Here is a 94,986-nt window from a genome sequence, read left to right as displayed (position 1 = left end):
TACCTGACATTCTCCACTCTCCTTCTCAATCTGTCAATGTTGAAAATGGGAGAATACGCGAGAAAACGCGAGAAAACATTACTTTATAGTGGGAGTGGTTAAGGTGAAAAGAGTTCTTTATGTACCATTAGATGATCGACCTGTAAACATTGACGATGTGATTGTTCAAGGGAAATCAGCTGGGATTGACGTCATCACCCCGAACGCTCACGATATTAAGAATCGTTTGGACTCTGAAAAAACAGTTTCAGGTTCAACCGTTACGAGTACTTCTTCTCCAACCTTCGGTAAGGTAGAAAATATTTATCAGTTTATTTTAGATAAAGCAGAATGTGTAGATGGATTTATCATCTCTATTGATATGCTTGTTTACGGTGGATTAATTGGAAGTAGAAGGCTACGTCCGGGAGGGTGTGGGGACTATCCACTTTACGATTCTGACACAACCTATTTACTTGATGTCATTCGTCACCTGAAGCAGGACTATCCAAGTAAGCCTATTTTTGTTCTAGATACAATCATGCGTTTGGCTACAACATCTTATGCTGATGGACTTTGGTTTGAGGCTTATCAAGAATCTAGAAGCTTGATGCAGCAGCCTAGAAAACAAGCAACGAGCTTTATTGATATTGTGAATGGCTATGATATAAAGCCTGACGGTACAACATTTGAGGATACGATTCATTTTAATAAAGAGCATTACTATAACACACGCCGTCATAAGCTACAGACAACATATTATCTTTTAGATCAATTTGTGAAAGAGGGGCTTATTGATTTTCTTTCAATAGGAGTAGATGATGCTTACACGGAAGGAGTTCAGGCTAACGAAATCGCATGGGTAGAAAACTATGTGAATACGTGGTTAGGCGGTAAAGGGGGACAAAACCCTGATCGTGTTATTATTCTACCTGATGCCGATGGGCTAGGACATTCTCTTTTAGCTCGAATGGCTGATTACTTTTATCATTGTGGTAAAAAGCGTCGGTATAAAGTGGACTATTATGGACCGCACGGGTCAACGATTACAAACCCGTATGAGTATATGAATGTTCACGAAAATATGATCCATCATATTGATATTATTGGTGGGGAGTATGTAGAGAATGGTGAGTTTGATCTTGATGTTATTGCTATCACAGATCCGGAGGAAATTGATGCAGTCATACTTCGCTTAGAAGCTAACGGAGTTAACCAAAAGCCTACGATGATCATTGATTTCACTAGTGGTGGTGCTGGTAATGAAACGGTTACTCTGGGGTTACTAAGCAGTGCATATACAGGACGTCTTCTTGGATATAGTGCGTGGAATACGGCAGGAAATAAAATGGGTCTTTCTCTAGGGATGGGTCAGGCCCGCTATGCGTTTCTTACTTCAGGTACTAAAGATGAGGCATTACTTGACTGGTCTTTAAAGGCGCACGGATCATTATTGTTCAAACGATTTTTGAAGGATTATGATTACAAAGCTGTGACTATAGCTGAGATTAGGGACGTATCAAGGAATCTTACCCCTTATACAAACGTTACATCGGATCAGAATATGCAGCTGTTTAATACGGCAAATGATTTTGAAGAAATAACTGTTCTCTTGCAGGAGCGATTGATTGAGCAAACAGAATCGCTTGCAGGTCAGAATGCATTTTCAATCGGAGTATCTAGTGAATCCTTTAACGTTCGAAAAATTTGTGGAGACGCCTGGCAGCTTATCCCTTATACTTGGGCTTCACTTGAACGGGAGGATGCGTACTTTACCTGGAGGCGTGCTTTTGAAATCACAGTAAAGCCTAGCGTTTCTTTTGGGTGTTAGCGTAAATATTGACATAGTGGGTCATATTGATAAACTTAAATAGATATAAGTTTTTTTAAACTATTCTAAAAAACAAGTTTGCGGTATCTATGAAATAGAAACACTATGTAAACAAAGTAAGCACGAAAAGGAAGTGACCAACTGTGGCAACGATTGAAGATTTTATGAAGCTAGATATACGAATTGGTACAGTGATCAAGGCAGAGCCTTTCCCTGAAGCTCGAAAGCCTGCAATTAAATTAGAAATTGATTTTGGTGAGCTAGGTATAAAAAATTCCTCTGCTCAGATCACTAAGCGTTATGAGCCGAGTGAGCTTGTTGGCCGTCAGGTGGTAGGAGTTGTTAACTTTCCTGTGAGGAGAATTGCTGGATTTGAGTCTGAGGTTCTAGTGATTGGTGGTATGCCTAGTGAAGATGATGTGGTTTTACTCAAGCCTGATTATCCTGTTGAAAATGGTACTCCCATTGCCTAAATAGTTTTGGGAGAACCGAATAAAATAATGGAAACACTATATAGTTGTTTAATATGACTTGAAGGCTACACCTTAGTGCTACGATGTTAGCACAGGGTGTAGCTTTGTTTTTGAGAATGCAAATAAAGCTACTTGTAGGATAATTTTCTAAAGGCAGGGTATAACATAAAAATAGGCTATACAAAAAGAAAAAGGATTGTACAGGAGGATAGGAATGACAAATACATCTAATCGATTTAACAATAAGGTTGCTATCGTGACTGGAGGAGCTTCTGGAATTGGTCTCGCCATCGTCAGCCGTTTGCTTGAAGAAGGGGCTAAGGTTGTGGCTGCTGATTTGAACCAAGAACGCTTAGATGAGATGAGTAAAGAGCTGGGAGATTCATTTTTAGGCCAAAAAGTGAATGTAACAAGTGAAGGGGATATTGAGAAATTGGTGAGTACTACCGTTGATCATTTTGGAGGGCTACACGTAGCCTTTAACGTTGCTGGGGCTTCAAAGCCAGGTGCCATTATGGACTTAGCTGAAGAGGATTGGGATTTTACGGTGGATCTCTGCTTAAAGGGAGTTTTTCTTTCTATGAAGCATGAGGCACGACATATGCTTAAGCAGGGTGGAGGAGCTATTGTGAACATAGCTTCCCTGAATTCGCATGTACCGATGTATGCTGGCTCTGCGTATACGTCTGCCAAAGCAGGCGTAGAAATGCTAACAAGAAACGGAGCTTTAGAAATGGCTCGAGCTAATATTAGGGTAAACGCAATTCTTCCAGGGTTAGTTGAATCTCCTCTAACCGCTTCATTAGTGGAGAACAAAGAAATTAATGAGGCTTACATGGAACGTATTCCGTTTAGGAGAGCGGCTCAACCAGAAGAAATGGCAGGACCAGCTTTGTTTTTAGCCAGTGAGGATGCAGGTTACGTTTCTGGAGCAAGCCTTCTAGTTGACGGTGCCTGGAATACGAGTGGGTATCCTGATATGAGTCGGTTCTTTTAATTCTAGTTACCACTTGTCGCTCTCCAAGTTGGAGAGCGATTTTTCTATTGACAGGTTTAAAAAAAACAAGTAGAGTATTATATAAGATATATGTAACCGGTTACACATTGTTTCATTTTTTATTCGGCTTGCAAATAGCTTCATTTTTATAGTTAAAATGATACCGCTTACAAAAGATAGAAAAGAGGTTTGGAGCATGAGTAAAGAAATTAACATTCTTGCACCCTGTGGCATGTTAGGCTATGGATTTCCCTTAAGCTCCTTCATGAATGGTCTAGAGCATGAGCTTCATGGGATAGTAGTAGATGCAGGGTCAACGGATGCTGGACCACATAAGCTAGGTGCTGGTGTCCCTATTGTGAGCAAAAGGGCAGCAAAGAAGGATCTAGAGCATATCGTTAAGCACGGCGTAGCTCGAAACATTCCTGTAGTGATAGGTTCAGCTGGTGGGGCTGGAGCAAAGCCTCATGTAGAGTGGACATTAGATATTATTAAAGAGATCTTACAGGAGGCTAACCTGAAAGCCAAAATTGCAGTCATCTGGACTGACTTTAGTAGTGAGACGATTATAAAAGCGAACCAAGAGGGGAGAATTACACCACTTACTTCGAACATTCACGAGTTAACGGATGAGCTGATTCAAGAGTCCAATAGTATTGTGGCTCAAATGGGGCATGAGCCTATAGTTGAAGCCCTTAAGAATGAGGCAGATATTATAGTTTGTGGAAGAGCGTATGATCCTTCTCCGTTTGCAGCGATTGGAATTTATCATGGAATGGATCCGGGTTTAGCGTATCATCTTGGAAAAATTCTCGAATGTGGGGCGTTGTGTGCAGAGCCTGGTACAACAAAGGATAGCATTTTGGGGACGATTAAGGACGATAGCTTTACGGTACAATCTTTAAATCCTGCTAGATCATGTAATGCTATTAGTGTGGCTGCACATACTTTTTACGAAAAAGAACACCCCTATCTTTTACATGGACCAGGGCTAGTTCTAGATTTAAGTGAAAGTGAGTTTAAGGAGCTAGGTGAAGGTGTTGTTCAGGTCAGCAAAAGTAAGCTGCATCAAGCAGAGAAGTATTTCGTCAAGCTTGAAGGAGCCAGAAAGGTTGCTTACCGAACGTTCGTTATTGCTGGTGTAAGAGACCCAATATTAATTGAAAATATAGAGGAAATTGAAAGAAGAGTAGAGGAGCAAGTACTAGACTATTACGAGGAAATTTCAAAGGATCAGTATAACATTAATTTCTATAATTATGGCATTAATGCTGTGTTAGGGGAGAAGGAGAAGGAGGCTTTTACAGGACATGAAATTGGTGTTTTGTTTGAAGTCATAGCGGATACTCAGGAGCTAGCGAATAGTATATGTTCAAGTGTTCGTTCTACGTTCTTACATTTTGGTTACGAGGAACGTAAATCGACGGCAGGAAACCTAGCTTTTCCTTTTGCGCCAAGTGATGTTGAGTTTGGACCAGTCTACGAGTTTTCTATATATCATTTAATGGAGATTGATGAGAACCCATTCTCTATTGAATATTTAGAGAATTGACATTCTTATAAAAGAGATAACTAGAAGCAAATGATGCTGAATAAAATAATCTTCATTATATAGGAAGGGGAGGGCAAAATGTCAAACTCAGAAATATCATTGTTTGAGCTAGCAAAGGTGCTTCGAAGTAAAAATTCTGGTCCGTTTGAGCTAACCCTAGATGTTTTGTTTGACTCGGAGGAAAAATATGAACGAGTGAAGCGTTCAGGTGTCATAACCGTAGAACGGATCTGTGAGCTCTATAACATACAGAAAGAGGATGTACACCATCTGATATTCTTCGATCAAGCGCTGGGATTCAAGGTCACAATGGCAAGAGATATTTCCTCTGGAACTGTTGGAGATCGTGATGTGTATGGAGCACAGCAGCATGCTCCATTAATGAAGCTGATGATTCCATAAATTAATAGTCATGTATAGAGTTGAATTTAAAATATAGAAAAATAGCTGGATAGAATAGAGAGAAACGAAGCTGAAATAGGATAGGTGATTGTATGCCAAAAATTGCAGTAGTAGGAAGCATAAATTTAGATTATGTGGTGGAGACAAATGTGTTGCCAGACGCCGGAGAAACAGTTTTGGGTCAAGGCTACTTCTTCTCCCATGGAGGGAAAGGAGCCAATCAAGCGGTTGCTGCTTCAAGGCTAGGTGCAGATGTGTTTATGTTTGGTTCGCTTGGCCAAGATGAAACCGGTTACAGTTCCAAGGAAAATCTCATCCACCACGATATCAACATAGATCACGTACAAGAAATAACAAAAGCTCCGTCAGGCGTAGCATTTATTGAGGTCTGTCATAGTGAAAACCGAATTATTGTCGTTCCAGGAGCGAATGAGTACACAGATACAGCTTATATTAAAAAGGTAGCTAATGAGCTGTTGGCCTATGATGTGATTGTTTTTCAGCTTGAGACTCCATTAGAGATGTTGGAATATATCATTCCTATCCTTCATGAGAAAGGGAAAACAACCATTGTGAATCCAGCACCGGCTCAGAGGCTTAGTGAAAACTTAATTGAAAAAACAACCTATCTAACTCCAAATGAATATGAATACGCCATTATATTTGGGATAGATTCTGATCAGGGTTCGGACAAGAGTAGCTTGAATGAAGAAGCGCTCCAGTCGTTTCTGATAAAGCACCCAAATAAATTAGTGGTCACTTGTGGGTCTAAAGGTGTTTGTTACTCTGATGGGCAGGATGTGATATGGGTGCCTCCCATACAGGTTGATCCTGTAGATTCTACTGGAGCAGGGGATACATTTTCGGGGGCTTTTGCCGTAGGGATTGCTGAAGGTAAAAGCTTGTACGACAGCATTCAGTTTGCCAACATTGCTGCAGGATTATCTGTTATGAGAAGGGGTGCTCAAAGTGGAATGCCTACAAGGGCAGAGGTTGAGCAAAGAGCTAAGGAAGAGGTGATGAAACATGAAGCTAAAGGCCACCTTAACGCGAATTAGAAAAGACTGGGTTATCTATGCGATGCTTTTGCCAGCTATCACGTATTTTGCGATTTTTCATGTCGTGCCTCTAATAGGGATGAAGCTGGCTTTTCAGGATTATCGAATTCTAGGCAGTAATGAATGGGTTGGCTGGAAGCACTTCGTGACTCTTTTTAGCTCGCCAGCGTTTACGAATGTGTTAACGAACACGATTGTTATCAGTATGATGAAAATTATCTTTTTCTTCCCTGTTCCGATCATTATGTCTTTGCTTATTAATGAAATCAGGTTCAGTGCTTATCGGAAATATGTGCAATCTGTTGTGTATTTGCCTCACTTTTTATCATGGGTTGTCATTGCAGGGATATGGATTTCTATTTTACATCCCGATGGAGCGGTTAACGTGATACGTAACTTCTTTCAGCTTCCATCTATGGATTTTATGACAAGCAAAGAGCATATTCGATGGGTGCTTGTTTTCTCAGAAATGTGGCGTAGTGCTGGGTGGGATTCTATTATCTATTTAGCAGCTATTATGAAAATTAGTCCTTCGCTTTATGAGGCAGCAAGAATAGATGGAGCATCTGCTTGGCAGCAAATGAGATATATTACACTTCCTGCTTTAGCTAGTACTGTAATCACTGTTTTTATCCTAAATTTAGGGTTCTTTATGAACGCAGGCTTTGATCAGGTATTTAATCTGATGAACAACTCGGTTATAAGTGTGATTGATATTTTAGATACGTATGTCTATCGGATTGGATTAATCGGTGGGCAGTATTCCATTGCTACAGCAGCTAGCTTGTTTAAGGGAGTCATTGGTCTGATTTTGATTTTAGGTACACATTTTATTTCGAAGCGCCTTACAGGCAAGGGTGTATGGTAATGGAGGAGGTGATTCTACGTGAAAAAGTTTGATTGGAAGCAAGGTGTCCTTTATTTTGTGCTATTTCTGATTACGCTTACAGTATTAATTCCATTGTTAAATTTACTGGCTCAATCCTTTACAGATCCATTAAGAGTGAGTGAATTAAGTGGATTATCTATATTACCTAAAGGCTTCTCTACGATTAACTATCAGCTTTTGCTTTCTAATCCATTGATTATAAAAAGTATCTTTAACACGCTGTATATTACTCTTGTAGGTACCTTCTTGAACTTATTGTTAACGTCATTAGCTGCTTATGTGTTAGCACGTACTCAATTTGTTGGGAAAAAGCTGATTATGTTTTTCTTCATCGCTCTTATGGTGTTTGAGCCTGGCTTGATTCCTGAGTACATGCTCGTTAGAGATTTAGGCCTTCTAGACACGTATTCTTCCTTAATTTTATACAAGGCGATTAATATCTTTTATCTTTTTATCCTCATGCGTTTCTTTGAGGACGTACCTGAAAGTATTTTGGAGGCGGCTCGTCTTGACGGGGCCGGACATTTTAGAATTTACACGAGAATCATGATTCCACTGTCTAAGCCTGGTTTGGCTACGATGGGCTTGTTTTACGGGGTGTATCACTGGAATGAATATTTCAGAGCAACGATTTATCTAAATGATCAAAACAAATGGCCTTTACAGGTTGTATTGAGGCAGTTTGTTGTTGAACAGGATAACACGACATTATTAGGAGCGCAGAATTTGCTGTCCTATGATCAAATTGCAGCACTTGATTTTGGATCATTACAGGCAGGAACCATTATGATTGCTATTGTTCCGCTGCTTGTGCTCTATCCTATTATTCTGAAGTATTATGCCAAAGGTGCTTTGGAAGGAGGGGTTAAGGATTAACACAAGGGTTGAAATAGAGTAGGAGTTGTATTGAAAGTTTACGTAGAAAAATTTTGTAATCATCATTGGTGAATGGGGGAGGATGTATGTTAAGTCGTGAGGATTGGTATGAAAAGGCGTATGGGTGCTTAATCGGTCTTTCTGTGGCTGATGCACTTGGAGCTCCAACAGAGGGTATGAGTGTGTACGAAATTAAGGAGCAGTTTGGTTGGATTGATAATTTTGTTTCGGATGATCCAGTAGGGACGGATGACACAGAATATGCCATGCTTACAGCTAAGATCATTTTGAAGTATGGAAAGAATTTAAGCTATGAACATATGACCAAGGAGTGGTTTGAAACACTTGCTGATCAAAAAGGCTTCAAAAAAGGAGGCTTTAGTGAGGTTTGCGCCATTAATAATCTACGAAAAGGACTGAAGGCTCCGCATACAGGGACTGACAATCATCAGCTGTGGAGCGACGGTGTAGCTATGCGGATCGCACCTATTGGAATCTATAGTGCTGGCGATCCAGAGGAGGCTGTCCGCTTAGCTGAGATTGAGGCAAGAGTTAGCCATGATCGTGATGGCGTCTATTGTGGACAAGCTCTTGCAGCGAGTGTGGCCTATGCCATGACAGGAAGCGCTTGGGAAGAGGTTATTCAAACAGGTCTGAACTTTATCCCTAGGGATTCTTGGACATATAGGAAAATTGATTCGGCTGTAGAGATAGGCTTGAAATATAGCAATGTTCAGGATGCCGTTGAAGAGCTTTACAACAAAGTTTCGATCTTTTATTATCCATGGGCAGACATGGCTCCAGAAGCAACAGCGCTAGCGTATGGCGTATTTGCTGCTGCAAAGGGTGATTACATTCCAGCTGTGTTAGGTGGGACAAATGTCGGCCGTGACTCAGATACGATTGCAGCCATGAATGGAGCTATGGCAGGAGCATTACATGGAGCAAGAGCAGTACCAGTAGAGTGGCAAAATCGAATTAACATTATTCGTGGAGTATGTATTCAAGCAACGGCAGGGATGGATGTGCGGGAGATTTCAGCTCAATTTGCTGATGCTCTAGTAAGGAGGGGTTCTGATGAGTAAGTCAACGATTGATCGCATATACGGATCACTATTAGGTTTAGCTATGGGGGATTCTATTGGCTTTTCAGCTATGTATCATCGCACGGTCGTACTTCCAAAAAAGCGTAGAGGGAGACTGTGGAATTTTACCAAGCTAACAGATGAGCATCGGATCAACAAGATGTCTCTTCCTTTTACACATGCTATGGAAGAAAGCATTCTTGAGCTATCAGGTACAGACGATACTGAGTTTACTGTTGTTGCAGCGAAGATGCTAATGGACTGTAAAGGGGAATTTTCTAACGCTGCCCTTCTTGATGGCTGGAAGAGGTATGTGGTTGAGCATGGGGATCGTATTTGGAGTGGTGTAAGTGAACGCGCTTCCATTGAAAATATTACTAATGGCATTCTTCCACCCGCTTCAGGAAATGACAATCCGCATCACTATGATGATGGAGCAGTAGCAAGAGCTGTACCTATCGGATTAATCTGTCAGGGCCAGCCAGAAAAGGCAGCTGAAATCGCTAAAAGCATGGCTTCCATCACGAATGCTGAGGATGGAGTTTTTGCCGCCCAAGCAATGGCAGCAAGTATAGCTGTTGCTATGACAGGAGCAGAGCCTCAAGAAGTTGTACAGGCTGGTTTGCGTTATGTGCCAGAGGATTCATGGCTTGGCAGAAAGGTGAAGCAGGCTCAAGATATAATGGCAAGCTCGATGGATTCACCATTTTCAGCGATTCCTGCGTTGCATAACCAAGTGGTGAATGCCATCTATAACTATGCGAATATTGCTCCAGAAACGCTGGCCGTAGCTTATGCCATTTTTAGCGGAACTAAGGGAAGACTAGAGGAAGGAATTCAGCTAGCATCCCTTTTGCCAAAGCAGGCGGATAGTATGCCAGCAATGGTAGGAGCTCTTGCAGGTGCTTTACAAGGAGCTGATGTGGTCACGGAAGCCTGGAGAGAATCTTTAGATCCTGTTAAAGGCATTTGTATCCCTTCCATAGAAGGCTCCTCGCTTTGGCAGATCGCCAACGACTTAAACACTTACTATAGGTAAGATCTAGGTAAGGCAATTATATGAGGCATCAATGAAAGACCATATAAATCTGATGCAAAGTAAAGCTTATGGATTGTATTCATTTTTTATCCATTCATTAAAAGATGTAGGGGGAATTAATGTGAAAAAGCTACTTTTGATTTTAGCAGGTTTAATGCTGATTTTTAGCTTAGCTGCTTGCTCTCAAGACAATGAAGGAGCAATGCCAGAAGAAGAAACTCAAACAGAAGGAACAATAACAATTAAAGTCGTTAACAAGGATGACACAACAACTAATCCTGTTTCTGTCACATATTTTGAGTCCTTAGAACAGGCTCTAAAAGAGGATGAAGGTCTTGATGTTAAGTTTGAGCTTATCGATTTAACTCAAGGAAACTATGCAGAGCGATTAAATCTTTTACTTGGGGGAGGAAATATACCTGATCTCATTTACTTCCAAGGTGGAGACCTACAGGTATCTCAGCAAGGTGTTTTAGAGGATTTAACACCTTATATTGAGAATTCAACGTATCTAAAGGATATTATGGAACCACATAATATTGAAAGAGTGAAGAACTATCCGTATCTTCTTTGGGTAAAGCCACTGGCTCAAAGAACGCCAGTGATTCGAGCTGATTGGTTCAATGAATTGGAAACATCTTCAGCTTTAATGGATAATCCTACAGTAGAAACGTATTTTGAATTTTTCAAAGAGGTTGTTGAGAAAAAGCCAGGTGGAAGTAAGCCAGGCTATGCCATTACGACGGCTGGAGATATTGGAGAGCTAGACATGATCTTTAACATGGCGTTTGGTATTAACCAAACGTGGATGGAGAAAGCCGATGGCACGTATGAGTACTCTAAAATTTCACAAAATGAAAAAGATAAGCTTGAGTTCTACAGTAAGCTTTATCAGGAAGGGCTATTAGACCCGCAGTTTGTTACCAAGCAATGGGATACAAAAGAAAAAGCTTTCTATGACGGTGACGCCGCTGTAGTTGTTGGAACAGCTGGGAAGGTTATCGATATTTATAACGGGAAAATGACACAGGTTAACGGAGCAGAAGCTGAGCTTGTGGCCCTTCCTCCAGCAAAAGGAGAGTATCAAGGCTTTGGGGCAACGGATGTTATTAAGGAATCAAGAGGATTCGCTATCTTTTCACAGTCACCATACAAAGATACAGTTTTTCAAATTCTAGATTACATGGCAAGTCCAAATGGTCAAATGCTAGATCGCTTAGGCTTTGAGGGAGAGCATTATAATATCGTTGATGGTGAGATTGAGCTGACAGAAAAATACTATAATGAATGGTTCGCAAGATTCTGGGAGCCAAGTGCGTTTGAGCCAGAAATGGAGCTAAAAACGCCATTATTAGGGGAAACAGCAGAAAGGTCGCTGGAGCTTCTTCAGGAATTTTATACGGAGGATAATATATTCCTTATTCCTGATCAGTACGTTACGAATTGGGATGCAATGAACAATCTTTATGTTGAGTTTGCTACAGATATTGTGTCAGGTAAGATTGGAATTGACGCCTTCGATACGTTTGTTGAAGAGTGGAAGCGTGCTGGTGGAGACCAAATCACAGAATATGCTAATGAGTATTTAAATTAAGTTTTAGCCAAAAATTCACGGAAGCTCAGGGCAGAAAGCCATAGCTTGATATGTGAAAAAATGGGGGACGAGAAAATAAGCGTCCCCCGTTTCTATACGGTAAGTCATATTAAATCAGAAGCAAGGAGTTTTTGTATATGCTAACGTTTCAGGATCGAGTGAGAGGGGTTATTTTGGGTACAGCCTTGGGAGATGCTATGGGTGCTCCCGTTGAGAAGCTGAGCTATGATCAAATTCGGGAAAAATACGGGCGAGTGGAAACACTCAGAACAAGCTGGTGGAAGGAAAATGAACCTGTAGAAGTAACGTTGGGTAGGCAAAGAGGTCATGGAATAGTAACGGACGATACGCTTATGACTATTGCTCTAATGAACGTTTATAACATAGAACAGCGTCATGTGGACGCGTATGATTGTGGCAATGAGTTTGTTAAAGAAATTGCCTATAGAAAAATCTATGTTCCTGAGTTCGGTAAGGAAGCTTTGATCATAGATAGGCTTTTTTATCCTGAAAAATATATTTTTATGCGTCATGTTCTAGCAAACTGTGACCCACGTGAAGCAGGTGTAGGTAATATGATCAATTGTGGCGCAGCCATGTATATAGCCCCGATTGGTATTGTCAATGCCGGAAATCCTAGGGCTGCCTACGATGAAGCAATTCTTTTTGCTATGGGGCATCAGAGTAGCTACGGACTGGAAGCAGCCGGTGTTCTTGCCGCTTGTGTAGCTAAAGCATTTGATGGAGAAGGAACAGTAGATGAAATCGTAGAGACAGCACTAAAGTATGCCAAGGATGGAACAAAAGCAGCAATTAAGGAACTGACCGATGCTGCAAGAGAGTTACGATCAGAGAAGGAAGATAGAGATAAGGTTGTTCACGTGTTCCATTCAATTATAGCTAAGTACTCACCTATGGGTGATGATGTGCATCGGAAGCTAGAGAAAATAGGTGTTCCATCTAATCACTATACACCAAGTCGTCTATTTTCAATTGAAGAGCTTCCATTAGCGTTGGCGTATATCGTTTTGCATGATGGGGATTTATACGAAGCATTATATGATGGCATTAATTCTGGGAGAGATACAGATTCTATTGGTGTCATGATTGGTGTTATTTTAGGTGCTAGGTATGGATATAAGGCTTTGAAGGATGAGGATATTGCTCTGCTTGAAGAGACCAATAGATTAAATTTAATGGAACGAGCTGATCAGTTCACTGAGGTCGCTAGAAAGATTATTATGGATGACATTGAATTAAATCAAAAACGTACGAGTTTACTATAGGTGATGAACGATTTATGGAGGTGTATGGAATGATACCAGAAGGATATGTAGAGAAAATTTATGCAGGATTTTTAGGGATGAATGTTGGGATAAGGCTAGGTGCTCCAGTTGAGCCTCCTGTATGGACAGACCAAAGAATTGAACAGATATATGGAGATATTACAGGCTATGTAAAGGATTACAAAAATTTTGCTGCTGACGATGATGCAAACGGTCCTGTTTTCTTCATTCGTGCGCTTTATGATGATGCCAAGGATAGGGAGCTTCAGGCCGAGGATGTAGGGAAAGCATGGCTTAACTACGCTAGAGAAGGTATAGGAATGTTCTGGTGGGGTGGAGAAGGAGTCAGCACTGAGCATACTTCCTATATGAATCTAAAGAGAGGGATTCAAGCTCCTAGGTCGGGATCAGTAGAAGTAAATGGATTGGTTGCGGCTGAGCAAATTGGTGGGCAAATTTTTATTGATACATGGGGGTTATTGTTCCCGAGTCAGATAGATAAAGCAGCAGATTATGCGGAAAAAGCTGCGAGTGTATCCCATGATAGAAATGGGCTATACGGAGCGAGATTTATGGCCGCCTGTATTGCTAAAGCGTTCGAAGAGAATGTAACTGTAGATCAGCTTATTGAAGCTGGATTAAATACCATCCCTAACGATAGCACGTATGCTCAGGTTGTTCGTGCTGTACAGGACTTTCATAAGCAGCAGCCTAATGATTTTAGAGCCTGTCGAAGCTATTTAGAGGAAGAGTGGGGCTACGATAAATATACTGGAGTGTGTCATATTATCCCGAACGCAGGAGTATGTATTCTTGCCTTACTTTATGGGGCAGGGGATTTTTCAAGGACTGTGGAAATAGCCACGATGTGTGGCTGGGATACTGACTGTAACGCAGGAAATGTGGGCACGATTGTAGGCGTATTAGCTGGAATTAACAATATACCACAGCATTATCGCAAGCCAATTAACGATTTTATTGTAACCTCAAGTGTGTCAGGGTATTTAAATATTTTGGATATCCCTACATTTTCTAAGGAGGTCGCTTTATTAGGCTATCGTTTAGCTAAGGAGGAGCCACAACAAGAGCTACAGCAGGCTGTAAAGAATGGAGAGGTTTACTTTGATTTTAACCTACCAGGAGCTACTCATGGCTTCCGTACAGACACAACAAAGCTTATTTTACAGGCTAGCGATAAGGTTGGCTACGAAAGTAGTGGCTCTTTAGAGGTTGTTTTTGATAGAATGGTAGAAGGCGAGAAAGGAAAAATATTCTATAAATCCTTTTATCGGAGAGAGGATTTTAATGATGAACGATATAAGCCTACATTTGCCCCACAGGCAAATAGTGGTCAGCAGGTATCAGCTAAGATATTCCTCGACAAATGGGAGGGAGAGGATATCATCCTAACTCCTTATGTTAGAGAAACGTATAGCAAAAAAGAAATAGCCTTGGTACCCGTAACGCTAAAGAATCAGGAATGGAACACGATTGAGTTTACTATTCCAGAGACGGACGGTGCTATCATTGATGAGGTAGGCTTTTTAATTGAAAGCCCTTCTCCATTAGTAAATCGAGCGTTAGGCTGTCTCTATCTTGATGAATTTAGAATTTATGGACAGGCTCATTATAAAATCGACTTTTCCAAGCAATATGAGGAATTTAAATGTATTACACCATTCTCTCATAATCGGGGAGAGTGGACGCTACAAGGTGGATGGCTGAAGGGGAGATCAGAGGATGAATCCTCCTCCTACTCAGGTAACTACTATTCGGAGGATTTGACGTTAGAAGTCACGCTTAAACCCCTTCGTGGACAGAGTCATATGCTTCTTGCAAGAGCACAAGGAATTCAGCGTCATTATCTAGTAGGCTTTGATGGACAGGATCAGGTTTCTGTTATTAAAAATGATTTTGGGCATACTCGCCTGAAAACGGTGAGCTTCGAGTGGAAGCCCCACATGGTTTATTTGTTTAAGCTCATTGTTAAGGGCAGTCAGATCACTTTATGGATTAATGATAAAGAAGTGTTAACTGTAGAAGACAGTAGCTTTAAATATGGAATGTTTGGTTTTGGACATCTTGAGCAGGCGGAGACAGAATTTGCTTCAGTGACTATCCAAGAGCATGCATCAGAGTAATCGTTGAAAATAAAACGTTGAAAATAAAATTAATTGATATTATGAGTAGGGAAGAGGGTTATGGATAAAGTGAAGAAGAGTAAGGTGACCATTCGTGATGTGGCTAGAGAGGCTGGTGTATCTGTGGCTACTGTTTCTAGATATCTCAACAATACGAGCTATATCAGTACGGAAACGGAAAAAAAGCTCAAAGAGGTTATGCACAGACTCGATTACAAACCGAATGAAATTGCTAGAGGGTTGGCCAAACAAAAAACGAATACGATAGCCTTAATTATTCCAGATATCACTAATCCGTTCTTCCCTGACTTAGTTATTGCCATTGAACAGGTAGCTAAAGAAAAAGGATACAACATTATTTTAGTGAATACACAGGAAGAAGAGCTTCAAAGCAATAGCTTTTGGAGAGGATTTCAAAATCGATATGTTGATGGGTTTATTTTAGCCTCATTTCAATTTGATCAACAAGCTCTTAAGGATTTAGAAGCCTTGCAAATTCCCTTCGTACGAATTGACCGAGCTGCCTTTACAGAATCATCAAATTCTATTGGAATTGATAATTATAAAGGGGCGATTATGGCTGTTGAACATTTGAAGGAGATTGGATGTCGTAAAATTGCTCATATTAGCGGACCACAGTCCTTACTTCCCTCTATAGAGAGAATGAGAGGTTTTGAGGATCATCTTAGAGCAGTATATTCTGGTCTTGAACCTATTATTTATGAAGGGGATTTCACCTTAGAGAGTGGCAGGACGCTAACGGATCAGTTAATTGGTGAGCATAAGGATGTGGATGGCATTTTCTTTGCGAATGACCTGATGGCAGTTGGTGCCATAAAAGCATTAAAGGCTCTGAGAATTAAAGTGCCAGATGATGTAGCCATTATCGGCTTTGACGGCATTAAGCTAACAGAAATGATTGAGCCTGAAATCAGTACGATCGTCCAGCCAATCTATGACATTGGTGTGACGGCTACAACTAAACTTATTCATCTGATAGAGAATAAAGTGGATGAGACACTTAATCATGAGCTTGAGGTTCAGCTTGTGAAAAGAGAGTCAACACTTGGGTTTAGAAGGAATTCTAATGAGTAGGTTCACAAAGGCTTCTTTATAAGTTAATTTAATAAGAAATAGAGCATGGAGGCACCCATGCTCTTTATTTTATTCCATTAGCTGATTTAGATAGGAAAGAGCTTCTTCTCTTGCTTCTGAATCAATATCTTCAAATAAGATTTGCTCTATAAACTCCCATATATCCTCCAAATTCCTTTTAATTTTATAAAATTGAAGAGCATCCTGATTTATAGTGTAATCTTCATGGATACTTTTATAGATGCTCATAAACTCATTGAAATAAGGCTTATCAGTAAGGAACATAATGTCTGCTTCTACTGGGGCAATTTTCAGCCCTTCCCAATCAATTAACATTAACCTTTTTGCCTGCATCAAATTCCAATTGTGCAAATCAAAGTGACAAAGGGACATATTGAGTTGTTTACTCTTTAATTTGATAGATAACTCTTTAACATCTTGAATACGTTGAATTACATCTTGTTTATAAATTACTATTAAATCTCTTAAATCCCTCGGTAGCTGTATTTCATTTCTATGAAGAACCTTCTCTAAATCCTCTAGAAATGGAATATCAAAATCCTCAATAATACCCTTAGTTGAAACAGGTATTTCTTCTCCATAAGAATGCAGTGTTGCAATGATATTTGAGAACTCTAAAATTTGTTGTTCTGATAACTCATCTTCTCCAATAGTCTGACCGTTAATAAATTTATAAAGAAGGTAAATATTGTCCTTATCTTCACACTTATAATTCCCGTCTTTTGTAAGAAGAGGAACTGGGATTTTACCTGCTAAATCTGTTTCTTGTTCTAACCAAACAAGGATAGGAGAATATTGATCTATTAGAGCTGTTAATTTCGGTGTGGACGCTCGACTTTTTTCGTAAACCTTTAAGAAATATACACTTTTGCCATCTGATACTTCATAGGCAAGGGCAGCCCACCCTCCTTGTCTTGATTCTATATGGTTGGATTTAATACCATAACTCTGCTTCAAAGTTTGTTCTAGACTATTCATATCTTTACCTCATTTATCCGGAAAGAAGGTGAGATACTAAAGGTTGACCACCTTCATTTCTCTGTCATTGTTTTTCATTCATACTTTGGTTAACTTTTAAAGGATCTATAAAAGCTCCATTCAAATTATGAAAGATTGAATTCTTCACCTATTTTTATCTGAATTGAGTAGGCTCAGTCATTTAAGTGCAAAAATACACTACATAAGTTGATTGATTAACTCAGGGATATCTCTAAAATCCTTACAAATAGCATCAGCATAATAATTACTTGTGTGAAAGCTGAAAAATGGCATGTAAGGTTTGATCTAAATCGAATATAACGGTATCAATTTTATTCATAGCTCACCCACTTGGATGATTCTCAAGCTAGTTGGATAAAAAGAAAGTGCTATCCAAACGGAGCAACGTTTGGATGGCACAATTATACTTGATACTTTGTTTATCAATGAAAATTTTATGAATAGGTGCAGGTGCTTAATTACTCATCTCCATTTTCAGCTTCTTGCTCTTGATCCTGATTCAAAGGGAGGAAGAGCATACTTAAAGGTAAATTACTACCTGAAGCGATAGAGAAGGAAATATCCACCGTTTCAGCACGATTTCCCGTTCTATGCAGAACAGCAGCTTCGTTAGCATTCTGAAGAATACTTTTATCTGTTGTATTCACTACTTTCCCATTAACTAGAAACGCTCCAGCGTAATGGCCACCACGAGGGTTTAAGGCAATAAGTGTATTAGGAGCTACATATACTTTCATACTGTACATTAAGCCAAAGTTTCCACGGTTTGTTTCGGGACGTCCAGTTAAAGGATCAATACCTGCGATAAACTGATCCTGTCTATTATCACCGATAACAACTCGCTTAGGAGTCTCACCTAAATATTCATCAATTTCAATAACACGTACACCTTCCTCAAACGTTCCTCTCATATGTGTATCTCTTTGTAGAGGGTATAAATAAGGAATAGCGTTAAGTGGATCCTTTCCTGGATCTAAGACAACCACAGTAAACGTAAGCTCTTTACTAGCGTACATTTCAGCATGGGACGTAATAGTAAGACCTGGCTTGAGTGGAACAGCACTTAGCTCTGGAAGAACGATTTTTGACTCTCCAGCAGGAACTGTTACTGACTTTTTATCCGTTTGTTTAGACCATGATGCTAAAAATCTAGATAGTCCAAGCTTTCCACTTGTGGAAACATATAATGTAGGTCCACCTATTCCCAAAGAACGAGTTTCAACTGTAGCGCTTGTATTTCCGTTGTTAGTAGCTACTAGGTAAACCATTAGATCTTCATTCGAACCGTTTTTGTTATGGGCATTAAAGTAGAATTTTCCAGAAAGCTTATCCTGATAAGCGATACCATTATTTCCATGTAATGTTTCTGGACTGTTACTTAGAACAAGAGGTGTTTTTTCATTATATGTTTGGTATTCAACCGTTTCATACGTTAATACCTCAGCTCCACCAATTGGAAACTTTTCTCCTACTGGTGTAAATAGACGATAGAACGCATCTCTTGTGTATAGAACCTCATCTGTAACTGTAATCGTTTTAGTAATCGTATCTGTTAATCCATGTTTATCTTCAACCTCTAAGGTGACCTCATGCTCACCAGGATGAAAGAAAGCAAGTTCATTTCCAGTCCACGTTGTACGAACAATACTATTCTCATCATCTGTGGATAGATCCGTATAAATGATACGTTCACCCATTCGGTACTCTTCTAAATCCGTGCTAAAGTCTGCCACAGGAGGCTGGTTAGGCTCACGAACTTGGATGGTTACCTCGTAAGGATCGCTCCATTTTCCGCTGCTATCTTTAACAGAACGAGAAATCACATATGTACCTGAACTTTGGAAAATATTTAAGTTTCCTTCCCAACGCTCATCAACGATTTTTCTTCCAGCAAATGTAGTGGCTTTATCCTTGTATGTGACTCTTGTTTGAGTGGCATAAATAGCGTCCTGCTCCACTTCAAACGCTGCTTGAGGAGCTGAGCTCCAGCTGAATGTATACTCAGAGCCAGAGGCTGAGAATTTGCTCTTTGTTAAGTCAGCCCATGTACGAATAGGAATCATTAAGCTACCATCTTGGACATACATAGGTGCTGGTGATTGAATCGTTGTACCGTTCACTTTGATATCTCTAGAATTAATTTTGAAACGAAATTCAAGGTCACCACTTTTAGCGATTGATTCCTTGGTGCTTGCTTGATAAGTCATTTCAAAGCCATATAGCTTAGCAACGCTTGCAAGTGGAATATAGTTCATATTGTTTTTAAGGGTAATTGGCTGTGCTGCTTGAACGGTTTGACCGTTAAAGTTCATTGATTTGCTATCCTGTCTCATGATCAATTTGTCTTGAGTTGCTGTAAGGTTTGTGGATAGATTAGTTTGATTTGCAACGGCTACTCCCGTTGGCCCTTGAAGTAAGAGTGTTCCAAGAAGCGTACAGGTGACCCCCACTTTCGTACACTTCGACATTACCTTTTTCATTATCTCTGTCTCCTTTTTTCATCTTGTAGGTCATGTACCTTTTGGTAGTTTGTATGAAGATGACTCAAATATATAGACTTACAAATGCGAAAAAAGTTGCAGGATATATGGTTGATGTTGGCAAAAACTTTACAAAGAATTATTGGTTTATCTACAGTGTTGCCATTAAGATTTAGAGTGTATACGGTAAAAAAGATAAACCTTTGACAATTTAATATCTTTACTTTAAGATAGTAACTATAAATTATTTAGTTAATTTAACAGAATTGAATCATGAGTTATTTGCTGCCGTATTCTAAAAACATAGTTTTAATGCAAGGGAATTGGAAAAACTATCCTACATTGTGTACAATTTTAGTTAGATGATCTAGAAGACTTCTTCCAATTGTTGAAAAAAATAAGCTAAAGGACGTGACTATGATGACTGTAAAACCATTAAAAGGACAACATCACGTATCAGCCATTACAGCTGACGCTAAGAAAAATTATGAGTTCTATACACAAGTGTTGGGCTTACGTTTAGTTAAAAAAACGGTTAATCAGGATGATACAAGTGTATATCATTTATTTTATGCAGATGAAAGAGGGAATCCTGGTACTGATCTAACGTTTTTTGAAATTCCTAACGCTGGGCAGACCTACCCGGGATCAAGAAGTATAAGTGCTACATCCCTAAGAGTTCCAAGTAATGCTTCTCTTCAATACTGGAAAGAGCGTTTTGATCAATATGGTGTTGAACACGACGAAATTTCTCATCAAACAGGCAGAGCTACTTTAGCCTTTCAGGACTTTGAAGGACAACGACTTGTTCTTGTCTCCGATGAGCATAATCGAGGAGTAGAAGGAGGGGTACCATGGGAAAAAAGTCCAATTCCTAATGAGCATGGCATCCGTGGCCTAGGACCCGTTACATTAACCGTACCTGAAGCTTTACAAACAGCTAAGGTCCTAACCAGTGTGCTTGGTTTCTCTGAAAAAGGTTCCTATCCTTCAGAGGTAGAGGGGCAGCCAGATATTATTGTCTATGAGACGGGTGAAGGGGGAACGGGTGCCGAGGTTCATTTAGAGGAGCGGACTGACCTTTCTCCAGAACGTTCAGGTCGTGGAAGTGTTCATCACGTTGCCTTTAGAGTGGAGAGTGAGGAGGAGCTTTATAAATGGATTCAGGTAGTGAATGATTTACGTATTCCTAACTCTGGATTTGTAGAGCGATATTACTTCAAATCTCTTTACTTTAGAGAGCCTAATGGAATTCTGTTCGAGCTTGCTACTGATGGACCAGGCTTTGAAGGAGATGAGCCATTCGAAAGCTTAGGAGAGAACCTTGCTTTACCTCCATATTTCGAGGATCAGCGTGAAGAGATTGAAGCTAAGCTAAAGCCTTTGGATACGAAAGAAGCATAAAATCTTTATTTGGGATGTGCCAGTAATAAAAGCATCTTGGTTTAGTTATAAAGAAGGGAAAGTAAGGGTGAAAGGTGGAGAGTACAATGAATCATGAGCATGTTTTTATACAGGGAGAAGATGAAAAGGCTCCAGTTCTACTTCTGCTCCATGGGACAGGAGGAAACGAAAGAGACTTACTTCCTATTGCCCAAATGATTGATCCGACTGCTTCTGTATTAGGGGTAAGAGGGAATGTTTTGGAGAACGGAATGCCTCGTTTTTTTCGTAGAATAGCAGAGGGTGTTTTTGACGAAGAGGACTTGATAAAGCGGACTAAGGAGCTTCATACGTTTCTTGACGAAATGGCGCTTAAATACACGTTTACGCGTGATCAGGTCTATGCTGTTGGCTACTCCAATGGAGCAAATATCGCCGCAAGTTTGTTATATCTCCACGAGAATTCCCTTCGAGGGGCTATATTGTTTCATGCTATGGTTCCATTGCGTGGAGTTAATCTTCCTGATCTTTCAGGTGCACCCGTTTTTATAGGTGCAGGGAAACATGATCCTTTAATTCCAATGGAAGAGACGAAGGAGCTAGTTAAAGGGCTTCAGGATGCTAAATCTCCTGTTACAGAGTATTGGACTGAGGGAGGACATCAGCTAACTAGAGAAGAAATAGAGCAGGCAAGAAATTGGTTCGAGGAAGTTAAGCAAAGCTAGAAGTAGATAAGCTCCATCTTTCAGTCGTTGTTCCATTACACAGAACTGAAAAGATGGAGCTTCTTTTTATTTCAAACGAAGAGGATGAAAGGCTTGCTTCACCTCATGATCTAAAATACTATAGGTTGATCTGCCCAAATAGAGTGGGATATGGAGCTTAGTAAAATCGGGTATACCTGACTCCGTAAACATATCTATATCCATATAGGTCTGTAGAACTTCACCAGTAATCCATTCATGGTCTCCGTGAGTTAGAATGTCAGTTACTTTACACTCATAAGCAAAATAGGCATCCTTGAGTATAGGGACATCAACTTTTAGCCCTGCTTCATACTCAATACCAAGCTGTTCAAACTTATTCATTTCTCTCCCGCTAAAGGTTCCAACTGATTGAATCCACTCCGATCGATTCGCCGGTAAAAAGTTTACTCCGAACATGCCGCTTTTTTGAATTAATTCGTAAGAGAACGTTTCCTTACGTAATGAAATTCCATAAATAGCTGGGCTAGAGCCCACATAAGTATGCCAACCGGATGCCATTATGTTATGTATGCCATCAGAATTTGAAGTAACAATCGCTACCATGCCAGGATAGGAATAAGAACGAGGAAGGTCAATTGGTTGTCTCAAGATTTATCTATTCCTTTCTTAGTGAGTTATCATTAGTTAATAAATTCATGTAAAAATCGATTAACTCCTGTAGCTACGCTCAAGAACTAATCGATTATGACCATTACCCTTTGGTACGTGCTGATTCAGTTTCATCCTCATTATCATCCTCAGATAGATGATCATTGGCTGTAGATGAGTCCTGATCGTTAGATAAATCACTGTTTTCTTGAGTTGTTGCTTCAGCTTCCAGAGAAGATTTGTCTGTTGAAACAGCTTGCTGTTGGCTCGCTAGAGATGAATCATTATGAATATCATTTTGTCCATTAGTCGATGCTTGCTCTGCTAATTTTTTGTTTTTTCTTTTCGTTAGGCGATTCTTAACGAACATGATTAAAAGGATGATAGGTACCGCAGTTAGAAAGATATACAAAGAAACATCCTTTACCATTCCTTCCGCAGCGCGCCCATAAAAGTAGAACAGGGCTCCAACAACGTAGAACTTTGTTGCTCTTCCTACCGCAGCGTAAGCCATAAGACGCCAAAGAGGGAAATTAAGGCAACCAGACATAATAGTAAACACTTTAAAGGGGATAGGAGTAAAGGAACCGATCAAGATGGCAGCCTCGCCCTTCTCCTTAAAGAGTTTAGTTGCAGAATCAATCCATTCTTTTTTAAGAATTTTATATAGGACTTTATTCCCTAATAGTTTACCTATCAGATAACCTACAGGTGTACCAAGTAGACAAGCAATAAAACCGACTGTTGCAAACCATAGAGCTTGAGAGGGATTGATCAAGCTTAGAGAAACTTGAAGGAAAAATGCGGGAATCGGAAAAATAACCGCATCAATGAAGGAGTGGATGGCAAGTCCCCAAACTCCGAACTCCATTAAAAAATCTAAAAAGCTTTGAAACATAAGTACAGGCTCCTCTCGCATGTCTAATACCGTCAATAAAGCCCGACTGTACAACTTTATCTCCGACTCTTATATATATCATATAGATAACTATACCTTTTCATACTTAATTTTCATAGGAACTCTTGGTGTACATTGACTAAGACTCTGGTCTTATAAAATGTTTACATCCAAATTATATCATGTCTTTAGGATTATATTAAGTAATATGCTTGATTATGGATAGTTTTTATGTAAATTTCATGCCGAACAAAGCAGTTCAGAAAAAAGATTGAAATGCTAGCGCTTTCTTGATAGAATTGTGACAAATAGTAGAACTTTTGGTATGGAACAGAGACCCTGTCACCAGCTAAACTTATCTACTTTGTCTTTTTTATTTGGAATTCCAAAAAAATGAAGCCATGTTGGTATTGGATAGCGCTCCTGTCACAAGCTAACCTTCGTTAAAAGAAAGAGTCATTACGTCTCTTTTTTATGCGGGGGTTATTTTATTTTTGAAACAATAATAAAGGTGGGACATTATGGGGAAATTGAAAAATCGTTGGTTAATCGCTATTGCTGCAGTAGGAATTCATATTTCAATAGGTTCAGTTTACGCTTGGAGTAACTTTACAGATCCATTGAAAAGTATGTTTGGCTGGTCGGATCAAGAGGTTGCGTTTACGTTTAGTCTTGCTATTTTATTTTTAGGCCTATCTGCCGCTTTTCTAGGGCATTTTGTAGAAAAATACGGACCTAGAAAGGCTGGGTTACTAGCGGCCACATTCTTCGGGATTGGTATTGTTGGGTCAGGAGTAGCTGTACTCTTTGAATCGAGGATGCTATTGTATTTATTCTACGGAGTATTTGGAGGTATAGGCTTAGGAGTGGGGTATATTGCTCCAGTTTCCACCCTTGTTAAGTGGTTCCCTGATCGCAGAGGACTTGCTACAGGCTTAGCAATTATGGGCTTTGGCTTTGCGGCAGCAATTAGTAGCCCTGCCATGGATGCTTTAATTAAATCTGTCGGGGTGCAATGGACCTTCTACATTCTCGGGATCAGTTATTTTGTTATTATGCTATTTTCTTCTTTATACTTAGAAAAGCCACCAGAGGGATGGATGCCAGAAGGATTTAAAGAAAAGGTTCAAGCTGGTAAGGCAAAGGCTAAGCTAGATCTTTCACAGCTGACGGCAAATGAGGCGGTAAAAACTCGCCGTTTTTGGTACTTATGGATTATGCTATTTATTAATGTAACATGTGGGATCGCTATTTTAGCTGTAGCCAAGCCATTAGCGATGGAGAGTATTGGCATTGATATGGTTGCTGCTGCTGCCTTGGTTGGTGCGATTGGAGTATTTAACGGTCTTGGTCGTATCGGCTGGGCTTCCTTATCTGACTATATCGGCCGACCTAATACGTATACAGCGTTTTTCGTCCTGCAAATTGTTATGTTTGCTCTCTTACCTTATACGAGTAATCAGCTGTTATTTATTGTTATGCTTACCATCGTCTATACGTGCTATGGTGGAGGATTTGCTTCCATACCGGCTTATATAGGAGATTTGTTTGGAACGAAGCAATTAGGAGCGATCCATGGATATATTCTAACGGCATGGGCAGCAGCAGGACTAGTCGGACCTATGTTTGCTGCTTGGATCAAGGATACAACAGGTAGCTACGCCGGAAGTTTAACATTTTTTGCTGGCATGTTTGTCGTTGCTTTAGCTGTTTCTCTGTTAATCCGAGTAGATATACGAAGGCTACAAGAGAAGAATGAAAAGAAAGCGAAGGGTCACACACCAGTTGAGGTAAGCTAGTTCAAGCATGAAACGTATATTTCTGTTATACTATGTGTTATGAAGATAAATAGAATTTTGTTACGGAGTGCAATAGACTATTATAGATAAACAAAGAGGACCATAGAGAAATGATGAATAGATATGAGGCTGAATTTAGCAATTTAGTAAAAGCTTTTCGTAAACGACATATGGGAAAAGGGCCAAGTCGCGTATTGACCACCTTCTGTAAAAATTGGGCGATATGTGAAATGGAAGGGAACCTTTCACCAGTAGAAAAATTTATTGCCACAGCCGAACAAGGAAAAGAGATGTTGCGTGCTGCTCGAACTGGAATGGTCAAGGAGATGTACAGGAATAATCGGCCGGTTGAAATGGAAGAACTGCTAGGAGCTAATTTTGTAGATTTGTTTGTAGATATTGATATCGATAAAGACCTAGGGATGTCCATCTTTATTTTTGACCAAGACATCGAGAAGAAATTTAAAGCATAGTGATTGCCGTTGGCACTTGGTAGCGAACCTGCTTAAGACTAACCGCTGTAGACTGTTATCGTTTTTGGAGACGGTAGTATCTTAGCGGTTTTTTATCTCTTTATTTCCATTCAAAATTGGGTGTGGAAACGCTTTAATAGTGGGATTATACGTTATTCTTTATACGTCGTAATAGCACTTATTCTATATTTTTAAAATTAATTTGAGGTGAATATCATGGGTAAAACAAAGCACACAGGACCAACAAAGCTTCCTAGTACACCAGATTCAAAGCTATGGGTTAGTAAAGTTCCGTTTGGATTAGGAAAAATTAAACCCCATCACATTAGAGAAACTATAAAGGTTGCATGGGAAAACAAAGATAATTTACCGTACGCAACACGAATCCTAACACAGGGTGTATGTGATGGCTGTGCGCTTGGTGTTTCTGGCTTATATGATCAAACTCTTAGTGGACCACATATTTGTACGACGAGATTAAACGTACTCCGGCTAAATACTATGCCTGCCATGAAATCTGATGTTCTCCATGCTGATATTGATAAGCTGCGTGCCATGGATAGCACACAGCTTAGAAAGCTTGGGCGTATACCGTACCCGCTAATCCGTGAAAAAGGAGAAAGATCCTTTAGGCGAATCTCTTGGGACGATGCCTTAAATACAATTGCTAATAAAATTAAAAAAATAGATCCTAAACAGCTCGCTTTCTATCTAACGGCCCGTGGTATTACAAACGAATCCTATTATGTGGCAGCCAAAACAGCACGTTTCCTTGGAACGAACCATATTGATAACGCTTCGAGGATTTGTCACTCTCCGTCCAAAACAGCATTAAAGCGTAGTGTTGGAATAGGAGCTTCAAGCTGTAATTACAAGGACTGGATTGGTACAGACGTTTTGGTATTCTGGGGCAGTGTAGCCGCTAATAATCAGCCAGTTTCAACAAAATACATGTATGCAGCTAAAAGAAAAGGCACAAAAATCATTTGTATTAATCCTTATCATGAGCCAGCGATGGATAATTATTGGATACCTTCTGTGGCTGAATCAGCATTGTTTGGGACGAAATTAGCGGATGACTTTTATCAGGTTAATATCGGTGGAGATATAGCCTTTATGAATGGAGTTATGAAGCATTGGTTTGAGATGGAGGAACAGGAGCCTGGATCAGCTTTAGACCATGGATTTATCAAAGAGCATACTAATGGGATAGAGGAGCTAAGAGAGCATATCATGCAGCAGGAGTGGGAGCTCCTTGAAAAGTCCTCTGGTTTAACAAAAGAAAGGATGGGAGAATTCGCCAAGCTTCTGGCGAAGTCTAAGTCTGCTGTTTTTGTTTGGAGCATGGGGCTAACTCAGCATAGATTTGCTACCGACAATATTTCTCAGGTTGCTAATCTTGCTTTATTAAGAGGTTTTCTAGGACGTGAGCATTGTGGGCTAATGCCAATTCGGGGTCATAGTGGTGTGCAGGGCTCGGGTGAAATGGGAGCTGATCCTTTCAGTTTACCGGGTGGTGAATTTAAAGGGGATGACATTCAAAGGATTGAAAAGATCTGGGGCTTTAAGCTTCCTGATTGGCAGGGAGATATTGTTGGTGTCACGCTAGAAAATGCTCTTCTAGAGGATGATCAGCCGAATAAACTAAAGCTGTTCTATACGTCAGGTGGAAACTTCCTAGAAACGATGCCTGATCCAGAATTTATTCATCAATGCTTGGAGAGTGTGGAGCTTCGTGTCCATCAGGATATTATTTTTAATACGTCTACCTTAGTTGATGCTAAGGAAACGGTACTTGTTTTACCAGCCATGACACGCTATGAGCAGCCTGGTGGAGGAACATCAACATCAACTGAACGTATGGTTTATTTTTCACCTGAAATCAAAGGTCCGCGTATGGAGGAGGCTCGTGCTGAATGGGAGATTTATATGGATCTAGCGGCACGTGTAAAGCCAGAGCAAAAGGATTTGATATGGTTTAATAATGCTCATGAGATTCGCCAGGAAATTGCTAAGGCTTCTCCGAATTATGAGGGTATCCAGAATTTGAAGAATCGTGGAGACGTGTTCCAATGGGGAGGAGCATGGTTGTGTGAAGACGGTGAGTGCCCGACACCAGACGGAAGGGGAAATCTACTTCCTATACAACTTCCAGAGCTAAGAAAATCGGAGGGACATTTCTATGTCACAACAAGACGAGGTAAGCAGTTTAACTCGATGGTTTATAGTGACAAGGATCCGTTTAATGCCGCAGATCGCTATGACGTTTTGCTTAGTAAGAAGGACGCTGAATCCTTAAGTATTCAAGAAGGGGATGCGATCGTTGTCTACAATAAATATGGAACCTTCCAGGGGAAAGCAAAGCTTGAAAATGTAAAGGATGGTAATGTTCAAGTTCACTGGCCGGAAGGGAATAATTTAATTCCTAAGGGTGTTTATGAAAAGTATGCCGGGATTCCTGAATACAATACGGCTGTCATTGTGGAAAAGGCGGAGATGTTTCATGCCCAAAAGGATTTGCGTTATGTAGAAAAAAGAATTGAAGAGCTTGAAACCGAGGTGGGATGATTCGATGTCTGAGGATGTCATTACTCGTTGGTCTGCTTATAAGTATGATGGAAGGGAGCGCTCCTCCTTTGAGGATGAAATTGTGCTGGAATACCCTTTTACCGTCCATTTAGATGGTGAAGAATTTGCCACTATGGTTTGTACACCAACGCATGTTCAGGACCTGATTGTCGGCTTTTTAGCGTCAGAGGGCATTATCCAGTCCTACGGGGATATCGAATCCCTATCTATTGACAAAACAGCTGGATTTGCCTATATTGAGTTACAAAACAAGAGAAACGTAAACAAAACAATGGTTTCAAAAAGAGTGATTGGCTCCTGCTGCGGAAAGAGCAGACAGTTCTATTTCTTAAATGATGCCAAAACAGCAAAAACGATTATGACCAGAAATCAGATATCGGCAGATCAATGTATAGCATTAATGAAGCAATTGCAGCAGAGCTCTGAGGATTTTCAAAAAACGGGTGGATTGCATAATGCTGCGCTAAGTGACGCTTCCAGCCTACTAGTAACAAGGTCGGATATTGGGCGACATAACGCTTTGGATAAAATTTATGGTCATACCCTGCAGCATTCAATAAGTATGAAGGATAAGATTATCGTTTTTAGTGGACGAATTTCCTCAGAGGTAGTGCTAAAGGTTTCTAAAATAGGGGTAGGAATTCTTCTCTCAAAATCGGCTCCGTCTAACCTTGCTCTCGAGCTAGCAGAGGATTTAGGGATTACAACGGTTGGTTTCATCAGAGATCAGAGAATGAATATTTATACTCATCCTGAACGAATCGTGTGCTAAGGAAGTGACGAAATGACGATGAACAGCGAAGACAAACACAGTACAATGCAACGTGCACATATGGATACTAATCCAAACACAGAAGCAGGCGCTTCAGTTGTAGATCAACTGGGTCGCCCTCTTCGTGATTTGCGAATATCGGTAACAGATCAGTGTAATTTTAGGTGTAGATACTGCATGCCTGAAGAGATTTTCGGAGCAGATTATCCTTTCTTACAGGAAGACAAGTTGTTGAGCTTTGATGAGATTGAGCGTCTAGCTCGACTATTTGTATCTATCGGGGTAAAGAAGCTTAGAATTACCGGAGGAGAGCCACTGCTGAGAAGAAATCTCCCTCAGCTCATTCAACAATTAGCGTCTATTCAAGGAGTAGAGGATATTGCTTTAACGACAAACGGCTCTTTACTGAAAAGACATGCTCATGATCTGAAAAAGGCAGGCTTGCAGCGTGTTGCTGTAAGCTTAGATAGCTTGAATGACAAAACCTTTGGTGCGATCAACGGTAGAGGTTTTAAAACAAAGCCTGTTCTAGAAGGAATTGAGGCGGCTAAGGAAGCAGGCTTACAGGTTAAAGTGAATATGGTTGTACAAAGAGGTGTGAATGACCAGGATATTCTACCTATGGCTCATTACTTTTTCGAAAAAGGACATATTCTAAGATTTATTGAATTTATGGACGTAGGGAATGCGAACAAATGGCGTTTAGATCAGGTTGTGCCAAGCAAAGAGATTCAGGAGATGATTCATAAGGAGCTTCCACTTGAGCCACTTGAGTCCAATTATACTGGTGAGGTGGCCAAACGCTATCGCTACAAAGGGACAGATAAAGAGGTAGGCTTTATTTCCTCTGTCACACAGACCTTTTGCTCTACATGCACAAGAGCAAGAATATCTGCTGACGGCACGTTATATACCTGTCTATTTGCAAGTCAAGGAACAGATTTGCGTGAACAGCTTCGAAGCGACACGTCTGATCAAAAGCTGATCAGCTTCATTCAAACAACTTGGAATAAACGAGAAGACCGCTACTCAGAGCTTCGTTCAAATGATACAATAAAGAAAGATAGAAAAGTAGAGATGTCACACATCGGTGGCTAAACAATCAAAAGTTTGAAGGTGGAGCGGTTGAAGGAACTTTTAGAACAAAAGGAACAGTTACGTACAAGGACATTGCTCTTGTTCTTTATTCCATTGGGCTTTTCGGCAAGCTTAGTCACATTGTCTCATGTGATTATCAATAGTACTTTAGCTAGATCAGAGCAGGCAGAGTTTGTGATTGCCTGCTATGCGATCGCAATGAGTATCTTTGTATTCACGGAAAAATCGGCTGTTTTGCTCAGACAGACTTGCTCTGCCTTAATTAAAGATCAGAAATCCTTTCATAATATGTTTAGAGTGACGGTATATGTCATTCTTCTTTTATTTTTGGTCGCCATGACAATTGCTTATACACCACTAGGTAATTGGATTTATTTGACGTTGTTTGGGGCGGGAAGAGAGATGGTAGAGGAGATTCAGAACACCTACCGTATCCTTCTTTTTGTGACCATATTTTCAGCGTTACGCTGCTTGTATCATGGGATTATCATTTCAAATCGAAAAACCAAATGGCTAACGATTGGGATGGTCATTCGTCTGCTCATCATGTATGCTCTATCCCTTTATTTTCTCAGCACAGGTCAAATTGATGGTCGTACAGGGGCTATTATTTTCCTAGTAGGAATGATTGTGGAATGTGCTATAAGTGCCTGGGAAGGACGGAGGTTAATAAAAGAGCTTCCTAGCGAAAGACCCAATCAGCCTGTTGCTACGCAAAGAAATATTATGATCTTCTATTATCCCCTTGTATTGTCTACTCTTTTTACGGTATTGATTGGACCAAGTATTAATGCTTTTTTAGGGAATCTCTCTGACATGGAGCTGGCTATTGCCTCTTATGCCCTAGCGCTTAGCTTTACACAGCTGGTTCTTAGCTTTTTTTCTTATACTCATCAGATTGTACTTAACTTCTACCGTCAGAATGCAAGAAAGGTTATGCAGTTTAGCTTTGCTCTTGGATTAGTTCCATTTCTTTTGCTTGCCTTACTTTGCTATACCCCTATAGGAGCGTGGGGGCTTGAGCATATACTAGGTTTAAACGAAAGGCTTTTAGAGGCTACCTTGCAATGTATGAAGGTCTTTATGATTATGGCTTTGGTCTTTCCATATCTAGACTTCTGTAACGGATTATTAATGCTAAAAGGGCAGACTAGATTTATGATCGCTTCTCAAGCAACCAATCTTACAGGAACTATTCTCGTATTAATCATTGGTGTGAGCTATTTGTCTGGCTGGTCTGGAAGCATTGGGGCTTTGGCTCAATCCATTGGCTTTTTGGTTGAATTGCTAGTGATTCTTGTATTCTTCTATAAAAATAGAGCAGCGTTAAAACGAAAAAGTGCGCAGCAAAAAGCAATGAATAAAGTTAGACACCCTTAACTCGAATAAAAGTTTTAATTCAGCCTTGATTGGAGCAGCTAGCGTAGTATTTATTGGTTCAGCATTACTTGTAAGCGGTATTCGATTTGACCGAATGCCAAACTTAGAAATTCACCTATTAAATCAAATTGAAGGAGGGATTATGAATGCCGTACGTAAATATTAAAATTACAAATGAGAATGTTACACCAGAAAAAAAAGCTGAGCTTATTAAGGGAGCAACACAATTACTAGTTGATGTATTAGGTAAAAAGCCAAATACAACTGTTGTAGTTATTGATGAAGTAGATACTGATAATTGGGGCGTTGCTGGAGAAACAATAACTGTTAGAAGAAAAAATGGTCAGTAATTTAAATTCTTATTTAATAAAGCAGAAAAGCCGATTTTCCTAATGGAATCGGCTTTTCATTATGATTGTAAAGAAATGCACTTAAACTAACCTGCTTCGTTAGCTTAAGTGCATTTCTTCACAATTTCCTCTATGTTAACATATATATCCAATTTAGTGCTGTAAAAATAGTTCTTAAAACGAAGGGTTAGGCTTTGATATGGATGAACGAAATTGATTGGTTATGATTTATTTTAATTGTTTTTGAAGGATGTTGATTGAAGAATGAAAGGGTTTACTTTATGATAGGGGTATAGAACTATAATCTATTTACATTAAACTGAAGATATCTAAGGAAGTGATACGGTGCTTACACCTGAGAGATATAGAGCGATCATGGAGCTTCTTGAAGCTAAAAAGGTCGTTAAACTGCAAGAAATCATTGATGTTACAGCGGCTTCAGAGTCAACTATCCGAAGAGATTTAAGCTCCTTAGAGAAGGGGAGGAAGCTGAAGCGTGTCCACGGAGGAGCAGCGCTGCTTCAGCAAAAAGGAGAGGAGCCAAGCATTTCAGAAAAAGCTACGAAAAGCCTGCAAGAGAAAGAAGAGATTGCGGCCTATGCCGCAACCCTCATTCACGATGGAGATTGTATCTACTTAGATGCGGGAACAACAGTTTATCAGTTGATCAAATTCATTCAGGCCAAGGGAATTAAAGTGGTAACGAATGGATTAACTCATTTGGAGGTGCTATTAGAGCAAGGAATTGATACGTATGTCGTAGGAGGGTTTGTTAAGCCAAAGACGAGAGCCCTTATTGGCAGTGGAGCGATTGAGACAATCGAAGGCTTTCGCTTTGATAAAAGCTTCATTGGCGTCAATGGCATTCATGAGATGTATGGCTTTACTACTCCTGATCCAGAGGAAGCAAAGGTCAAGAAAACGGTTATGAACATGTCGCAGGCTACTTACGTTCTAGCCGATCACACGAAGTTCCAAGAGGTTACTTTTGCTAGGATTGCAGATATAAATCAAGCTACAATTATAACCAATCAGCTTGAGGAATATCTACAAACTGCTTTATCTTCAAAAACTACAATAAAGGTTGTGACATCATGATTTACACGTGTACGTTAAACCCTTCTATTGATTATGTCATGGAGCTTGATGAAGTAAAGCTAGGTCAATTAAATCGATCTGAAAAAGTAGCGTTTTATCCAGGCGGGAAGGGAATTAATGTCTCAAGGGTTTTAAAAAGGCTAGGATCGGAGAGTGTGGCACTCGGTTATCTTGGAGGATTTACAGGCGAATATATTCGACAGTTTTTAGATCAAGAAGGAATTATGAATCGCTGTATAGAGCTTGAAGGAACAACGAGGATTAATATTAAGCTGAAGGCTAATCAGGAGACTGAAATGAATGGTACAGGACCTCAAATTCCTGAATCTGAGCAATTCAAGCTATTAAGCCAGGTTGGAGAGCTGACTGAAAAAGACATATTAGTTTTAGCTGGTAGTCTGCCTACTTCTGTTCCTAAAGACTTTTATTCAAAGCTAGCGGAGCATTGTTTGAAGCACAATATTCCCTTTGTTTTGGACACATCTGGAATAGCTTTAGCGGATACACTCCGCTATCGTCCGTTTTTGATTAAGCCTAATCAGCATGAGCTTGGAGAACTTGTTGGAGTTCCCATTAAAACATTAGAGGATGCAGCTAAGTATGGGAAGGAAGTCCTCCAAAGAGGTCCAGAATATGTGCTGGTCTCCATTGGTGGATTAGGAGCTGTGTTAGTAGGAAAGGAAATCACGGCCTTCGCTTCTGTGCCACAAGGAGAGGTAATAAACTCAGTAGGTGCAGGTGATTCGATGGTGGCTGGATTTTTATCCGTGTTTGCTAAGGATGGGAATATCCTTGAAGCTTTTAGACAGGGAGTAGCTGCTGGTAGTGCAACAGCTTTTTCACAGGACTTATGTACAGTAGAGAAGGTGCAAGAACTTCTACCTTATGTGGAGGTTCAAGTGAAGGAGTAAAGGTAGAAGCAATGGCTTAGGAAGCCTAATAGGTTTAAAGGCATAAGCATAATAAGCTCAGGAAGTTAATCATCTTGGGAGGTTAGATAATAGAAGAAGCTAAGAGAGGAGAAGGGCAATGAAGATTACTGATTTATTACAAGAATCTACGATTATCCTTGATCTACAATCAAATAGCAAGGAGGAGGTCATCCAAGAGCTTATTGACAAGCTTGATTTTGCAGGTAAGCTTTCAAATCCAGCCAAGTTTAAAGAAGCTATTCTAGCTAGAGAAAAGCAAAGTACAACAGGGATTGGTGAAGGGATAGCGATTCCACACGCTAAAACAGACGCTGTTAAGCATCCGGCTATTGTGTTTGGACGCTCTAGGTCTGGTCTAGATTATGAAGCTTTGGATGGTCAGCCAAGTCACTTGTTTTTTATGATTGCAGCACCAGATGGGGCGAATGAAGCACATTTAGAAACGTTATCTAGATTATCCAGTCTACTTATGAATACCAGCTTTAGAGCTGAGCTAGAAGCAGCAAATAGTGAAAGAGAGATTATTCAAGCGATTAATAAGCAAGAAGAAGTAAGGCTTGAAAAAGAGGAGAAGAACAAAGAGACAAGTTCTCATAATGAGCCTATAGAAAGCGCTTCAAAAGGAACGAATAAAGGGGGATCTGGAGCAAGTAAAAAGAAAATTGTAGCTGTAACGGCGTGTCCAACTGGTATTGCGCATACGTATATGGCAGCCGACGCTTTAAAAGCAAAAGCAGAAGAGCTTGGTATTGAGATCAAAGTACAAACGAACGGATCGGGTGGAGTTAAAAATAGACTGAGTCGTGCAGATATTGAAGAGGCGACTACAATTATTGTAGCTGCCGACACAAAAGTAGATATGGAGGACTTTAAAGGCAAACATGTGCTTGAGGTTCCTGTTTCTAGAGCGATTCGAAATCCCGCCGAGCTTATTGAGAAAGCCCTAAAGCAGGATGCACCTGTATATCAAGGAGGAAGTGAACGGAAGGAAGGGCAGGAAAAGGAGCAGGCTGGTCAACGGAAAGGCTTTTATAAGCATTTGATGAATGGTGTTTCTAATATGCTTCCTTTCGTAGTAGGTGGGGGAATCTTAATTGCCATTTCCTTTATCTTTGGTATTGAGGCGTCTGATCCTTCACATCCTTCTTATCATCCTCTCGCCGAGGCATTAATGACAATTGGTGGTGGAAATGCGTTTGGCTTAATGATCCCTGTACTAGCAGGCTTCATAGCCATGAGTATTGCTGATCGTCCGGGCTTTGCACCAGGAATGGTTGGAGGATTAATGGCTTCGACGGGTGAGGCAGGGTTTTTAGGTGGATTAATTGCAGGATTCCTAGCAGGGTATTTGGTTCTTGGAATAAAGCGTGCCTTCCAAGGGTTACCACAGGCCTTAGAAGGAATTAAACCTGTATTGTTATTCCCTTTATTTGGTATACTGATTACTGGAGCTATAATGCTGTATGTAGTCATTGAACCAGTAAAAGCACTTAATGATATGCTAGAAGGCTGGCTAGGTGGTATGCGTTCAGGTAACCTACTTTTACTTGGGTTAATTTTAGGGGGAATGATGGCTGTAGATATGGGTGGTCCAATTAACAAAGCAGCCTTTACATTCGGTATCGCTATGATTGATGCCGGTCAATTTGCCCCACATGCAGCTATTATGGCCGGAGGGATGGTTCCGCCACTTGGACTAGCGTTAGCAACGACTATGTTTAAAAAGAAATTTACCAAAGCAGAAAGAGAAGCTGGGAAAACAAACTATGTCATGGGAGCCACGTTCATTACAGAAGGAGCTATTCCTTTTGCTGCGGCAGATCCTGGTCGTGTTATTCCTTCTATTATTGTTGGGTCAGCCCTTGCTGGAGGATTAAGCATGCTCTTTAGTATAGGCCTTCCAGCACCGCATGGTGGAGCATTTGTTATTCCGATTGTCGAAGGAAATCCTCTTCTTTACGTTCTAGCTATTTTAATTGGTTCATTGATTACTGCACTAATGGTAGGAATGTTAAAAAAAGAAGTGAAAGCATAGCTTTAAGAGAATGATCATGATATGATTTAAATAGATTAAAATCAATAACGTTGTGTTATCAGGATAGAAATTATGAATATAAAAGGAGATCGAATAGATAATGAAGGAAAAAGTATTTACGATAACGGCTGAAGCTGGTCTTCACGCTAGACCAGCTACTCTACTCGTTCAAGCGGTAGGAAGATATTCAAGTGAAATTCATTTGGAGTATAAGGAACGCTCTGTGAATTTAAAATCGATTATGGGTGTTATGTCTCTTGGTGTCCCTCATAAAGCTGAGATCAAAATTACAGTAGATGGTCATGATGAGGAAGAGGCTATGCAGGGAATTATTGATACGATGAAAAAAGAAGGCCTAGGAGAGTAACCTCCTAATTCTAGAGGATGATAAAACCTTCAAGCCACTACTCTGTGGAGTTGGAGGTTTTTTCTTCATTATCTAAAAATGTTTACGGGCTAGCTAAGTAGGCAAGAAGGTGTAGTCATAGACATATTTTAAAAAATTAGACAACCGTACTTCCTGTCAATCCAAGGCTTACATATAATAGGTCGAGGTGAGAAGGATGAAAAGCAAGGTTAGAAGTCGGAGCATTACAGGTAAGCTTCGTGTTCATCAATATCTAAAATCAGACACTGCCATAAAGCCATATCTTCCTAAGGCTGTTTCTTATAGTCTACCGAATCTACGGAGTATGACACAGCAGTTTGAGAGTGTTTATGTAAAACCTAATGTGGGTTCTCTTGGAAAAGGTATATTTAGGGTACAAAGGAAATCGGATAACTATGAGCTTAAATCTAGTAAGAATGTCCATAAATACTTCTCTACCATTAATCAAGTTCATCGATATATCAATAGTCAGAGTAAGAAAAAGCTATTTATCCAGCAGGGTATCGATTTGGGGAAGGCTAACGGTCAGCCCTTTGATATTCGCTCTATGGTGCAAAGAAAACCTGGTGGTCCATGGACTTTCACGGGTATGGTGGCCAAGATAGGGAAAGTGAATAAAATTGTTACCAATCATTATCAAGGTGGAAAACCGGTACTTATGGATCAATTGTATGATCGGCTTAACCTAATGGAAGAAGGAAGGGAAAAAGCATCGAAGGACATTAAGGATTTATCCTTGAAAATCGCGCATACCTTAAATGCAAAGCATCCAGGAATGTATCAGATGGGCATTGATTTGGCTAGAGAAGCTAACGGAAAACTATGGATATTAGAGGTTAATTCTCGTCATCCGCAATTTTACGCTTTCAAACGTATGGATAGAAAAATGTATAATCGAATGTTTTCATTTGCTAAAAGCATTGGAAGATACAAACCGTAAGCCCTATTCTCACTCTATTCGTTAAGGCTAAAGCAGCAACAGATGAAATAATGGAAGGAACAACATAAAAATGTCTATAGAATCTAGTGATAATCAAGTAGATCGCGATCAAAAGCGTTCTGCTGCAGAACGTTTTTTTACTCACCCTCTAGGAATTGTATGTGCAGCTTCAGGAGCAACCTTACTTTGGGGTAGTGCTTTTCCGATGATAAAACTGAGCTATGACCAGTTAAATATCGGCTCTACGGATATCTTTCATCAGCTTTTATTTGCCGGATATCGCTTTTTCTTAGCTTCTCTGTTGATTATTGGATTTATGCTTTTGCTGCGGAAAAAATTGTCATGGCAGAAAAACAATGGTCGTACCTTACTTATTATTGCTCTGTTCCAAACCTTTTTGCAATACGTGTTTTTCTATATTGGACTAGGGTTCAGCACAGGGGTACAAGGCTCTATTATAGCGGGAACGACCTCTTTTTTTCAAATCATTATTGCTCATTTTATGTATAAAAACGATTACCTTTCTGTTCGTAAGGTGATGGGTATGCTTATTGGCTTTATGGGAGTCATTCTAGTCTCCTCAACTGGTGGTACAATTAAGTTAGCGATAGGTCTAGGTGAAATTCTTCTATTGTTTGCTATGTTTGCTGGAGCCATGGGAAATATACTAGCTAAAAATGCTGCGCAAAAACTAGATATCTTTTATATGACCTGTGTGCAAATGCTCATAGGTTCAACAGGTCTTATTGCCATAGGAGCTTCTCAGGTAGGACTTTTTCCTTTTTCGTTTGATTGGACATCTGGCTTAATCTTATTCTATCTAGCCTTTCTTTCAGCAGCAGGCTTTGTTTTATGGAACACTGTGATGAAATACAATAAGGTCGGCTCCATATCGACATATCTATTTTTAATTCCTGTTTTTGGTGTGTTTCTCTCGTCTCTGCTATTGAATGAGAGAATGCATGGTTATGTCCTAATTTCCTTGTTCTTAGTTATTTTGGGAATTATTATTGTGAATAGAAAAGAAAAAGAAATATCCATAAAATCATAATTCGTATATCATAGTAATGAAGACGATATTTCAACAGGATAATGGATATGGAATAAATGACAATAACAATCTCAGAAGGAGAGGGAAAAATGAGTCAAAAGGTAAGATGGGGAATTTTAAGTACCGCAAATATTGGCAGAAAGCTAGTTATTCCAGCGATTCAGCGTGCCAACAATACCGAGGTTGTAGCCATGGCAAGTCGAGGAGAGCAGGTCTATGAAGCAGCAAAGGAGCTTCAAATTCCTAAGACCTACACGAGCTATGAAGAATTGCTGCTAGACCCTGAAATTGATGCTGTGTACATTCCACTTCCGAATCACTTACATAAAGAATGGGTGTTAAAGGCAGCCGCTTCCAAAAAGCATATCTTAGTTGAAAAGCCTGCCGGATTAACAGCAGCTGAGGTAAAGGAGATGCAGAAAGCCTGTGCTGACAATGGCGTCATCATTATGGAAGCTTTTATGTATCGATTTCATCAGCAGCATGAGGCCGTGCAGAAATGGATTGATGAAGGGAAAATTGGTGATGTGCAAATGATGAGAGCCTCTTTCTCCTTTCAAATGAGAGATCCTGAAAACAACATTCGTATGAAGCCTGAGTTTGGTGGTGGAGCAATGTATGATGTGGGCTGTTATACGATCAACTCCTTCCGTTATTTCCTTGGGGAACCAACAAGTGTAGTGGCAGAAGCTGTTTTTAATGAAAATGGTGTAGACCTTACGGCCCATGGAATTCTTCAATTTTCTTCTAATGTCAAAGGAGTATTTGATACTAGCTTTACAATGAGTGGTAGAAACGAGTATGAAATTATAGGGACTGAAGGGCGTATTCATGTTCCTTATGCCTACCGTCCAGATGCTTATCCAGAGGGTGGAAGCATTCATTTGTACACGGATGAAGGGCAGGAAACTCAGCAGATTGACCATGACCAGTATAGAGCACAGGCAGAGCATATCTCTAAGTGTATATTAGATGGTACTACCCCGATTTACTCCTTAGAAAATACATATTTAAATATGAAAGTGATCGACGCTGTCTATGAATCCATGAGGAAAGGTGTCAGAGTCACTATCTAGAACTGAACAATGCGTAACGTTAGTGAATAGGCTGAATTTGGTGGAATTTGGTTTGCAAAACAGCTATCCTGTAGAGCAAACCTTCCTCCTTGTAGGAACAGATTAGGAACCAAACAGTGTATCATTATAGATAGAAGAGAATAGACTCATGATAAGAAAAAGAGTTCTCAACGGAGAAAGCCTAATCTAGGTGTCTTTGCTTATAGCTTGATCCAGCAAATCATTCGCTTGATCTAAAGGAATCTCTAAAACAAGTATCATTTCACTAACTAAAAAATCTCTTGCATTAGATAACATATTTTGATCCCCTAAAGGAAGGGATTTTTTTGAGCTGATTCGCATCAAATCACGAATGACCTCTGCTCCTTGATGAATATCACCTGTCCTCATTTTATTCATGTTGCTACGAAATCGAAGATTCGAGTTTATAGTAAAATCGGTTTCTCCGTGATTGAATTCTGATAAAACCTGATCAATGGTGCTCCCATTTACTACCTTACGAACGCCTAGCTGATCGATTTTATCCTTAGCCAGCATAATCTTTAACTTCTGAGAGGGAATATCCAGAATAAAATATAGTTGTTTTTCTGATAATAGCTCCTTCTCTTCAATAGCTTTAATCAAACAAGCACCGTGCATAGGATAAAAAATCTTATCTCCAACTTCGAACATACTGGTCACCCCCGTTAGTAGTTTCTTTATCATACCATACTTGTCAGCAAGTACAAAATTTTAATTTTATCAAATAAATTAAGAGATGTAAATATATACTTTCACTTATTTATGTCATAAGAAAAGCTTCTATCGAAGCCCCCTCGAAGAAGTCGTCTAGTCCATCATTAGTGGAAGCTTTTCTTGCCGTCAGAAAGTATAAAATTTGAAGAAAATAGGTTATCAAATTTTATACTTTCTTAAACGTTAAAAAAACACTCATGTAACCTAACACTTGCCTTAATTTCTTCTTTTGAAAGAATACTTTAAAATAAAGAAGGATTGGCACATGGAAGTGTTGAAGGTATTACTGGTGAAGGCTTTGTAAGGATTCTTATCTAGCCTTTTCAAAATAGACTACAGAAATGAGGGATGTACTATGAAATTTGAAGATTATAAATATGAGCGTCCAGATATGGATCAAATTGAAAAGGATTTTATGGCTACTCTAGAACAATTTAAAGCAGCAGATCATGCTGAACAGCAAATGAAGGCCGTTGATGAAATAAATAAGATTCGAAAAACATTTTACACAATGCTACAGCTTTGCTATGCACGACATTCAATCAATGTGAATGACGAGTTTTACAAGAAGGAACAAGAGGTCATGGATGAGATTTCACCTGTGATGTTGAATCTCACATCTAAATTCTATGAAGCACTCGTTGAAGCGAAGTTTCGCAAAGAGCTAGAGGAAAGATGGGGAGCACAGCTTTTCCGTTTAGTTGAAGTACAATTGAAGGCGTTTTCTCCAGAAATTGTTCCCTTGCTACAGGAGGAAAACAAGCTTGTTACGAACTATAACAAGCTTGTTGCATCAGCAAAGGTCAGCTTTAATGGTGGAGAATATACGATTGCTCAGCTCACGCCATTTTTCGAGGATTCGGATCGTGAGGTCAGGAAAAACGCTAACGAGGCCCGTTTCCAGTTCAATGTAGATCATGCTGAAGAATTTGATGGGATCTTTGATCAATTGGTTAAGCTTAGAGCTCAAATGGCAGATAAATTAGGGTTAGATAGCTTTGTAGAGCTAGGCTATTATCGGATGAAGCGGGTTGATTATGATGCAGAAATGGTTAAAAAATTCCGCAAGCAAGTTGAGGAGTACATCGTCCCGATCACAACAAAGCTAAGAAAAAGACAGGCTGAACGTATTGGTGTAGATACGCTAAAGTATTACGATGAGGACTACCATTTCACTAACGGAAACCCTTCACCTAAGGGCTCACCAGAATGGATTATTGAGCAAGGAAAGCAAATGTATAAGGAGCTCTCTCCAGAAACAAATGAGTTCTTTCAATTTATGCTTGATCGAAATTTAATGGATCTAGTAGCTAAAGAAGGTAAGGAATTTGGCGGGTATTGTACATACTTTGCTGATTATGAGTCTCCATTTATCTTCTCTAACTTTAACGGCACAAGCGGAGATATTGATGTGCTAACACATGAGGCTGGACATGCGTTTCAGGTTTATTTAAGCCGTAAGCATGATACAGTTGAATATTTCTTCCCAACGTCTGAGTCTGCTGAAATTCATTCCATGTCCATGGAGTATTTCACATGGCCATGGATGGAAAACTTCTTTAAAGAAGATGCGGAAAAGTACAAATTTGCTCACCTGAGCAATGCGTTATACTTTTTACCATATGGTGTTTCAGTTGATGAGTTTCAGCATTGGGTTTATGAGCATCCTGAGGCAACTCCAGCAGAGCGAAAAGCGGCATGGAGGAATATAGAGAAGAAGTACTCTCCTGACAAGGACTATGATGGCTTTGATTATCTTGAAGCTGGAGGGTTCTGGCAGAAACAAAGACATATTTACGGCTCCCCGTTCTATTATATTGATTATACTTTAGCCCAAATCTGTGCTTTTCAATATTGGGCGTGGATGCATGAGAATAGGGAAGAGGCGTGGGATAGTTATGTAAAGCTTTGTGGTCTTGGTGGCTCGATGTCCTTCACAGAGCTAGTCAAAGAGGCTGGTCTTACATCACCTTTTGAAGATGGCTGTCTTGAAGGATTTGTAAAGCAAATTGATACATGGCTTGATAGCGTAGATGATAAAGCATTACTGAAATAAAGATATAGTTGCATAGCCTACTTAGGGTGGTTTTCTAAGTAGGCTTTTTTTTGGAATTGAAGTAGATTGTCATAGAGCAAATTCATCCATGGATAGTGTATAATGAAGGGAGAATAAACATTCAATCGTAAGTAAATAAACAGAAGGTTAGGATGTAAACCATGAGTATATTTTCAGCTGAAAAATTGTATAAAACGTATGGAGATAAAATCCTATTGAATCACATTTCCTTCTCATTTGCTGAAAAGCAAAGAGTAGGGTTAATAGGTGTAAACGGTACAGGAAAAACCACATTACTTAATGTAATAGCTAAGCTAGATTCAGTGGAAGAAGGAGCCTTTCAGCATGCTAAGGATTTTACTCTTGAATATTTAGCCCAAAAACCTTTGCTAGATGAAGCGCTTACGGTTTTGGAGCACATCTATTTTGGGGACTCAGACACGATGGTGGCTTTAAGAGAGTATGAACAAGCGTTACTAGAGCTTGAGCGAGATCCTGAAAATGAGGACAAAGTTAAACGCTTGCTTAAAAAGCAGCAGAAGATGGATCAGTTTGATGCTTGGGAAGCGAATACACAGGCTAAAACTATTTTGACCAAGCTAGGAATTACAGATTTTGAAAAGAAGATACAGGAGCTTTCAGGTGGACAAAAGAAAAGGGTAGCTTTGGCGAAAGCGCTCATTTCACCAGCTGACCTATTACTGCTTGATGAGCCTACGAACCATTTAGATCATGAAACGATTGAATGGCTTGAGGGATATTTAAGTCAATATCCTGGTGCTCTGTTACTTGTTACCCATGATCGGTACTTTCTTAATCGTGTGACGAATCATATCTTCGAGTTAGATCATGGTGATCTGTATGTCTACGAAGGGAATTATGAGGTGTTTTTGGAGAAAAAGGCTGAGCGTGAGGATAGGGAGGCTGCTTCCGAAAGTAAGCGTCAAAATCTGTTAAGACGAGAGCTTGCTTGGCTAAAACGAGGGGCAAAGGCCAGAACGACTAAGCAAAAAGCGCGTATACAGCGAGCGGAGCAGCTCCAAGAGCAGAAGGGTAAGGAGATCAACGATCCTGTAGAGATGAATATTGGCTCAGCTCGTTTAGGTAAAAAAGTACTTGAGCTTAAAGAAATAGGTGTTTCATTTGCAGGTAAACCACTATTTACTCCATTCAGCTATCTTGTGACTCCTAAGCAACGACTAGGGATTGTGGGGCCAAATGGGAGTGGTAAAACAACGCTCTTAAACATAATGGCAGGTCGGATAGAAACGGATGAAGGACAACTCGATGTTGGTGAAACGGTTAAAATCGGCTATTATACACAGGAAAATGTGGAGATGGATGAAAGTCTAAGGGTTATTGAGTACGTCCGTGAGGTAGCTGAGGTGATTCATACAGCTGACGGTGTAGCTGTTTCTGCTGAACAAATGCTTGAGCGATTTTTGTTCCCTCGTCCATCACAATGGAACTATATACAAAGGCTTTCTGGTGGTGAGAAAAGACGATTATATTTGTTGCAGGTCTTGATGCAGCAGCCTAATGTACTCTTTTTAGATGAGCCGACCAATGATTTAGATATACAAACTCTGTCTGTCCTAGAGGATTATTTAGAGCAATTTTCTGGAGTTGTGATTACTGTTTCACATGATCGGTATTTCCTAGATCGCGTTGTAGATGAGCTGATTACATTTGAAAAGGATACTCATGGGCAAAATTCCTTACACTCTTTTATGGGGAGTTATTCTGAGTATCTGGAAGCTAGTAAAGAGAGGAAAGAGCTACTTGAGGCTGATCGACGGGAATTAAAGAAGCAGACTCAGAAGGTAGAGTATGAGCAGGCTCCACCTGTAAAGCTTAAGCTAAGCTTTAAGGAACAGAAAGAATGGGATCAAATTGAAAGTGTTATTACTGAGTTAGAGCAAAGGCTGGAGCAGCTTGAACAGGAAATTATCCAAGCTGGAAGTGATAGCATGAAGGTGAACGAGCTTTATGAGGAGCAGACTAAAGTAACAGAGGAGCTAGAGCAAGCTATGGAGAGATGGACAGAGCTTTCCATGCTAATCGAGGAAATAGAAAAGAGAAAGACGCGTTAAGGATGTACATGCCACGATGAATTTTTACATCGTTCAGCAAAGGGAGAGGTCGTTTTTTCTATAAGCTTCTGTCATGCTGTCAGTTTATGCGCTTGCCCCGGAAATACTTTAAAGTATCATACCCTAGATAAAGAGAAGGTGAGCATGGAGTGCAAGAGAGAAAAGAGATATTAATTGGCACATGGTTTGGGATTGGGGCTTTTGTTGCTTGGGGATTACTCCCTATCTTCTGGAAGACGGTTGATCACGTCCCTGATCTAGAGGTACTAGCTCATCGCGTAGTATGGTCATTTGTATTTGTACTCATGATTCTGCTTGTACTAGGAAAAGGAAAGTCCTTTCTTTCGGAAGGTAAAGCTATCCTAGCAAAAAAGAAGGTTTTACTAGGGGTTTTGTTAGCCTCAATACTCATTAGCTTAAATTGGTTTATCTACATTTATGCCGTCAATTCAGGACAGATAGTAGAAACGAGCTTAGGCTACTATATTAACCCACTACTAAGTGTTTTATTAGGGATTTTAGTGTTGAAGGAAAAATTATCCTTCTGGCAGATGATCTCCTTTACTCTAGCCCTTATAGGTGTTCTTATTTTAACGTTTGGTTATGGTTCCTTTCCTTGGATAGCTTTTCTACTAGCTATTACATTTGCTTTATACGGACTAGCAAAAAAGCTAACAAATTTAGGTGCCATGACGGGCTTAACGATCGAAACTCTGATGATGACACCAGTTGCTCTTGTATTTGTTGTCTGGCTTCAGGTAGGCGGATCTGGTAGCTTTACTACCTTAGGTGGTTGGACTACATTCTTTCTTATGGCTTCTGGTGCGGTGACTGCTATTCCTTTATTGTTATTTGCTAGTGGTGCAAGGAGAATTCCATTATCCTTAATAGGGTTTTTACAATATATTGCACCAACTCTTCAGCTTTTGATAGGGGTTTTTATCTATCAAGAGTCTTTTACTAAAACACACCTAATCGCATTTTCATTTATTTGGACAGCTCTCATTATTTTTAGTGTGGCTAATACGAGCTGGATGAAGAAGCTTGAGCCGGCTAAGGCTTATCAAAGGAGGAAAAATCGTACTCTCAATTGATTAGGTTGATGTTTAATTGATTAAGGCAAGAAAAATGAGAAACTAACAGAACGAAAAAGGTGTTTATACCTTGTAGGAATAATCATAAAAGAGGAGGGATTACATGTCTGGTCATGTTCAGTATACGCTAGACTATGCCTTAGAGTTGGATAAACAGGATGAACTAGCTCCCTATCGTAATGAGTTTTACATACAAAGTGGGCAAATCTATTTAGATGGAAATTCCCTTGGTTTACTATCAAAAAGAGCTGAGAAATCGCTATTAGAAGTATTAGATACATGGAAGCAGAACGGGATTGATGGATGGACGGAAGGCGATGATCCATGGTTTTATTTACCGGAGGCTCTTGGAGGTAAAATGGCTCCTTTAGTAGGGGCGAAAGCTGAAGAGGTCATCGTTACGGGATCAACAACATCAAATTTGCATCAGCTTGTCGCTACCTTCTATCAGCCAACGAAGGAACGTAATAAAATTTTAGCGGATGATCTAGCTTTTCCTACAGATATTTACGCCCTACAAAGTCAATTAAAGCTGAAAGGGTATGATCCTGATGCGTATCTTGTGAAGGCTCCAAGCGTAGATGGGCACCTACTTAATGAAGAGGATATTATTGCCGTTATGAACGAAGACGTAGCTGTGATTGTATTACCAAGTATTCTATATCGTAGTGGACAAATTTTGGATATGGAACGATTAACTAAGGAGGCCCACAAACGGGGTATTTTAATAGGATTCGACCTTTGTCATTCTATTGGTTCTATTCCGCATCAGCTCAGCGACTGGGGGGTAGACTTTGCTTTTTGGTGCACATACAAGCATTTAAATGGGGGACCTGGAGCTGTAGGAGGCTTGTATGTTAACGCTAAACATTTTGGAAGGATTCCAGGGTTAACGGGCTGGTTTGGTTCACGCAAGGATAAGCAATTTGACATGGAGCATCAGCTTACACCTGCTGAGCATGCTGGTGCTTTTCAGATGGGTACTCCACACTTACTTAGTATGGCTCCCCTAATTGGATCGTTAGAGCTTTTTAATGAAGCGGGAATTAAGAAGGTTCGAAAGAAGTCTATAGCATTAAATGAGTATATGCAGCAGCTTATTGAGCATGAGTTGGGGTCGTATGGCTTTGAATTGAAAAGTCCTCTGAACTCTGAAAATAGAGGAGGGCACCTTTTCCTAGTACATCCTGAAGCAGCAAGGATTTGTAAGGCTCTAAAGGAGGAGCAGATCATTCCAGATTTTCGTTCTCCTAATGGCATTAGGCTTGCTCCTGTTGCCTTATATAATTCCTATCAAGATGTATGGCTTACGATTCAGAAGCTGAAAGAAATCATGAAGGAAGAAAAATATAAAAAATTTGAAAATAAGCGAGGAGTTGTCGCATAAAATGAGCAATGGATCTCATTCAACAAGTCAAAGCAATTTTGAACAAGGGTGGATAGACATTTCTCAGCCACTAAGTAATAAGCTTGCCCATTGGCCAGGAGATACTTCATTTTCCTATACATTTGCTACTAAGGAGCAAACGGGCTCTGTCAATGTAGGAAGGATGACAACAAGCTTACATTCTGGTACACATGTAGATGCGCCTTTTCACTTTTTAAATGAGGGAGCAAAGATTCATGAACTGGACCTTAATCTATATATTGGTCCTTGTCGGCTTATTGATATAGGTGATTCTGAGTTCATTAATGCTGATGCTCTATCTTCACATGACCTTAATGGGGTTACTAGACTATTAATTAGAACAAAGCTACCTAATAACCCGAATAGCTTTCCAGATTCCATCCCGCATTTTACAAAGGATGGGGCTGCTTATCTTGGGGAGAAAGGGATACGTCTCGTAGGGCTAGATTGTCCTTCTGTAGATGCATTAGACAGCAAAGAGCTTGAGGGGCATCATGCCTTACACCAAAATGGAGTCCATATCCTAGAAAATGTGATGCTGGATCAGCTTTCCCTTGGTGACTACCTTTTAATTGCTCTACCTCTAGCTATTCAGGATGGAGATGGTAGTCCTGTTCGAGCTGTAGTAAAGCCCCTTTAAAATGAAAAGGATTCTACTAATAGGGTAGTTTGAACAAATCACTATGTGAATGAATCAATTTAAGCGTAAAAGGAGCAATCATATGACGGAGCGTAATCGCCAAAAGCATGTATCACCAACAGAAAATGAGTCCAATATTCACACAGACTTTCTTCAAAACATGACGTATGGAGACTATTTGCAACTAGATCAAATCCTTTCAGGTCAAAAGCGACTTTCGGATCATCACGATGAAATGCTGTTCATTATTATCCACCAGGTCAGTGAGCTGTGGATGAAGCTTATTCTTCACGAAACGAAAGCGGCCATTGAATCTATTAAAAGAGATGACTTATCAACCTCCTTTAAACAATTAGCAAGAGTATCAAAAATTCAAAATCAAATCATCCAAGCTTGGGATGTTTTATCTACCCTTACGCCATCAGAATACATGGAGTTTAGAGATCATTTGGGTCAGGCTTCGGGCTTTCAATCCTATCAATACCGCTTAATCGAATTTGCTCTTGGCTATAAGACACCACATGTGTTAAAAATCTATGAAAAAGATCCTAAGCTCCTAGAGGTTTTAACTGAGGCCTATCACGCACCGGGCTTATATGATGTTGCTATTCAAGCTTTAGCTAAAGCTGGATTTTCTATTGACAGTGAGGTACTCAATCGAGATTACTCTAAAGCATATGAAGGGAATGCTAGCGTCAAAGAGGCATGGCTAGCCGTGTATAAACAAGTAGATCAAAATTGGGATTTATATGAGCTTGCTGAAAAGCTAGTGGATATTGAGGATTGGCTACAGCAATGGCGTTTTCGTCATATGAAAACCGTGGAACGTATTATTGGCTTTAAAACAGGAACAGGCGGTTCATCTGGTGTGCAATATTTAAAGAAGGTTTTGGATCAGCGTTTCTTTCCAGAGCTTTGGGATATTCGTACGGAGCTTTAAAATAAACGTATTCTCATATAAGTGATACATGTGATATACTTGAATTAAGTTCATAATATCGGTTGGAGATGATAAGGAGAGACCACATTTCACAAAAGCGAACAAGCTTGGTGTTTTGGGGTCTCTTCTTTTATTTATTTTGTGTTTTCATAGACTTTATTTAGTCATTCTTTGCAAGGTAGCATTGTATGATTATGAAGGTACATATACTTCTATTATCTCAGTCATAAGGTGAGGAGGAATGAGGAATGAAAGCTTTGGTAAAAGAATTTTCAAGCACAAAGCGGACGGAATTATTAGAGAGTATGGCAAGGAGTGTCCATGATCTCTTTATCATTGGTGGGGGAATTACTGGAGCGGGGATTGCCTTAGATGCAGCAACTAGGGGCTTAAGCGTAGCGCAGGTGGATATGCAGGATTTTGCTGCAGGAACATCCAGCCGTTCCACAAAACTAGTTCATGGTGGGCTCCGATATCTAAAACAATTTGAAATTCGTTTGGTAGCTGAGGTAGGAAAGGAAAGAGCTATTGTTTATGAAAATGCCCCTCATGTAACGACACCAGAATGGATGCTGCTCCCTATTTATGAGAACGGTACCTTTGGCAAATTCAGCTCCTCCATCGGTCTTCGAATGTATGATTTTCTTGCAGGGGTGAAGAAATCCGAACGTAGAAAAATGCTTTCTATAGAAGAAACCCTGAATAAAGTACCTCTGATTAAAAAGCAGGGGTTAAAAGGAAGCGGCTATTATGTGGAATATAAAACAGATGATGCGCGTCTAACAATGGAAGTCATCAAGGAAGCAGTGGATCACGGAGCTAAAGCTATAAATTATGCTGAAGTTACGGGTTTTGTATATGAGCATGACAAGGCAGTAGGAGTTAAAATCAAGGATGTAATATCTGACAAGGAATACACAGTGAAGGCAAAAAAAATCATCAATGCGGCTGGCCCATGGGTTGACGATGTACGTGATATTGATCGTTCTAAAACGGGTAAAACACTTAAGCTGACAAAAGGAGTTCATCTCGTCGTTGATCAAAGTAAGCTTCCTTTGAAGCAGGCTGTGTATTTTGACACACCAGATGGAAGAATGGTTTTTGCTATACCACGTGCCGGGAAAACGTATGTAGGAACAACGGATACGTTTTATAACGGTGATCCTGTACAGCCAAAAATGACTATAGAAGATAGGGACTACATCTTAGAAGCTATTCATTATATGTTCCCCGAGGTGCAGGTAAAGCTAGAGGATGTAGAATCTAGTTGGGCTGGAGTCCGCCCGCTTATTTTTGAGGAGGGGAAATCCGCTTCAGAGATATCAAGAAAGGATGAAATATGGACCTCACCCTCTGGATTGCTATCGATAGCCGGTGGGAAGCTAACGGGATATCGAAAAATGGCTGAAATGATTGTTGACCTAGTTATGAAGCAGCTAAAAGAGGAAGGAGCTTCTGAATACATAAGCTGTAGAACGAAGACATTGCCGCTTTCAGGAGGAGACGTAGGAGGATCAGCTCTATTTACTCGTTTTGTTGAGCAGAAATCGGAAGAGGCTGAAAGCTATGGATTTTCTAAGGAAGAAGGAGAGTGGTTAGCCAAGCTTTATGGATCAAATATCGATCTCATTTTTCAATTGAAAAATGAAGCGCACGACGCTACCCGTTTCAATCTTCCACGTGATCTTTTCTTTTCTCTTTTATATGGAATGAAATATGAAATGGTTATGAAACCAGAGGACTATTTTATTCGCAGAACAGGAGCTTTATTCTTTGATATCCAATCGGTAAGAAAATGGAAGGAGCAGGTTATTGCTTGTATGGCCTACTACTTAAATTGGAAAGAAACAGAGCTGCAGAATTACACTGAAAAGCTTGATCTGTATATTCTTCATGCGCAACAGCCTATAGCAAGTGATGAGGAGTAAATGGTGATATGAAGGGTGGCTTAATGGTGCTTATTGAGTATTATAATAATGGTAGATTCAATGGATGAATTTTTGAAGGAAAGGGAGACTTTAAATGAGCTACAGCACTTGGGACATAGAAGATAAGGTCAGCCAGGATATTAAAGGAGGACTAGATGCTTTTAGCTCGGAGCTTCGGCAATTGAAGCAGCAGGTACAAGAGCTTTTGACAAAGCTATATTCATTTGAAGGAGAAGATGGTTGTCATAAAGAGAGAAACATTGAGGAAGAGGGGATCGATATTGATCACAAATGTAGTGACATTGATGATATAAAGCAGCTCATTTTAAAAAGCCAAAGCTTATACACGAATTTTTATCAACTTTCAGAGACGGTAATCTGTTTGCGTTCGATAGATCAGAGCAATGAACGGTATGGTGCATGGATGGATGAGATCAATGTGATTTCAGGGATTTATCAAACGTGTAAGTCTGAAATAGATAAGCTATTGGCTGAGCAAAAGGAGGAGCAATTGGATAAGCTTTTATCATCAATAGATATGACTGAGCTTAAATTTATATTGAACGAAAGAATACAACAGCAGAGAAAAAAGCTTGCTCCAGAGATGGAAAAAGCGTTTCAATTAACAGAGGCCCCTGGCCTACACGCTTGGGGAGATTTATATGCCTTGATTAACAAAAAAGTGAGTAGTAAGTTGCTGGATCGTGTGATAGAGAAGGAGCCAGCAAACAGGCCAACTCTCAATACGATACGAAACTCTATCTACTATGGCGAGGATCGTCTGCAAAGAATTGAAACGTTTGAGCTATGGAAGGAAGTTTGGCAAGGTGAAGCAGATCTATCTGCAGCAGCTTTGAACCATATAGCTGGTTATCGTTTAAGCTTATATGAAAGTCGGGGCTATGAATCGATTCTTGAAGAGAGTCTACTTCAAAATAGAATAAGTGAATCATCAGTTACAGCTATGTGGCAGGCCGTAAATACATACAATCAGCCTTTAATTGATTATTTAAAAAGAAAAGGAGAGCTTTTTCAGACGGATAAGTTATCATGGTCTGATCAATTAGCTCCTTTGTCGTTGGGTGATGGGAAGCGAACTGAAATTGGATTTGAAGAGGCTATTTCCTTTATTACTAATCAGATTCAGTCCTTCGACCAGGAGTTTGCTGATTTCATTGTTATGGCAGCAGAAAAGAAATGGATCGATGCTAGAGTAATAAATACAAAATCCATTGGAGCATTCTGTGCCTCCTTCCCTAAGTGGGGAGAACCAAGGGTTATGATGAGCTTCTTTAATGACCTGCCTAGTGTTGGGGTTCTAGCGCATGAGCTTGGACACGCCTATCAGTATTCTTTAATGTACAATCAGCCTATGTTTTTACAGGATATTCCTCCAACTGTTGCAGAGCTTTCCTCTACATTAACAGAGACTCTTGTCATGAGACAAGCTGTCCATCAAGCTAGCTCAGTTCAAGAAAAAATCCAGCTACTTGATTATCAAATCATTCGGGATATTGGTACGATCTTGAATACGTATGTGCGATATTTGTTTGAAGTGGATTTTTATCATCGTAGAAAGCAGGGGTTTGTTCCAGTAGAAGAATTGAATGAGCTTATGCTAAATGCTCAGAAAAAAGGTTTTGCTGAAGTGTTTGATTCTTATGAACCTACGTTTTGGGCTTCTCTGCGTCATTTCTACATGACAAGCAAGCCCTTCGTTCATTATCCGTATACTGTAGCCCATTTATTAAGTACAGGCATGTATTCTTTATTAATGAAGGAGAAGAATGGAGGAGAACTGCTAAGAAGGATGCTAACCGATTCAAGTCGACTATCCGTTGAGGAAATAGGTCTAAAGCATTTAGGTGTCGATATTCAACAGGAAAGTTTTTGGAAAACGTCTTTAGATGCTGTGTATGAAAATGTGGCTCTTTTCCTAGAGTTAACTCACGATATGAAATAAAATGATCTCAACCTTTGATTGAATTCATTTGGACATGAAATAGATAGACTATTTCTTGTACTTGTCTCATATAAATTTCTCATATGCCATCTCATGAATTGCAAGTTCGAGATGTAGAGAGGGAGAGACAGCGTGAGTACATTGATAAAAGGTTCAATTCTACTTGTTTTAGCTGCGTTTATCGGAGAATGTTTGGAATTTGTTATCAATATGGTGTTGTCTAGGGAGCTCGGGGAGGAAGGATTAGGCTTATATATGGCCATCTTTCCAACGATTATGTTTCTAGCTGTTATTGCCAGTATGCAGTTACCCATTTCGATTTCCAAAGCAGTGGCTGAAAAGGATCAAGTGTACCATCGAGGAATGCTGCAGCATACGATACAGTTTATTTTTTACTTTACGATTGCTATGTTACTTGTCGCTTTAATTGTTTTACCACTTCTGCCGATTTTCCATAACTATCACCCGTTACTAAGATGGCTCCTTATACTTTTAGTACCATTGATTTCTTTTTCTGCTATCGCCAGCGGATATTTTATGGGTGCTCAGCACATGGGAAAAATTGCATTTGCTAATGTCCTAAGAAGAGTTGTTCAGTTGGTTCTGCTAATTTTCATTTTCCGCTTGTTTCATGTGGATACGGAGTTCTCCATTTTATTGGCTCTATGTGTTCTAATAGCTACAGAGTTTGTTGAATTCCTTTATCTGTTCACTCGCTTCATGCTAGAAATGAGAAAATTAAAGCAACAGCCCTCTTTACCGATTAGCAGAAAAACGGTACTTCGAGCATTGTTTGCCGTTTCTATACCAGCTACAGGATTACGTATCTTTCATGCCGCCTCTTTTGCCATCAAACCGTTTCTCATTCAAGCGGCTCTTATACGCTCAGGAATGTTTGAGGAAATGGCACTCATTCAGTATGGAAAGCTTGCTGGTGTTGCTTTTACCATTGGCTTTTTCCCTGCATTTATCGCTCATTCCTTACTCATCGTCTTGATTCCTATCGTCTCCGAAAAATATGCAAATAGAGAGCTTCCTGAGTTACAAAGTCTACTAAAGAAAATTCTTTTTGTCACCCTGCTCTACGCCATACCGGTTTGCTTTGTCTTCTATTTGTTTGCTGAACAGCTGACAGGATTATTTTTCGATGCTTTCTCTGCTGTTGGTTATTTAAAGCTATTGATTCCTTATTTCTTCTTTCATTATTTTATCATTCCTATGCAGGCTTTCTTAATAGGCTTAGGGCTTGTTAAAGATGCCTTTATTCACTCTGTCTATACAACAACCATATCGTTTATTGCGATGTTTGTACTAGGTTCTATGCCACAGCTTCAAATGAGTGGTATAATTATGGGAATGAATGCGTCAGCTGTTTTGCTATCTATCCTACACTTTATCTCTATCCGAGGTCGCCTGGCTCAGCCACAGAGCTGGAAGCTGTCTGAGCTGAGGCTTAAGCAAGCAAAGTTGAGTAAGCAAAACTAGGAAAGCAGCTGATAGAAGTTGATTTACTAGCCGTATGGCACGGTTGGATAGCTAAGAAAAGAGATAAGAAAACGAGCTAAAGATACATGAAGGGCGAAAGAATAGGGGACATAGATTATATGAAGCTAGTATCATGGAATGTAAATGGTTTAAGAGCATGTGTGAACAAAGGGTTTATGGAATATTTTAATGAGGTGGATGCTGATATTTTCTGTGTCCAGGAAACAAAGCTTCAAGAAGGGCAAATCGAGCTCATGTTTGAACAAGAATATGAGCATTACTGGAACTATGCACAGAAGAAGGGCTATTCAGGGACGGCGATCTTTACGAAAGTAAAACCCCTTTCTGTCAGCTATGGTGTAGGGGATAATGAGAGTGAGGATGAGGGAAGAATCATTACCCTAGAGTTTGACAAATTCTATGTAGTCAATGTATATACCCCCAATGCGAAGAGAGATTTATCACGACTTGAGTATCGCTTGCAATGGGAGGACGACTTTCGCCAATATTTGCAGGAGCTGGATACGAAGAAGCCTGTTATTTTATGTGGTGACTTGAATGTAGCCCACCAGGAAATAGATATTAAAAATGCTAAATCAAACATGAAAAACTCAGGCTTTACTCCAGAGGAAAGAGGAAAGATGACTGAGCTCTTAGGCGCTGGTTTTATTGATTCTTTTAGAGCTGTTTACCCTGATCGAGAAGAAGCCTATTCATGGTGGTCGTATATGCCAAAGGTCAGAGAACGAAACGTTGGCTGGAGAATTGATTATTTTATTATTTCAGAGAGATTGAAGCCTTATCTTAAGGGAGCCGAAATTGATAGTCATGTGTTGGGTAGCGATCATTGTCCTGTGCTATTGGAAATGGATCTATAGTCACGATCTATTAATCATGATCTATAGTTACTCCGTCAGTAAATGAATGGTTAATATGTAGATGTTTAAATGTATATATTTAGTCTATCATTAGACGTTTAATGGATGAGAATATCTATTGGACGTCTTTTTTTGTATGGACATATCAAAAGAGAGGGAGACTAATAAGAGCGTTGCTTGAGTTAGGCAGAGATTAGATGTGTTAAAGAAGAGTGCATTTCTAAAAGCGAAAGAGGAGAGTGTTATGCCAGAACTACCTGAGATGGAGAATTATAGGATACTTCTTTCTCAAATAATAGTGAATCAACGGATAGTTAGAGTTCAGATTAATCGGGAAAAATCGATCAACGTAGAGGTGGAACGATTCCACAACGCTATCAGTCATCAAAAGGTAATTAGAATCGAACGCAGGGCAAAGCATCTTCTATTTAACTTAGAGAATGGAAACATTCTTTTACTACATCTTATGCTTGGTGGCTGGATGTACTTTGGTTCTTATGAAGATAAGCCTGACCGAACGGTTCAGATTCAATTGACCTTCCCAGAAGGGGAGTTATACTTTATAGGATTACGTCTAGGCTATTTACACCTATATCCCAGCCAAATGGCGGTAAATCAGAAGCTTATAGAATTAGGGCCAGAGCCTTTGGAGAGTGGCTTCACTCTATCCTTTTTTGAAAGCTACATTCAAGGCAAACGTGGGCGATTAAAAACCGTTTTGGTTGATCAATCATTCCTTTCAGGTATAGGAAACTGTTACTCAGATGAAATCTGTTTTGCCGCTCAGCTGCTTCCTAAGAGAGATATCGCTAAACTATCAGACCAAGAGATAAAACGCCTTTACCATTCCATTCAAAAGGTGCTAACAGATGCTACAGCTGGTGGTGGATATATGGAGCACCCGCTATATAAATCAGATAAACAAACTGGTGCTTTTGATGAAAGGTGTATGATTTACGATAGAGAGGGGGAGCCTTGCCAAAGGTGTGGGAGTCCTATCGTTAAAGAAATGCTTTCTAGTCGAAAGATGTTTTTTTGTGTAGGTTGTCAGATTTAACCTTTTAGACAAAATACATAAGGGATTATATTTTATATGAAGATGAAAAATTAACATAAGAATACTATTTTTTCACATTAATTTCTATTTAATGGACATATATAGGCGTAATTAGCGCGAATTAGTTATTAATTAATGAAAATTAAAGAATAATCTAAAAAATAGGTTGAAAGATTTTAAGAAATATGTTTATAATTATATTGCACAAAAAATGGAAGGGGATTGATAATATGAGAAAATTTACAAGTAATCTTTTTATTGCAGGTGTTTGTATCATTTTATCACTTTCAATCATTCCAATGAACTCTGTTAAGGCAACAGGTAATAGTCAAGTTTGGTGGACTGATTTGCCAAGTTCAGGTACTGGAGGGAGTACAGTAAGAAATAACTCTATAACAGGATGGGTTGCAGAAAACTGTGGTGGTGTTTATGATATAAGATATAATTTTTCTTTTGGTTCTTATAATCAAAATAGTTTTAGATTAAATAGCCATAGTGTTTTAATTACTTCCATAAGTCAAGGTGGGGTATTGGGTGGTGCGTCGCTCTCCTATAATCTCGAAGATTCAAATACTGTTGTTTATAATACTGATATAGTCGGTGTTCGTTTACAGCAAGGTAGAACTTACACATCTAATTGGAATAGAACAATTCCACTAGGATCAACTAATAGGGGAGTACAAATACAAGTTAGTACAATATCCGGTCATGATTCAAGTGTTTATGTATGTGGTACTGAAGACAGTATGTCATATCTAGTGGGTAGAAGTAATTTAGCTAATAAAACTGCTGAAACAACTATTTCAAATGAAGCTTTGTCATATGAAGTCGTAGCGCAAAAAGAGAGTTTTTCAAATGCTATAAGTAACGACTATTATTTAGCTGATGAACCTAAAATTGCTGGTGGTGCAATTTTAAACCATTACAGAGATAGAGAATCTGGTGATTTATTGGTAGTTGCAATCCAAGAAACTCCAATAGAAATAAGTAATCTTGAAGAAAATGATTTTTCTGCTAAAATAGACGGAGAATTAAACTATGAGTTTGCTATTAATAGAAATCAAGATGGGGAAGAATTATCTGTTATTAAATATGAGAACGAAGGAATATACACTTTGGTTGTCTCTAAATTAGGTCAGGAAAAGTTACTAGAAGTTATTAAAAGTGCTTATTAAGTTCCAGTTAGAGATAAATTTAAATAAATTTTTGAAGGGTAGCTCATAAAAGTTATTAAACTTATCTGAGCTACCCTTTTTGTTTAAAATATATTTTTTTATACAATCAATATAGTATAAGTTTTTGAGCTAACTTGAATCTTTTTCTAGATACCAATTGGCTTGTGCTTGATACATTCTGTGATACTCACCCTGTAGATTCATAAGTTCGGTGTGAGAGCCAGATTCTACAATTTCACCATTCTTCAGTACTAGTATTTTTTCTGCTACTTTGGCTGAGGCCATACGATGAGAAATATAGAATGTAGTTACATCTTTAGTTGTGCTAAGAAACTGTCTAAATAATTCGATTTCTACCAGTGGATCAAGTGAAGCGGTGGGTTCATCAAGAAAAATAATCTGAGCATTTTTATATAATGCACGAGCTAATGCGATTTTTTGCCACTGACCGCCTGAGAGCTCATATCCACCTTGAAAAAGTCTACCTAACCGAGAGCTATATTGCTTAGGCAAGTTTCTAACAAAGGAATCAGCTCCGCTCTTTTCACTGGTGTTTATTATTTGTTGTAGTTGATCAAGCTTAGAAATATTTCCAAATCCAATATTTTCCTGTACAGTAAATTGGTATTTCATATAATCTTGAAAGATACCTGTCATCTGATCATAGAGTTCGTTTGTTTTAATCTTCTGTATATCGATGTCATCGATTGTAATGGTCCCTTCATAATTGTTGTAAAGCCCCATTAAACATTTTACAAGTGTTGATTTACCTGAACCATTTTCACCAACTATAGCTATTTTTTCACCTGGTTTTACAGAGAATGAAATGTTATGTAATGCTTTTTTTGATGAATGAGGGTAATAAAAGCTTAGGTTACCCACATTTATCCCTTTTTGAACCTTTGAGGGGAAGCTCATTGTTTTTTCTTGTTCATTGTTTTTATGTAAAGTAGGTTCGTAATAATTCAAGTATTTAAATAAATCCTCTACGTATAGCTGATTTTCATAAATTCTCGCCAAAGTACTTGCAATCATATTGATGGTGCTTTGAGCACCTTGAATAGCTTGTCCCGTTGAAACAAATTGTCCAACGGCAAGAAACCCTCTACTAATCTGTGAGATCAATAACAGCGAGGCAGCAACATATAATAAGGCGCTAAATAAGTCAATTAAGATAAAGGCATAATATTCTCTTCTTGCAAGTCTGAGTGTCTGGGAGTTATTCTTTTTAAATAAAAAACTCCATTTTTGTAATAAAAATTCGCCAAGCCTGAACAACCTAATCTCCTTTGAAGCCTGACGAGTATTTAATAGTGAAGTTATATAATTAGCCTCTCTGGCAGCGGGAGTTTGATTCCGCATTAAATAAAACTTGGCAGAACCAAATTTTGCTTTAATAATTAGAATGGGAATGAAGGCGATCAAGCTTATTACAACTAGCCCCCAATGAATAGTGGCTAGAAAAATTACGTAGCTGCTGATTGAAATGATATATTTTAAAACATCAAGTGTAGCTTTAATGGGAATCATTAAGCGTGTTCCAATGTTGCCGTTTTTAATTCGATTTTGATGATCATAAAATTGAGATAACTCGAAGTAGGAGAAGGGTACAGTAATTGATTTGGTAGAGACCTTTTTACTTATCTTGTAATCTAATCTTACTTCTAAATGAATGGCAAGTATGGAGTCTACATGATTTAAAATCGAGATCAGTACAGATACAGCAAATTGTAAAAGGAGAAGGAAAAGCACAGACATATATTCTACAGATTCACCTTGAATAAGTTCAGTTACTTGATTAATAACCTCTTGGACAATAAATAAGGTGGCTAATGGTGAGATTCCAAGAATTATCTTTATGATTGTACTTAGAAGAAACAATGCTTTACCATATTGCCATACTAGGGTAAATAGGTTTTTTAAATATACTAGTTTCATATGTATCTCCTAATAACAGAAAAATGTCAGAGTATAGCCCTGACAGCTTCTTCTTAATTATATTCTTCACATGAAGAAAGGAGTCAGGGCTTGTACCCTGACTCAGGAATCACTAATAGCATTCACAAAAATTGTATGTGTTCCCACTATCGAATCTACATGTCATAGTTGTAATTGGAATCCCACCGTGATGGTAGCCGCAGACAAATATTGTACATTCACAATATGATGCCTCGACAGACTCTTCATTATAGTTTTCAAACTCCATTCATTACACCTCCTTTAAGAATAATTTTTGAAATTAATGAGGTAATTAGACTAAGATGTGAAATATTGTTTCACTTCACAATGGAAGGAGAAACCGCATTTAATACTTCAGAAATTTAAAATGCTTTTAAAAAGTAAATATCTAATAACGATTCTAAGCAGACATTAAAATATCAAAATCATTTTTGAAGTTTACCAGCCCTTTATTAATAACGTTCCCATTTGAAGATAAGTAATAGGCAAAAGGAAATCCAGTGATTCCAAGTGAAGGCAAATCATTTTGGGATATTATAGTAATATGATCTGTAGGAATGTCGTATTGTGCGCTAATTTCTTTTGCCTGATCTTCTGTAGCTAACATAAAAATTTGAATGATGACTCCTGTTTTTTCCTGTTTGAGTGTATTAAATAATGGATATATTTGATGACAAACCTTACAGCCATAGCTTCCAAATAGTACAATATAATTTTTTTTCGATGTATAATCAAATGCTTTCATGTCTAGGTTTTTATAGTTTTTGATGGGGAGAAGTGATCCTTTAGCAATACCTGCAAAACTTTTGGGTAGCTCTTTTTTGTTTAACTTAGCAACTGCTTTGAAGAGCTTTATTAACATATATGAATTGCATAAGACCAAAATCCACAATATAAAGAGGGTCAAATAAATAGTTGTATTCATTACTTAATCTCCTTGTTTATTTTAACTCGCAGGCTTGTGTATGTATGTAAAAGAGAGTAGAGCATTATAAGTCCAAGTGAAGTTGTTGTATAACTAAATATCTCAGATAGACTGAAAGTTGAATTCATTGAATTAATATTAATGATCAAATACGTATTAACGGATAGAATGATAAAGATTCGGATAAGTGTTGAATACCCCAGCTTTTCGTCTGTTAAGGAACCAAAGCAATTGCATTGGACTTCCTCCTCGGAGCGGATAATCTTTACAGTCTGGAAAAGAAAAATAATAGATAAGAGATAGACTAAAGATAAACCAAAAACAACTAATGAGTTAATCCAAAGTAGGATGGAGGCAATAATTTCAAAAATGATAAGGGTTCCGAAAGCTAATGAAAGGAGTTCTTTTCTTATGCCAATATCTTTAATGGTATTGATGAAATTTTGTTTATCAACGATTTTTAATAAGGCAGAGAAAAAGAATAGTATACTAAGGAATATTCTTGAGAATAATATCCAATCCATATGAAACCTCCTATAAGACATATCGAGTGAGAAGCAAACATTTAAAAGTAACGGTTATGTGGTGTGCACTTTCTAAATAAAATATCTGATATAGCATTCTTTTAAATGGAATAAACTATATTAAATTCCTTTAAAATAACAAGTTAAATAATCACAAAATTATAATATGATAGCGTAAAATATTTTGTGTAAATGAATAGATAGAAAAAGGAAGACCTTTTCTTGTAGAATTAAGTCACCACAACAAATTCACAGAAAAGAGGTCTTCCCTATGAATCAGTTTACAACAGATATCATTGAAGCTCTAGTCAAAAAAGAAGATATTAAAGAAGTTTTTCGCATTCACTTAGAAGCGGCTGTTAACACATTGCTCCAAACGGAGTTAACAGCTTTCCTAGACTATGAAAGGTACGACCGAATTGGATTTCATTCAGGTAATTCTAGAAACGGATCCTACTCCCGCAAACTCCACACGGAGTTTGGTGACTTAGAGATTAGCATCCCTCGTGATCGTAATGGTGAGTTTAAGCAACAAACGGTTCAACCTTATAAGCGCTCAAACGACACCCTAGAGGCGTTTGTCATTCATATGTTTCAAAAGGGAGTCACAATGTCCGAAATCTCTGATTTGGTTGAAAGAATGTACGGGCATCACTACACACCACAGACCATTTCTAATATGACTAAAGCGGTAGGGGAACAAGTAGCTGCTTTCAAATCACGTTCTTTAGCTTCTCGCTACGTATGTGTCTATCTTGATGCAACTTTTATCGCTCTGAAGCGTGACACAGTCTCTAAGGAAGCGGTGTATATCTCTGTGGGCATCCGAGAGGATGGATCCAAAGAAGTCCTTTCTTTTACGATTGCTCCGACGGAGTCAGCTTTTGTCTGGGAAGAAGTATTACAAGAGCTTAAAGAACGTGGAGTTGAAGATATCCTCCTTTTTATTTCAGACGGATTAAAAGGTCTTCGGGAACGCATCTCTACGGTCTTTCCTCGTTCTAAGTATCAGTCTTGTTGTGTCCATGCCGCACGGCATATTGCTCACAAAGTTCGAGTAGCTGACCGTAAGGATATCTGTGCCGATTTTAAGCGAGTATACCGAGCTGATTCACGTCATGAAGCGCAAAAAGAACTAGAGGTATTCATCAGCAAGTGGCAGTCAGCCTACCCTAGAGTGACAAAAGCTCTGAGCGATAATCCTTACTTGCTTACGTTTTATGACTTTCCTCGTGCCATTTGGCGTAGTATTTATTCGACTAATCTTATTGAGGGGTTAAATAAAAATATTAAGAGATACAGCAAAAGGAAAGAGCAGTTTCCTAACGAAGAATCTTTAGAGCGCTTTCTTGTTTCCCTATTTGAGCCATACAACCAAAAATTCTCCGCTCGATGCCATATTGGGTTTGATCAAGCTCGGGCAGAGCTAAGTAATATGTTCTCTGAAGAATAAATACATATCCATTTTACAAGAAACGGAAATCTTCTATTTACACAAAATTCTTGACGGTACCTATAATATCATAGATTTCGACAAAATAAAATCATAATTTTAAAAAAATAATCATAATTTAAATTCTTTTATTGTAGAAATAAAAAAGCTGAACTAAGATCATCTTAGTTCAGCTTTTTTAATTGTTATTACTCAGAAATGTACACGTTTTGAAGTCTGAAGATACCGTTAGGAGTAACCCAGAAATCATGAACACTATCACTGATACCAGTTAAAAGAATTGTATAGTGAGTATACACCATTGGTGCAATCTCAACAAGTCTTTCTTGAGCTTCTTTGTAAATTGCTAAACGTGCATCTGGATCAACTTCTTGGCGACCTCTGTCTAATAGATCATCAAGTTCTGCATCCGTTAAGAATGTACGGTTACCAGTAGAACCATGGTTTTTAGAATGGAATAAAGCGTACATTGCATAGTCAGCATCGCTAGTTGGAGTAGACCAACCAAGGATAAACATATCATGCTTACCAGCTGAAGTGTCTTCAAGGTATGTTGCCCACTCAACAATCTCAACAGATACATCAATGTTAAGTTCTCTTAGTGCAGATTGTAGGTATTCAGCCGTTTGGACACGTGTAGCAGAATCATTTGTCCAAATCGTAGTACTGAACCCATCAGCATATCCAGCTTCAGCTAATAGTGCTTTCGCTCCTTCAATATCGTACTCAAGTGGAGTAACAGAAGCATCATATCCTAATACACTTTGAGCAAGTGGTCCTACTGCTGGAATCCCTGCTCCATAAAGAATACCATCAATGATTTGGGCTGGATCGATCGCCATAGAAATAGCTTGACGAACACGAACGTCTGTAAATGGTTCTTTTTGAGTGTTAAATGCAATGTAAGATAAACTTGTTTGTGGAGTCTCATTTAAGCCAGCGTTTGGTAAACCTTGAATACGTGTAATATCACTTGGTTGCATTTGTTCAGCAATATGAACATATCCAGTTTCAAGTTCAGTTAAACGAGTTAATTCCTCACCAACAACTTTAAAAGTTACAGAATCAACCTTTGCATGTTCTCCCCAGTAATTGTCGTTACGAACAAGCTTAACTTCTTCACCAGTAGTCCAGTAATCAAACTTGAAGTAACCTGTACCTACTGGATTAGAACTAATGTGTGAACCAGGGTTTTGCCCACTAGCTACAGCTTCTCTATCTTTTTCGATAGCATCTAAGCTGATCATTCCACCAGCACTATGTGCTAAGTGAGGTAAAAGTGGAGCAAACGGATACTCAGTAACAATTTGAACCGTATACTCATCAATAACATTTACTTCAGTAACCATTTCATATAAGAAAAGACGTTGTGAAGCTGTTGCAGGATCAAGAATACGCTCAATATTAGCTTTTACAACCTCAGCATTAAAATCAGTATCGTCATGGAACTTAACACCTTGTTTGAGAGTGAACTCAAGTGTAAGCTCATCAATTTGATCCCAGCTTTCAGCTAATAAAGGCTGAAGCTCATCATTTTCATCGAAATAAACAAGTGATTCATAAATGTTATAAGCTATGTTACTAGAAGGAACATCATTAGAAGTATGTGGATCAAGTCCAACAATTTCAGATTTAGTGGCAATAATTAGATCCCCACCAGTTGTTTCTTCTACTACATCGTCTTCTCCAGTAGCACTATCATCTGGAGCATTTGTTTCTGGTGCTTCAGATGAACCACCGTCGTTGTTTGAGCATGCTGCTATTAATACTAAAGATAGAAGTAATAATAGGCTCAGCATCCAAACGGATTTCTTTGAACTTCTCATTCAAAATCTCCCCCTTCAATTATTGTTCTAGTTTTCTGACTTATCTTAATTCAGTTATTTTTTCTAAAACGTATTATTTAGAAAATTAATGTTTGTAAAAATAAGTCGTCTTTTATTATACTATTAATATAATTTAATTTAAAAGTTTTTTTTTATTATTATTTTCTGAAAGGATGATTTTCTGAATGAGCAATCAAATAGCTCCTACATCAGACAAGCAGGTTCCACTAACACAGCCCCCGAAAAAGGGGTCCAGCATGGGGTTCTTTTCCCGGCTGCGAAGCAACAAAGTAGCACTTATTGGGGGCTATCTTATTATATTATTTATTCTAATAGCTCTTATTGGGCCGTACTTTACCGTTTATGAGTATGATAAGGTAGATTATTCATTAAGGTTGCTACCTCCATCAACTGATCATTGGTTTGGTACGGATCATAATGGGAGAGACATTTTCACACGAGTTATTCATGGTATGCCAATTTCACTTTATGTAGGTTTCTTATCTGTGCTATTAGGTGGGATCATTGGTATACCTTTGGGAATTGTGTCAGGATATTACGGTGGAAAAATAGACGCTTTAATCATGCGTATTATGGATATCTTATTAGCATTTCCAGGTATTCTGTTAGCTTTAGCATTAGTAAGTGTTTTAGGAAGCAGTTTGAATAACGTGATTATTGCGGTAGGAATTTTTTCTGTGCCTGCTTTTGCAAGGATTGTTCGAGGATCTACGTTAGCAACTAAGAAGCTAGAGTATATTGACGCAGTGCGAGCTCTTGGTGCAACCGATCTAAGAATAATTTTCAGGCATATACTACCCAATATTATGTCTCCAATTATTGTCCAAGCTACATTAAGAATCGCAACGGCGATCTTAGCTGCTAGTGGACTCTCATTCTTAGGGATGGGTGCTCAGCCACCAACACCTGAGTGGGGAGCTATGCTTTCTGATGGAAGAAGAGTATTGTTTGACTTCCCACATGTAGCATTTTTCCCAGGATTAGCCATTGTACTCGTTGTACTTGTATTTAATATATTCGGTGATGGACTCAGAGATGCTTTGGATCCAAAAATGAAGAAATAGAAGAGGGGGGCTAGAAGTTGATTAAATTTATTGTAAGAAGACTTATTCAATTAATACCAGTGCTCGTAGGGATTTCAATCCTAGTTTTCTCTCTGATGCATTTAATACCTGGGGATCCAGCTATCGTTATTGCCGGTGAGAGTGCACCACCACAGCAGGTTGAGAATTTACGAGAAAGACTTGGATTAAATGATCCTGTACCAGTTCAGTATTTTAAATATATGGGGAACTTATTAACTGGTGACCTTGGAACGTCAATTAGAAGTAATCAACCTGTTTGGAATGAGATCCAGGCAAGAATTGGGATAACAGTAGCTATCGCTTTTTATAGTACTATACTCAGCGTATTTTTAGGACTTATATTTGGTATTATTTCAGCAGTTCGTCATTATTCCGTAACTGATGTTCTGATTATGATTGTGGCTTTATTCGGGTTATCCATGCCGAACTTTTGGCTTGGACTCATGCTTATGCAAGTATTTACCATTGAACTTGGCTGGTTACCTCCTTCAGGATGGGGGACATTAGAACAGGCTATCATGCCTATTTTAGCATTAGGAACATCAGGAGCAGCCATTATAGCTAGAATGACTCGTTCAAGCATGTTAGAGGTAATTAGTCAGGATTACATCCAAACGGCTAGAGCAAAGGGTGTTAGTGAAAGAATTGTTATTTATAGACATGCACTTAAGAACGCATTAATTCCAGTTGTAACAGTTGCTGGACTTGAGTTCGGTTCTTTATTAGGTGGAGCCGTTATTACTGAAGCTGTATTCGCCATTAACGGACTAGGACAACTTATCCTAAACTCTATTAGGGTTCGTGACTTCCCAGTTGCTCAAGGAACAATCTTGATTTTAGCTTTAATGTTTGTACTTGTTAACTTAATCGTTGATATTGCGTATCGTTTTCTAAATAAACGAATTGAATTGAACTAAGTAGGATGACAGAGTAGAAGGGGTGAAAAGAATATGCAAAAACATGAATCTATATTAGAAATAAATAATCTCCAAACATCATTTTTTACAAGTGGTGGAGAAGTTAAAGCAGTAGATGGAGTTACCTTACGTGTTCCTAAGGGTCAAACTCTTGGAGTTGTGGGAGAGTCCGGATCTGGAAAAAGTATTATGTCTAAATCTATTCTAAGACTTATTCAAAAGCCAGGTAAAATTATTGGCGGAGAAATCCTATATAACGGCGAAGATTTAGTTAAAAAATCTGAAAAAGAGATGCAAAAAATCCGTGGAAACCAAATTTCAATGATCTTCCAGGAACCTATGACATCCTTAAATCCAGTATATACAGTTGGGGAACAAATTGGTGAAGCGTTAAAGATTCACCAAAAGCTAAATAAAAAGAAGTCGATTGAAAAATCGATCGAGATGCTAAAGCTTGTAGGAATACCATCTCCAGAAAAAAGAGTTCATCAATATCCATTTGAGCTTTCTGGTGGGATGAGGCAGAGGGTTATGATCGCCATGGCTCTTGCCTGTGATCCTGATTTGTTGATTGCTGATGAGCCAACAACCGCGTTAGACGTAACGATTCAAGCACAAATCTTAGAGTTAATTAAGGACCTTCAGGATCGCTTGAAAATGTCTGTAATCATGATCACACATGATCTTGGGGTTGTTGCAGAAACATGTGATTATGTAGTTGTAATGTATGGTGGAAGTGTTGTTGAATATACGGATGTACGCTCATTGTTCAACAAGCCGAAGCATCCTTATACAGTAGGATTGCTTAATTCATTACCTCGACATGATATTGATCAAGATGAACTTGAGGCAATCAAAGGTTCTGTACCAAGCCCTGCTGAAATGCCTAAGGGCTGCCGATTCGCACCACGTTGCCCTCACGCTCAGGAGCTATGCTTTAACAAATATCCTGAGCTAACAAAAAATGATGACGGAAGCGAAATTCGTTGTTGGATTTACACAGATGAGTGGGATAGTAATGTGGAGGTGGACTTACACAATGGCAAAAGTACTATTGAAAGTTGAGAACTTAAAACAATATTTCCCTATTAAAGGTGGATTTTTAGGTCGAACAGTTAATAATGTAAAAGCGGTTGATGATATTTCCTTCGAGGTAATGGAAGGAGAAACAGTAAGTATTGTAGGAGAGTCAGGATGTGGAAAATCCACTACAGGTAGAGCGATTTTACGCTTGGATGAGCCTACAGATGGAAAGATTATGTTTGACGATAAAGATTTACTTTCTCTAAACAAAAAGGAAATGCGTAAAAAACGTCGGGATCTACAGATTATTTTCCAGGATCCATATGCTTCAATCAACCCGCGTCAAACGGTGGTAGAAATCTTACAAGAAGCAATGGAGATTCAAGATATTGTACCAAGAAAAGATCGTCGTAAGCGTGCCATTGAGCTGCTTCAGACGGTTGGTTTACTTGAATATCAAGCGGATCGTTACCCACATGAGTTTTCTGGTGGGCAAAGACAACGTGTAGGGATTGCGCGTGCCTTGTCTTTAAATCCTAAGCTAGTGATTTGTGATGAAGCTGTTTCTGCACTTGATGTATCGATTCGTGCTCAAGTACTGAACCTATTGAAAAAGCTTCAAAGAGAGTTCCAACTAACGTATTTATTCATTTCTCATGATTTGGGAGTTGTACGTCATATCTCTGATCGTATTATCGTTATGTATTTAGGAAAAATTGTTGAGATAGCGGATAAGAAGTCCTTGTTTGAAAATCCTCAACACCCTTATACAAAAGCACTTCTTTCGGCCATTCCAGTACCTAATCCGGATTTGAAGAAGGAGAGAATTATTTTAAAAGGGGATGTACCATCTCCAATTGATCCTCCAAACGGATGTCGTTTCCACACACGTTGTCCTTATGTACAGGATAAGTGTAGAAGTGAGGTACCAGAGCTAAGGAAGACAAATGCTATGCTTGATACTCATCAAGGAGCTTGTCATTTTATGGAGGAAATTGAATCTGGTCAATTACAGCCTAACTAATTAAGGGATTTAAATATAAGTCAAATTGTTAAAGAGCTTTTATAAGAGCTGTTCCGATTCTCTGGAGTTGGAACGGCTCTTTGTATTCATTCAAATGTAAAATTTTCTAATAGATTTAAGAGACAACAATACTTTAGCTGCTATAGTATCATTTTTTCGAGGTATCTTTTCCTATTTTTCCGTTTCGATATTTATGCAAGTTTTCGACAAGATTCGTCAAAAGTATTTAATAGAATTTCCATAATTTATATAAATAAGAGTGCATTTCTTAATTTTTTTGCCTATTTCTTTAAGAAAAAAAGATATTCTAAAAAAAATAAAAATTATAATTTTTTTAAAGTCGAAAAAAATAAAAATTTGGAATTGCGTAAAAAACATGAATACAATATAATACAGGTACAATCTTAGTAAATATCCATATATTCTTATTTTATGAAGTTTTATATGATTTTTGAGCAAACTATAAAGAGGTTATATTTCACAAAGTAAGGAGGTAGTTAATGAATACAGAATTGCAGACGAACCTTATGAATCTAACTCATGCCCAAAAAAGAATATGGTACATAGAGAAAATTAGTCCTCTTACTCCCATTCATAACATTTCAGCTATTGTCACGATCGGTGGAATGGTTAATTACACCTCCTTAAGCAAAGCTATCAACCATTTCGTCAAGCATAACGCTGGTATAAGATATAGGTTCATTGAAAGGGATAGTCATGTATATCAGTACGAGGAAGAATTCAAGGAGTTCACTTTAGATTTTTTTGATTTTACAAATACTGAAAAACCTGATGAAGCCCTTCTTAAGTGGAGTGAGCAAGAGAATGCAAAGGCATTTTCGTTAAAGCATGAGTCATTATACTACTTTGCTATTTTTAAATTGAGTGATGAGCAAAGCGGTTTTTTTTACAAAATTCATCATATTATTTCTGATGGTGGTTCATTTCCCCTGTTGGTAGATCAGATATACAATGCTTATGAAGCTATTCAAAATGATAGTGAGTTAGATAAAAGGCTTTCTTACAGCTATTCGGAGTATATTGAGCAAGAAACAGAGTATATGAAGTCAAAAAGATTCATACGCGATAAGGAATATTGGCATGAACAGTTCAATAGAGACCCAGAATTTATTGTTAAAACGTCTCCTTCCTTAGAGGGAAGAAAAAAAGTCTTCTTTCTTGATAAAGTAGTATCAAAAAGAATCAAACAGTGGGTTGCGGAAAACGATTGTTCCTTAAATAGTTTTTTTACGGGCATCTTCCTTATTTTTTTATCTAAATTTTATCAACAATCTGACTTAATTATTGGAACACCTGTTTCGAACCACACGATGAAGAATAAGCATATTTTTGGTATGATGACGAGCACAATGCCTTTAAGAGTAAACTGTGAAGATCAAGAGATCCTCCAATTTATGAAGCTTGTAGAACGACAGCTTAAACGCTCTTACAAGCACCAAAGGTACCCTTATGATTTACTTGTTAATGAGCTTGAGCTCAAACGAAAGGGAATTGATCAGCTTATAGCGTTTAGTGTAAATTATTATAATTTCCATCTCAATCACCCACTTGACGGTATGAAAACAAGAACTGAAGAGCAATACTCAGGGTATCAAATCTACTCCTTACAATGGGTTGTTAACGATTGGACGGAGGAATTGCAGCTTGATTATCAATACAAAGTTGAGGATTATACGGAACAAGATATCGACCACATTCATCACTATTTAAAAACTCTTATTCTCTACAGCCTAGACTCTCCTAAGTTACAACTAAATGAAATTTCCCTCCTAGACCCATCATTATGGCATGAAATGATTTATAGCTTTAATCAGACAACTGAATTATATCCCGATCATTTAACTATGACTCAGCTCTTTGAGAGACAGGCTGAGCTTACTCCTAATCACAATGCCTGTGTTTTCGAAGGCTTGAATCTTACGTATGAACAGCTAAATGGAAGAGCCAATCAATTAGCTCGACTTTTAAGAAAACAAGGAGTTGTAAGAAACCAATTTGTCGGAGTTATGCTGGATCATTCCTTTGATTTAATCATTGGAATACTGGCCATCATGAAAGCAGGTGGAGCTTACATTCCAATTGATTCAAGCTATCCTAAGGAAAGAATTAAATATATTCTTGAGCATTCAAAGTGTACCTTAGTTCTCGTAGATCAAGACATAGGTGAAGAGCAATTTGCTTGTAGTGTAATCAACATTTCGAACGAAAAAACCTATAACAACGAGCAAAATAATAATCTAGATTTGATAAATCGACCATCTGATCTTGTTTATATGATCTATACATCAGGATCTACTGGTAAGCCAAAGGGAGTCATGATTAAGCATCAATCTCTAGTTAATTATTGCTGGTGGGCCAAAAAATCATACATTCATCATGCAGACGACACCTTTGCTTTATACTCATCTATTGCATTTGACTTAACAGTAACCTCAATATTTACTCCCTTAATTTGTGGGAACAGGATTGCTATCTATAGGACAATGGACGAGCCGTTTGTTCTACAGCGAGTTTTGGAAGAAAAAGTGGCCAATATCATTAAGCTAACTCCAGCTCATTTAAGTCTTCTAAAAGATAGGGATTATCAAGACTCAGGAGTTACAGTATTTATTGTTGGAGGAGATAATCTTAAGGTTCAGCTATGTAAAGAAATTGTCCAGGCCTTTGGAGAGGATATAACAATATTTAATGAATATGGTCCAACAGAAGCGACAGTCGGATGCATGATCTATAAATATGATGCTGACAAGGATATTGGAATTTCTGTACCTATTGGTAGACCAGCAGACAATGTGGCTTGTTACGTACTAGACCAACATATGCTACCAGCTCCTTATGGTTCAATTGGTGAATTATACCTTTCCGGTGATGGGTTAGCGGAGGGCTACTTACATCATGAGGAATTAACTAATCAGAAATTTATTCCTAACCCCTTTATACAAGGGTCAAAGATGTATAGAACCGGTGATTTAGTTACACTTCAAAAAGATGGCTGTTACTCGTATGAGGGAAGAATGGATCATCAAGTTAAGATCAGAGGATATCGCATTGAATTGGCTGAAATCGAAAGCTGCTTACAGGAGCTACCAGCTATTAAAGAGGCAATTGTGCTCCTTCATGAGAATGGAGTGGATTCCCCATTTTTATGTGCCTATATTCTGTGTGATGCGAATCAATCTATCTCAGAGTCATATATGAAGGATCAACTATATTTACGGTTACCTGAGTATATGGTACCAAATCATTATGTACAAATAGAAAAAATTCCGCTCACCTCTAACGGAAAGATTGATCAGTCCATGCTTCCCAAACCAAGTAGGAGCTTGGATAGTCAGCTTGTTGCAGCCAAGGACACTGTTGAGCAAATTTTGTTAACTGCCTCTAAGAAGGTATTAATGACAGAAGCCTTAGGAATGAATCATAATTTTTATCATGCAGGTGGCGATTCCATTAAAGCGATACAATTGTCCTCACAGCTTCATGATATAGGTTATGAGCTTAAAGTGAAGGATATATTATCTACTCCTATTTTGAAGGATTTGGCTCGAAGAGTTAATCAGCGTGTAAAAGAAACAAGTAATACTCAGAGCTATAGAGGTGATATAAACCCATTACCTATTACAGAGTGGTTTTTCGAGCAAGGATTTTCAAATCAGAATTATTATCATCAATCCTTTTTATTAAAACTCAAAAAAGCATTTAGTCTACAGCAGGTGCAGAGCTGGCTGTCTGATTTGCTTCAGCAGCACGATGCATTGAGAATGAATTATAGTTCTGAACGTAAGAAGCTATTCTACAATTCCGATTACATGAACCATGAGCTAGAGCTTCAAGAGGTTGTCCTGCATGGACTGACAAAGGAGGATCAGATTAAGGTAATCAAGCAAACGGGAACTACCCTTAAAGCCTCCATGGATATTGAAAAAGGGCTATTGTTTAGCGGTTGTTTATTTAGGATCAGTGAGAAGGAGGATCTATTGCTACTAACAGCACATCATCTTATTATTGATGGGGTTTCGTGGAGAATTCTTCTTAATGACTTAGACAGGCTTATGGGGCAGTCTCGGCAGGAGACTCGTAGCTATTTGTTAGAGAAAACAAGCTCCTACCAGTTATGGGCTCAAAGGCTCCATGAGTACAGTGCTAATGATTTACTCCCTAGCCTGGCCTATTGGGAAAAGTCAGCTAATCATAGCTTTAGATTTCCGAAAGATAATAGAAATGGATCTAGAAAGCTTGCGTATGCTAAGAAATTATCTGTTCAGCTTGGAGAGGAGCAGACTACTTTACTTCTCTCTAAAGCAAATCTATCCTATCAAACCAGTACCCATGAGCTTATCGTCACTTCGTTAGCATTGGCATTGAGTAACTTTACAAAGCAAAAGAGCCTATGTTTTTTGCTAGAGGGTCACGGCCGAGAAGAGCTATTTGATGATGTAGATGTATCTAGGACTGTTGGCTGGTTCACAACCATTTATCCTATAGCTTTATACGTTGAGGACCTAAATGTAGCTACTCAAATTAAGAAGCAGAAAGAGGAGTTGCGCAGGGTCCCAAATAAGGGACTGGACTACGGGGTCATACGATACTTGAAAAAGCAGCTACAGGGCTGTTTTGAGAAAGAGCTTGTACGGTTAAATTATTTGGGGGACCTCGATCATTCCTTTAAATCGGAATATATCGATTATTGTGATATAGAGACGGGTGAAGAGTATTCCTTAGATAATGAATTAACCTGCTTACTTGATATTAACGCTTGGGTTATAAGGAAAAAGCTAACCATAGAAATTAGTTACAGCCAACAGGAATTTATGGAAGCTACGATTCAATCCTTTATTACGGAATTTAAGCAGCAATTAGGACGAGTCATTCATCACTGTAGCTCTAGAGAACAGACAGAGTATACTCCCAGTGACTTTGATACTATAAGCATTTCTCAGGAGGATTTGGATCAGTTATTTGAAGTTTAGTACGGTCTAACTTCGTTTTAATCGTCGCAGATCAAAGGAAGGGAATGTGATGTATGAAATGAAAGGTAAACGATTAAGTAAGCTTTTAACTCTGCTTCTCATTATCGTACTTTTTGTACCTCTAGGAGCAGTTGCGGCAGACACGGGGAATAGCTTGACATTGTCATCAGAAATGATTTCCTCCATTGAGGATCATATTCAAGATCTTATGGATAGAGGAAAAATCCCCGGTTTGTCAGTAGTTATTGTACAGGGTGATACAGAAGTATATCAACAGAATTTTGGCTTGGCTGATAAGTCTACTCAGCAGCCTATTACTTCAGAAACACTGTTTGAGCTAGGATCAAATAGTAAGGTGTTTACAGCCTTAGGGGTACTAAAGCTTGAGAAAGAAGGCAGACTTCAATTAACGGATTCCGTTACAGAGTATCTCCCTTGGTTAGAGCTTAATTATTTGAATGAAGAGGTAGATGTAACGATAGAGCAATTTCTACACCATACGTCTGGTGTTCCTTTTCAAACGATTGCTGACATTCCTGAATCTACGGAAGATGATGCCTTAGAACAAACGGTTAAGACATTAGTTGGAGCAGAGCTAGATCATGCTCCCGGGAGCCGTTACTTATACGCTACGATCAATTACGATGTATTAGGCTTAGTTATTGAAGTGATAACAGGACAGTCATTTGAAGCCTATATGCAGGAAGAGGTTCTGCTTCCTTTAGGTTTATCAAATACATATCTTTTTCACGAGGATGCACAAGATGCTCTTGCTCAGGGCTACAAGCTTGATTTTCTTCAAGCACGTGAATACCACGCACCTATTTATCGTGGTAATACTCCAGCAGGATATTTCATCTCTAATATTGAGGATATGAGCAAATGGTTAAGAATTAATATGCACCAGGAGGACATTCCCTCTGAATGGCAAGCGTTAGTTAATAGAGCTCATGAACCAAATCGAACTATACGACCCAATGCAGACGGCTCTTCCTATGCGGCAGGCTGGTTTGTTTATCAGGATGGAGAGGGTGTTTTATCCCATACAGGTAGTAATCCAAATTACTCCTCCTACGTTGGGTTTCGTGTGGAGGAACAGCTTGGTGTTGCAGTATTAGCGAATCTAAACTCAGCCTATGCGATCGCAATCGGTGAAGATGTTATGGACATGCTTGTAAATCGCTTGAGTGATTACAATCTCACAGATATGTTTAGGGACTTGGATAGACTTGCACTGGCTGCTTTATGTATTACAATCCCAGTTCTACTGTTTAATCTGTGGATGTTCGCTAGATTTCTGATGGAGTGTGTAAAAAAGAGGAGATCGTTTAAAAATAGAGGCTGGCAAGGACTCTTTACAATCATAGGATCAATGGGTTTTCTAGGTTTGTTTGGTTATTGCTTGTACTTATTACCTAATGCCTTATTTAATGAACTAACCTGGGAATTTATGCTTGTTTGGGCTCCAGCCTCATTATGGTTGGCCGTAGCAAGTTTATTTCTAACCGCCTTAATGTTCTCATTCTATTCATTGCTCGTTTTCTTATTTCCGAAAGAGGATAGCAAAGGGATGTTTAATATAGCGATTCTGAGTGTCCTTAGTGGTCTAGGAAATGCTTTTATTATCTTTACGATTAACCTGACCCTAAGCGCTCAAACTGATAGCTTCCAAAGTGATATCTTTCTATATTTTGTCTTAGGGCTGATGGTCTATGTGGTTGGACAAAGGATTGTTAGGATGAGACTTGTATCAATAACAAACAATATTGTCTATGATAAAAGGCTTGAGTTGATCGATAAAATTCTGAATTCATCCTATTATAAATTCGATAAACTGCAGGATGGTAAGGTTCATGCTGGACTTAATAATGATACTGAAGTCATTAGTAGTTTTGCGAACACATTTATTACCGGAATCACTAGCCTTATCACCCTAATCTGCTGTTTTATTTATTTAGGCATTATTAATTGGATGGGCTTGATCTTCACTTTTGGCATAATTGTTTTGGCTGTTGGGCTATATGTTTTAGCTGGAATGGCTGCTAATAAGCTATGGAGTCAAACAAGGGATGTGCAGAATGTCTTTTTCAGATATATCAATGATTTGACTAAAGGCTTTAAGGAATTGAGTCTTAATAAAGGAAAACGGGACGAGTTTAAGCAGGATATTCAAGGTGCTTGTGTAGAGTATAGAGACAAGCGGATTAAAGCAGATTATAAAATCACAAATGCTTTTATCATAGGTGAGATTCTGTTCACATTAGTGATTGGATGTATCGCATTTTTCTTTCCTTTAATCTTTAAAGGAATCGCTGTAGATAACATAAGAAGCTATGTCTTTATCTTTCTGTATATGGTTGGTCCTGTTCATTCCATTTTAAATGCTGTGCCTACATTCATTCAGATGAGAATAAGCTGGAAGCGGATCAATGGGTTAATTAATGAGATTACTGATTTTGAGGCCAAATCAGATAAAGAGAATACTACTGTTCATCAAACAGAGTCTATCTCACTTGAGTTGAAGGATTTAGTTTATTCATATAGTAACGATGCTGGTGAGTCATTTACTGTAGGACCTATCAACTATACGTTTCATTCTGATGAACTCGTTTTTATCACAGGTGGAAATGGAAGCGGAAAATCAACAATTGCTAACCTTATGACAGGCTTATACAAGTCTGATTCAGGAAGCATTTTAGTGAATGGAATAGAGCATAGTGCTGAGGAGCTAGGACAGTATTTTACAACGATATTTAGCGACTTTTATTTATTCGATAAGCTGTATGGGATTGATTATGAAAACAAGAAAGAAGACATTGATGTTTATCTTAAATTGTTAAAAATTGAAGACAAGGTAGAGGTGGTTGATGGAAAATTTAGCACTATCAAATTATCCACCGGTCAAAGAAAAAGGTTAGCTTTGATGGTTAGCTATCTGGAGGACAAGCCGATCTACTTATTTGATGAATGGGCAGCTGATCAGGATCCGGAGTTTAGAAGATTCTTCTATTTAGAATTATTGCCTGAGCTTAAGGCCAAGGGGAAATGTATTATAGCAATTTCTCATGATGACCGTTACTTTGAAACGGCTGATCGGATCATAAAGATGGAGCTAGGAAAAATGGTAGAGTCTGAGGATGGAGAAGCTCTACAAAGTGGATATGCTCCAGTCACAGGTTAAGGAGGAATTTATGAAGAAAATAAAGCTCTTTTGTTTACCCTACGCTGGAGGGGCGTCTCATGTGTTCCTGCCCTGGAAAAAAGAAATAGCCTCAGATATTGAAGTCATACCACTTGAGCTTGCAGGTCGAGGCAAACGGTTTGGAGAGCCTTTCTATCATTCGATGGAGCATGCCGTTGAAGATTTATATAAGGAATTAGATGAGCAGCTAAGTGAGGATTCGGTTTTTGCCATGTTTGGTCATAGTATGGGTGGGCTTATGGTATATGAGTTGTTGATTAGGCTAAAGCAAAGAAAGGAGATTAAGCCGATTCATGCATTCATTTCTGCTAGATACCCTCCCCATATTAAGAAGGAAAGTGATAGATTACATGAGCTGCCTGATGATTTGTTTATTGAGAGAATCTATCAATTGGGAGGAACGCCTAAGGAAGTTCTAGAAAATGAAGAGCTTTTAAAGCTATTCACCCCTATATTAAAAAACGATTATCGATTAATACACACGTATCAATATCAGGGAGAAGAAGAGCGAATTCCATGTAATCTGTCCGTATTAAATGGACGAGATGATCGTAATGTCCTAATGTCTGATGTCCAAGGCTGGAAAAATTACACGGATAAAGCTTGTACTGTTTATGAAATGCAAGGTGGACATTTTTATCTCCATGATAAGGAAAAGGAGGTTGTCCACTTCATTAACCAAACAATTAGAGTGGAGCTTGAAAAAATGGTTCAAATCTAAGTCTTTCATCCCATTAGGGAATAAACATGAGCGGAGGTTTGGAAAATGAATGTATTTGAATTAGTAGAATCCAATGTAAGGTCTTACTGTAGAGCTTTTCCTGTTGTGTTTCAGACAGCAGAAAATGCCAAAATGTATGGGGAGAGTAATGAGGCCTATATCGACTTTTTAGCTGGGGCAGGAGCTTTAAACTATGGACACAACCCACCATTTATTAAAGAGAGATTAATTCAATATATTCAGTCAAATGGTGTGATGCATGGCTTAGATATGTATACAACGGCAAAAAGGGATTTTATTGAGACGTTTACGAAGCATATCCTATTGCCTAGAAATTTGAATTACAAAATGCAATTCTGTGGTCCTACAGGTACAAATGCTGTAGAGGCTGCGCTTAAACTAGCTCGAAAGGTTAAGGGGAGAACTGGTATTTTCTCTTTTATGGGTGGCTTTCATGGCATGTCTTTAGGCAGCATAGCAGCAACTGGAAACTTAGAGCAACGGGCTGGTGCAGGGATTCCCTTGCAGAATGTAACTTTTATGCCTTATCCATATGGATATGCAGAAAGCTTTGACACGATAGAGTATATGGAAAGTATTCTAATGGATCCAAATAGTGGCATAGAAAAGCCTGCTGCTATTTTAGTCGAAACGGTTCAGGCTGAAGGTGGGATCATAGTTGCTCCTACAGAGTGGCTAATCAGGCTTAGGAAGCTATGCACAGAGCATGATATTTTAATGATTTGTGACGATATACAGGTTGGATGTGGACGTGCTGGTCAGTTTTTCTCATTTGAACGAGCTGAGATTGTTCCAGACATTGTTACCCTTTCAAAATCCATTGGAGGATATGGACTGCCATTATCATTAGTGTTGTTAAAGCCAGAGCTTGATATTTGGAAGCCTGCTGAACATAACGGTACTTTCAGAGGAAACCAACTGGCCTTTGTAGCAGCAATGGCGGCTATAGAATACAGAGAAGAAATATATTTAGAAAAGCAGGTAGAGGAGAAGGAAGCGTATATAGAGGACTTCCTAGTCAATGAAATCATGCCTATCCATGAAGATATAAAAATCAGAGGGATCGGTATGATCTGGGGAATTGATTTTACGAATGTAACCAATGACAGTGAAGTGGTTAAGAGGATTGCCCGAGCTTGCTTTGACAATAAGCTTATTATTGAGCGTGTGGGAAGAAATGATTTGGTGTTAAAAATTATGCCCCCATTAACGATTGAAATGGAAGTTTTACAAGAAGGCTGTGCCGTTATTAAACAAGCGATCGTTTCACATATTGAAGCACAAATTCATTCGTAAATGAGAGTAGTTAGAAAAGGACGAAGGATCCCTTTTTAGAATCCTTACCTACACCTACTCTACTTAGAAGGAGGATCTTTTAACTATGACCGTTAAAACAAAGCTCGATAAATCAAATGTGGAGGATTTATTATCTTTAACTCCACTACAGGAAGGAATGCTTTATCACTATATCAACGAACCTTTTAGTGATCAATATATAGAGCAATTAACTCTTCGTTTAACGGGCCATACCCAACCAGCGATTGCCCAAAAGGCATGGGAATTTGTTGTTAGAAGCAACGAGATGCTAAGAACAATATACCGTTGGGAGGGACTAGATCATCCAATTCAGGTTGTATTGAAGGAGCAACAGAGTTCCTATAGTAGCTATGATATTAGTCATCTTGACGCTTTCGAGCAACAAACAAAGCTAGAGCAAATGAAGCAAGAGGAAAGAACAAAAGGGTTTGACCTACGCTTTGAAACTATAAGGGTTAGAAATATTTCCCTGTCAGATACAGAATGTGAGCTTATTATCACGAATCATCACTTGATATATGACGGATGGAGTAACGGTATTATTTTAAAGGAATTTCTAGATGCTTACGATTGCTTTTCTAAAGGGGATTTACCAGTTAGCGAGAGTAAAACAAAGTACAAGGAGTATATTCAATGGCTGAACAGCCTTAACAAGCAGGAACAGCTTGAATTTTGGAGAAGGCATTTAGAAAGCTTCGAAACAAAGACTGCTCTACCAGTTAACTCCAACACGCAGAAGCAAATCAGTTCCACCGAGCTTTACTCTACTACGTATCCATTAGAATTTATGAGAGAGCTCCAGGATTTTGCTACTAAGAATCAGGTTACTATGGCCTCGTTGTTTTACACGACATGGGGTCTGCTATTAGCAAAGTATAATCGAACGAATGATGTTCTTTTTGGTACGACTGTTTCTGGAAGAAGTCATGTGCTTTCTGGTTTGCAAAAGGCTGTTGGATTATACATTAATACTCTCCCATTAAGAGTACAGATAGGTCCTAACACTACGATTTACGAGATTCTAAAAAATGTCCAACAGCATTTAATAGAAAGAAGTGAGTTTGAAGGTAGTTCATTAACGGATATTCAAAGCACGTGCAGAGAGATTGAAGGTGAATTATTTGACTCCCTTGTTGTTCTCGAAAATTATCCTTTAGACGAAGTATTAGGCAAGCAAGATAGAGAGATTAATATTACGTCTTATGAGACCTATGAAAGAACTCATTACGATGTTACATTACAGATTCATATGTTTGAGAAGCTAGAGGTCCAGTTTGTTTTTAACAAGGATCTATTTAGCAAGGAACTAATGAAAAGAATGACCCAGCACTTTGAATATCTCTTACAGCAGCTCATCTCTTATCCAGAAAGCATGCTTAGGGATATTGAAATTGTTAGGGGAGAGGAAAAAGAATGTATTTTACATTCATTTAATCAACAACCCGTCTATAATAGCGCACCTAGGCTCATCCATCAGCTATTTGAAGACCAAGCTGAAGCCATACCAAATCAAGTAGCTTTGCGTTATCAAAATCAATCACTCACATACTTTGAGTTGAACGGTAAAGCAAATCAATTGGCTAGGGCATTGGCTGAAAAAGGAGTAGGACCTGGGAGCTTCGTAGGAATTATGGTTGATCGCTCTCCAGAGATGATTATTTCTATATTAGCTGTGTTTAAAGCAGGAGCTGCATACGTGCCTATTCTTGCTGATTTCCCAGAGGAGCGTATTAGTTATATTCTGAAGGAATCGAACATACGCTGTTTACTGATTCATCAACCAACCTTCCAAAAGCAGGAGACATTTTTAGATTCGCTTCATGAAATAGCCCTTATACATTTAGATTCTTTTATTTACGAGGGCGAATCTACTAATTTAAAAGCGATAAGCACTGCTCAGGATTTGGCATATATGATGTATACTTCCGGTTCAACAGGAATACCTAAAGGAGTAATGATAGAGCACAGAAGTATATTAAATACATTAGAGGCTCTTCAAGTAGATTATCCACTTCTCTCCTCGGATACTTATTTGTTAAAAACGACATTTACATTTGATGTGTCCGTTTGCGAGCTCTTCGGCTGGATATTTGGAGGAGGGAGTCTTGCTATATTAGAGGCGGAGGCAGAAAAAGAGCCTAATAGGCTTGTCGAAGCTATTCAAACATATGAAGTAACACATATTAACTTTGTTCCTTCCCTGTTAACCTTATTGCTGCAGGAATTAAGCTCAGAGCAGCTCAAACGCATGAACTCTTTACGTTATGTCTTTGTTGCAGGAGAAGCGATGAATGTACAGCTCGTACAGCAATTTTATGCTGTTTTTCCAGATAAGAGATTAGAAAATCTATATGGCCCTACAGAAACAACGATTTATGCTACTCAGTATAGCCTAATGGCAGGAAAAGAGTATCTTAAGGTGCCGATTGGGAAACCACTTGCTAATGTTGAAATGCTGATTCTTGATGAGCACGATCAGCTAAGTCCTATTGGAGTTAGTGGGGAATTGTGTATTGGTGGAGCTGGGTTGGCACGAGGGTACTTTAACAACCCTAAGCTTACAGAAGAGGTCTTTATCAATCATCCATTTAAAGCTAGAGAAAAGTTATATCGTACAGGGGATTTAGCTAGATGGCTACCAGATGGGAATATAGAATATTTGGGGCGTCTAGATTATCAGGTAAAGGTGCGCGGATTTCGAATCGAGCTTGGCGAAATTGAAGCTAAGCTGTTAAGCCATCCGAACGTGCTCGAAGCAGTCGTTATTGACCGTAAAAATGAGTCTAGCTTAACGGAGCTATATGCTTATTATGTAAGTGACAATAGCTTAAATCAAAGTACAGTGAGGGAGTATCTGTATACGAGACTTCCAGGGTATATGGTCCCAGCTTACTTTATAAGTATGGAAAAAATGCCATTATCCCCAAATGGAAAATTAGATAGAAAGAATCTACCTCAAATTGATCCTTCTATTCAGATACAAAGTGAAAGTAAGAAGCCTCGTAACGAGGTAGAACAGGCTTTAGTTAATATCTGGCAGGATATATTAGGTGTAGAGAATATAGGAATCGAGCATCACTTCTTTGAATTAGGTGGTGATTCGATTAAGGCGATGAAAGTAGCTTCACGTCTAGCCAAATACAAGATGAGGGTAGAGATTAAGCATATTTTACTTCAGCCTACAATCGCTAAGCTAAGCTCTTTCGTTAAGCTTGAAGATCAAGTGATCGAACAGGGTGCCATATATGGGAATGTACGGCTGACACCAATTCAACGGTTGTTTTTTGATTCCTGTCAAACAGAAAGGCAGCATTTTAATCAATCTGTTATGCTTTACGCTTCAACAGGCTTGGAGGAGAAAGCCTTACACATGTCTGTCCAGAAAGTGGTAGAGCATCATGATGCTTTAAGAATGATATATGCGCTTAAGGAGAAAGAAGTCATCCAAACAAATTTATCCTATCAGCAGGATGAATCTGTCTTTGAGGTCATATCACTACAAGAATCTAAGGATACGGATATTGAAATAGAAAGATTAGCTGATGGGTATCAGATGAGCTTTAACTTAGAAAAAGGTCCTTTGTTTAAAGCATGCTTATTTAAAACGCAAGTTGGTGATTACCTGCTACTGCTAGCCCACCATCTCGTTGTTGATGGTGTTTCATGGAGAATTATTATTGAGGATATTGCACTGGCTTACAAGCAAGCTTTGAATACAAAACCATTACAATTACCTGAGAAAACTCATTCATTTAAGAAATGGTCAGAGGCTTTACATCAATATGCCAAATCAGATGTGCTGAAAACGGAGCTTTCCTACTGGGGAAATATAGAAAAAATAAACAATGCTCGTTTAATACCTATTCAAAGTACAGAGGTAGCTTCAAATAAAATAAAGGATACTAGTCAGCTGTCTGTTAGCTTTAGCCCAGAAAAAACGCAACAGCTTCTAAAAGAAGTCCATACAGCCTTTCATACACAAATTGAGGATGTTTTACTAACGGCTCTTGGTATTTCACTAAAGAAACTGACCTTCCAGGATCAATTTTTAATTTTTATGGAGGGGCATGGCCGACAGGAAATTGCGGAGAACCTGAACGTTACGAGGACAGTAGGCTGGTTTACCTCCTTGTATCCAGTGGCTCTTGATATGTCCGCTATAAGTATAAACTCTTTTGAGGATACCCTTCCAGCACAATTGATGCATATTAAAGAAGCACAGAGATCTATTCCGAATAAGGGAATAGGGTATGGACTTTTAAAATACTTAACAGGCAAAGTAGAAGGAGATTTCACTGAGTTATCCTCAATTCCTGAAATTAGTTTTAATTATCTCGGTGAATTTGATCATGATATCCCTAATGATGTCTTTGAGCTTTCTTCAGCTTCTACTGGGAAAGAGGCAAGTAGTGAAATAGAACGAGTGACAGGAATAGAAATGATAGGGAGTATTAAAAACGGTAGTCTAACCTTTCATTTTATCTATAATCATCATCTGTATTCAGAAGCTCAAATAAGCAGGCTTAGTATGGAATTCCAACAGGAGCTTATTCGAGTAGTTGACTTCTGCATACACCTAGATGAAAGGTTCCATACTCCAAGCGATTTCCCACTAGCCAATGTGAGTATGGAAGAGCTTATGACATTATCTGATCAGATTCAATCTATGGGGAAATCGCTCGAAAATCTATATCCGTTATCTCCTCCGCAGGACGGTATACTTTTTCATTCATTAAAAGATTCAAGCTCCGATGCTTATTTCCAGCAGGTTGGCCTAAACATAGAAGGAAAGCTTGATCTGAATTTGCTGCTTACTTGCCTAAATGAAATGACAAATCGTTATGATATATTACGCACGATCTTTATCTATGAAAAGATGCAAACTCCACATCAAGCCGTTATTAGTAAGCAACTAGTGGAATGGAATGAAATGGACTTGTCCCATTTGCATAAAGAGGAGCAACAGAAGGAGCTACAGCTTTATTTAGTAAGGGATCGCCAGATAAGCTTTGAGCTACAGCAGTCTACTCCTTTCAGAGTTATGCATATTATTTTAGGGACAGAGAACTCTTATCTGCTATTAAGCTATCATCATTTAATTATGGATGGATGGAGCATAGGCATTTTATTTAAAGAGCTTATAGGTCTTTACAAAGCGGCTTTGAAATCTGACTATACTCCGCACTTTTATAATCGTCAAATTTCAGATAACAGTGCTCCTTATTCTAATTATATTCAGTGGCTACAAAATAGGGAGGAGAAAGAAGCTCGTAGCTTTTGGAGCGATTATTTAAATGGATATGATGCTCAAGTGTCTTTACCAGCTATATCAGCAGGAGAGAGGATAGAGAATGAGCAGCATGAAACCATTTCTTTTACATTATCGCAGCAACACACGAGGGCGCTAGGAGAGCTAGCTCTTCAGCAGAACACCACCTTAAACACTGTTTTTCAAGCGGTATGGGCTGTGCTCTTACAAAAATATAATCAAACGAATGATGTTGTGTTTGGGACTGTTATTTCGGGTCGTTCACCTGAAGTATCTGGCATTGAACAGATGGTTGGGCTTTTTATCAATACGATTCCGCTGCGTGTAAAATGTGCAGATCACGACTCATTTCTAGACTTGGTTAGTCAGATTCATCAGTCTAATGCACAAATCGGCTCTTTTGATAGCTATTCATTAGCCGAAATTAATGCCCTGTCTACTCTTAAGCAAGGGTTATTTAACCATATTATGATCTTTGAAAATTATCCTTTAGATAAAGCTTTGTTTGACTCTGATGCATTAGACTTCAAGGTGAACGAAGTAGATATTTTTGAAGAAACGAATTACGATTTCAATATTCTGATATTTCCTGAGGATAACATTCGAATTGAATTGAAGTATAAGCCATCAATCTATGAACAATTTATGGTGGAAAAAGTACAAAATCATTTACAGCACTTAATTCATGTCATAGCAAGTGCTCCAACAACAGCCATAAAAGAATTATCGGTTTTAACTGAACATGAAAAAGCTATCATTATGGATTCATTTAATGCAACTCAAGTTGATTATCCTGCTGATCTTACCATTCATCAATACTTTGAACAGCAGGCCAGAAAATATGCAGCAAGTACAGCTATTATAGATGGGGATAAACAGCTAACGTATCAGGAATTTAACGAGAAATCTAATCAGCTTGCGCGATACCTCAGAGACAAAGGAGTAAAAAATCAATCTATCGTACCTCTGGTCATAAATCGCTCACTAGATATGATGATTGGAGTAATGGGTATTCTAAAGGCTGGAGGAGCTTACCTTCCAATTGATCCTGATTTTCCAGCTGACCGGGTTCAATACATGCTAGATGATTCTCAGGCAAGGATTGTTTTGACTAATTCGAATCATTTTAATTGGGTAAATGATTTAGTTTCAATGTCAGGCGATAAGGGATCGACTGTTGTTTCATTAGATCAAGGAGAGTATTTGAAAGAAGAAAGCAGGGATCTAGATGATCACGGTGATTCACAGGATCTAGCGTATGTGATTTATACATCAGGCTCAACAGGCAAGCCTAAGGGTACTATGATTCAGCATCATTCTGTAATCAATCGTATCCATTGGATGCAGAAAGCTTACCCACTTCATTCTGAGGATATCATTCTGCAAAAAACACCATATACGTTTGATGTTTCAGTTTGGGAGCTATTTTGGTGGTTTTTCCAAGGAGCCAAAGTGTGCCTTTTGGAGCCAGGCGGGGAGAAGAACCCAGATGTATTAGTTGAAACAATAAGGAAGCAGCGGGTTACAACCTTACATTTTGTACCGTCTATGCTGCATCTGTTCTTAGACTATGTTGAGCAGATGCGGGAGCTAGATTCACTTGCTTCATTAGATAAGGTTTTTGCCAGCGGGGAGGCTCTTAAGGCTGAGCACGTAACACGCTTTAAGGACTCACTTCATCAAGGGAATAGAACTCGTCTCATTAATTTATATGGTCCAACAGAAGCAACGGTGGATGTGACTCATTTTGAGTGTAGGTTTGAGGAGGACTACTCCTTTATACCAATTGGTAAACCGATTGATAATATACAGCTCTTTATTCTTGACCAAAATCAGCATTTGCAGCCAATAGGTATTGCCGGAGAGCTATGTATTGCCGGTGCTGGTGTAGCGAGGGGATATCTAAATCGTCCAGAGCTAACCGCTTCAAGATTTGTTAGTCACCCTTTTAAGAAGGAAAGTAAGATTTATCGAACGGGTGATTTGGCGAGGTGGCTACCAGATGGAAACATTGAATATCTAGGTAGAATGGATCATCAAGTTAAAATCCGCGGTTTCAGGATTGAGCTAGAGGAAATTGAAGCGGAGCTTAGCCAAATTACTGAAATATCTCAGGCTGTCGTACTTGATCAAGTAGATACTAGCGGTGAAAAATTTCTAGTGGCTTATATTATTGACTCTAGTACATCCATTCATCGTACAAAGGAAATCAAGGATTTATTAGCCTTAAAGCTCCCTGAATATATGATCCCAGCGTTTATTGTTCAAGTCGATCATATTCCGCTAACGACAAACGGTAAGATGAATCGAAAGGCTCTTTTAGAGCTAGAGCTTACTCAAGATATGGACACAGAAATCATAGGGCCAAGGAATGAAACGGAGGAGCAACTAGTAGAGATTTGGAGAAATATCTTACAGCTAGATCATTTTGGTGTTGAACAGGATTTCTTCTCCATCGGGGGACATTCCTTAAAAGCCATGACACTTGTTTCTGCGATCCATAAAGCATTTAAAGTAAGATACCCATTAAATGAAGTGTTTAATAATCCTACAGTTGCTAAAATGGCTGAATATATTAGCCGAGCTAAAGCGGATCAATATATCTCAATAGCTACTGCAACTCAAAAAGAATATTATCCAGCATCCTCTATGCAAAAAAGGATGTTTGTGCTCAGTCAGCTTGATGAGAATGGCACAAATTACAATATTACTAACACTTATAAGCTAGTAGGATCGTTGGACTTAAAACGGTTAGAAAAAGCATGGCAAGGTGTCGTTGATCGTCATGAGTCACTTAGAACATCTTTTATAGTAAGAGAGGGTGAAACCTTACAATTTATCCGTAGAGAATTAAAGACGTATATTGATTCCATCCCTGTATGTGAGCCTGTGGAGAAAGCGATTAGGATGTACGTTCAAAGGTTCGATTTATCAGAGACATTACATCGCTTCGGAGTGCTTAGTGTTGCACCAAATGAGCATTATTTAGTCATTGACATTCACCACACCATTATTGATGGAACATCTATAGGGATTATGATGGATGAGCTGTTTGCTCTATATCAAGGTCAGGCTCTTCCTCCGGTTAAGCTACAGTATAAGGATTATTCGGAAAGCCTTAACCAACCAGCTAGACAAGAGCTACTTCAGCAACAGGAGGATTTTTGGTTAAGAGAATTATCAGGTGAATTACCAATTCTAAACCTATCCTTAGATTTTCCGCGTCCTGCTGTAAGAGGCTTCCAGGGCTCAACCGTTCGACTAGATATTTCTACTAGACTCGCTCAGCACCTACAGCAGCTAGCAGAAAATACAGGAACTACGTTATACATGATCCTATTAGCTGGCTTTAATGTATTACTATCTAAATACACGTCACAGCAGGATATTATTATAGGTTCTCCTACATCTGGACGAACTCATGCAGATGTACAATCAACCATTGGAATGTTTGTTAATACTTTAGCTTTGAGGAATGAACTCAAGGGTGATGAATCGTTTGAGCGCTTTTTAGCTGAAGTAAAGAACGGTGTATTAAAGGCTCTTGATGCCCAAGACTATCCTTTTGAACAGCTAGTTGAGAAGCTTAATATTGAACGTGACATGAGTCGGAATCCTGTTTTTGATGTGATGTTTATCCATCAGATCATTGATCAGCAAAATATCACTTTTGATCAGTGCTCTGTTCAGCCCTATGGTTTTAATCAAGGGGTGGCTAGGTTTGATCTTTCATTAACGTCTATTGAAAATGAGCAGAAATTACACCTCATTTTTGAATATAGCTCTGCTTTATTTGAGAGAACAACCATAGAGCGTATGGCGCAGCATTTTCTTACTATTTTAGAAAGTGTGTCTAGCAACCCTCACCTACAGCTTGCTGACATTAACATGCTTGATGAGCAGGAAAGGGACGATCTGGTGTCCCAATTCAATCCTGACCCGATCCATTTTCCCGAGCAAGCGATCCATGCTCTGTTTGAAGAGCAGGCTCGGCAGCATCCACAGCAGGAGGCAATTCGGTTCGGTCAGCAAAGCTTGACGTATCAGGAGCTGAACGAAAAAGCGAATCAGGTGGCTCATGCATTAAGAGACCGAGGTGTGCAGCGGGAGGAGCTTGTAGGCATCATGGTGGAGCGTTCACTGGAGATGCTTGTGGGCGTGCTAGGCATTCTCAAGGCAGGAGCTGCGTATGTTCCGCTTGATCCAGAGTATCCGGCAGAGCGAATTCAGTATCTGCTAGAGGATAGTCAGACGACTCTCGTGCTGACACAGGGTAAGTGGAGAGCGAAGATAGATGAAGTGTTGGAGATTAGAGCTAATTCATCTAGCTTACAGGTAGACATCCTGCTACTCGAAGGAGAGGCATGGTCCGATTATCCTACGGATAACCCTGAGCCGGTAAACGACCTAGCTGATCTAGCGTATGTGATCTATACGTCTGGCTCGACTGGAAACCCGAAGGGGGTCATGATTGAGCAGAGCAGTTTGATGAACACGCTCTGGTCGTTACAGCACATGTATCCGATGACTCCCCAGGATGCGTATCTGCTTAAGACAACGTATACGTTTGACGTCAGCGTGACGGAGATGTTCGGCTGGATTCTAGGAGGGGCCATGCTAATAATTCTCCCACCAGAAGCAGAGAGGGAGCCACGTCTCATAGCCGAGCATGTAGAACAACATCAGATCACCCACCTTAACTTCGTGCCTTCCATGCTCCAGCAAATGCTCCTTCTAGATCAGGAGAGCTTAGCCAAACTAGAGGGGCTCACGTATCTCTTTGTGGCTGGAGAAGCCCTGTCGGTGGAGTTAGCTAAAAAGACGTATGCTACTATGAAGCAGGTCCGCCTAGAGAATCTCTATGGTCCAACGGAAGCGACCATTTATGCCACGGGCTTAGCTATAGACAGAGAGCGGAGAGGGAAGATGAGTATAGGACATCCGCTGAGCAATACCGAAGCGTATATTTTGGACGAGCAAGGCAAGCTGCAGCCGATCGGTGTACCGGGAGAGCTGTGTCTAGCAGGAAGGGGTTTAGCACGAGGATACCTCAACAGGCCAGAGCTTACCAAGGAGAAGTTTGTGGAGCATCCGTTCCGCTCGGGAGAGAGGATGTATCGGACAGGGGATATAGCACGTTGGCTAGCTGATGGTCAAATTGAATACCTAGGACGTATAGACCATCAGGTGAAGATTCGAGGCTATAGGATTGAATTAGATGAAATCTCGCATCATTTGCTACAACATGATTATGTAAACGAAGCATTAGTATTGAGCTTAAAGGATCAGAAGGGACAAGATTATATTTGTGCCTATGTCATTTTTAAAGCGGATAAGTCATTTAATCCATCTGTATTACGACATTATTTAGCTCAGCATTTACCTGGTTATATGATCCCAGCTCATATTGTGTCATTAGATAAGTTTCCTGTAACCTTAAACGGCAAACTGGATCGCAATGCTCTTCCAGAGCCTACAGTAAGTAGCTTCCAGACGGCAGAGTATCTGGCTCCAAGGAATGATTTAGAAAACATGCTGGCAGAGGTTTGGCAGGAGGTCTTGGGTGTAGAGAAAATAAGCATTAAGGATCGATTCTTCGAATTAGGTGGAGACTCTATAAAAGCCATTCAAATATCATCACGTTTATTACAAAAGGGCTATCAAATAGAGGTTAGGGATTTGTTTAGACACCCGATCATTGAAGAGCTTGTACACAATATGAGTCCTATTGAGTATACAGTAGATCAGGCTGAGGTACGGGGGGATATACCTCTTACTCCTATTCAGAGCTGGTTTTTCGAGCGGGAGCTTGCTGATACCCATCATTTTAATCAAGCTGTTATGCTCTATCGTAAAGAAGGCTTCGATGTGGATAAGCTGGAAATGGTGTTCCAAAATTTGGTTCAGCATCATGATGCCTTGCGAATCGTCTTTAGAGAAACTAGGATCAAACCACTTCAATATAATAGGGCTACTAATGAAGGCAAGCTCTTTTATTTAACTGTATATGATCTTTTTGGATCAGAACATGTGGAAGAAGAGATTGAAAACAGAGTAAATGCCCTGCATAGTCAGTTTAATCTGGAGATTGGACCTTTAGTCCAATTAGGGTTATTTAGAACTGATTATGGTGATCATCTGTTGATTATTATTCACCATACAATTGTTGATGGAGTTTCTTGGAGGATTATTGTGGAGGATTTGGCTCAGGCGTATCAGCAGTCTTTAAATAATAAGCAGGTTACATTCGGTGAGAAAACTAACTCGTATCAAGCCTGGTCAAACTATTTAAAAGAATATGCTAAAGGTGAGCAGATACTAAATGAGGCGGATTATTGGCATCAGCTGGCGTCTACTCCTATAGGGGGCTGCCCAATAGACACTCACATTACTCATAGCATTTATGAAGATAGCAAAACACAGACCTTTGAACTGAGTAAAGAGCAAACAGACCTGTTATTAAAGAAAGTACATCAAGCTTACAATACTCAAATTAATGATATTTTGCTTGCCGCTTTAGGTAAAGCACATGCTCAATGGTCTGAGCAAACAATGATTCCAATAATATTGGAAGGACATGGAAGGCAGGAGCTTGCTGGGGCGATGAATATTTCACGAACAGTCGGCTGGTTTACAACTCAATACCCGGTCATTTTAGATATGAGGCACACGCAAGATCTAGGCTTTCAAATTAAAACAATTAAAGATAACCTAAGGAAAATTCCAAACCAAGGAATAGGCTACGGTATTCTAAAGTATGTAACTAAGCATTTCAAAGGCTCTCTAGCCGATCAGGTTGCACCACAAATTAGTTTTAATTACCTTGGTCAGTTTGACCAGAATATAGACCAAACTGTCTTTGAGATATCTAGACTGTCTAGTGGACCGAATGTAAGCCCAAAAATGGAACGGCTTTTTACCTTAGAGTGGAATGCCATTGTTGTACGTGAGCAGCTTCAGATAACTTTAAGCTATAACCAGCTTCAATATAAGGAACAAACTATTGCTAGATTAATGAAGCTATTCCAGTCTTCCTTAGTAGATGTTATTGAGCATTGTGTTTCTAAAGATTCAACAGAGCTCAGCCCGAGTGACTTAGCGTATAAAAAGCTCTCCATAGATAAGCTTGACAAGATTTCGGCTTTACTAGGCAAAAAACTAAAGTAGAGGTGAGGTTTGTGGAAGGTCTACAAATTAAAAATATCTATCCGCTTACTCCCATGCAGGAAGGGATGCTATATCATTCCTTATTAAATCCGAATAGTCCAGAATACTTTCAGCAGATGTCTCTCCATATCATTGGTCATGTTGATCATATTGTCCTTAAGGAAACTATGAATAAGCTGATTGAGAGGTATGAAGCGTTAAGAACGATTTTTCTCTATGAGGACGTTGAAGAGCCCTTGCAGGTTGCTTTGCAGAAAAGGGATGTAGAGCTGCATGTTGAGGATATTTCTCACCTAGGGCTGGATGAGAGTAGACAATATGTCCATCAATTTGAGGCACTTGATCGAGAGAAAGGCTTTGATCTTTCTAGTGATAAATTGATGCGGATCTCCTTGCTCCATCAGGGTAACGATCAATATACAATGATTTGGAGCTTTCACCATATTATTATGGATGGCTGGTGCATAGGAATTATTGTTGATGATTTCTTCTCGATTTATCAATCTTTGACTCTAGGTTCAGCTCCACAGTTGGGCCCAGTCTATCCCTACAGTAACTATATAGCATGGCTTGAGCAGCAAGATAAGGCTTTGGCAAAAGGCTACTGGAAATCATATCTAGACGGCTTTGAACAAATCTCACCCGTACCAAAGAAACGGTATAATACAAAATCTTTTTCAGCACATGAGAATCGAACGTTTGAGTTTTCTTTAGATGTCCCTACTCATATCATAGAGGATATGTCTAGGCAGTTCGGTGTTACTTTAAGCAGTGTTATTCAAAGTGTCTGGGGGATTCTGCTACAGCATTATAATGCTACAGATGATGTTGTATTTGGTACTGTGGTGTCTGGTAGACCAGCAGATGTTGTTGGTGTAGAAAAAATGGTTGGATTATTCATTAATACAATTCCTGTTCGGGTTAAAGGAGAGGGAACGCAGACCTTTAAAGAAGTTATTCAACAGGTACAGCATGACCTTTTGCAGTCAAATGAGCATTCCTTCTATCCATTAGCTGATATTCAAGCGGAAACAGATCATAAGTCAGAGCTCATTCAAAGCCTAGTAGCATTTGAAAACTACCCCATTGATGAGGAGCTTAGGCATTCAAAAAAGGGGCTTCCCTTTGATATTGATAATGTAAAGGTCTTTGAGCAGAGTAGCTACGGTTTTAACCTAAGTATAGTACCTGGGGACGTTTTAACTATTCGCTTAAATTATAGCATTATAGAATATGACACATCTTTTATCGAAAAAATAGCAAATCATTTTAATAGAGTCATCCGTTATGGATTAGATAACCCTGATATAGAGCTACGAGACATATGCTTGTTAGGTCAGGAAGAGGAAAGACAAATTCTAATTGATTTTAATCAGACGTCCGGTGACTATCCGAGAGAGCAAACTCTACATGCTTTGTTCCATGAGCAAGTAGAGAAGTACCCAGATCGGGTAGCGGTTGTTTTTGAGGGTGAAACATTGACCTATAAAGAGCTAAATAGAAAAGCAAATCAAGTGGCTAGAGTATTAAGAGCTCAGGGAGTGGAGCCTAATGACTTAGTGGGAATTATGGCTGATCGTTCCTTGGAAATGATTATTGGTCTAGTCGGGGTGTTGAAATCCGGTGGAGCCTATGTTCCTATTGATCCTGATTATCCAGAAGAGCGTATTTCCTTTATTTTGGAGAATAGCAACAGTAGATATTTGCTGACACAACACCATTTGCTTTCCAAGATCAAGTTTTCTGGAGTTACGCTGAATCTTGGATCAGAAGAACTGTATAGTGGACCTACTGAAAATTTAGACGAAGTGAATCAATCAAGTGATTTAGCTTACATGATGTATACGTCTGGTTCAACCGGTCAGCCAAAGGGAACCTTAACTCGTCATTACAATATTAGTCGACTAGTTAAAAATACAAATTATATACAGCTTGAGGCAGATGACTGTATTTTGCAATTATCTAGCTTTTCCTTTGATGGCTCAACCTTTGATATTTTTGGTGCTCTTTTAAATGGTGCTAGATTAGTTTTGCTAAGAAAAGAAAATCTCTTAGATTTAAAGCAGCTATCAGATACGATTCGGCAGGAAGGAATTACGGTATTCTTTATCACAACCGCTTTATTTAACGCATTGGTTGAAGAAAGCATTGAAAGTTTAAATAACATCAGAAAAGTATTCTTTGGTGGAGAAAAAACATCAAAGTATCATGTGGAAAAGGCAATTCACTACTTAGGGCCAAACCGAGTAGTCAATGTGTATGGTCCTACTGAAAGTACTGTTTTTGCTCTTTATGAACCAATTAATGAATGGGATGACCAAGTGGAAAATGTTCCTATTGGACGACCTATTAGCCATACAACCGCTCTAATTCTAGACAAAAATAATCACTTGTCACCAATTGGAGTTATCGGAGAGCTTTGTCTTGGTGGAGAGGGATTAGCAAAAGGATATTGGCAGAATGAAAGTCTTACTAGAGAAAGGTTTATAGCGAACCCTTATCAGCCAGAAGGTGTTTTATATAAAACTGGGGATTTAGCACGTTGGCTACCTGATGGTCGAATTGAATATTGGGGCCGGATGGATCAGCAAATAAAGCTTCGTGGATTCAGAATTGAACTGGATGAAATCAAGCAGCATTTGCTTCGATTTGATGGAGTAAGTGAGGCAACGGTTGTGGTTCGAAATGATAAGCAGGAGCATAGCTATCTTTGTGCTTATTTTGTGTTTGAAGAGACAAGGAAACCTTCAGTATCTTCCTTAAAGGAAAGCTTAGCGGAAAAGCTTCCTGCTTACATGCTTCCCGCATACTATGTCCAACTGGATTCTCTTCCATTAACAGCAAATGGAAAGATTAATGGGAAGGCTTTGCCCGAGCCTGAAGTCAGCTATGCTCAGTTGGAGCAGAAGAGCACACCTGTTAGCGAATGGGAGCAGGGGTTAGCTAGTATTTGGGAGGATGTTTTAGGAATTGAAGGAGTAGGACAAAAGGATCACTTTTTTGATTGTGGTGGACATTCTCTAAAGGCTACGATTCTGGCATCTCGTATTAATAAGCACTTTAATATTGAGTTTCCTTTAAGAGCTATTTTTGAGCATGCTACCCTACAAAAGATGGCAGCCTATATTCAGGAGCTAGAGGGCAAGAGTTTTTTACCTATTGAACCAGTGGAGCAGAGGGAATTTTATCCTGTTTCTCCTGCTCAAAAACGAATGTACGTTGTTAGCCAGTTAGACACTATGGGGATTAGCTACAATATTCCAATTGTCTTACATATAAAAGGTGAGCTTGATTTAGCTCGTTTAGAGAAAGCATTTCTATTACTCCTACAGCGTCATGAAGCATTAAGAACAAGCTTTGAAATGCTAGGAGAAGAGCTCGTTCAAAAAGTTCATCCGGTACCAGATTTTAAACTAAATGTTATTCAAGGAAGGGCTACTCGTTCAGCTGTTAAAGACCAGATTCAACCGTTTGATTTTACAAAAGCTCCACTGTTTAGGGTCGGGGTTATTCAGGAATCCTTACAGGAGCATGTGTTAGTTTTGGACATGCATCACATTATTTCTGACGGTGTGTCTTTAAATCTACTTGTTAAGGAGCTTTCAGCTTTCTATAAAGAAGAAACATTACCCGAGGTTCGTCTTCAATATAAGGACTATACGCAATGGCAGTACCAAAATCAGAGTAAAGTTCGGGATGAACAGAAGCATTACTGGACGAATAAATTCACAGGAAACATCCCGGTTCTAGATTTTCCAACGGATTATGTGAGGCCTCCTGTACAGACCTTTGAGGGCAGGCAAATTCATTTTGAGCTAGGCAGAGAGGGCACGGCCAGGTTAAAGAGGAGCTTGCAGCAGGATGGTGTGACACTGTATATGATTTTATTATCCGCATATAGTGTTCTCCTTATGAAATACACGGGTCAGGAAGAAATGGTTGTAGGCTCTCCTGTTGCTGGAAGGCGTCATACGGACACACAGGAAATCATTGGTCTGTTTGTGAACACATTAGCATTACGGCTGTACCCTGAGAAAAAGTTAGGCTTCGGTGACGTCCTACAGGCGGTTAAGGAAGAGGTTATTCATGCTTTTGAGCATCAGGAGTATCCACTGGAGGAGCTGCTTGATCAGTTAGATATTCGGCGTGATTTAAGTAGAAATCCATTATTTAATACTAGCTTTACTTTGCAAAATATGGAGATGACCGATTGGCAACTTGGTGGTTTAGAGATCACTCCGTATGATCATGGACATTCGGTTTCAAAATTTGATTTTTTACTTGCTGCTAATGAAAGCGATGAAAAGCTATTATTCTCTCTTGAATATAATACACAGCTTTTCTCCAGGATAACAATGGAACAAATGAGCCAGCATTTTCTTGCTATCTTAGAAAGTGTTTCTAACAATCCTGAGCTAAAGCTTGCTGAGATCAATATGCTTACTGATCAGGAGAGTAAGTATCTAGTGTCACAATTTAATCCAGAGCCGATTGGTTTTCCCGAGCAAGCGATCCATGTTCTGTTTGAAGAGCAGGTACGTCAGCGCCCAGCACAGGAGGCGATTCGATTCGGTCAACAGAGCCTGACCTATCAGGAGCTGAACGACAAAGCGAATCAAATAGCTCACGCTCTAAGAGCCCGAGGTGTGCAGCGGGAGGAGCTTGTAGGCATCAT

Annotated in this window: 62 protein-coding genes; 53 read left to right on the top strand and 9 right to left on the bottom strand. The window is 39.1% G+C overall.

All coding sequences use genetic code 11. The features are described 5' to 3' along the window. The first annotated feature begins 103 nt into the window (after nt 1-103). The 14 genes from J2S11_RS17665 to J2S11_RS17600 all read left to right on the top strand — a co-directional run bounded on the left by J2S11_RS17665 (nt 104) and on the right by J2S11_RS17600 (nt 16,297). Entirely contained in the window at nt 104-1,810 is a 1,707-nt protein-coding gene (locus tag J2S11_RS17665) for a DUF4127 family protein (protein ID WP_307396793.1), read from the top strand. A gap of 143 nt (nt 1,811-1,953) precedes the next feature. Beyond that, nucleotides 1,954-2,283 (top strand): chaperone CsaA, encoded by a 330-nt coding sequence (gene csaA / locus J2S11_RS17660; RefSeq protein ID WP_307396792.1) that lies wholly within the window; start codon nt 1,954-1,956, stop codon nt 2,281-2,283. A 214-nt stretch (nt 2,284-2,497) separates the two neighbouring features. Further along, nucleotides 2,498-3,280, top strand: coding sequence for an SDR family NAD(P)-dependent oxidoreductase (locus J2S11_RS17655; RefSeq protein ID WP_307396790.1), 783 nt, complete (start codon nt 2,498-2,500; stop codon nt 3,278-3,280). Nucleotides 3,281-3,476: 196 nt separating this feature from the next. Next, nucleotides 3,477-4,832: an acyclic terpene utilization AtuA family protein gene (locus tag J2S11_RS17650; protein ID WP_307396788.1), complete on the top strand. Its 1,356-nt coding sequence runs from the start codon at nt 3,477-3,479 to the stop codon at nt 4,830-4,832. Between the two features lie 78 nt (nt 4,833-4,910). Further along, complete coding sequence (locus J2S11_RS17645) at nt 4,911-5,234, top strand: DUF4387 domain-containing protein (RefSeq protein WP_307396787.1); 324 nt, start codon at nt 4,911-4,913, stop codon at nt 5,232-5,234. A 92-nt stretch (nt 5,235-5,326) separates the two neighbouring features. Next, entirely contained in the window at nt 5,327-6,292 is a 966-nt protein-coding gene (gene rbsK / locus J2S11_RS17640) for a ribokinase (protein ID WP_307396785.1), read from the top strand. Then, entirely contained in the window at nt 6,261-7,160 is a 900-nt protein-coding gene (locus J2S11_RS17635; protein WP_307396783.1) for an ABC transporter permease, read from the top strand. The genes rbsK and J2S11_RS17635 overlap by 32 nt, the downstream gene beginning before the upstream one ends. An 18-nt stretch (nt 7,161-7,178) precedes the next feature. Then, the gene (locus J2S11_RS17630) at nt 7,179-8,057 is read left to right on the top strand and encodes a carbohydrate ABC transporter permease (protein WP_307396781.1); all 879 of its coding nucleotides are present in this window, start codon (nt 7,179-7,181) and stop codon (nt 8,055-8,057) included. Nucleotides 8,058-8,143: 86 nt separating this feature from the next. After that, complete coding sequence (locus J2S11_RS17625) at nt 8,144-9,142, top strand: ADP-ribosylglycohydrolase family protein (protein ID WP_307396779.1); 999 nt, start codon at nt 8,144-8,146, stop codon at nt 9,140-9,142. Continuing rightward, nucleotides 9,135-10,181 (top strand): ADP-ribosylglycohydrolase family protein, encoded by a 1,047-nt coding sequence (locus tag J2S11_RS17620; RefSeq protein WP_307396777.1) that lies wholly within the window; start codon nt 9,135-9,137, stop codon nt 10,179-10,181. The genes J2S11_RS17625 and J2S11_RS17620 overlap by 8 nt, the downstream gene beginning before the upstream one ends. Nucleotides 10,182-10,302: 121 nt before the next feature. After that, on the top strand, nt 10,303-11,775 hold the full coding sequence (locus J2S11_RS17615) for an extracellular solute-binding protein (protein WP_307396776.1): 1,473 nt from the start codon (nt 10,303-10,305) through the stop codon (nt 11,773-11,775). 137 nt (nt 11,776-11,912) lie between these two features. Then, complete coding sequence (locus J2S11_RS17610) at nt 11,913-13,061, top strand: ADP-ribosylglycohydrolase family protein (RefSeq protein WP_307396774.1); 1,149 nt, start codon at nt 11,913-11,915, stop codon at nt 13,059-13,061. 29 nt (nt 13,062-13,090) lie between these two features. Continuing rightward, the gene (locus J2S11_RS17605; RefSeq protein WP_307396773.1) at nt 13,091-15,202 is read left to right on the top strand and encodes an ADP-ribosylglycohydrolase family protein; all 2,112 of its coding nucleotides are present in this window, start codon (nt 13,091-13,093) and stop codon (nt 15,200-15,202) included. 60 nt (nt 15,203-15,262) lie between these two features. Then, on the top strand, nt 15,263-16,297 hold the full coding sequence (locus tag J2S11_RS17600) for a LacI family DNA-binding transcriptional regulator (RefSeq protein WP_307396771.1): 1,035 nt from the start codon (nt 15,263-15,265) through the stop codon (nt 16,295-16,297). 69 nt (nt 16,298-16,366) lie between these two features. On the opposite strand, the gene J2S11_RS17595 is transcribed toward J2S11_RS17600, so the two are convergent. Together J2S11_RS17595 and J2S11_RS17590 are read right to left on the bottom strand one after the other, a co-directional pair. Further along, nucleotides 16,367-17,296: an aminoglycoside phosphotransferase family protein gene (locus tag J2S11_RS17595; RefSeq protein WP_307396769.1), complete on the bottom strand. Its 930-nt coding sequence runs from the start codon at nt 17,294-17,296 to the stop codon at nt 16,367-16,369. 479 nt (nt 17,297-17,775) lie between these two features. Beyond that, nucleotides 17,776-19,797 carry a stalk domain-containing protein gene (locus J2S11_RS17590; RefSeq protein WP_307396767.1) on the bottom strand — a complete coding sequence of 674 codons (2,022 nt, stop codon included), beginning with the start codon at nt 19,795-19,797 and terminating at the stop codon, nt 17,776-17,778. A gap of 420 nt (nt 19,798-20,217) precedes the next feature. Here J2S11_RS17590 and J2S11_RS17585 point away from each other — a divergent pair, with 420 nt between their 5' ends. Both J2S11_RS17585 and J2S11_RS17580 read left to right on the top strand, forming a co-directional pair. After that, nucleotides 20,218-21,201, top strand: a complete 984-nt coding sequence (locus tag J2S11_RS17585) for a ring-cleaving dioxygenase (RefSeq protein WP_307396765.1) — start codon at nt 20,218-20,220, stop codon at nt 21,199-21,201. A gap of 86 nt (nt 21,202-21,287) precedes the next feature. Then, the gene (locus J2S11_RS17580; RefSeq protein WP_307396763.1) at nt 21,288-21,905 is read left to right on the top strand and encodes an alpha/beta hydrolase; all 618 of its coding nucleotides are present in this window, start codon (nt 21,288-21,290) and stop codon (nt 21,903-21,905) included. Between the two features lie 66 nt (nt 21,906-21,971). Here the strand turns inward: J2S11_RS17580 and J2S11_RS17575 are convergent, their stop codons facing one another. Both J2S11_RS17575 and J2S11_RS17570 read right to left on the bottom strand, forming a co-directional pair. Continuing rightward, nucleotides 21,972-22,535, bottom strand: coding sequence for a flavin reductase family protein (locus tag J2S11_RS17575; protein WP_307396760.1), 564 nt, complete (start codon nt 22,533-22,535; stop codon nt 21,972-21,974). 103 nt (nt 22,536-22,638) lie between these two features. Then, nucleotides 22,639-23,433 carry a YqaA family protein gene (locus tag J2S11_RS17570; protein WP_307396757.1) on the bottom strand — a complete coding sequence of 265 codons (795 nt, stop codon included), beginning with the start codon at nt 23,431-23,433 and terminating at the stop codon, nt 22,639-22,641. Between the two features lie 530 nt (nt 23,434-23,963). Between J2S11_RS17570 and J2S11_RS17565 the strand changes: the two genes are divergently transcribed. From J2S11_RS17565 to J2S11_RS17500, 14 genes are all read left to right on the top strand, one after another. Further along, entirely contained in the window at nt 23,964-25,232 is a 1,269-nt protein-coding gene (locus J2S11_RS17565) for an L-lactate MFS transporter (RefSeq protein ID WP_307396798.1), read from the top strand. Nucleotides 25,233-25,345: 113 nt separating this feature from the next. Then, complete coding sequence (locus J2S11_RS17560; protein WP_307396797.1) at nt 25,346-25,705, top strand: Na-translocating system protein MpsC family protein; 360 nt, start codon at nt 25,346-25,348, stop codon at nt 25,703-25,705. 216 nt (nt 25,706-25,921) lie between these two features. After that, complete coding sequence (locus tag J2S11_RS17555) at nt 25,922-28,273, top strand: FdhF/YdeP family oxidoreductase (RefSeq protein WP_307396755.1); 2,352 nt, start codon at nt 25,922-25,924, stop codon at nt 28,271-28,273. Nucleotides 28,274-28,277: 4 nt separating this feature from the next. Then, entirely contained in the window at nt 28,278-29,066 is a 789-nt protein-coding gene (fdhD, locus tag J2S11_RS17550) for a formate dehydrogenase accessory sulfurtransferase FdhD (RefSeq protein ID WP_307396753.1), read from the top strand. 60 nt (nt 29,067-29,126) lie between these two features. After that, a complete protein-coding gene (gene moaA / locus J2S11_RS17545) occupies nt 29,127-30,164 on the top strand; it encodes a GTP 3',8-cyclase MoaA (protein WP_307396795.1) in 1,038 nt (345 codons plus the stop codon). Between the two features lie 27 nt (nt 30,165-30,191). Then, on the top strand, nt 30,192-31,544 hold the full coding sequence (locus tag J2S11_RS17540; protein WP_307396751.1) for a multi antimicrobial extrusion protein MatE: 1,353 nt from the start codon (nt 30,192-30,194) through the stop codon (nt 31,542-31,544). 146 nt (nt 31,545-31,690) lie between these two features. Next, nucleotides 31,691-31,894, top strand: coding sequence for a tautomerase family protein (locus J2S11_RS17535; RefSeq protein WP_307396749.1), 204 nt, complete (start codon nt 31,691-31,693; stop codon nt 31,892-31,894). A gap of 345 nt (nt 31,895-32,239) precedes the next feature. Beyond that, the gene (locus J2S11_RS17530) at nt 32,240-32,992 is read left to right on the top strand and encodes a DeoR/GlpR family DNA-binding transcription regulator (protein WP_307396747.1); all 753 of its coding nucleotides are present in this window, start codon (nt 32,240-32,242) and stop codon (nt 32,990-32,992) included. Further along, the gene (gene pfkB, locus J2S11_RS17525) at nt 32,989-33,903 is read left to right on the top strand and encodes a 1-phosphofructokinase (protein ID WP_307396746.1); all 915 of its coding nucleotides are present in this window, start codon (nt 32,989-32,991) and stop codon (nt 33,901-33,903) included. The genes J2S11_RS17530 and pfkB overlap by 4 nt, the downstream gene beginning before the upstream one ends. 118 nt (nt 33,904-34,021) lie before the next feature. Continuing rightward, on the top strand, nt 34,022-35,959 hold the full coding sequence (locus tag J2S11_RS17520) for a PTS fructose transporter subunit IIABC (RefSeq protein WP_307396744.1): 1,938 nt from the start codon (nt 34,022-34,024) through the stop codon (nt 35,957-35,959). A 100-nt stretch (nt 35,960-36,059) separates the two neighbouring features. Further along, nucleotides 36,060-36,326, top strand: a complete 267-nt coding sequence (locus tag J2S11_RS17515) for a phosphocarrier protein HPr (protein WP_307396742.1) — start codon at nt 36,060-36,062, stop codon at nt 36,324-36,326. Between the two features lie 196 nt (nt 36,327-36,522). Next, nucleotides 36,523-37,287, top strand: a complete 765-nt coding sequence (locus J2S11_RS17510) for a YheC/YheD family protein (RefSeq protein WP_307396740.1) — start codon at nt 36,523-36,525, stop codon at nt 37,285-37,287. Nucleotides 37,288-37,357: 70 nt separating this feature from the next. Beyond that, the gene (locus J2S11_RS17505) at nt 37,358-38,338 is read left to right on the top strand and encodes a DMT family transporter (RefSeq protein WP_307396738.1); all 981 of its coding nucleotides are present in this window, start codon (nt 37,358-37,360) and stop codon (nt 38,336-38,338) included. Between the two features lie 89 nt (nt 38,339-38,427). After that, complete coding sequence (locus tag J2S11_RS17500) at nt 38,428-39,414, top strand: Gfo/Idh/MocA family protein (protein ID WP_307396736.1); 987 nt, start codon at nt 38,428-38,430, stop codon at nt 39,412-39,414. A gap of 186 nt (nt 39,415-39,600) precedes the next feature. Here J2S11_RS17500 and J2S11_RS17495 read toward each other — a convergent pair whose 3' ends face one another. After that, complete coding sequence (locus tag J2S11_RS17495; RefSeq protein WP_307396734.1) at nt 39,601-40,086, bottom strand: CarD family transcriptional regulator; 486 nt, start codon at nt 40,084-40,086, stop codon at nt 39,601-39,603. Between the two features lie 418 nt (nt 40,087-40,504). Between J2S11_RS17495 and J2S11_RS17490 the strand changes: the two genes are divergently transcribed. The 12 genes from J2S11_RS17490 (at nt 40,505) to J2S11_RS17435 (ending at nt 56,866) form a co-directional block, all read left to right on the top strand. Continuing rightward, nucleotides 40,505-42,205 (top strand): M3 family oligoendopeptidase, encoded by a 1,701-nt coding sequence (locus tag J2S11_RS17490; RefSeq protein ID WP_307396733.1) that lies wholly within the window; start codon nt 40,505-40,507, stop codon nt 42,203-42,205. A 161-nt stretch (nt 42,206-42,366) separates the two neighbouring features. After that, the gene (locus J2S11_RS17485) at nt 42,367-44,298 is read left to right on the top strand and encodes an ABC-F family ATP-binding cassette domain-containing protein (protein WP_307396731.1); all 1,932 of its coding nucleotides are present in this window, start codon (nt 42,367-42,369) and stop codon (nt 44,296-44,298) included. A gap of 149 nt (nt 44,299-44,447) precedes the next feature. After that, nucleotides 44,448-45,392, top strand: a complete 945-nt coding sequence (gene rarD, locus J2S11_RS17480; protein WP_307396729.1) for an EamA family transporter RarD — start codon at nt 44,448-44,450, stop codon at nt 45,390-45,392. A gap of 103 nt (nt 45,393-45,495) precedes the next feature. Continuing rightward, on the top strand, nt 45,496-46,779 hold the full coding sequence (kynU, locus tag J2S11_RS17475; protein ID WP_307396727.1) for a kynureninase: 1,284 nt from the start codon (nt 45,496-45,498) through the stop codon (nt 46,777-46,779). A gap of 1 nt (nt 46,780) precedes the next feature. Continuing rightward, a complete protein-coding gene (gene kynB, locus J2S11_RS17470) occupies nt 46,781-47,440 on the top strand; it encodes an arylformamidase (RefSeq protein ID WP_307396725.1) in 660 nt (219 codons plus the stop codon). Nucleotides 47,441-47,522: 82 nt separating this feature from the next. After that, nucleotides 47,523-48,380 carry a tryptophan 2,3-dioxygenase gene (gene kynA, locus J2S11_RS17465; protein ID WP_307396723.1) on the top strand — a complete coding sequence of 286 codons (858 nt, stop codon included), beginning with the start codon at nt 47,523-47,525 and terminating at the stop codon, nt 48,378-48,380. Between the two features lie 248 nt (nt 48,381-48,628). Then, the gene (locus J2S11_RS17460; protein ID WP_307396720.1) at nt 48,629-50,308 is read left to right on the top strand and encodes a glycerol-3-phosphate dehydrogenase/oxidase; all 1,680 of its coding nucleotides are present in this window, start codon (nt 48,629-48,631) and stop codon (nt 50,306-50,308) included. Between the two features lie 94 nt (nt 50,309-50,402). Then, nucleotides 50,403-52,271 carry a M3 family metallopeptidase gene (locus J2S11_RS17455; RefSeq protein ID WP_307396718.1) on the top strand — a complete coding sequence of 623 codons (1,869 nt, stop codon included), beginning with the start codon at nt 50,403-50,405 and terminating at the stop codon, nt 52,269-52,271. Nucleotides 52,272-52,403: 132 nt separating this feature from the next. Continuing rightward, a complete protein-coding gene (locus tag J2S11_RS17450; protein WP_307396716.1) occupies nt 52,404-53,756 on the top strand; it encodes an oligosaccharide flippase family protein in 1,353 nt (450 codons plus the stop codon). A 119-nt stretch (nt 53,757-53,875) separates the two neighbouring features. Further along, nucleotides 53,876-54,634, top strand: a complete 759-nt coding sequence (locus J2S11_RS17445) for an exodeoxyribonuclease III (protein WP_307396714.1) — start codon at nt 53,876-53,878, stop codon at nt 54,632-54,634. Between the two features lie 244 nt (nt 54,635-54,878). Further along, on the top strand, nt 54,879-55,691 hold the full coding sequence (locus J2S11_RS17440) for an Fpg/Nei family DNA glycosylase (RefSeq protein ID WP_307396712.1): 813 nt from the start codon (nt 54,879-54,881) through the stop codon (nt 55,689-55,691). A gap of 230 nt (nt 55,692-55,921) precedes the next feature. Next, nucleotides 55,922-56,866, top strand: a complete 945-nt coding sequence (locus J2S11_RS17435; RefSeq protein ID WP_307396710.1) for a hypothetical protein — start codon at nt 55,922-55,924, stop codon at nt 56,864-56,866. A 129-nt stretch (nt 56,867-56,995) separates the two neighbouring features. Here J2S11_RS17435 and J2S11_RS17430 read toward each other — a convergent pair whose 3' ends face one another. The 3 genes from J2S11_RS17430 to J2S11_RS17420 form a co-directional block, all read right to left on the bottom strand. Then, nucleotides 56,996-58,804 carry an ABC transporter ATP-binding protein gene (locus tag J2S11_RS17430; RefSeq protein WP_307396708.1) on the bottom strand — a complete coding sequence of 603 codons (1,809 nt, stop codon included), beginning with the start codon at nt 58,802-58,804 and terminating at the stop codon, nt 56,996-56,998. Nucleotides 58,805-59,225: 421 nt separating this feature from the next. Next, nucleotides 59,226-59,750 (bottom strand): TlpA family protein disulfide reductase, encoded by a 525-nt coding sequence (locus J2S11_RS17425; RefSeq protein ID WP_307396706.1) that lies wholly within the window; start codon nt 59,748-59,750, stop codon nt 59,226-59,228. Further along, entirely contained in the window at nt 59,750-60,274 is a 525-nt protein-coding gene (locus J2S11_RS17420; RefSeq protein ID WP_307396704.1) for a MauE/DoxX family redox-associated membrane protein, read from the bottom strand. Before J2S11_RS17420 ends, J2S11_RS17425 begins: the two co-directional genes overlap by 1 nt. Before the next feature lie 271 nt (nt 60,275-60,545). On the opposite strand from J2S11_RS17420, the gene J2S11_RS17415 reads away from it, so the two are divergent. After that, nucleotides 60,546-61,727: an IS256 family transposase gene (locus tag J2S11_RS17415; protein WP_307396702.1), complete on the top strand. Its 1,182-nt coding sequence runs from the start codon at nt 60,546-60,548 to the stop codon at nt 61,725-61,727. 188 nt (nt 61,728-61,915) lie between these two features. Here the strand turns inward: J2S11_RS17415 and J2S11_RS17410 are convergent, their stop codons facing one another. Beyond that, nucleotides 61,916-63,553 (bottom strand): glutathione ABC transporter substrate-binding protein, encoded by a 1,638-nt coding sequence (locus J2S11_RS17410; RefSeq protein ID WP_307396700.1) that lies wholly within the window; start codon nt 63,551-63,553, stop codon nt 61,916-61,918. Between the two features lie 185 nt (nt 63,554-63,738). Between J2S11_RS17410 and J2S11_RS17405 the strand changes: the two genes are divergently transcribed. From J2S11_RS17405 to J2S11_RS17360, 10 genes are all read left to right on the top strand, one after another. Continuing rightward, nucleotides 63,739-64,638, top strand: a complete 900-nt coding sequence (locus J2S11_RS17405; RefSeq protein ID WP_307396698.1) for an ABC transporter permease — start codon at nt 63,739-63,741, stop codon at nt 64,636-64,638. Nucleotides 64,639-64,655: 17 nt separating this feature from the next. Then, the gene (locus J2S11_RS17400; protein WP_307396696.1) at nt 64,656-65,576 is read left to right on the top strand and encodes an ABC transporter permease; all 921 of its coding nucleotides are present in this window, start codon (nt 64,656-64,658) and stop codon (nt 65,574-65,576) included. A gap of 33 nt (nt 65,577-65,609) precedes the next feature. Then, the gene (locus tag J2S11_RS17395; RefSeq protein ID WP_307396694.1) at nt 65,610-66,641 is read left to right on the top strand and encodes an ABC transporter ATP-binding protein; all 1,032 of its coding nucleotides are present in this window, start codon (nt 65,610-65,612) and stop codon (nt 66,639-66,641) included. Beyond that, nucleotides 66,616-67,623: an ABC transporter ATP-binding protein gene (locus J2S11_RS17390; RefSeq protein WP_307396691.1), complete on the top strand. Its 1,008-nt coding sequence runs from the start codon at nt 66,616-66,618 to the stop codon at nt 67,621-67,623. The genes J2S11_RS17395 and J2S11_RS17390 overlap by 26 nt, the downstream gene beginning before the upstream one ends. A gap of 500 nt (nt 67,624-68,123) precedes the next feature. Beyond that, nucleotides 68,124-72,614, top strand: a complete 4,491-nt coding sequence (locus J2S11_RS17385) for an amino acid adenylation domain-containing protein (RefSeq protein ID WP_307396689.1) — start codon at nt 68,124-68,126, stop codon at nt 72,612-72,614. Between the two features lie 49 nt (nt 72,615-72,663). Beyond that, the gene (locus tag J2S11_RS17380; protein WP_307396687.1) at nt 72,664-75,795 is read left to right on the top strand and encodes a cyclic peptide export ABC transporter; all 3,132 of its coding nucleotides are present in this window, start codon (nt 72,664-72,666) and stop codon (nt 75,793-75,795) included. 10 nt (nt 75,796-75,805) lie between these two features. Continuing rightward, nucleotides 75,806-76,537 (top strand): thioesterase II family protein, encoded by a 732-nt coding sequence (locus tag J2S11_RS17375; RefSeq protein ID WP_307396686.1) that lies wholly within the window; start codon nt 75,806-75,808, stop codon nt 76,535-76,537. 45 nt (nt 76,538-76,582) lie between these two features. After that, nucleotides 76,583-77,854, top strand: a complete 1,272-nt coding sequence (ectB, locus tag J2S11_RS17370; RefSeq protein WP_307396685.1) for a diaminobutyrate--2-oxoglutarate transaminase — start codon at nt 76,583-76,585, stop codon at nt 77,852-77,854. 85 nt (nt 77,855-77,939) lie between these two features. Then, on the top strand, nt 77,940-90,311 hold the full coding sequence (locus J2S11_RS17365; protein WP_307396684.1) for a non-ribosomal peptide synthetase: 12,372 nt from the start codon (nt 77,940-77,942) through the stop codon (nt 90,309-90,311). An 11-nt stretch (nt 90,312-90,322) separates the two neighbouring features. Continuing rightward, nucleotides 90,323-94,986, top strand: a 4,664-nt coding sequence (locus J2S11_RS17360) for a non-ribosomal peptide synthetase (RefSeq protein WP_307396683.1), incomplete at its 3' end; no start/stop codon positions are given.

Origin of the sequence: Bacillus horti (assembly GCF_030813115.1) — a bacterium.
Lineage (GTDB): Bacteria > Bacillota > Bacilli > Caldalkalibacillales > JCM-10596 > Bacillus_CH > Bacillus_CH horti.
Note: the sequence above shows the minus strand (reverse complement) of the source record. Positions and strands in the feature narration are given on the sequence as shown.

What these genes read in the sequence shown, in the direction of transcription:
- J2S11_RS17655 (WP_307396790.1), top strand. Translation starts at nt 2,498, where the DNA reads ATGACAAATACATCTAATCGATTTAACAATAAGGTTGCTATCGTGACT.
- J2S11_RS17650 (WP_307396788.1), top strand. Translation starts at nt 3,477, where the DNA reads ATGAGTAAAGAAATTAACATTCTTGCACCCTGTGGCATGTTAGGCTAT.
- J2S11_RS17645 (WP_307396787.1), top strand. Translation starts at nt 4,911, where the DNA reads ATGTCAAACTCAGAAATATCATTGTTTGAGCTAGCAAAGGTGCTTCGA.
- rbsK (WP_307396785.1), top strand. Translation starts at nt 5,327, where the DNA reads ATGCCAAAAATTGCAGTAGTAGGAAGCATAAATTTAGATTATGTGGTG.
- J2S11_RS17635 (WP_307396783.1), top strand. Translation starts at nt 6,261, where the DNA reads ATGAAGCTAAAGGCCACCTTAACGCGAATTAGAAAAGACTGGGTTATC.
- J2S11_RS17625 (WP_307396779.1), top strand. Translation starts at nt 8,144, where the DNA reads ATGTTAAGTCGTGAGGATTGGTATGAAAAGGCGTATGGGTGCTTAATC.
- J2S11_RS17620 (WP_307396777.1), top strand. Translation starts at nt 9,135, where the DNA reads ATGAGTAAGTCAACGATTGATCGCATATACGGATCACTATTAGGTTTA.
- J2S11_RS17610 (WP_307396774.1), top strand. Translation starts at nt 11,913, where the DNA reads ATGCTAACGTTTCAGGATCGAGTGAGAGGGGTTATTTTGGGTACAGCC.
- J2S11_RS17605 (WP_307396773.1), top strand. Translation starts at nt 13,091, where the DNA reads ATGATACCAGAAGGATATGTAGAGAAAATTTATGCAGGATTTTTAGGG.
- J2S11_RS17600 (WP_307396771.1), top strand. Translation starts at nt 15,263, where the DNA reads ATGGATAAAGTGAAGAAGAGTAAGGTGACCATTCGTGATGTGGCTAGA.
- J2S11_RS17595 (WP_307396769.1), bottom strand. Translation starts at nt 17,296, where the DNA reads ATGAATAGTCTAGAACAAACTTTGAAGCAGAGTTATGGTATTAAATCC.
- J2S11_RS17590 (WP_307396767.1), bottom strand. Translation starts at nt 19,797, where the DNA reads ATGAAAAAGGTAATGTCGAAGTGTACGAAAGTGGGGGTCACCTGTACG.
- J2S11_RS17585 (WP_307396765.1), top strand. Translation starts at nt 20,218, where the DNA reads ATGACTGTAAAACCATTAAAAGGACAACATCACGTATCAGCCATTACA.
- J2S11_RS17580 (WP_307396763.1), top strand. Translation starts at nt 21,288, where the DNA reads ATGAATCATGAGCATGTTTTTATACAGGGAGAAGATGAAAAGGCTCCA.
- J2S11_RS17570 (WP_307396757.1), bottom strand. Translation starts at nt 23,433, where the DNA reads ATGTTTCAAAGCTTTTTAGATTTTTTAATGGAGTTCGGAGTTTGGGGA.
- J2S11_RS17560 (WP_307396797.1), top strand. Translation starts at nt 25,346, where the DNA reads ATGAATAGATATGAGGCTGAATTTAGCAATTTAGTAAAAGCTTTTCGT.
- J2S11_RS17555 (WP_307396755.1), top strand. Translation starts at nt 25,922, where the DNA reads ATGGGTAAAACAAAGCACACAGGACCAACAAAGCTTCCTAGTACACCA.
- fdhD (WP_307396753.1), top strand. Translation starts at nt 28,278, where the DNA reads ATGTCTGAGGATGTCATTACTCGTTGGTCTGCTTATAAGTATGATGGA.
- moaA (WP_307396795.1), top strand. Translation starts at nt 29,127, where the DNA reads ATGGATACTAATCCAAACACAGAAGCAGGCGCTTCAGTTGTAGATCAA.
- J2S11_RS17535 (WP_307396749.1), top strand. Translation starts at nt 31,691, where the DNA reads ATGCCGTACGTAAATATTAAAATTACAAATGAGAATGTTACACCAGAA.
- pfkB (WP_307396746.1), top strand. Translation starts at nt 32,989, where the DNA reads ATGATTTACACGTGTACGTTAAACCCTTCTATTGATTATGTCATGGAG.
- J2S11_RS17520 (WP_307396744.1), top strand. Translation starts at nt 34,022, where the DNA reads ATGAAGATTACTGATTTATTACAAGAATCTACGATTATCCTTGATCTA.
- J2S11_RS17515 (WP_307396742.1), top strand. Translation starts at nt 36,060, where the DNA reads ATGAAGGAAAAAGTATTTACGATAACGGCTGAAGCTGGTCTTCACGCT.
- J2S11_RS17510 (WP_307396740.1), top strand. Translation starts at nt 36,523, where the DNA reads ATGAAAAGCAAGGTTAGAAGTCGGAGCATTACAGGTAAGCTTCGTGTT.
- J2S11_RS17505 (WP_307396738.1), top strand. Translation starts at nt 37,358, where the DNA reads ATGTCTATAGAATCTAGTGATAATCAAGTAGATCGCGATCAAAAGCGT.
- J2S11_RS17500 (WP_307396736.1), top strand. Translation starts at nt 38,428, where the DNA reads ATGAGTCAAAAGGTAAGATGGGGAATTTTAAGTACCGCAAATATTGGC.
- J2S11_RS17495 (WP_307396734.1), bottom strand. Translation starts at nt 40,086, where the DNA reads ATGTTCGAAGTTGGAGATAAGATTTTTTATCCTATGCACGGTGCTTGT.
- J2S11_RS17490 (WP_307396733.1), top strand. Translation starts at nt 40,505, where the DNA reads ATGAAATTTGAAGATTATAAATATGAGCGTCCAGATATGGATCAAATT.
- J2S11_RS17485 (WP_307396731.1), top strand. Translation starts at nt 42,367, where the DNA reads ATGAGTATATTTTCAGCTGAAAAATTGTATAAAACGTATGGAGATAAA.
- kynU (WP_307396727.1), top strand. Translation starts at nt 45,496, where the DNA reads ATGTCTGGTCATGTTCAGTATACGCTAGACTATGCCTTAGAGTTGGAT.
- kynB (WP_307396725.1), top strand. Translation starts at nt 46,781, where the DNA reads ATGAGCAATGGATCTCATTCAACAAGTCAAAGCAATTTTGAACAAGGG.
- kynA (WP_307396723.1), top strand. Translation starts at nt 47,523, where the DNA reads ATGACGGAGCGTAATCGCCAAAAGCATGTATCACCAACAGAAAATGAG.
- J2S11_RS17460 (WP_307396720.1), top strand. Translation starts at nt 48,629, where the DNA reads ATGAAAGCTTTGGTAAAAGAATTTTCAAGCACAAAGCGGACGGAATTA.
- J2S11_RS17455 (WP_307396718.1), top strand. Translation starts at nt 50,403, where the DNA reads ATGAGCTACAGCACTTGGGACATAGAAGATAAGGTCAGCCAGGATATT.
- J2S11_RS17445 (WP_307396714.1), top strand. Translation starts at nt 53,876, where the DNA reads ATGAAGCTAGTATCATGGAATGTAAATGGTTTAAGAGCATGTGTGAAC.
- J2S11_RS17440 (WP_307396712.1), top strand. Translation starts at nt 54,879, where the DNA reads ATGCCAGAACTACCTGAGATGGAGAATTATAGGATACTTCTTTCTCAA.
- J2S11_RS17435 (WP_307396710.1), top strand. Translation starts at nt 55,922, where the DNA reads ATGAGAAAATTTACAAGTAATCTTTTTATTGCAGGTGTTTGTATCATT.
- J2S11_RS17430 (WP_307396708.1), bottom strand. Translation starts at nt 58,804, where the DNA reads ATGAAACTAGTATATTTAAAAAACCTATTTACCCTAGTATGGCAATAT.
- J2S11_RS17425 (WP_307396706.1), bottom strand. Translation starts at nt 59,750, where the DNA reads ATGAATACAACTATTTATTTGACCCTCTTTATATTGTGGATTTTGGTC.
- J2S11_RS17420 (WP_307396704.1), bottom strand. Translation starts at nt 60,274, where the DNA reads ATGGATTGGATATTATTCTCAAGAATATTCCTTAGTATACTATTCTTT.
- J2S11_RS17415 (WP_307396702.1), top strand. Translation starts at nt 60,546, where the DNA reads ATGAATCAGTTTACAACAGATATCATTGAAGCTCTAGTCAAAAAAGAA.
- J2S11_RS17410 (WP_307396700.1), bottom strand. Translation starts at nt 63,553, where the DNA reads ATGAGAAGTTCAAAGAAATCCGTTTGGATGCTGAGCCTATTATTACTT.
- J2S11_RS17405 (WP_307396698.1), top strand. Translation starts at nt 63,739, where the DNA reads ATGAGCAATCAAATAGCTCCTACATCAGACAAGCAGGTTCCACTAACA.
- J2S11_RS17395 (WP_307396694.1), top strand. Translation starts at nt 65,610, where the DNA reads ATGCAAAAACATGAATCTATATTAGAAATAAATAATCTCCAAACATCA.
- J2S11_RS17390 (WP_307396691.1), top strand. Translation starts at nt 66,616, where the DNA reads ATGGCAAAAGTACTATTGAAAGTTGAGAACTTAAAACAATATTTCCCT.
- J2S11_RS17385 (WP_307396689.1), top strand. Translation starts at nt 68,124, where the DNA reads ATGAATACAGAATTGCAGACGAACCTTATGAATCTAACTCATGCCCAA.
- J2S11_RS17380 (WP_307396687.1), top strand. Translation starts at nt 72,664, where the DNA reads ATGTATGAAATGAAAGGTAAACGATTAAGTAAGCTTTTAACTCTGCTT.
- J2S11_RS17375 (WP_307396686.1), top strand. Translation starts at nt 75,806, where the DNA reads ATGAAGAAAATAAAGCTCTTTTGTTTACCCTACGCTGGAGGGGCGTCT.
- ectB (WP_307396685.1), top strand. Translation starts at nt 76,583, where the DNA reads ATGAATGTATTTGAATTAGTAGAATCCAATGTAAGGTCTTACTGTAGA.
- J2S11_RS17365 (WP_307396684.1), top strand. Translation starts at nt 77,940, where the DNA reads ATGACCGTTAAAACAAAGCTCGATAAATCAAATGTGGAGGATTTATTA.